A 115,343-nucleotide genomic window follows, 5' to 3' on the forward strand; every position below is an offset into this window, starting at 1 on the left:
TGCGGGGCCGTTGGCCAGCCAGCGAGAAACGCTTTAGCATTTTCGCTGCCGATCACCGGATTTTTGAAGAAACTGCCCGCATTTCCGTTAACTTTCGGGTCCGGTAGCTTGGTCATTCGCATGTGGCAAACGGAATCAAAAACCTCACGCGGTGTGACGGTAGCCGGATCGAGACGGGCCAGATCGCCGTAAGTCAGAACGGGTTTCCATGCTTTCGCCAGACGCAGGCCAACGGCCACAATGACAAAACGATCCTGATAGTCGTGCTTGAAAATGCTGTCGCGATAGCCAAAGCGGCACTGCTCTGCGGTCAAACGCTTCGCCGTTCCGGTCGCGAGTTCGATGCAGTCGACATATTCGCAGACGTGTTTCAGTTCAATGCCGTAGGCACCGATGTTTTGAATAGGAGATGATCCTGCACAGCCCGGGATGAGGGCCAGGTTTTCCAGTCCGGGCATCCCTTTTTCAAGGGTATATTGCACCAGATGGTGCCAGTTTTCGCCAGCACCCACGTGTAAATGCCAGCTGTCAGCGCTCTCTTTACGCTCAATCCCCATGATGCGATTAACGATTACCGTCCCCGCAAAATCATCGAGAAACAGGACATTACTTCCTTCGCCCAGAATAAGTACGGGTTCACCGTTTTCTGTTGCGTTTTGCCAGGCATTCAGCAACTGCTGAGCACTGTCGGCACGTACAATTTGATTAGCATTCCGTTGAATACCAAAGGTATTCCAGGGCTTAAGGGAGTGATTCATAGACGCTATCCTGATGCAAAAACCGGGATAGTTTACCGTATATACGAAGGGATGGGTGATTAGTTTATGGAAAGGAAGCTGGTGCAGAAACGCAAAAAGGCCATCCTTGCGGATGGCCTCTTCACTTGTTTGATGCCTGGCAGTTCCCTACTCTCACATGGGGAGACCCCACACTACCATCGGCGCTACGGCGTTTCACTTCTGAGTTCGGCATGGGGTCAGGTGGGACCACCGCGCTAAAGCCGCCAGGCAAATTCTGTTAATCTGTATCAGGCTGAAAATCGTGTCTGTCTCTCTTCGCCAAAACATCTTCGGCGTTGTAAGGTTAAGCCTCACGGTTCATTAGTATCGGTTAGCTCAACGCATCGCTGCGCTTACACACCCGACCTATCAACGTCGTAGTCTTCAACGTTCCTTCAGGAGACTCAAGGTCTCAGGGAGAACTCATCTCGGGGCAAGTTTCGTGCTTAGATGCTTTCAGCACTTATCTCTTCCGCATTTAGCTACCGGGCAGTGCCATTGGCATGACAACCCGAACACCAGTGATGCGTCCACTCCGGTCCTCTCGTACTAGGAGCAGCCCCCCTCAATTCTCCAGCGCCCACGGCAGATAGGGACCGAACTGTCTCACGACGTTCTAAACCCAGCTCGCGTACCACTTTAAATGGCGAACAGCCATACCCTTGGGACCTACTTCAGCCCCAGGATGTGATGAGCCGACATCGAGGTGCCAAACACCGCCGTCGATATGAACTCTTGGGCGGTATCAGCCTGTTATCCCCGGAGTACCTTTTATCCGTTGAGCGATGGCCCTTCCATTCAGAACCACCGGATCACTATGACCTGCTTTCGCACCTGCTCGCGCCGTCACGCTCGCAGTCAAGCTGGCTTATGCCATTGCACTAACCTCCTGATGTCCGACCAGGATTAGCCAACCTTCGTGCTCCTCCGTTACTCTTTGGGAGGAGACCGCCCCAGTCAAACTACCCACCAGACACTGTCCGCAACCCGGATTACGGGTCTACGTTAGAACACCAGCCATTAAAGGGTGGTATTTCAAGGTTGGCTCCACGCAGACTGGCGTCCACGCTTCAAAGCCTCCCACCTATCCTACACATCAAGGACCAGTGTTCAGTGTCAAGCTATAGTAAAGGTTCACGGGGTCTTTCCGTCTTGCCGCGGGTACACTGCATCTTCACAGCGAGTTCAATTTCACTGAGTCTCGGGTGGAGACAGCCTGGCCATCATTACGCCATTCGTGCAGGTCGGAACTTACCCGACAAGGAATTTCGCTACCTTAGGACCGTTATAGTTACGGCCGCCGTTTACCGGGGCTTCGATCAAGAGCTTCGCGTTGCCGCTAACCCCATCAATTAACCTTCCGGCACCGGGCAGGCGTCACACCGTATACGTCCACTTTCGTGTTTGCACAGTGCTGTGTTTTTAATAAACAGTTGCAGCCAGCTGGTATCTTCGACTGATTTCAGCTCCGCCCGCAGGGGCTTCACCTACATATCAGCGTGCCTTCTCCCGAAGTTACGGCACCATTTTGCCTAGTTCCTTCACCCGAGTTCTCTCAAGCGCCTTGGTATTCTCTACCTGACCACCTGTGTCGGTTTGGGGTACGATTTCGTGTTACCTGATGCTTAGAGGCTTTTCCTGGAAGCAGGGCATTTATCACTTCAGCACCGTAGTGCCTCGTCATCACACCTCAGCGTTAATAAGGTACCGGATTTACCTGGAACCTCCGCCTACATGCTTAAACCGGGACAACCGTCGCCCGGCTGACATAGCCTTCTCCGTCCCCCCTTCGCAGTAACACCAAGTACAGGAATATTAACCTGTTTCCCATCGACTACGCCTTTCGGCCTCGCCTTAGGGGTCGACTCACCCTGCCCCGATTAACGTTGGACAGGAACCCTTGGTCTTCCGGCGAGCGGGCTTTTCACCCGCTTTATCGTTACTTATGTCAGCATTCGCACTTCTGATACCTCCAGCACCCCTCACAGGACACCTTCAACGGCTTACAGAACGCTCCCCTACCCAACAACGCCTAAGCGTCGCTGCCGCAGCTTCGGTGCATGGTTTAGCCCCGTTACATCTTCCGCGCAGGCCGACTCGACCAGTGAGCTATTACGCTTTCTTTAAATGATGGCTGCTTCTAAGCCAACATCCTGGCTGTCTGTGCCTTCCCACATCGTTTCCCACTTAACCATGACTTTGGGACCTTAGCTGGCGGTCTGGGTTGTTTCCCTCTTCACGACGGACGTTAGCACCCGCCGTGTGTCTCCCGTGATAACATTCTTCGGTATTCGTAGTTTGCATCGGGTTGGTAAGCCGGGATGGCCCCCTAGCCGAAACAGTGCTCTACCCCCGAAGATGAGTTCACGAGGCGCTACCTAAATAGCTTTCGGGGAGAACCAGCTATCTCCCGGTTTGATTGGCCTTTCACCCCCAGCCACAGGTCATCCGCTAATTTTTCAACATTAGTCGGTTCGGTCCTCCAGTTAGTGTTACCCAACCTTCAACCTGCCCATGGCTAGATCACCGGGTTTCGGGTCTATACCCTGCAACTTAACGCCCAGTTAAGACTCGGTTTCCCTTCGGCTCCCCTATACGGTTAACCTTGCTACAGAATATAAGTCGCTGACCCATTATACAAAAGGTACGCAGTCACCCCATAAAGAGGCTCCCACTGCTTGTACGTACACGGTTTCAGGTTCTTTTTCACTCCCCTCGCCGGGGTTCTTTTCGCCTTTCCCTCACGGTACTGGTTCACTATCGGTCAGTCAGGAGTATTTAGCCTTGGAGGATGGTCCCCCCATATTCAGACAGGATACCACGTGTCCCGCCCTACTCTTCGAGTTCACAGCATGTGTGCTTTCGTGTACGGGACTATCACCCTGTACCGTCGGACTTTCCAGACCGTTCCACTAACACACAAGCTGATTCAGACTCCGGGCTGCTCCCCGTTCGCTCGCCGCTACTGGGGGAATCTCGGTTGATTTCTTTTCCTCGGGGTACTTAGATGTTTCAGTTCCCCCGGTTCGCCTCGTTAACCTATGTATTCAGTTAACGATAGTGCAACGGATTGCACTGGGTTTCCCCATTCGGACATCGCCGGGTCAAAGGTTCATATCACCTCGCCGGCGCTTTTCGCAGATTAGCACGTCCTTCATCGCCTCTGACTGCCAGGGCATCCACCGTGTACGCTTAGTCGCTTAACCTCACAACCCGAAGATGTTTCACTTCTGATTGCGAAAATTTGAGAGACTCGAACACACCATTAAAGATGTGTCGTTTCAATTTTCAGCTTGATCCAGATTTTTAAAGAGCAAAACTTCGCAGTGCACCTTTTCAGGTTCACTCTGAAGTTTTCTTGTGTTCGCAGTAAAGGATGGTGGAGCTATGCGGGATCGAACCGCAGACCTCCTGCGTGCAAGGCAGGCGCTCTCCCAGCTGAGCTATAGCCCCATCGTAGTTATCTCTCTACCGGTAATTTTTGTTGAGGCAAGGCGTGGTGACACGAAGCATACTCAGGTATGTGAGTGTCGCCGCAACGCAGCATCAGCAAAAATTTGGTAGGCCTGAGTGGACTTGAACCACCGACCTCACCCTTATCAGGGGTGCGCTCTAACCACCTGAGCTACAAGCCTGCAGAGATTTTTTACTGCTGTTTTTCATCAGACAATCTGTGTGAGCACTGCAAAGGCAGGTTCTTTAAGGTAAGGAGGTGATCCAACCGCAGGTTCCCCTACGGTTACCTTGTTACGACTTCACCCCAGTCATGAATCACAAAGTGGTAAGCGCCCTCCCGAAGGTTAAGCTACCTACTTCTTTTGCAACCCACTCCCATGGTGTGACGGGCGGTGTGTACAAGGCCCGGGAACGTATTCACCGTGGCATTCTGATCCACGATTACTAGCGATTCCGACTTCATGGAGTCGAGTTGCAGACTCCAATCCGGACTACGACGCACTTTATGAGGTCCGCTTGCTCTCGCGAGGTCGCTTCTCTTTGTATGCGCCATTGTAGCACGTGTGTAGCCCTACTCGTAAGGGCCATGATGACTTGACGTCATCCCCACCTTCCTCCAGTTTATCACTGGCAGTCTCCTTTGAGTTCCCGGCCTAACCGCTGGCAACAAAGGATAAGGGTTGCGCTCGTTGCGGGACTTAACCCAACATTTCACAACACGAGCTGACGACAGCCATGCAGCACCTGTCTCAGAGTTCCCGAAGGCACCAAAGCATCTCTGCTAAGTTCTCTGGATGTCAAGAGTAGGTAAGGTTCTTCGCGTTGCATCGAATTAAACCACATGCTCCACCGCTTGTGCGGGCCCCCGTCAATTCATTTGAGTTTTAACCTTGCGGCCGTACTCCCCAGGCGGTCGACTTAACGCGTTAGCTCCGGAAGCCACGCCTCAAGGGCACAACCTCCAAGTCGACATCGTTTACGGCGTGGACTACCAGGGTATCTAATCCTGTTTGCTCCCCACGCTTTCGCACCTGAGCGTCAGTCTTTGTCCAGGGGGCCGCCTTCGCCACCGGTATTCCTCCAGATCTCTACGCATTTCACCGCTACACCTGGAATTCTACCCCCCTCTACAAGACTCTAGCCTGCCAGTTTCGAATGCAGTTCCCAGGTTGAGCCCGGGGATTTCACATCCGACTTGACAGACCGCCTGCGTGCGCTTTACGCCCAGTAATTCCGATTAACGCTTGCACCCTCCGTATTACCGCGGCTGCTGGCACGGAGTTAGCCGGTGCTTCTTCTGCGGGTAACGTCAATCGACAGGGTTATTAACCCTGTCGCCTTCCTCCCCGCTGAAAGTACTTTACAACCCGAAGGCCTTCTTCATACACGCGGCATGGCTGCATCAGGCTTGCGCCCATTGTGCAATATTCCCCACTGCTGCCTCCCGTAGGAGTCTGGACCGTGTCTCAGTTCCAGTGTGGCTGGTCATCCTCTCAGACCAGCTAGGGATCGTCGCCTAGGTGAGCCGTTACCCCACCTACTAGCTAATCCCATCTGGGCACATCCGATGGCAAGAGGCCCGAAGGTCCCCCTCTTTGGTCTTGCGACGTTATGCGGTATTAGCTACCGTTTCCAGTAGTTATCCCCCTCCATCAGGCAGTTTCCCAGACATTACTCACCCGTCCGCCACTCGTCAGCAAAGCAGCAAGCTGCTTCCTGTTACCGTTCGACTTGCATGTGTTAGGCCTGCCGCCAGCGTTCAATCTGAGCCATGATCAAACTCTTCAATTTAAGTTTGATGCTCGTGAATTAAACTTCGTAATGAATTACGTGTTCACTCAGAGACTTGGTATTCATTTTTCGTCCGAGGACGTTAAGAATCCATGTCACTTTGAGTGCCCACACAGATTGTCTGATAAATTGTTAAAGAGCAGTGCCGCTACGTTTTCGCTGCGGCGCGGGGTGTGCATATTACGCTTTCCCGCTTCAGAGTCAAGCGTTTATTTTGCTTTTCTCTGCTGACCCGGCGGCGTGTGTGCCGTTGTTCCGTGTCAGTGGAGGCGCATTATAGGGAGTTCTTCTGAAGTGACAAGCACTAAATACAAAAAACTTTTCGTTCGCTCACTTTTCAAACTCAACGCTTATTTAACCCGCGAATCGTCCGTTAAACGTGCAATTTCACGGGCAAAACTGGCCACTTGATCCCAGTCGGTATAAACCACTTCTTTACGCGTATCCGTTTCCCCGCCCGTCATCTTCATGATCAGGCGGATCATAAAGCGGTCATACCAGCGGTAACGCGGATAACGCAGCGCGCCCGCAAAGACAGAACAGATATCGGGCTGCCATGGCGAGCTCAGCAAAAACTTGCGCGTATAGCTGTTAGTCTGCGGTGTACGCTTCTCTGCTTTACGGGCAACCAGGTTGACCGAGTAAAACGCGCCGGGCAGCTTAGCGAGCTCCGCCGTATGCTTTTTCACAAAGCGATCCAGCGCCGGATGGAAATGACCGTAACGAATTGAAGCGCCAATGACCACACGGTCGTAATCCTGCCAGGCAAGCTGTTCAGTGCGATTCAGGTTCACCACATCAGAATAAATGCCCAGCTCTTTGAGTTCAGAAGCCAGATATGAAGCAATCTCACGCGTTTGCCCATCACGCGTTGAGAAAAGAATTAACGTTTTCACCAATGTCTCCTTACTCACGCCAGAATGTTGGGGTAAACAGCACCAGCAGCGTAAAGACCTCAAGACGACCAAACAGCATATTGGCGATTAAGATCCACTTTGCCACCGGGTTCATACTGGCGAAATTATCCGCCACGACACCCAGCCCCGGCCCCAGGTTGTTTAACGTTGCCACCACAGAGGCGAAGGCAGAGAAATCATCCACGCCCGTGGCGATAATCGCCAGCATACTGACAATAAAGACCAGCGCATAAGCGGAGAAGAATCCCCACACCGCTTCGAGGATACGCTCCGGCAGTGCACGATTGCCCAGCTTGATGCTGTAAACCGCATTCGGGTGGACGAGACGTTTAAGTTCACGGTTCCCCTGCTTGAACAGTAGCAGAATACGGATCACCTTCAGGCCGCCGCCCGTCGACCCGGCACAGCCGCCGATAAACGCAGAGCACAACAGCAGCACCGGCAGGAACAGCGGCCAACGCGCAATACTGTCCGTGGTGAAACCGGCGGTTGTCGCCATCGATACCACCTGGAAGAAGGCCTGGTTCAGGGTCGTGACCGCCGAGTTATAGACATCGTGGAACCACAGTACCAGGGTACAGATGATCACCAGGGTCAACTGGACGCCAATAAACATCCGGAATTCCGGGTCGCGCCAGTACACCTTCAGGCTCCGGCCGCTAAGCAACGAGAAGTGTAGACCGTAGTTACAGCCTGAGATCAGCAAAAAGATGGCAATGATGGTATTGATCGTCGGGCTGTCGAAGTACCCAACGCTGGCATCGTGGGTGGAGAACCCGCCGATAGCGATAGTGGCAAAGCTGTGCCCGATGGCATCAAACGCAGGCATCCCGGCAAACCACAGCGCCAGCGCGCAGGCCACCGTCAGCAGGACATAAATAAGCCAAAGGGTTTTCGCCGTCTCCGCAATACGCGGGCGCATCTTGTTATCTTTCAACGGGCCAGGCATTTCAGCCCGGTAAAGCTGCATCCCCCCGACGCCCAGAATCGGCAGGATAGCCACCGCCAGCACGATGATCCCCATACCGCCGAACCACTGGAGCATCTGCCGGTAAAAGAGAATTGCATGCGGGAGTGAATCCAGCCCCACAAGCGTGGTGGCCCCGGTGGTCGTTAATCCGGAGAACGATTCAAAAAACGCATCCGTGACGGTGAGATTCGGTTGTTCAGAGAAGATAAACGGCAGCGCACCCACGCTTCCCAGTACCGTCCAGAACAGGACCACGATCAGAAAACCCTCCCGGGATTTCAGTTCACCTTTCTCACGGCGGTTTGGCCACCACAGCAGGGAGCCAATCGTCAGCGCGACAAAAAAGGTTTGCGTAAATGCACGCCCCGCGCCGTCCCGGTAGATAAGCGCCACCAGTCCGGGAATGATCATTGTCCCGGAGAAAAGTATGACCAGCAATCCAACGATTCGGGTAATGGCACGAAAATGCATCTCTGCCGCTTCCTTAGGTATTCAAAATTGTGAGGTGGGGATTATTCTTCAATCGGCAGTAAATGCAATGAACCGCGACTAAAATCAGCGAGTTTTGCTGAAAAAGCAGCCAGTTCCGCCTGAGGAAGCGCCACGCGTAATTGCACCATTGCCTGATAATCACTGTGTGCGATGACGCCGTTAAACTGTTTAAGCAGTGCTTCGATACCCGATAGCTGGGCGTAATCGCATAACAAAGTATATTCCGTAAGTGGCGTTTTGCGGGTTGTTATCAGCAGATTAAGCGCCTGCTGGACACCCCCTCCGTAGGCTTTAACCAGCCCTCCGGTGCCTAACAAAATGCCCCCGTAGTAGCGGACCACGACGGCGGTGATTTCACCCACGCCGCTGCCCATCAACTGGGATAGCATCGGTTTTCCGGCCGTACCCGCCGGTTCACCGTCGTCAGAAAACCCGAGCTGCTGTGAGTCGTCTGGCGGCCCTGCGACCCACGCCACACAGTGATGGCGGGCATCGGGGTGCTGCGCGCGGACGGACTCGACGAACGCCTTCGCCGCCTCCACGCCGTCAGTATGCGCCAACAGCGTGATAAAGCGGCTTTTCTTGATTTCCTCAACAAAGGTGACCGGCTCGGCCGGTATCAGCCAGCTTTCCATCAGGCCAGCTTCAGATCTCGCGTCATGTTCTCAATGCTGTTCTCGTGAATAACCACGTTATCCTCGATACGAATGCCGCCAAACGGCTTCAGCGCTTCAATTTTCTCCCAGTTGAAGTGCTTGCTGAACTGCCCTTCCCGCCACGGCGCCAGCAGGGATTCAATAAAGTAGATGCCCGGCTCAATGGTCAATACCATACGCGGCGCCAGAACGCGGGTGCAGCGCAGATAAGGATATTTAGACGGTGCCGCCAGGTGCGTACCGGTATCATCCTGCATAAAGCCCGCGACGTCATGAACCTGTAAACCCAGCGGGTGGCCGATACCGTGCGGCATAAATGGCCCGGTCAAATCGTTCTCAACCATCGCCTCTTCGCTCATGTCTTTGACAATCTGATGCTTACGCAGCAGTTTAGCGATGCGCTGATGGAACTGGATGTGATAATCCACGTAGCTGGTTCCGGCCTTCATGGTGCCAATCAGCGCCAGCTGTTCGTCGTTCACGTCTTTGATCAATTGCGCAAAATCAGTATCCGCATTCGCCGCCCAGGTACGGGTCAGGTCTGCCGCATAGCCATTGTACTCAGCCCCCGCGTCCAACAGGAAGCTGCGCATCTCAGCCGGAACCTGATGATCCAGTTTGGTGTAGTGCAGAACCGAGGCATGTTCATTCAGCGCCACGATGTTGCTGTACGGCACGTCGGTATCGCGGTGGCCGGTCGCCGTCAGGTAGGCCTGATTGATATCGAACTCGCTCATACCGGACTGGAACGCTTCGTGCGCCGCACGGTGGCCATTCACCGCCGTTTTTTGCGCTTCACGCATGCAGTAAAGTTCGTAGTCGGTCTTGTAGGCGCGATAGTAGTGCAGATAATCCAGCACGCCTTTCGGGTTGAGTTTATCTGCCGGAATATCCAGACCCAGCGCACGCTCAGGAACCGGACCAATGTAGCCGATGTTCCCACGCGCCGCTGGCAACTGGCTGCCAATGCCGTCTGCTTTTGGCAGCGCAATCACGTCAATTTCTTCGGTCCAGAATGAGGTCGGCAGCGGCTCCACGTTGTGCCAGTAATCGACCGGCAGGTAGAACCACAGTTTCGGCTTGTTCACGCCATCCACCAGCAGCCAGCAATTTGGAACCTGCGTGACAGGCACCCAGGCTTTAAACTGCGGGTTAACCTTGAAGGGATAAGCGTGGTCATCAAGAAAAGTATTCATCAGCTCGCCGGAGTGGATCAGCAGGGCATCCAGCTTGAAGCGGGCCAGTACATCGCGGGTACGTTCCTGTAGGGTAACGATATGATTTTTATAAAGCGAAGCCAGTGAGTCCATCATTCTTCCTTTCGTTTTTTTGACCTCAAGTCATCGCATCTTAGCACACCTCACTCCGGCTGCGTGATTTCCACCGACCGTGATCAGCGCAGCAATTTCTTAATGACTAATTTGCATTTTATTAACATAAATTCCACACTCCGTTTCATCTGGTATGACCAGATCCAATTGCTGGATTCAGGAGACCGACATGCTCTACAAAGGCGACACCCTGTACGTAGACTGGCTGGAAGATGGCATTGCCGAACTGGTGTTCGATGCCCCCGGCTCAGTGAACAAGCTTGATACCGCGACGGTGGCCAGTCTTGGCCAGGCACTGGATGTACTTGAAAAGCAATCAGATTTGAAAGGGCTGCTGCTGCGCTCCAACAAAGCGGCCTTTATCGTTGGCGCGGATATCACCGAATTCCTGTCGCTGTTCCTGGTGCCCGAAGAACAGCTGAGCCAGTGGCTGCACTTTGCGAACAGCGTCTTTAATCGTCTGGAAGATCTGCCTGTCCCGACCCTTTCTGCCGTTAACGGTTACGCGCTGGGCGGCGGCTGCGAATGCGTGTTAGCCACTGATTACCGTCTGGCGACCCCAGACCTGCGCATCGGCCTGCCGGAAACCAAACTGGGCATTATGCCGGGCTTTGGTGGCTCGGTGCGTATGCCGCGCATGTTGGGTGCCGACAGCGCGCTGGAAATCATTGCCGCAGGTAAAGATGTCGGCGCGGAACAGGCGCAGAAAATCGGTCTGGTGGACGGCGTGGTTAAGCCTGAAAAACTGATTGAAGGCGCTGTAGCCATTCTGCGTCAGGCGATTAACGGCGATCTCGACTGGAAAGCCAAACGTCAGCCAAAGCTGGAGCCGTTGAAGCTCAGCAAAATTGAAGCCACCATGAGCTTCACCATCGCCAAGGGCATGGTGATGCAGACGGCGGGTAAACACTACCCGGCGCCGATCACGGCGGTGAAAACCATTGAAGCGGCAGCCCGTCTGGGCCGTGATGAAGCCCTGAAGCTGGAAAACCAGAGCTTTGTCCCGCTGGCGCACACCAACGAAGCCCGCGCGCTGGTTGGTATCTTCCTTAACGATCAGTTTGTGAAGGGCAAAGCCAAACAACTCACCAAAAACGTTGAAACGCCAAAACACGCGGCGGTACTCGGCGCGGGCATTATGGGTGGCGGCATCGCCTACCAGTCTGCCTGGAAAGGCGTGCCGGTAGTGATGAAAGACATCAACGAGAAATCCCTGACGCTGGGCATGACCGAAGCGGCCAAGCTGCTGAATAAACAGCTTGAGCGCGGCAAAATTGACGGTCTGAAGCTTGCAGGCGTGATCTCCACCATCCAGCCAACGCTGGAATACAGCGGCTTTGAGCGCGTGGACGTAGTGGTTGAAGCGGTCGTTGAGAATCCGAAAGTCAAAAAAGCAGTGCTGGCCGAAACGGAAGAGAAGGTGCGTCCTGAGACCGTACTGGCCTCTAACACCTCCACCATTCCTATCAGCGAACTGGCGAGCGTGCTGAAGCGTCCGGAAAACTTCTGCGGGATGCACTTCTTTAACCCGGTGCATCGCATGCCGCTGGTCGAAGTGATCCGTGGGGAAAAAACCTCCGACGAAACCATCGCCAAAGTGGTGGCGTGGGCGAGCAAGATGGGCAAAACGCCAATCGTCGTTAACGACTGCCCGGGCTTCTTCGTTAACCGCGTGCTGTTCCCGTACTTCGCCGGTTTCAGCCAGCTGCTGCGCGACGGCGCAGACTTCCGCAAAATCGACAAAGTGATGGAAAAACAGTTCGGCTGGCCGATGGGCCCGGCGTACCTGCTGGACGTTGTCGGCATCGACACTGCCCATCACGCGCAGGCGGTGATGGCGGCGGGCTTCCCGCAGCGCATGCAGAAAGATTATCGCGACGCCATTGACGCCCTGTTCGACGCCAACCGCTTTGGGCAGAAAAACGGTCTGGGCTTCTGGCGCTATAAAGAAGACAGCAAAGGCAAACCGAAGAAAGAAGAAGATCCGGCGGTGGATGGCCTGCTGGCCGACGTCAGTCAGCCAAAACGCGACTTCACTGACGATGAGATCATCGCCCGGATGATGATCCCGATGATCAACGAAGTAGTGCGTTGCCTCGAAGAAGGCATTATCGCCAGCCCGGCAGAAGCGGATATGGCGCTGGTGTACGGCCTCGGCTTCCCTCCGTTCCACGGCGGCGCGTTCCGTTGGCTGGATACGCTCGGCAGCGCTCGCTATCTCGATATGGCTCAGCAATATCAGCACCTCGGTCCGCTTTATGAGGTGCCGGAAGGTCTGCGTAACAAAGCGCGCCATAACGAACCCTACTATCCAGCAGTTGAGCCAGCCCGTCCGGTTGGCACGCTGAAAACGGCTTAAGGAGTCACAATGGAAAAGGTTGTCATTGTTGATGCAATTCGCACCCCGATGGGCCGTTCAAAAGGCGGTGCATTCCGTAACGTGCGTGCGGAAGATCTCTCGGCGCACCTGATGCGTAGCCTGCTGGCGCGTAACCCGGCGCTGGACCCTGCTGCGCTGGACGATATTTACTGGGGCTGCGTCCAGCAGACGCTGGAGCAGGGTTTCAACATCGCCCGTAACGCGTCTCTGCTGGCGGAGATCCCGCATTCGGTTCCGGCGGTCACCGTCAACCGTCTTTGCGGTTCGTCGATGCAGGCGCTGCACGACGCGGCACGGATGATCATGACCGGCGATGCGCAGGCCTGTCTGGTGGGCGGCGTGGAGCACATGGGCCACGTGCCGATGAGCCACGGGGTCGATTTCCATCCGGGCATGAGCCGCAACGTGGCGAAAGCCGCCGGTATGATGGGCCTGACCGCCGAGATGCTCTCCCGTCTGCACGGCATCAGCCGTGAAATGCAGGATGCCTTTGCCGCGCGCTCACATGCCCGCGCCTGGGCCGCCACGCAGTCTGGTGCCTTTAAGAATGAGATCATCCCAACCGGCGGTCACGACGCAGACGGCGTACTGAAGCAGTTCAGCTACGACGAAGTTATCCGTCCTGAAACCACTGTTGAAGCGCTTTCTACCCTGCGTCCGGCGTTTGATCCGGTCACCGGCACGGTAACGGCGGGCACCTCGTCTGCCCTGTCCGACGGTGCCGCCGCCATGTTAGTGATGAGCGAAAGCCGCGCCCGCGAATTAGGCCTGACGCCACGCGCCCGCGTGCGTTCGATGGCAGTCGTGGGCTGCGATCCTTCCATCATGGGTTACGGTCCGGTCCCGGCGTCAAAACTGGCGCTGAAAAAAGCGGGGCTGAGCGCAAGTGATATCGACCTCTTTGAGATGAACGAAGCGTTCGCCGCGCAGATCCTGCCGTGCATTAAAGATCTGGGGCTGATGGATCAGATCGACGAGAAGATTAACCTCAATGGCGGCGCGATAGCCCTCGGTCACCCGCTGGGCTGCTCCGGGGCGCGTATCAGCACCACGCTGATCAACCTGATGGAACGCAAAGATGCCCAGTTCGGACTGGCGACGATGTGTATCGGGTTGGGTCAGGGGATCGCGACGGTGTTTGAGAGAGTGTAAATGTAAATAAGGAAAAGTATCTTAAAGCCAATGACGTCAGAACAAGGCGGCAAGCGAGCGAATCCCGATGAGCTTACATTAGTAAGTGATTCGGGTGAACGAGCGCAGCCAACGCAGTTATGGCGCCATTGGCGAAGAGAGACAGTTTAGTTGCCGTTCTTCCCGCCTGTCAGGGGCGGGTTTTTTACATTATTGCAGCAGCGAAATATCCGCCACGCGCAGGAACAGCTCACGCAGTTTCTCAAGCATCGAGAGACGGTTAATACGCAGCTCTTTATCTTCCACGTTCACCATCACCTTCTCGAAGAAGGCATCGATGACGTCACGTAGCTCCGCCAGCTCCACCAGTGCTTCCTGGTAGCGACCTTCCGCGAAATACGGCTCCAGCTTGTCGCGCAGCACCACAACCTGCATCGCCAGAGAAATCTCTTCCGGCTCTTTCAGGGTTGCAGCGTTTACGCGTTCGTTCAGCGTCTCGTCGGATTTCGCGAGGATGTTGGATACACGCTTGTTGGCCGCGGCCAGCGCAGACGCCGCTTCCAGCGTACGGAAGTGGGATACCGCCTTCATACGCGCATCGAAATCTGCCGGACGGGTCGGACGACGCGCCAGCACCGCCTGAATGGTATCAACGGAGTAACCTTCGTCCTGATACCACGCGCGGAAACGACCGAGCATAAAGTCGATAACATCATCCACAACCTTCGCGTTGGTCAGCTTATCGCCGTACAGACGGACCGCTTCTTCGGTCAGCGTTTGCAGATCGAGATTGAGGTTCTTCTCTACGATGATGCGCAGCACGCCCAGCGCAGCACGACGCAGCGCAAACGGGTCTTTGTCGCCTTTCGGATGCTGACCGATACCGAAGATACCCGCCAGGGTGTCCATCTTATCGGCAATCGCCACGGCGCAGGCAACCGGGTTAGACGGCAGATCGTCACCGGCAAAGCGCGGCTGATACTGCTCGTTCAGGGCCACAGCCACGTCTTCCGCTTCGCCGTCATGACGCGCGTAGTGCATGCCCATCACGCCCTGGGTGTCGGTAAATTCGAACACCATATTGGTCATCAGGTCGCACTTGGAGAGCAGGCCCGCGCGGGTAGCGTGGTTAACGTCGGCGCCAATTTCACGGGCAATCCAGCCGGACAGCTCCGCGATACGGTCAGTCTTGTCGCGCAGCGTACCCAGCTGCTGCTGGAAGAGTACGGTTTGCAGACGCGGCAGGTTATCTTCCAGACGTTTTTTACGGTCGGTGTTGAAGAAGAACTCGGCGTCCGCCAGACGTGGACGCACCACTTTCTCGTTACCGGAGATAATCTGGCTCGGATCTTTCGATTCGATGTTCGCGACGAAGATGAAGTTTGGCAGCAGCTGGCCGTCGTTGGCGTAAACCGGGAAGTACTTTTGGTCACCCTTCATGGTGTACACCAGCGCTTCAGCCGGAACGGCCAGGAATTTCTCTTCGAATTTCGCGGTCAGCACAACCGGCCATTCGACCAGAGAGGTCACTTCTTCCAGCAGGCTATCGCTCAGATCGGCATTACCGCCAATTTTGCGCGCCGCTTCTTCGGCGTCAGCTTTGATTTTGGCTTTACGCTGTTCGTAGTCAGCAATGACCTTACCGCGCTCCAGCAGGATCTGCGGGTACTGATCAGCATTGTCGATGGTGAACTCCGGCTCGCCCATAAAGCGGTGGCCGCGGATCACGCGATCGGACGCCACGCCCAGAATGGTCGCCGGAATAACGGTATCGCCCAGCAGCAGGGTCACGGTGTGAACCGGACGCACAAAGTGTACGTCAGACGCTCCCCAGCGCATCAGCTTAGGAATCGGCAGCTTAGCCAGCGAGGTCGCAATCATATCTGGCAGAAGCGCTTCCGCGCTTTCGCCTTTCACATGGGCACGATACAGCAGCCATTCACCTTTGTCGGTGGTCAGACGTTCGGCCTGATCGACGGTGATACCGCAGCCGCGCGCCCAGCCTTCAGCCGCTTTGCTCGGCTTGCCTTCCGCGTCGAACGCCTGGGCAATGGCCGGGCCACGTTTTTCAACTTCGCGATCCGGCTGGGACGCCGCCAGGTTTGCCACTTTCAGCGCCAGACGACGCGGCGCAGCAAACCACTCAATTTTACCGTGCGCCAGGCCAGCGTTATCCAGCTCAGCAGTGACGTTCGCAGCGAAAGATTCAGCCAGGCTGCGCAGGGCTTTTGGTGGCAGCTCTTCAGTGCCGATTTCCACCAGGAAAGTTTTCTCAGACATGGCCGCCTCTTATTTGTTTCGGTTGCACATCGGGAAGCCAAGGGCTTCACGGGACGCGTAGTAAGCTTCAGCAACGGCTTTGGTCAGGGTACGAATACGCAGAATGTAGCGCTGACGTTCAGTCACGGAGATCGCTTTGCGGGCATCCAGCAGGTTGAAGCTGTGGGCAGCCTTCAGAATACGCTCGTAGGCAGGCAGCGGCAGCGGAGTCTCCAGCGCCAGCAGCTGCTGGGCTTCTTTCTCGTACTGCTCGAAGCAGGTGAACAGGAAGTCCACGTCCGCGTATTCGAAGTTATAGGTGGATTGCTCCACTTCGTTCTGATGGAACACGTCGCCGTAGGTGGTTTTACCCAGCGGGCCGTCGCTCCAGACCAGGTCGTAAACGCTGTCTACGCCCTGAATGTACATGGCCAGACGTTCCAGACCATAGGTGATTTCGCCGGTGATCGGTTTACATTCCAGACCGCCAACCTGCTGGAAGTAGGTGAACTGGGTCACTTCCATGCCGTTCAGCCACACTTCCCAACCCAGACCCCAGGCACCCAGCGTTGGGTTTTCCCAGTTATCTTCCACGAAACGAATGTCGTGAATGGTCGGATCCATACCCAGCTCTTTCAGTGACCCGAGGTACAGTTCCTGAATGTTGTCGGGTGATGGCTTAATCACCACCTGGAACTGATAGTAGTGCTGCAAACGGTTCGGGTTTTCGCCGTAACGGCCATCGGTCGGACGACGGGATGGCTGAACATAGGCGGTCGCCATTGGCTCTGGCCCTAACGCGCGCAGGCTGGTCATCGGGTGTGAGGTGCCTGCGCCAACTTCCATGTCCAAAGGTTGAACAATGGTGCAGCCCTGACGAGCCCAGTAATCCTGTAAGGTCAGGATCAGGCCCTGGAAGGTCTTGGTATCAAACTTTTGCATAGTATTTCGTGCTGGATACGTGTGGTTTTAAATGGAAGGGATCAGTATACCCGCTGGCTGCAAGATATACAGTACGAAACGGGGTTGTTTAGGGAAAATTGGGGAATAAGCCCTACAGCCAGAACCTGCGAAGGCTCTGGTTGCTGCTTATACGAGCAATTTAGCGCATTGAGAGATGTAAAAACTGGCCGTCTGCATCAAAAGAGCAGACAAAGCCCTCTTTACGCGCCGTATAGCCTTTCAGTTCATAGCTGCCCTGAAAGCGCTCGAAGCCGTTAATATGAATTTTCTGTGCTTCGGAATTATAGCGGTGAGCCGCCTGATCCCTGCACAGCTGTTCCATATTCAGGGAACGCTCCGGGCTCATTTTCCCCTGCTGCGCTTTTTGGACTGGAGCCTCCTGAGAAGCACTGCACCCTGCTAATAAAAGCAGCAGAAAGAGTGACGCCCCACGCTTCATCATCATTTTTATTACCGCCCTGGTCAGTGGCTGTTATTTTTAGTAGCAACACGTTTATAGATTAATGTTCAACATTCTGCGAATCTCGCCAGCTCCCGACAAGACAGCCTGGCTAAACTCAGAATTTTCCAAGGGAAAAGTTTTACGCAATCGCAGTCACACTTTCTTTATCAGGAATACAGAGGAACTGATGCAGTCAAAAATTAACTGGATTGATAACCTGCGGGGAATAGCCTGTCTGATGGTGGTGATGATCCACACTACGACCTGGTATGTCACGAACGCGCACAGTATCAGCCCTGTTAACTGGGATGTCGCCAATATTCTGAACTCAGCCTCACGCGTGAGCGTCCCGCTGTTCTTTATGATTTCCGGTTTTCTCTTTTTTGGCGAGCGTAGCGCGCAGCCGAGACATTTCATCCGTATTGTCTCCTGTTTGCTGTTTTACAGCGCCATTTCGCTGCTCTATATCATCCTGTTCACTTCAATTAATGCTGAACGTTCCCTGCTCAATTTGTTGCAAAAACCGGTGTTCTATCATCTGTGGTTTTTCTTCGCGATAATGGTTATCTATCTGGTTTCGCCGTTAATTCAGGTAAAAAACGTTAGCGGTAAAATGCTGCTGGCCTTGATGGTAATAATCGGGATCGTGGCAAACCCGAATACCGTCTCACAGAAAATTGATGGCTTTGAATGGCTGCCCGTTAACCTCTATATCAACGGCGATACGTTTTATTACGTGCTGTACGGCATGCTGGGGCGCGCCATCGGCATGATGGAGACGCAAAAGAGAGGAATAAACTGGCTTTGCGCGGCAGCATTTATCGCCGGTGTGTTTATTATCTCTCGAGGGACGCTGCACGAGCTGCAATGGCGCGGAAACTTTGCCGATACCTGGTATCTCTACTGCGGGCCGATGGTCTTTATCTGCGCGGTTTCGCTGCTGACTCTGGTTAAAAACACCCTGAATACCCGCCCGCTTCCGGTGCTGGGGTTTATCTCTCGCCACTCGCTGGGCATTTACGGTTTTCACGCGCTGGTGATCCACGCCCTGCGCACCCGCGGCGTTGAGCTTAAAAGCTGGCCGGTGCTGGATATTGTCTGGATATTTACCGTTACGCTGGTTGTCAGCCTGCTGCTCTCAATGCTGCTGCAACGCATCGATACACGCAGGTTTGTGAGCTAACCCGGTTGAAGGCTGGCAGGCCGGGTAAACGTTAGCGCCACCCGGCTCCTGTTTATGACATTAGCGGTAAAAGCTGCTGATAGATTTTGCGGAAAACGTCTCGTCTTTCAGCGTAGCGAGCATGATTTTTCGCATCAGGACGATGCTGCTGTTCAAGCGGCAGCTGGGGCAAAAGCTGGGGCAGTGGTTTATCCCGGTTCAGCGCAATTTGCGCCAGCCGTGCCGCACCGAGCGCCGGACCAACATCTCCCCCAGTACGATAGTCCAGCTGCAACCCGCTGATATCGGAAAGCATCTGCCGCCAGTAGCTGCTTCGTGCCCCGCCGCCAATTAACGTAATGCTGGATGGCGTCAGGCCACAGTCATGCACGACATCCATGCCGTCCGCCAGCGCATAGCCGACCCCTTCAAGCACCGCGCGTGCCAGCTCTGCCGGGCCGTGCTGATGGGTAAGGCCGAAGAAGACCCCTTTCGCTTCCGGGTTGTTATGCGGCGTCCGCTCGCCGGAAAGGTACGGTAAAAACCAGACCGCACCGGCAGTATCATCCGCCTGCTGTGCCGCTGCGATAAGCGCCGGGACGTCCGCCATTCCGGTCAGCTTTGCCGCCCAGTCGAGGCAGGAAGCCGCGCTCAGCATCACCGACATCAAATGCCATTTACCCGGCAACGCGTGGCAGAAGCTGTGTACGGCGCTTTCAGGGTTACTACGATAGCCGTCACTGACGGCAAAATAGACGCCGGAAGTGCCGAGCGAGAGCATGGCCTGTCCTGTCTCCACCATCCCCACGCCGACCGCACCCGCCGCATTATCGCCACCGCCGGCAACGACAGGTACGGCTGGCATATTCCAGCGTTCAGCAACAGAAGGCTGCAAAGCGCCCGTGATATCACTGCCTTCAAACAGCGCAGGCATATGATCGCGCGTCAGCTGGCAGGCATCCAGCATCGCTTCGCTCCAGTCCCGTTTCGCCACGTCGAGCCACATCGTGCCCGCGGCGTCAGACATGTCGCTGGCAAAATCCCCCGTCATGCGAAAACGCAGGTAGTCTTTCGGCAACAGAACCTTCGCCACCTGACGAAAAATCTCAGGCTCATGGCGCTGCACCCACAGGAGTTTTGGCGCGGTAAAACCGGGCATCATCAGGTTGCCCGTAATCTCGCGGGACGCAGGCACACGCTCCTCAAGGATCGCGCACTCTTCCGCACAGCGGCCATCGTTCCAGAGAATAGCCGGGCGCAGAACGCGATGCTGGCTATCCAGCAGCGTGGCGCCATGCATTTGCCCGGCAATGCCCAGCGCTTTTACGTCGCGCAGGCTGTGCTGCTCACCTAAGGCTTTCATCGCGCGGTCCGTCGCCTGCCACCACTGCTCCGGATCTTGTTCCGACCAAAGTGGCTGCGGGCGTGAAACCTGCAACTTTTCAGTCTGCGTGGCTAACACATCGCCCTGCTCGCTTAACAGGATGGCTTTCACCCCCGACGTGCCAAGATCGATCCCGATATACATGTGGTGACTCCTTTGACAGAAATGCCCGGTGGCGCTGCGCTTACCGGGCATGAATGCTGTTATTTATCGAACAGGTAGTGATTGACCAGGTTTTCCAGCAGTTCCTGATGGCCGCTCTGATGCTGCGGTGCCAACTGATGCTGTTCAGCGTACTTCGCGATCTCCGCAAGCGATAACTGACCTTTCAAAATTTGCTGGCCCAGCTCACTGTTCCAGCCGCTGTAGCGCTTCGCCACGCGCTTATCCAGCTCACCGTCTTCAATCATACGGGCCGCCACCTTCAGCGCCAGCGCCATGGTGTCCATCGCGCCAATATGCCCGTAGAACAGATCGTATTTGTCGGTGCTCTGGCGACGCACTTTGGCGTCGAAGTTCAGGCCGCCGGTGGTGAAACCGCCCGCTTTGATGATTTCGTACATCACCAGCGCATTCTCTTCGACGCTGTTCGGGAACTGGTCGGTATCCCAGCCCAGCTGCGGATCGCCGCGGTTCGCATCCACCGATCCGAAGATGCCCAGCGCAATCGCAGAGGCGATTTCGTGATGGAACGAGTGGCCCGCCAGCGTGGCGTGGTTAGCCTCAATGTTCACTTTGATCTCTTTTTCCAGACCAAACTGCTTCAGGAAGCCATACACGGTGGCGACATCGTAGTCGTACTGATGCTTGGTTGGCTCCTGTGGTTTTGGCTCAATCAGCAGCGTACCGCGGAAGCCGATTTTGTGCTTGTGGTCCACAACCATCTGCATAAAGCGGCCAATCTGCTCACGCTCCTGGCGCAGGTCAGTATTCAGCAGCGTTTCATAGCCTTCACGACCGCCCCAGAGAACGTAGTTCTCACCGCCCAGCTGATGCGTGGCGTTCATCGCAGTCACGACCTGGGTTGCCGCCCAGCTGAAGACTTCCGGGTCCGGGTTGGTTGCCGCGCCCGCGCCATAGCGAGGGTTGGTAAAGCAGTTAGCCGTACCCCAGAGCAGCTTCACGCCGCTTTGCTGCTGTTTTTCAGCCAGCACGTCGACCATCTGCGCAAAATTGTTCAGATACTCTTTCAGGGATGCCCCTTCCGGCGACACGTCCACATCGTGGAAACAGTAGTACGGTACGTTCAGCTTATGGAAGAACTCGAACGCGACGTCGGCTTTACGCTTCGCCAGCTCAATGGCCTCGCCCGGCTGTTGCCATGGGCGGTCAAAAGAGCCCACGCCGAACATATCGGCACCGTTCCAGCAGAAGGTGTGCCAGTAGCAGGCGGCAAAGCGCAAGTGATCTTCCATGCGCTTACCCAGCACCAGCTCATCCGGGTTGTAGTGACGAAATGCTAAAGGATTGGTCGTTTTCGTGCCTTCGAAACGAACGCGATCGAGTTGGTCGAAATAAGCTTGCATATTGAGCTCCATAATCAGGGTATGCGGCGTGGTCTTGCTTCTGGAGTAATAGTGAATAGACATTGGAGGTTGCTCAATTACGTTATTTCACACTGCTATTGAGAGAATGCGCAATTGTGCGCTGGCTCGCAAAATAATGTGCAGACAAACTATTTTTCGGCGCGCATTCCAGAATCAAATGTAATTAATAGGTTACGCTTTTTAAAATCCGATCGCGGTCATAAATTCAGAAATAAACCAAATATCGTAATGAGAAGATAAAAATCTGTAATTGCCAGCAGGCCTTTCCACGTTAAAAATTTGCTGCGTCTCAGCAGTGAATGTTTCTTTTATCTCAGCTACACATACCCCTACAAAAAGGCCTAATAATTATGAAGATAAAGAACCTGACCCTAACGCTCTGCACTACTCTCCTGCTTGCAAGCTTTGCCGGCCACGCCAAAGAGGTCAAAATCGGCATGGCGATTGATGACTTACGCCTGGAGCGCTGGCAAAAAGATCGCGATATCTTTGTTAAAAAAGCGGAATCTCTCGGTGCGGAGGTGTTCGTTCAGTCCGCTAACGGCAACGAAGAGACGCAAATGTCGCAAATTGAGAATATGATCAACCGTGGCGTCGATGTGCTGGTCATTATCCCGTATAACGGCCAGGTATTAAGCAACGTGGTGAAAGAAGCAAAACAGGAAGGCATAAAAGTCCTGGCTTATGACCGCATGATTAATAATGCGGATATTGATTATTATATTTCGTTCGACAATGAAAAGGTGGGTGAATTACAGGCTAAAAGCTTGATCGCAAAAGTGCCTCAAGGGAATTATTTCCTGATGGGCGGCTCGCCTGTGGATAACAACGCCAAACTGTTCCGTCAGGGACAAATGAAAGTGCTGAAGCCGTATATCGACGAGGGCAAAATTAAAGTCGTCGGCGATCAGTGGGCTGACGGCTGGTTACCGGAAAACGCGCTGAAAATTATGGAAAACGCGTTGACCGCAAATAACAACAAAATCGATGCAGTGGTGGCCTCTAACGACGCCACTGCGGGGGGCGCCATTCAGGCGCTGAGCGCGCAGGGTCTGGCCGGGAAAGTCGCTATTTCCGGACAGGACGCCGACCTTGCGGGTGTAAAACGCATTATCGCGGGTACCCAGACTATGACGGTCTATAAGCCCATTACCGAGCTTGCCAATACGGCCGCCGAAATTGCCGTTGAGCTGGGAAATGGCCAGCAACCTAAAGCAGACGCGACGTTAAATAACGGCCTGAAAGACGTGCCAGCTCGCCTGCTTACCCCTATCGAAGTCAACAAAGAGAATATTGACGCCACGGTGGTGAAAGACGGTTTCCATAAGAAGAGTGAACTGTAATCCAGCGCAGCCCCTGCCCGGCGGGGGCGCATCGACCTGCCCTGTTCATCTGTCGGGCTATGCGGAGCAGTTATGTCTTATTTACTTGAAATGAAAAGCATCACCAAAGCCTTCGGAGCGGTGAAAGCGGTCGACAACGTAAGCCTGCGGCTGAACCCCGGCGAAGTGATGTCGCTGTGCGGCGAAAACGGCTCGGGGAAATCCACGCTGATGAAGGTGCTGTGCGGGATCTATCCGCACGGCAGCTACGAGGGCGAAATCGTCTTTGCCGGTGAGGTGCTTCAGGCCACGCACATTCGTGATACCGAACGTAAAGGCATCGCTATCATTCACCAGGAGCTGGCACTGGTGAAGCACCTTACCGTGCTGGAAAATATCTTTCTTGGGGCCGAACTCTCGCGCCACGGCGTACTGGATTACGACACCATGACGCTGCGCTGCGAAAAACTGCTGGCCCAGGTGAGTCTCGCTATCTCACCGGATACGCGCGTGGGCGACTTAGGTTTGGGCCAGCAGCAGCTGGTGGAGATCGCCAAGGCGCTAAATAAACAGGTACGCCTGCTGATCCTCGACGAGCCAACCGCCTCGCTCACCGAACAGGAAACCGCCGTTCTGCTCAATATCATCCGCGATCTGCAAAACCACGGTATCGCCTGCATCTATATTTCGCACAAGCTCAATGAGGTGAAAGCTATTTCCGACACCATCTGCGTCATCCGCGACGGGCAGCACATTGGCACGCGTGAAGCAGAAGGCATGAGCGAAGATGACATCATCACCATGATGGTGGGTCGCGAACTCACCGCACTGTATCCCAACGAACCACACACCATAGGCGAAGAACTCCTGCGCGTGGAAAACCTGACGGCGTGGCATCCCGTTAACCGCCACATCAAGCGCGTGGATAACCTCTCCTTCTCGCTGCACCGTGGCGAAATTCTCGGTATTGCGGGTTTAGTGGGTGCGGGAAGAACCGAGGCCGTGCAGTGTCTGTTTGGCGTCTGGCCGGGGCGCTGGGAAGGCAAAATTTATATCGACGGTCAGCCGGTAAAAATCGACAACTGCCAGCAGGCCATTGCCAAAGGCATTGCCATGGTGCCCGAAGACCGCAAAAAAGACGGCATCGTGCCGGTCATGGCGGTGGGAAAAAATATCACGCTGGCGGCGCTCAGCCAGTTTTCCGGCGCGCTGAGCAGCCTGGATGATGCCGCAGAACAGCAGTGTATTCTTCAGTCACTTGCCAGGCTCAAGGTGAAAACCTCCTCGCCGGAACTGGCGATAGGTCGCCTGAGCGGCGGCAACCAGCAGAAAGCGATTCTGGCGCGCTGCCTGTTGCTTAATCCGCGCATTTTAATTCTGGACGAACCCACGCGCGGGATCGATATCGGCGCGAAGTATGAAATCTACAAGCTGATCAACCAGCTTGTGCAGCAAGGGATTGCCGTCATTGTTATCTCGTCCGAATTGCCTGAAGTGCTGGGGCTGAGCGACCGCGTGCTGGTCATGCATGAAGGGAAACTCAAAGCCAACCTGAACAACCAGAACCTGACGCAAGAGCAGGTGATGGAAGCTGCCTTAAGGAGCGAACGCCATGTCGAAAAGCAACCCGTCTGATATCAAAGTCGCTGTTCCGACGCCCGGTGCGTTCGCAGGACTTAAATCGCTGAATCTGCAAGTTTTTGTAATGATTGCCGCCATTATCGTCATCATGTTGTTCTTTACCTGGATGACCGATGGCTCCTATTTGAGCGCACGTAACGTCTCTAACCTGCTGCGTCAGACCGCCATCACCGGGATCCTGGCGGTGGGGATGGTCTTTGTGATTATCTCAGCGGAAATTGACCTGTCGGTAGGGTCGATGATGGGTCTGCTCGGCGGCGTGGCGGCAATTTTTGACGTCTGGCTCGGCTGGCCGCTGCCGCTGACGATTGCGGTCACGCTGGTACTGGGTCTGCTGCTAGGTGCGTGGAACGGCTGGTGGGTGGCCTACCGTAAAGTCCCGTCGTTTATTGTCACCTTAGCAGGGATGCTGGCCTTCCGCGGTATTCTGATTGGGATCACCAACGGCACTACCGTCTCCCCGACCAGCGCCTCGATGTCCCAGATTGGCCAAAGCTACCTCTCTGATGGCGTCGGTTTTACGATCGGCGTGGTTGGGCTGATGGCGTTTGTCGCGTGGCAATGGCGAGGACGCATGCGTCGCCAGGCGCTGGGGCTGGCCTCGCCTGCCTCAACCTCGGTTGTCGGCCGTCAGGCGCTTACTGCGGTGATTGTGCTGGGGGCCATCTGGCTGCTAAACGATTATCGCGGTGTCCCAACGCCCGTTCTGCTGCTGGCGCTGTTGCTGTTAGGTGGGATGTTTATGGCCACACGTACCGCATTCGGTCGCCGTATTTATGCTATCGGCGGCAATCTTGAAGCCGCGCGTTTATCTGGTATCAACGTCGAGCGCACCAAACTCGCCGTCTTTGCCATCAACGGCCTGATGGTAGCCATCGCGGGGCTGATCCTCAGCTCACGTCTGGGTGCGGGTTCCCCGTCTGCCGGTAATATTGCCGAGCTGGACGCCATCGCCGCCTGCGTGATTGGCGGGACCAGCCTCGCCGGAGGCATTGGCAGCGTGGCGGGTGCGGTGATGGGCGCATTTATTATGGCTTCGCTGGATAACGGGATGAGTATGATGGACGTGCCGACGTTTTGGCAGTATATCGTCAAAGGGGCCATTCTTTTGCTGGCAGTCTGGATGGACTCTGCCACCAAGCGGCGCGCCTGAGAACCGTATCGTGACTAATTTGGGAAAGTGAGCCATGTTTGAAAAGCGTCACCGCATTACGTTGTTATTCAATGCCAACAAAGCCTATGACCGTCAGGTGGTTGAGGGGGTTGGTGAATATTTGCAGGCGTCGCAATCCGAATGGGATATTTTCATCGAAGAAGATTTCCGTACCCGTCTGGAGAACATCAAAGACTGGCTGGGAGACGGGGTTATCGCTGACTTTGACGACCCCGTGATTGAACAGTTGCTGAGTGGCGTCGACGTACCTATCGTGGGCGTTGGCGGCTCTTACCATTCAGCGGAACATTACCCCCCCGTTCACTACATCGCCACGGATAACCATGCCCTGGTTGAGACCGCCTTCCTCCATTTAAAGGAGAAAGGCGTCCATCGTTTTGCGTTTTACGGATTGCCCGCCACCAGCGGAAAGCGCTGGGCGATGGAGCGTGAGTATGCCTTCTGCCAGCTGGTTGCCCAGGAGAAGTATCGCGGCGTCGTTTATCAGGGGCTGGAAACCGCGCCAGAAAACTGGCAGCACGCACAGAATCGCCTGGCTGACTGGCTGCAAACACTGCCGCCCCAGACAGGGATTATCGCCGTGACGGACGCCCGCGCCCGCCACGTATTACAGGTGTGCGAACATTTGCATATTCCTGTGCCTGAAAAGCTGTGCGTGATTGGTATTGATAACGAAGAGCTTACACGCTATCTGTCGCGCGTGGCGCTCTCATCCGTGGCGCAGGGTACCCGTCAGATGGGCTATCAGGCCGCGAAGCTGCTGCACCGACTGTTAGACAACGAATCCCTGCCGCTCCAGCGTCTGCTGGTTCCGCCCGTTCGCGTGGTCGAGCGTCGCTCAACTGACTACCGTTCCTTAAACGATCCGGCCGTGATTCAGGCGATGCACTACATTCGCAATCATGCCTGCAAAGGGATTAAGGTCGATCAGGTGCTGGATTCGGTCGGCATTTCACGTTCGAATCTGGAGAAGCGGTTTAAAGAGGAAGTCGGTGAGACGATCCACGCCGTGATCCATGCGGAAAAGCTGGAGAAAGCGCGAAGTCTGCTGATCTCCACCTCGCTGTCGATCAACGAGATTTCACAGATGTGCGGCTACCCGTCGCTTCAGTATTTCTATTCGGTATTCAGGAAAGAGTATGACACCACGCCGAAGGAGTACCGGGAACGGTACAGTGAAGTCCTGCTCTAGAAAAAAGAACGCCTTCCAGTGGAAGGCGTTTTTTATTACATATGTGCGGCAATCAGACGCTGGTTATCCTGGTACATGGAGAACAGGTAGTTGTTGTAGCGCTGTCCCTGGGTGGAATAACCTTTCAGCTTGTGGATCATCGCCGTGGCCGTCACTTCCTGATCCGCCTTACGCAGCTGCGCGCGTGACTTACGGAACGAAGAGTAGGCCGGGTGGGTGTTCAGATTCACCACATAGGCATTCACGGAATCTTTCACCGATTCAAACTGTGAATAGCCCTTCACCTTGCCGGGTGCATTAGTACAACGACCTTTTGCGCATTTCATGCCAAACAGATTGTTGTTGTTGCGCGCCAGCTTCGAGGTGCCCCAACCGCTTTCGGCGGCGGCCATTGTCGCGACCATACTGCCTGGAATAATGTCCACACGCTCTAACAGAGTGTTCCACGGCACACGACGCGTGTTCCCGCTCCACTTCACTTTATAGCGTTTGGCGATGTCTTTCAGGCGAGTGCGCTCAGACGGCGACCAGCGGCTATCGTACTGTTTGGCGATCAGCCAGTTACGATCCGCAGTAATCGCGGCATTTTGACTTTTAATGTAAGGCATTACCGTCCGGAGAAACGCTTTTTTCCTTGGTGTCCCGGAAGGGTATTTTCGCAAATCAGGAAGTGAACTACTCTTTGCACTATTGCGAGAATACTCTTGTTTACTGCTAACCTTACTGCTTGTCGTCTTTATTACGTGGGCTTTCTTACTCGTTGTATCCGTGTGCGTCTTTGCAAGCACCTCACCTGAAAATGCCATGGTGAGTAACATGAGTATCGCGGCCCCATATCGTCGAATGGGAGTCGATATCATTAGGTCTCCTGGTCGGATATAAGCATTCCAACACCTTATTTTCTTCAAAATTTGAGAGCGGAATCTCAAATCGTACCAAAAATAGTCTTCAAGAGCACGTCTATAAATAGTCCAATTCCGAAACTATGTCATCCGGAACATGCTCATTAAAGCACCAACACTGGAAAAATGTGCGCGATATCGCAGATAACTGCCTAATTTTGCGCGGGATCACTCATCCCTACGCGTCCTCCCGGCAGAAAGCCTCAGAGGAGGAGTTTTTCCCCTGAGCCGAATGGCACACTGGTCAAAAATGCCGCGACAGGAAAATGGAATGAAACGCACTGCATTAGCTGTTCTGATGTTACCCGCATTCGCGCATGCCGACTGGTCATCGCCGGGATTTGACGCATTCAACGCTGAAGGTACCGGCGTCTTTACCAGCCAGGCAACGCTTGCGAAGGGTACCCGTCCACTGACGTTGAGTCTTGACAACGCGTGCTGGCAGCCGACAAAGGCCATTAAGCTCAACGAGATGCTGTCGCTCAAACCGTGCGAAGGCACGCCACCGCAGTGGCGATTATTCCGTGACGGCGTTTATCAGATGCGTATTGATACGCGCTCTGGAACGCCGACGCTGATGCTGACGGTACAAAGTGCGGCGCCACAGCCTGTCGCAAACGTTACCCGCCAGTGCCCGAAGTGGGACGGCAAACCGCTCACGATCGACGTCGTTAACACGTTCCCGGAAGGCACGGTGGTGCGTGATTTTTACAGCAAACAGACCGCGACCGTTCAAAATGGCAAAGTGACTCTTCAGCCAGCCGCCAACAGCAATGGCCTGCTGCTGCTTGAGCGCGCCGAAACGGACAAACCCGCGCCGTTCAGCTGGCAAAACGCCACCGTCTATTTCGTGCTGACCGATCGCTTCGTGAATGGCGACCCCACCAACGACAACAGCTATGGCCGCCATAAAGATGGTATGCAGGAGATAGGTACTTTCCACGGCGGCGATCTGAAAGGGCTTACCAGCAAACTGGATTACCTTCAGCAACTGGGCGTGAATGCGCTCTGGATAAGCTCCCCGCTGGAGCAGATCCACGGCTGGGTTGGCGGCGGCACCAAAGGGGATTTCCCCCACTACGCGTATCACGGTTATTACACCCAGGACTGGACGAAACTCGACGCCAACATGGGCAACGAAGATGATTTACGCCAGCTTGTCGACGACGCGCACAGGCGCGGTATCCGCGTCCTGTTTGACGTTGTCATGAACCACGCGGGCTATGCGACGCTTGCAGATATGCAGCAATATCAGTTTGGCGCACTCTATTTACAGGGAGATGAGCTGAAAAAAACGCTCGGCGAACGCTGGACTGACTGGAAGCCAGGCGCGGGTCAAAGCTGGCACAGCTTCAACGATTACATCAACTTCAGTGACAAAGCCGCATGGGAAAAATGGTGGGGTAAAAAATGGATCCGTACCGATATCGGTGATTACGACAACCCGGGCTTTGACGACTTGACCATGTCCCTGGCCTTCCTGCCGGATCTGAAAACGGAATCAAAAACCCCGTCAGGTTTGCCGAACTTTTATCAACACAAGCCCGACACCAACGCGAAAGTGATGACGAATTTCACGCCGCGAGATTACCTGACCCACTGGCTTAGCCAGTGGGTGCGTGACTACGGCATCGACGGTTTCCGGGTCGATACCGCCAAACACGTTGAGCATGAAGCCTGGCAGCAACTGAAAGACCAGGCCAGCCAGGCGCTGGCCGCGTGGAAGGCCGCCAACCCGGACAAAAAACTCGACGATGCGCCGTTCTGGATGACCGGTGAATCCTGGGGCCACGGCGTGATGCAGAGCGATTATTACCGCCACGGCTTCGATGCGATGATCAACTTTGACTATCAGGAGCAGGCGGCGAAAGCAGTGGACTGTCTGGCAGATATGGATTTGACCTGGCAGCAAATGGCAGAAAAGCTGCAAAGTTTTAATGTGCTGAGCTATCTCTCCTCCCACGATACGCGTCTGTTCCGTGAAGGGGGCCAGCGCGCCGCTGAGTTACTGCTGCTGGCGCCGGGAAGCGTGCAGATCTATTACGGCGATGAATCAGAGCGTCCATTTGGTCCGACGGGCTCCGATCCGCTACAGGGAACCCGTTCGGATATGAACTGGCAGGACGTCACGGGTAAACAGGCGTTAACTGTCGCCCACTGGCAGCTTCTGGGGCAGTTCCGCGCCCGTCATCCGGCTGTGGGTGAAGGCAAGCAAACAACGCTGTCAGTGAAAGAAGGCTACGGCTTTGTGCGCGAGCACAAGGGCGATAAGGTGATGGTGGTGTGGGCGGGTAATCAGTAGAACTGCCCCCTCACCCTAATCCTCTCCCCTAAGGGGCAAGGGGATTGCACGGTGCGGTCTTTCACCCTCGCCCCTTTGGGGAGAGGGTCGGGGTGAGGGAGACATTCATCAGAACGATTCACTGCAATAATCCCTCTCCACCATACAAAACAACAAATCCGACCACATCCGCCGATTTGCACCAACACGGTGCTGGCGTTATGGTTACTGCCTTTCATATTAAGCCCGACAGATCACCTGCTATGACGTTTTCACAATTCGGCGACAAATTTACCCGCCATTCAGGCATTACCCGCCTGATGGAGGACCTCAACGACGGGCTGCGCACCCCAGGCGCTATCATGCTTGGCGGCGGAAACCCGGCTCAAATTCCGGAGATGAACACCTACTTCCAGACGCTGCTGGCAGACATGCTGGAAAACGGTAAAGCAACCGATGCGCTATGTAATTACGACGGCCCTCAGGGTAAAACAGAACTACTGACGCTTCTGGCGGCAATGCTGCGGGAAGCGCTGGGTTGGGATATCGAACCACAGAACATTGCACTGACAAACGGCAGTCAGAGCGCGTTTTTCTACTTATTCAATCTGTTCGCCGGACGCCGCGCCGACGGCACCACGAAAAAAGTGCTGTTCCCGCTGGCACCGGAGTATATCGGCTATGCCGATGCCGGCCTCGAAGAAGACCTGTTTGTTTCCGCACGTCCGAATATCGAGTTGTTGCCAGAGGGCCAGTTCAAATATCACGTCGATTTTGAACATCTGCATATCGGTGAAGAGACGGGCATGATCTGCGTATCTCGTCCCACCAACCCGACGGGGAACGTGATCACCGACGACGAGCTGATGAAGCTGGATGCGCTGGCGAATCAGCACGGCATCCCGCTGGTGATCGATAACGCCTATGGCGTACCGTTCCCGGGGATCATCTTCAGCGAAGCGCGTCCGCTGTGGAACCCGAACATCATCCTCTGCATGAGCCTCTCCAAGCTGGGCCTGCCGGGCAGCCGCTGCGGCATTATCATTGCTAACGAGAAAATCATCACCGCCATTACCAACATGAACGGCATTATCAGCCTTTCCCCTGGCGGCATCGGCCCGGCGATGATGTGCGAGATGATCAGGCGTAACGACCTGCTGCGCCTGTCAAATGAGGTGATCAAGCCGTTTTACTCTCAGCGCGTTCAGGAAACTATCGCCATCCTTCGCCGCTACTTACCGGAGGAACGCTGCCTGATCCATAAACCGGAAGGGGCAATTTTCCTGTGGCTGTGGTTTAAGGATCTGCCCATTACGACAGAGCTGCTTTATCAGCGTCTGAAAAAGCGTGGCGTGCTGATGGTCCCGGGGGATTACTTCTTCCCGGGTCTGGATAAGCCGTGGCCGCATACGCACCAGTGCATGCGCATGAACTACGTCCCGGACCCGGAAAAAATCGAAGCGGGTGTGAAAATTCTCGCCGAAGAGATTGAGAACGCCTGGCGCGAGGCCGGCTAATAAAACCTCAGACCAGATTACGCAGCCGTTCCGCGCGTAGTCTGGCGGGGTCTATGCAGCGCAGCGCGTGGGTGGGACAGGCTTCGACGCAGGCGGGACCGCCCTCGCGATGCATGCACAAATCACATTTCAGCGCCTGAACGCGATCTCCCACAACCCGAACCTGCATTGCCCCGAACGGGCACGCCACCATACAGCTTTTGCAGCCGATACAGCGAGCCTGCTCAACGAGCCAGGCTCCCGCAGCACGGTGAATGGCCCCCGTCGGGCAGACATTCGCGCAGGGCGCATCTTCACACTGGTGGCAGCCCACGGCTGTGGTGAAGGTTCCCCCCTTAACCACGCGGATACGTGACGTAAACGCTTCTGGCGTGGCGCTGCTTTGATGCGACATCATGCACGCCACCTCACAGGTGCGGCACCCGATACATTTTTCAGGATCCGTCAGAATAAATCGGTTCATCAGTTACGCCTCGCGCACGTTAAACCCCAGTTCTTTCGAGATAGCTTCCGCCGTGTCACGCAGCGGTTTTAACAAGTTTTTCTCGCCCACCTGCTTCATGCGCGACGTCGACAGCGAAATGGAGATGGCATAGGGCACGCGCCCGTGAATATCAAAGACCGGCACGGCGATACATGACACACCCAGCTCGTTCTCTTCTTTATCCATCGCCATACTGTGATCGCGAATTTCCGCCAGCTCATCATACATCGCGCTCAGTTCGGTGATGGTGTTGCGGGTCAAAGGTTGGATCTGTTCATGGTGGCTTTCCCAGTAGCTCGCCACGTAATCCTGATGGCCAAACGCCATATAGATTTTGCCCATCGCAGAACAATAGAGCGGCATATGCTGGCCGATATATGCGCGCGTGCGCAGCATACCGGTTGTCGGCTCAAGCTTATAAATCAGGATCGCGTGATCATCTTCACGGCTGGAGAAGTTGACCGTTTCGCCGGTGGCAATGTTCAGCGCCTCGAGGTGCGGCGCCGCCACGTGAATAATATTGAGCGATGAAAGCGCCTTTTGCCCGACGGCGATAAATTTGGTGGTCAGACGATAGCTCCCTGCCGCCGGCGCCGGCGTCACGTACCCGCACGACTGCAACCCCTGCAATAACCGGTGCACGGTGCTTTTATTCAGCCCCGCCAGTTCTGATAAATGCGCAAGCGGACACCCGTTCGGATAGTTACTGAGGATTTCAATCAGCATCAGGCCGCGAAACAAGCTCTGGCTACCTGCTGGCCTCTCTTTTTCTTGCGTCATTTCGCTCTCTTTTATGCTCATCAAATGGCTCCTGTTTATCGCGCCCTGATGGTAGCGCAAAGTGTGGTTTAGTTCACGATCTCAACAGAAAAAACACAACCATTTGATTTTAATCGATTTTGAAAAACGTGAATGTCGTTGATCTGACAAAATTTGATCGCTATATTTGAAATCGGATTTCGCATAGTGAAATTTAGCGATAAAAAAGCACTCGCACTTGCCCCTAAAAAAACAGGAGAACAGGGATGAAAGTGACCTTCGAAGAGTTGAAAGCGGCGTTCAATCGGGTTCTGCTCGATCGCGGTGTAAAAGCGGATACCGCAGACGCCTGCGCTGAGATGTTCGCCCGCACCACGGAGTCCGGCGTTTATTCACACGGCGTCAACCGCTTCCCGCGATTTATTCAGCAGCTTGACGCAGGCGACATCCTCCCTGACGCCCAGCCGAAACGCGTAACGACATTAGGCGCCATCGAACAGTGGGATGCGCAGCGTTCCATCGGCAACCTGACGGCGAAGAAGATGATGGACCGTGCTACCGAGCTGGCGTCCGATCACGGGATCGGCGTGGTGGCGCTGCGTAATGCTAACCACTGGATGCGCGGCGGTAGCTACGGCTGGCAGGCGGCGGAAAAAGGCTATATCGGCATCTGCTGGACCAACTCTATTGCCGTGATGCCCGCGTGGGGATCAAAAGAATGCTGCATCGGCACAAACCCCCTGATCGTTGCCATTCCGTCGAATCCAATCACCATGGTCGATATGTCGATGTCGATGTTCTCCTACGGCATGCTGGAGGTGAATCGCATGGCCGGACGCGAATTACCGGTCGACGGCGGCTTTGACGATGAGGGCAATCTAACCAGAGAGCCGGGCGTGATTGAGAAAAACCGCCGCATTCTGCCCATGGGCTACTGGAAAGGTTCTGGCTTATCGATTGTGCTCGACATGATCGCCACCTTGCTCTCTGACGGCGCATCCGTTGCGGAAGTGACCCAGGACAACAGCGACGAATACGGCGTATCGCAGATCTTTATCGCCATCGAAGTGAATCGCCTGATCGACGGCCCAACCCGCGATGCCAAACTACAGCGCATCATGGACTTCATCACCACCGCAGAACGCGCTGATGAAAACGTCGCCGTCCGTCTGCCAGGCCATGAGTTCACACGCCTGCTGGAGGAGAACCGCCGCAACGGCATCACGATTGACGACAGCGTGTGGGCGAAAATCCAGTCTCTGTAAGGAGTGGGTCATGATATTCGGACATATTACACAGCCAAATCCATGTCGCCTGCCGCTGGCGATTGAAAAGGCGCTTAATTTTCTGCGTACCACGGATTTCACCCCCCTGGCGCCGGGCGTGATCGAAATTGAAGGCCGCAACATTTTTGCCCAGGTTCTCGACCTCACCACAAAGGAACAGCACGAGAACCGCCCTGAAGTCCATCGCCGCTATCTGGATATCCAGTTTTTGGCCTGGGGCGAAGAAAAAATCGGTATTGCTATTGATACCGGAAATAACAAAATCAGCGAATCATTGCTGGAGCAACGGGATATTATTTTTTATCACGACAGCGAACACGAGTCGCTTATCGAAATGATACCTGGCAGTTACGCCATATTTTTCCCGCAGGATGTTCACCGTCCTGCCTGTATTAAAAACAAGGGATCCGCAATTCGTAAAATTGTGGTGAAAGTGGCCATCAGCGAATTAGATTAATTTTCTGATAAATACAGGAATGCGAAATGACCAACACCGGTTTTATTATTGGTGCGTACCCCTGCGCACCCTCGTTTCACCAGAAAGGGGAGCAGGAAGAACACGCCTTCTGGCGGGAACTTTCCGACACGCCAAATATTCGCGGGCTGGAACAACCTTGCCTTGAAAATCTCCATCCGTTTGGTGATGAATGGCTGTTTCGTCATACGCCGGGCAACTGGCAGATCGTTGTCACAGCCGTTATGGAAACCATGCGCCGCCGCGGCAGCAACGGCGCGTTTGGCCTGGCGTCCGCGGACGAAGAACAACGTAAAGCGTGCATTGAATATTACCGCCATCTGCATCAAAAGATTGATGCCGTTAACACCCGCTTTCCCGGGAAAGTGGTCGCTCTGGAAATGCAGGCCGCACCACAGGCGGGTAATGATTCTGTCGAGCAAGCGACAGAATCATTCTCCCGCTCGGTAAGGGAAATCGCGAGCTGGGACTGGGGCTGCGATCTGGTGCTGGAACACTGTGATGCGATGAATAGCCCGGCGCCGCGTAAAGGGTTCTTGCCCTTAGAGCAGGTGCTGGAGGTAGTGAGAGAGACCGATATCAGCGTCTGTATCAACTGGGCACGTTCGGCCATCGAAGGTCGCAACACCGCCCTTCCGCTGGAACATGTTCAGGCGGCACTCGCTGCCGGGAAACTGGGGGCACTGATGTTTTCGGGCACGACCCCTCGCGGTGAGTACGGAGAATGGCAGGATCTGCACGCGCCGTTTTCTTCGTTCTGCGCCGACAGTCTCATGTCCACTGAACATGTAAAAACGCTGTTTACTGCGGCGAGCGCCGCAACATTGAAATTCTCCGGTATTAAATTACTGGAAATAAATGCTAATGCTGACGTCAGCCATCGCATCGCTATTTTGCGCGACGGCATTAGCGCTATGAATAAAGCATCACAATAAAAATAAAGAATACATTTTCCGGTTACCTTCACTGAGATATTAACTATGAATATTTCTTCTAATGCTCTACACGCGGACATTCCGCGCCAGCGCTGGCTAAGGATCATTCCCCCTATTCTTATCGCCTGCATTATTTCCTATATGGACCGCGTAAATATAGCTTTTGCGATGCCCGGCGGTATGGACGAAGAGCTGGGCATTTCCGCCACGATGGCGGGCCTGGCGGGGGGGATCTTTTTTATTGGCTATTTGTTCCTGCAAGTTCCCGGCGGCAAAATTGCCGTGCACGGCAGCGGTAAGAAGTTTATCGGCTGGTCGCTGGTTGCCTGGGCGGTGATCTCGGTTCTGACCGGGCTTGTAACCAACCAGTATCAGCTGCTGGTGCTGCGCTTCTTACTCGGCGTGGCGGAAGGCGGGATGCTGCCCGTTGTGCTCACGATGATCAGTAACTGGTTTCCGGATGCCGAGCGCGGCCGCGCCAACGCGATTGTGATCATGTTCGTGCCCATCGCCGGGATCATCACCGCCCCACTGTCGGGCTGGATTATCACCGCTCTCGACTGGCGCTGGCTGTTCATTATTGAAGGTCTGATGTCCGTTGTTGTGCTGGTGCTGTGGGCGTTCACCGTCTACGACCGGCCGCAGGAAGCGCGCTGGATCTCTGAGGCCGAGAAAAACTACCTGGTACAAACACTGGCGGCAGAGCAGCAGGCCATTGCGGGTAAAGAGGTGAAAAACGCCTCGCTCAGCGCAGTGCTGTCTGACAAAACCATGTGGCAGCTGATCGCCCTCAACTTCTTCTACCAGACCGGCATTTACGGTTACACCCTCTGGCTGCCCACCATTCTGAAAGAACTGACGCACACCAGCATCGGCCAGGTGGGAATGCTCGCCATTCTGCCTTACATCGGCGCCATTGCCGGCATGTTCCTGTTCTCTACGCTCTCTGACCGCACCGGCAAGCGCAAGCTGTTTGTTTCCCTGCCATTGATTGGCTTTGCGCTCTGCATGTTCCTCTCCGTGGCGCTGAAAGAGCACACCTGGCTGGCCTATGCCGCTCTGGTGGGCTGTGGCTTCTTCCTGCAATCCGCAGCGGGCGTGTTCTGGACCATCCCGGCGCGTCTGTTCAGCGCTGAGATGGCGGGTGGCGCTCGCGGCGTGATTAATGCCCTGGGCAACCTCGGCGGGTTCTGCGGTCCTTATGCGGTAGGCGTACTGATCACCCTGTACAGCAAAGACGCAGGCGTTTACTGCCTGGCGGTTTCGCTGGCGCTGGCATCGCTGCTGGCCCTGATGTTACCGGCGAAATGCGATGCCGGAGCAGAGCCCAACCCCACGGTGAACTCGCATAAGCGTGCGGCCTGAGGCCCTCACCTGATTCACTAAACCAAACCGTAGGCCGGGTAAGCGAAGCGCCACCCGGCAATTAAGCGAGAAGAAGATGAGTGAAAAAGAGCCCTTCTGGCTGGGTATCGATTGTGGCGGTACTTATCTGAAAGCCGGTTTATACAACAGCCAGGGCAAAGAAGTCTGTATTGAACGCCGCTCAGTGGCCACGCTCAGCCCACGCGCTGGCTACGCCGAGCGGGATATGCACCAGCTCTGGCAGCACTGCCACAAAACCGTCGCCCTGCTGCTTAAAAATTCAGGCGCTGACGGCGGTCAGATTAAAGGCGTTGGCATTTCAGCCCAGGGCAAGGGGCTATTTTTGCTCGATAAACAGGATCGCCCCCTGGGTAACGCCATACTCTCCTCCGATCGCCGTGCGCTGGAGATCGTGCAACGCTGGCAGCAGGACGGTATACCCGAAAAGCTCTATCCGCATACTCGCCAGACGCTGTGGACGGGGCATCCGGCCTCACTCCTGCGCTGGGTTAAAGAGAACGAGCCGCAGCGGTATCAGCAAATCGGCAGCGTGATGATGGCGCACGATTACCTGCGCTGGTGTCTGACCGGGGTCAAAGGCTGCGAAGAGAGCAACATCTCGGAATCCAATCTCTACAACATGAATATCGGGCAGTACGATCCGCAGCTCACGCGCTGGCTCGGCATCAGCGACATTGACGGTGCCCTGCCGCCTATTATCGGTTCAGCAGAAATTTGCGGGGAAATCACCGCTCAGGCAGCCGCACTGACCGGTCTCACGGCGGGTACTCCCGTCGTTGGTGGACTGTTTGATGTGGTTTCCACCGCGATCTGCGCCGGGCTGCATGACGAAAATACGCTGAATGCCGTAATGGGGACCTGGGCCGTGACCAGTGGGATTGCCCACGGCATCCGCGACAACGAGCCGTTCCCCTACGTCTATGGCCGCTATGTCCATCCGCAGCAGTTCATCGTTCACGAAGCCAGCCCCACCTCGTCCGGCAACCTGGAATGGCTGACGGCCCAATGGGGCGAAATGTCATTCGATGAGATTAACCACGCCGTGGCCAGCCTGCCAAAAGCTGAAAGCGATGTGTTCTTCCTGCCTTTCCTCTACGGCAGCAACGCCGGACTGGAGATGACCAGCGGCTTCTATGGTTTGCAGGCGCTGCATACCCGCGCGCACCTCCTCCAGGCGGTTTATGAAGGGGTGGTATTCAGCCACATGACCCACCTCAACCGTATGCTCGAACGCTTTCCCCACGTGCAGACCCTGCGCGTGACGGGCGGCCCCACCCATTCGGACGTGTGGATGCAGATGCTCGCGGACGTCAGCGGCCTGGCGATTGAACTCCCGCAGGTGGAAGAGACCGGCTGTTCCGGTGCGGCGCTGGCCGCGCTCGTCGGTACAGGTCTCTATCCCGATTTTTACGCCGCTCAGCGCGCCCTCAGGCATGACATCCGGATGATTGAACCTGACATGCGTGCCCATGCCGCCTACCAGCGCAAATATCACCGTTACCAGCTACTGATTTCAGCATTACAGGGCTATCACGCCCGTGTTAAGGAGTACGACCTATGAGCCGACCATTATTGCAGCTGGCGCTCGACCACACCTCACTTCAGGCCGCGCAGCGGGATGTCGCGACGCTTTCCGATCACGTCGACATCGTCGAAGCCGGCACCATCCTGTGTCTGACCGAAGGGCTAAACGCCGTTCGCGCCCTGCGCGCTCAGTGTCCGGATAAAATTATCGTGGCGGACTGGAAAGTCGCCGATGCCGGAGAAACGCTGGCTGAGCAGGCGTTTGGCGCAGGCGCAAACTGGATGACCATCATCTGTGCCGCCCCGCTGGCCACCGTTGAACGTGGCCACGAGGTCGCACTGCGCGGCGGCGGCGAGATCCAGATGGAGCTGTTTGGCAACTGGACGCTGGACGACGCGCGCGCGTGGCACCGCATCGGGGTGAAGCAGGCGATATACCACCGCGGGCGCGACGCACAGGCCAGCGGCCAGCAGTGGGGCGAGGCGGATCTCAGCAAAATGAAGGCGTTGTCCGATATCGGGCTACAGCTTTCCATCACTGGCGGTATCACCCCCGCTGACCTGCCGCTGTTTAAGCAGATCAACGTCAAAGCCTTCATTGCCGGGCGCGCGCTGGCAGGCGCCGCCAATCCGCCGCAGGTGGCACAAGCATTCCATTCGCAAATTCGCGACATCTGGGGAGAGTAACCATGCGTCAGCATCCGTTAGGCATTTACGAAAAAGCGCTGCCAAAAGATCTCTCCTGGCCGGAGCGCCTGGTTCTGGCAAAAAGCTGCGGCTTCGATTTTGTGGAGATGTCGGTGGATGAGACCGACGAGCGTTTATCGCGCCTTGAATGGAGTACCACGCAGCGCGCCTCTCTGGTGGAAGCGATGCTGGAGACCGGCGTGGCCATCCCGTCGATGTGCTTGTCTGCCCATCGTCGCTTCCCGTTTGGCAGCCGCGATGACACCGTGCGCGAACGCGCCCGCGAGATCATGACCAAAGCCATCCGGCTGGCCCGTGATTTGGGTATTCGCACCATCCAGCTTGCGGGTTATGACGTGTACTACGAGGAGCATGACGAGGGCACGCAACAGCGCTTTGCCGAAGGGCTGGCGTGGGCCGTAGAGCAGGCCGCTTCCGCGCAGGTAATGCTGGCGGTAGAGATCATGGACACCGCGTTTATGAACTCCATCAGCAAGTGGAAAAAGTGGGACGACATGCTCGCCTCGCCGTGGTTCAGCGTTTACCCGGACGTCGGCAACCTGAGCGCGTGGGGCAACGACGTCACCGCCGAGCTGACGTTGGGCATTGACCGCATCGCCGCTATCCATCTGAAAGACACCCGGCCCGTAACCGAAAAAAGCCCCGGCCAGTTCCGCGATGTGCCGTTTGGCGAGGGCTGCGTCGATTTCGTTGGCGTGTTTAACACGCTGAATCAACTTAACTATCGCGGCGCATTTCTGATTGAAATGTGGACCGAGAAAGCCAAAGAGCCGGTACTGGAGATCATCCAGGCGCGCCGCTGGATTGAAGCCCGAATGCAGGAAGGAGGCATGACATGTTAGAACAACTCAAAGCCGAGGTGCTGGCGGCAAATCTCGCCCTGCCCGCCCACCAGCTGGTGACGTTCACCTGGGGCAACGTCAGCGCGGTTGACCGTGACAGCGGCATGATGGTGATCAAACCATCCGGCGTGGAGTACGACGTGATGACCGCAGAAGATATGGTGGTGGTAAATATCGCCACGGGTAAAGTGGTCGAGGGGAGTAAAAAACCCTCCTCCGACACCCCGACCCATCTCGCGCTGTATCGTCGTTACCCGGAAATTGGCGGCATTGTGCATACCCATTCCCGCCACGCCACCATCTGGTCGCAGGCGGGGCAGGATTTACCCGCGTGGGGAACGACGCACGCGGACTATTTCTACGGTGCGATCCCCTGCACGCGGCTGATGACCACGGCTGAAATCGCGGGTGAATATGAATACCAGACGGGGGAAGTCATTATCAAAACCTTCGAGGAGCGCGACATAAGCCCGATGCAGGTCCCGGCGGTGCTGGTACACTCTCACGGCCCGTTTGCCTGGGGCAAAGACGCTGCCGATGCGGTACACAATGCCGTGGTGCTGGAAGAGTGCGCCTATATGGGGCTTTTCTCGCGCCAGCTTGCACCACAGCTTCCGGTTATGCAGCAGGAATTGCTGGATAAGCATTACCTGCGCAAGCATGGCGCAAATGCCTATTACGGCCAGTAATCATCCGGAATTAATATGCTCTTTACAGTACCGCCGTTTCCAGACGGCGGGCGTTAACCCGGTATGTTTCGAGAATATCTGCCGGAAATAACCCACGTCATTAAAACCGCACCGGGTGGCCACTTCAGTTAATGAGGCCGCATCGTTCAGCAACAATTTTTCAGCGGCCCTGACGCGCTGGCGGTGTATTGCCTCCGTCAGGGTTAAATGAAACGTCCGGCGAAATACTCGCCCCAGGTAATCTGCGTTGCAGTGCAGCTCTTTCGCCAGCTGTGAAGTGGATATGGGCAAATGAAAGTGAGTGCGGATAAGCTGTTTGGCCTTCCACGCCATTGCTGCGCCCGCATCATCCGCTTTATCTTCATATCCCGGCGAGAGCGATATCTGCTGCAAAATTAACAGCAAAATTATCTCCAGCGCCTGGCTACGCTGTAATTTTTCCTGCTCGCTTAAAAACTGACGGAATAACGCAATAACATATTGCGGATCCCGCACGCTACAGTGTTGCTCAATCGACAGTGGCGTCGCACCTGGCAACGCAGGCAAGCCTTCATCCACCTCAAAATGCAGCCAGTAAAATTTGAGATCGCCCGGAAAATCTTCCACACCGACATGCCGCCGCTTCGGCCAAAGTAATAAACTCTCGCCGGCGTTTACCTCAAACAGCGTATTTTCCTCCTGGATCGTTAATGTCCCTTTTTCGACAAAGATTATCTCCCACGAAGATAATTTTCGTGCGGGATGACGACCCACGCCCCGGGAGATAAATAACCCGCCATTTTGAACCTTAATCGGAAGTGCTATGGATAATTCAAGCATGGATATTCAATTTCCCGCTTTTATGGTGGCTAATATTGCGTTTATTGTTTGATTATTAATAAATATCAGCAGAACAGCTCGATCAAACTCACAGTTTTACCATCAGGTCGGAATCGTCATCTTTTTATACTTTTCCCTTCCCTTGTTGGACTGCCCGTTGAATGCAGAATAAATGGGGTACCTTGCACAAATACGATAAAAAATCGTTTATCGAGGAGTTACCCCATGACTTCCACACCGATTACAGACGCAGAAGTTGCAAAACAGGCAGCCGATGACCGACTGTCAGTCCGCGAGAAAATTGGCTACGGCCTGGGCGACGCGGGCGGCACGGTAATTACCTGCCTGATCATGAACTTCCTGACCTTTTTCTATACCGATGTATTTGGCCTGACGCCCGCGCTGGTGGGCACGCTGTTTATTGCTCTTCGGGTATTTGACGCGATTTCCGATCCGGTGATGGGCGTGATTGCCGACCGCACGCAGAGCCGCTGGGGGCGTTTTCGTCCGTGGCAGCTGTGGGTCGCGCTTCCCATCGGGATCGTCGGCGTGCTGACCTTCACCGTCCCGGACGCCAGCATGGGCGTGAAAATCGCCTGGGCGTTCGGCACCTATTTGCTGTTGTCCGTAGGCTATACCGCCATCAACGTGCCGTATTGCGCGCTGATCAACACCATGACCACCCGCCACAACGAGGTAATATCCTGCCAGTCCTGGCGCTTCGTACTGTGCGGCGTGGCGGGCTTTCTGGTCTCCGTTGGCCTGCCGTGGCTGGTGTCAGAGCTGGGACAGGGCAATACCGCCCGGGGTTATCAGCTGGGCGTCGGCGTACTGTGCGCCATCGCTGTGGTGATGTTCTTGTGCTGCTTCTTCTGGGTGCGCGAGCGCGTCCCGCTTGCGCTGATGGGGAAATTTACCCTGCGCGAGCACCTGGCGGGCCTGCGTAAAAACGATCAGCTGCTGCTGATGCTGGTGATGTCGTTTCTGCTGATCAACGTCTTCAACATTCGCGGCGGCGGGTACATGTACTTCATCACCTACGTGCTTCAGGGCAGCACGGCGTACACCTCGCTGTTTTTCACCATGGTGACCTTTGCCGCCATTCTGGGCGCGGTGATCGTCAACCCGCTGTCGCGGCGGATTGATACCGTCAAACTCTACTACTACACCAACCTGGTACTCGCTGCGCTTGCTATGGGAATGTGGTTCCTGCCAGGTGGCCCGGCGCACCAGACGCTCTGGCTTATCGTGATTTTAAGTAACGGCGTGATCCTGGGCTTCACCCTGCCGCTTCACTTCTCGCTAATGGCCTTTGCCGATGACTACGGCGAATGGAAAACCGGCGTGCGCTCCTCGGGGATGAATTTCGCCTTCAATCTATTTTTCATCAAGCTCGCGTGGGCATCCAGCGCCGGGATCATCAGCCTGGTGTTTATTGCCGTGGCCTATCAGCCAGGCGCGGGCAACCAGACACCCGCCTCATTGCAGGGCATCACCGCCATGGAGACGCTGCTCCCTGCCCTTTTCCACCTGCTGCTGGCGGTCGCTATCCGCTGGTGCAGGCTTAACAATCCCGTGATGTCGCGCATTGCAACCGATTTGCGCCAGCGTCATGTACAGTCCTGAGGAGAACGATATGACCATAATGGAAGCCGACCTGCATCAGCTGAAAATCAACGACCCGTTTCTTGGTCAGTACCAACGGCTGGTCCGCGATGTGGTAATCCCCTACCAGTGGGATGCGCTTAACGATCGCGTGGCGGAGGCTGAACCCAGCCACGCCATCGCCAACTTCCGTATCGCGGCCGGTCTGGAACAGGGGGCGTTTTACGGGATGGTCTTTCAGGACAGCGACGTGGCGAAATGGCTCGAAGCCGTAGCGTGGTCGCTGTGCCAGAAGCCGGATGCCGAACTGGAAAAAACCGCCGACGAGGTGATCGAGCTGGTCGCAGCGGCGCAGTGTGAAGATGGCTATCTCAATACCTATTTCACGGTGAAAGCACCGGCCGAGCGCTGGACCAATCTGGCCGAATGCCACGAACTGTACTGCGCCGGACATATGATTGAAGCGGGCGTGGCGTATTTCCAGGGAACCGGAAAGCGCCGCCTGCTGGACGTGGTGTGCAGGCTGGCGGATCATATCGACAGCGTGTTTGGCCCGGGCGAAAACCAGCTGCACGGCTATCCGGGCCACCCGGAAATCGAGCTGGCGCTGATGCGGCTGTACGACGTCACGCAGGAGCCACGCTATCTCAATCTGGTGAAATACTTTATTGAGGAACGCGGCACGCAGCCTCACTTCTACGATATCGAATATGAGAAGCGCGGCAGAACGTCATACTGGAACACCTATGGCCCGGCGTGGATGGTCAAGGACAAAGCCTACAGCCAGGCGCATCAGCCCCTTGCCGAACAACAAACGGCCATCGGCCACGCCGTGCGTTTTGTCTATCTGATGGCGGGCATGGCGCATCTGGCGCGCCTGAGCAACGACGAAGGGAAACGTCAGGATTGCCTGCGGCTGTGGAACAACATGGCACAGCGCCAGCTGTACATCACCGGCGGGATTGGCTCGCAAAGCAGCGGCGAGGCATTCAGCAGCGATTACGATCTGCCCAACGATACGGTCTATGCCGAAAGCTGCGCCTCCATCGGCCTGATGATGTTTGCCCGCCGGATGCTGGAGATGGAGGCGGACGGCCACTACGCCGACGTGATGGAGCGCGCACTATACAACACGGTGCTGGGTGGCATGGCGCTGGACGGTAAGCATTTCTTTTATGTAAATCCGCTGGAAGTGCACCCGAAAACACTGGCCTTTAACCATATCTATGACCACGTGAAACCGGTGCGCCAGCGCTGGTTCGGCTGCGCCTGTTGCCCGCCGAATATTGCGCGCGTGCTGACCTCGCTGGGGCACTATATTTATACCGTTCGCCCGGACGCGCTGTTGATCAACCTGTACGTGGGGAACGACGTCGCCATTCCGGTGGGGGAAAACACCCTCCAGCTGCGGATTAGCGGAAACTATCCGTGGCATGAGCAGGTGAAAATCGAGATAACCTCACCAGTTCCGGTAACTCACACGCTGGCCCTGAGGCTGCCGGACTGGTGTGCGGAACCGGCTGTTTCGCTCAATGGTCAAGCCATTACAGGCGAGGTCTCCCGTGGATACTTATACCTAAACCGCAACTGGCAGGAAGGCGACACGCTGACGCTGACGTTACCGATGCCGGTCCGCCGCGTGTACGGCAACCCGCAGGTGCGCCAGCAGGCGGGGAAAGTCGCATTGCAGCGTGGGCCGCTGGTTTACTGCCTGGAAGAAGCCGATAACGGCGCAAATCTGCATAACCTTTCTTTGCCGCAAGACAGCGCGTTTCGGGTATTTGAAGGCAAAGGCATTTTCGCGCACAAGATGCTGATACAGGCGGAAGGGATTGGGTGTCAGGCGAAGGACACTGATGCCCTGTGGCAGTACGACCACTCGCCGGTAGAACGTCAGCCCCAGACGCTGACCTTTATTCCGTGGTTCAGCTGGGCAAACCGGGGAGAAGGGGAAATGCGGATATGGGTGGATGAAGGCTGAATAACTGCGGCCTGTTGCCCTTACCCCAGCCCTCTCCCACGGGAGAGGGAGTAAAAAGTAGGCCGGGTAAGGCGAAGCCGCCACCCGGCTTTAACCCGGCTCAGGCCGCCCGGGAGATTAAAACAGCCCCAGCGGTTTATCGGAGTAGCTGACTAACAGACATTTCGTTTGCTGGTAGTGCTCCAGCATCATTTTATGGGTTTCGCGCCCGATGCCCGACTGTTTGTAGCCGCCAAACGCCGCATGAGCCGGATAGGCGTGATAGCAGTTTGTCCATACGCGTCCGGCCTGAATGCCGCGGCCCATTTTATAGGCAAGGTTACCGTTACGGCTCCAGACCCCCGCCCCCAGGCCATACTGCGTGTCGTTGGCGAGCTCCAGCGCCTCGTCCATGGTTTTAAACGTGGTGACGGCCAGCACCGGTCCAAAAATTTCCTCCTGGAAAACGCGCATGTTGTTCTTACCGAACAGGATAGTCGGCTCAAGGTAGTAGCCCTCCTGCAAATCGCCTCCCAGCACCTTACGACGACCGCCGGTCAACACATCGGCCCCCTCTTTTTTACCGATATCAATATAGTTGAGGATGGTTTCCAGCTGGCCATGCGATACCTGCGCCCCCATCTGGGTAACGTTATCCAGCGGATTACCGCTGCGAATCGACTCCACGCGCCGGATCGCCCGCTCCATAAAGCGCTCATAAATGGATTCCTGCACCAGCGCGCGGCTCGGACAGGTGCAGACTTCGCCCTGGTTAAACGCAAACAGCGCAAACCCTTCCAGCGCTTTGTCGAAGAAGGCGTCCTCTTCATCCATCACGTCGGCAAAGAAGATGTTCGGCGATTTCCCGCCCAGCTCCAGGGTGACCGGAATGATGTTCTGGGTCGCGTACTGCATAATCTGCTGACCCACTTCCGTTGAGCCGGTAAACGCCACTTTGGCGATACGCTTTGAAGTAGCCAGATATTCGCCGATCTCTCCCCCGGCCCCGTTGACCACGTTAATGACCCCCGGCGGCAACAGGTCGCCAATTACCTCCATCAGCAGCAGTACCGAAAGCGGCGTTAAGCGTGCAGGTTTCAGCACAACGCAGTTACCCGCCGCCAGCGCGGGCGCCATTTTCCAGCTCGCCATCAGCAGCGGGAAGTTCCACGGAATAATTTGCCCCACCACGCCGAGCGGCTCGTGGAAGTGATACGCCACGGTATCTTTGTCAACTTCACTTATTCCCCCCTCCTGGGCACGGATGCAGGACGCAAAATAGCGGAAATGGTCGATCGCCAGCGGCACGTCCGCCGCCATGGTTTCGCGGATCGGCTTGCCGTTGTCCCACGTTTCTGCGGTCGCCAGCAGCTCCAGATTCTGCTCCATCCGATCGGCGATTTTGAACAAAATGGCCGCTCTGTCCTGAACGGACATTTGCCCCCACTTATCTTTCGCCTTATGCGCCGCATCCAGCGCTAAATCGATATCCCGTTTGCCCGAACTGGCAATTTCACACAGCGGCTGGCCGGTAACGGGCGTCAGGTTGGAATAGTATTCACCGTCGACGGGCGCCACCCAGTCGCCGCCGATAAAGTTGTCATAGCGGGGCTTCAGCTTAAGGGGAAAACCATACTCGCCAGGCTGGATACGCGATGAGGGAGGATTGTTTGTCATGACCGTCTCCTTGCTGTTGTTGTACAACAAGGGTAGTTCCGGCTGGTGATTTTCTCGCCAGCGGGTAGCGGGTTTACGAGCCGCATCACGGATTACCGTACTTTACGTTTCGTTTCTGCCGCCGCAGCCATACTTAATAGCTCAAGGGCTCATGAGGAATGATGCAATGCAGCTATTTATCGGCTTTGACGTGGGTGGAACCCACATCAAACACGGCGTAATTAATGAAAACGGCGAAGAACTGACATCCGATGAATATGATACGCCGGACGATGAAAGCACCTTCAAAGAGAAGTGGAAAGCGGTAGTGGATAAGTACTGCCAGGAGCACGAGATCGCCAGTATTGGCGTGAGTTTTCCAGGACATATCAATCACCATACCGGCGAAGCGGCCAAAGCCGGGGCGCTGGACTATCTTGACGGCGAAAACCTGTGCGAACTGTTCGCACAGCTGACCGATCTCCCCGTGACAATCGAAAACGATGCCAATTGCGCGGCGCTGGGCGAGCGCTGGCAGGGCGCGGGCAAGGACTATGAGCATTTCGTCTGCATCACCATCGGCACCGGCATCGGCGGCGGTATCGTCATGGAGGGCGATCTCTACCGCGGGTCGCACTACCGGGCGGGTGAGTTTGGCGTGCTACCCGTAGGCAATGAGGGCGAACCGATGCATGAAGTGGCGTCCGCCAGTGGCCTGATGAAAGCCTGCCGCCGCGCGCTGGCCGTGTCGGAAGATGAGATGCCTGGTGGTGAGGAGCTGTTTAAACGCATGGACAGCGACGTGCATCTGCGCGAAGCCATTGAAGCGTGGGCGCATTGTCTGTCGCGCGGTATTTACAGCGTGATCTCTATGTTTGATCCGCAGGCGGTGCTGATTGGCGGCGGCATTAGTGAGCAGGAGAAAATCTATCTCCTGCTGGATAAATATTTACAGCGATTCGAGGAGTGGGAAGCGCTCCGGGTGCCCATCCTTCCCTGCGAGCTGGGTAACCAGGCGGGAAGGCTGGGCGCGGTCTGGCTGGCTAAGCAGAAGCAGGCGCGCAGCGCTTAACGCTTACGGAAATAACTGCGCGTCGCGTAGCACATGGTCATTGCCACGACGACGCGTAAACCCGATGCGGTTGAAATACTCCAGGATCTGAATCGCCAGTTTGCGTCCTACGTTCAGCCGATCGCGGAAGTCTGCGGCGCAGGTTGATCCGCGCGCCTGATCCAGCTCCCGGATCAGGTTCGCAAACGCAACGATCCGATCGTTGCGGTAATAACGATCTTTCACGATCGCCACAATCATGCCCTGCTGCGCCGCATGCCGCAGTACCTGACGCATCAGCTGCTCATCGGTATTGGTTTCACGCGCCAGATCGCGCACCCACCAGGGTTCATCGCCAAACAGCGCCGCCACTTTTTGCCAGACCGCGTCCTGCTCAGCGGTAAAACCGGCCTTATGTTCCGGCAGGTGTAGCCAGCCGTGATGACTTGCAATCACGCCGCTTTCACGCATGTTTTCAATCAGCAACAGCACCAGCGCGTCGTCTTCCATGGGCAACGCCATACGCCGCAGACGTTCACGGCCCGGACCGGGCTCATCCTGATGCTGTTCATGATAGGTCGCCAGCGTGCTCAACACTTTACGCTGCCAGCGCGCCGCCACCGGCGCGTTCAGCAGGCTGTTGCCAGCCTGAATAAAACCCGGCTCCTGCGTCAGAAGACGCAATCCTTCACCGCTGAGCTGGCGCGCCCAGGCGAACGCAGCCAGATCCACCGCACCACGCTCAAGGTGGATATCTAACGCAGACTTGTCGTCACGAGCCTGGGCCAGCGAGGCCAGCCACGCTAAATACTCGGGCTTACGCTTGCCGCGACGGGGCGGATTCAGCATCACCACGCGGGCGCCCGCCAGGGTTTCGCGCGCGGAGATGTCGCGCAGAACCAGGCGGTCGTTATCCGCCAGCCAGAGCGGGGAGTCGAACACCAGTTCGGCGAGATCGTTTTCCAGCAGCGACACGCGTCCGGTGATGTGGCTGGCCGCGTGATGGATATGCAGCGGCTGCCACTGGGTCAGCGGCGTGTGGGTCTGTAGAGAAACGATAATCCGTTCAGAAGGCTCCGGCGGCGCGTCGGCCAGCAGCCAGTCGCCGCGGTTAAGCTGGTCTTTTTCGGCATCACCAGCAATATTCAGCGCGATACGCTGCCCGGCATGGGCCTGTTCCACCGGCTGGTTTTGCGCGTGAAGCCCGCGCACGCGCATCGGTTTGTTCACGCCCGTCAGCCACAGGGTATCGCCCACGTTAACTTCGCCACTCAGCGCGGTACCGGTCACCACCAGCCCAGCCCCTTTCACGGTAAACGCCCTGTCGATCGCCAGACGGAAGCGGTGATGGCTGGCATGTTCACGAGACGGGATCTGCTGCAAATGGTCGCGAAGAGCGTCGATACCGCGGCCTTCTGTCGCCACGGTGACAAACAGAGCGGCATCCTTAAAACCATATTCACTCAGCGCCGCCAGTACCTCTTCACGCACCTCGTTGATACGCGCCTCATCCACACGGTCCGCTTTGGTAAGGGCGACGGTCAACTGCGGGTTTCCCGTCAGTTGCAGGATCGCCAGATGCTCGCGCGTTTGCGCCATCACCCCGTCATCGCACGCGACAACCAGCAGAGCGTGATCGATCCCGCCCACGCCCGCGAGCATATTGGAAAGAAACTTCTCGTGGCCGGGCACGTCGATAAAGCCCAGCACGCGACCGTCGGGCTGTGGCCAGTAGGCGTAACCCAGGTCAATGGTCATGCCGCGCTTTTTCTCTTCCGGCAGGCGATCGGCATTCACGCCCGTAATGGCCTGCAATAACGTGGTTTTGCCGTGGTCAACGTGACCGGCGGTGGCAATAATCATTTCAACATCATCTCCAGAAACCGCCCTTCATCTTCCAGGCAGCGTAAATCCAGCCACATACGACCATCACCGATCCGGCCAATCACTGGCGTCGGTAATGCACGCCAGCGCGCCGACAGCGCCTCAAGCTGGCTTCCGCGTCCGTCGCGCGGGGTGAACGTCAGCGCTTCGCTCGGTAACCTGTCCACGGGCAGCGAGCCGCTGCCAATTTGCGACAGGCAAGGCTCGATACGAACTTCAAACTCAGGGTAATGGGGAGCAACCTGCGGCAGTAGCGCTTCCGCCCGCGCGCGAACAGAGGCTTCATCACGGCTCAGCAAACGCAACGTGGGCAGGCGGTCAGCCAGTTTCTCCGGGTGGAGATAGAGCCGCAGCGTGGCTTCCAGCGCGGCCAGCGTCATTTTATCGGCACGCAGGGCACGCTTCAGTGGGTGCTGCTGTAGCTGCGCAATCAGTTCGCGCTTGCCGACGATAATCCCCGCCTGCGGCCCGCCCAGCAGTTTGTCGCCGGAGAAACTGACCAGGCTTACGCCCGCAGCAACCATTTCCTGCACCATTGGCTCTTTCGGCAGACCGTACTGGCGCATATCCACCAGCGACCCGCTGCCGAGATCGGCAATCACCGGCACGTTTAGCTCGCGCCCGATGGCGGCCAGTTCGGCCTCTTCCACCGTTTTGGTGAACCCCTCAATGTGGTAATTACTGGTATGCACTTTCATCAGCAGGGCGGTGTTTTCATTTACCGCAGCGCGATAATCTTTTGCATGGGTACGGTTGGTTGTGCCCACTTCATGCAGCGTGCAGCCCGCCTGGCGCATGACATCCGGAATACGAAACGCCCCGCCGATCTCCACCAGCTCGCCGCGAGAGACGACAACCTCTTTTCCGCTCGCGGTGGCCGCCAGCATTAACAGCACCGCCGCCGCGTTGTTATTCACAATGCAGGCATCTTCCGCGCCGGTGATCTGGCAGAGAAGATCCGCCAGCGCGCGATCGCGATGCCCGCGCCCGGCGCCGTCCAGATCGTACTCCAGCGTCACCGGCGAGCGCATGGCCCGGGTGACGGCCTCTATTGCTTCTTCTGCCTGCTGTGCCCGGCCCAGATTGGTGTGCAGAACCGTGCCTGTCAGGTTAATAACCGGGCGCAACGCGCTTTGCGCGTGCTTGCTCAGCCTCCGTTCAACTTCCTGCGCCCATGCCTCGCACCAGCCGGGTAGCGCGTTTTCAGCCTGAATATGGCGACGCGCATCGTCCTGAAGCTGGCGTAGCATGTCGACCGTTGCAGTATGGCCAAACTGCTCCAGCACCGCAGTGATGCGCGGATCACGAAGCAGACGATCGGTAGCGGGGATCTGGCTGTAGAGGGAATGATGAGTAGTCATGAATGCGCCTGGCGAGTAAATATCTTCCCCCCTCCCGACGGGAGAGGGAGTTAACATGTGGGGGGATTGTACCGCCTCCCGCCAGGAAGTGTTATAACCCGCATCAAGCCTTTGGTGGTTCAGTCCGGGCGAAACTTTCGCGCTGGAAGAGCGTCTCCGCCAGTTTGACCAGCAGCGGACGATCCACGCACCAGCCCGGCGAGACGCGGCGGAAATTAAGGTAGCCAATGGCGCAGGCGATGGCGATCGTCGCCAGATTCAGGCTATCGCTCTGAATTTTCCCGTCGCGGATCAGCTGTTCGCACATATCCAGGCTGCGGCTGATTTTTTCGCGCTGGCGCAGCAGCTCATTTTCTGACTGCTGGGCGGCGGGCCTTGCCTGCTCGCGTACGGACGTTAATGCCGCATCCATAATGCCATCCGCCAGGGCTTCAATTTGCTTCATCGCCAGCGCTGCTTTTGGATCCGCCGGCAGCATGGCTGGCGCAACGCCAAGCAGCTCGATGTACTCCGCAATGATCGGGGAATCAAACCAGTAGTCGCCCTCGTCCGTTACCAGCGCCGGGACTTTCCCCAGCGGGTTGTACTGCGCAACGCCGTTCTCTGCGTTGTACGGTTGTTCATTTACGAATTCAAATTCAATCCCTTTCTCCAGCAGGAGAATCGAAATCTTACGCACGAAAGGACTGGTATAACTGCCGATGAGTTTCATTGCTTATCCTTAATGCCCATAAAGAGGTCAGTATGGATCAAGCCGTGAAAAAAGGCAGGTGTACGTATCGCATTCCTGCCGTGAGGGGATACGGGAGAAATCTGCATAAAAATATTTTGTGAATCAAATCACAATCTGGAAACAAACAGCCAACTTAACATTGTGATATTAATCACAAAATAGCCCTCATTTTGGCGTAATTCTGAGCAATGTATTTTTTTTACACACCCATTATGTGATCGCGATCACTTCATTAATATCCTCACCCCCTACATTCATGTGATTCAGATCACACAAAATTCCGCTGTCTGGACAGTTGAACGATTCAGTGCCAGATTTCACAGCATCAGAACAGGGCCCGGCTACCTCTGCCGCCGCACATTAACGATAAACCTCGGGCCACAAGCCTAAGCGTAAACATAAGAAGGGGTGTTTTATGTCATCCGATTTCAAGATCAAAGTGCAAAGCTTTGGTCGTTTCCTCAGCAACATGGTGATGCCAAATATCGGCGCGTTTATCGCGTGGGGTATTATCACCGCATTATTTATTCCGACAGGGTGGTTGCCTAACGAAACGCTGGCGAAACTTGTTGGCCCAATGATTACGTACCTGCTGCCGCTGCTCATCGGTTATACCGGTGGTCGTCTGGTGGGCGGTGACCGTGGTGGTGTCGTGGGTGCCATCACAACCATGGGGGTGATTGTCGGTGCGGATATGCCGATGTTCCTCGGTGCGATGATTGCCGGTCCTCTGGGCGGCTGGGCGATCAAGAAATTTGACGTCTGGGTTGATGGCAAGATCAAATCCGGCTTCGAAATGCTGGTGAACAACTTCTCCGCGGGCATCATCGGGATGATCCTCGCGATTCTGGCGTTCCTCGGCATTGGCCCGGCGGTTGAAGTGCTCTCCAAGCTGCTGGCGGCGGGCGTTAACTTCATGGTGGCGCACGACATGCTGCCGCTGGCGTCTATCTTCGTTGAACCGGCGAAAATCCTGTTCCTGAACAACGCCATCAACCACGGTATCTTCTCACCGCTGGGTATCCAGCAGTCACACGATCTCGGCAAGTCCATCTTCTTCCTGATTGAAGCGAACCCGGGTCCGGGTATGGGCGTTCTGCTGGCGTACATGTTCTTTGGTCGCGGCAGCGCGAAACAGTCTGCTGGCGGCGCGGCTATCATTCACTTCCTGGGCGGTATTCACGAAATTTACTTCCCGTATGTGCTGATGAACCCACGTCTGATCCTGGCCGTTATCCTTGGCGGTATGACCGGCGTGTTCACCCTGAGCGTACTGGGCGGTGGTCTGGTGTCTCCTGCTTCTCCAGGCTCTATTCTGGCGGTGCTGGCGATGACCCCGAAAGGCGCCTACTTCGCGAACATCGCGGCGATCTGTGCGGCCATGGCCGTCTCCTTCGTGGTCTCCGCTATCCTGCTGAAAACCAGCAAGGTGAAAGAAGACGACGATATCGAAGCGGCAACCCGTCGTATGCATGACATGAAAGCCGAATCCAAAGGCGCAACGCCGCTGGCGGCGGGTGATGTCTCTAACGACCTGAGCCACGTGCGTAAAATTATCGTGGCCTGTGATGCCGGTATGGGTTCCAGCGCAATGGGTGCGGGCGTGCTGCGTAAGAAAGTGCAGGATGCGGGTCTGACCAACATCTCCGTGACCAACAGCGCGATTAACAACCTGCCGCCGGACGTTGACCTGGTGATCACGCACCGCGATCTGACCGAGCGCGCCATGCGTCAGGTGCCGCAGGCGCAGCACATTTCCCTGACCAACTTCCTCGACAGCGGCCTGTACACCAGCCTGACCGAACGTCTGGTTGCGGCCCAGCGCCATGAAGATAACGAAGTGAAAGTGCGCACCAGCCTGCAAGACAGCTTCGACGAGAGCAACGCGCATCTGTTCAAACTGGGCGCAGAAAATATCTTCCTTGGCCGCACGGCGACCAATAAAGAAGAGGCCATTCGCTTCGCCGGTGAGCAGCTGGTGAAAGGCGGCTACGTTCAGCCTGAGTACGTTGAGGCGATGCTGGAGCGTGAAAAGCTGACCCCAACCTACCTGGGTGAATCCATCGCGGTTCCGCACGGTACGGTTGAAGCCAAAGACCGCGTGCTGAAAACCGGCGTGGTGTTCTGTCAGTATCCTGATGGCGTGCGCTTCGGTGAAGAAGAGGACGACATCGCCCGTCTGGTGATTGGTATCGCCGCTCGCAACAACGAGCATATCCAGGTGATTACCAGCCTGACCAACGCGCTGGATGACGAAACGGTTATTGAGCGTCTGGCCAACACCACCAGCGTTGAAGAAGTTCTGGCTCTGCTTAACAAGTAACAGCGCCTCTTCCCTCTCCCCCCGGGGAGAGGGCTAGGGTGAGGGGAAAACGTTCCTCACCCCAGCCCTCTCGGGTAAAAACATTGATGAAGGTTAACACTATGAAAGCATTACATTTTGGCGCAGGTAATATCGGTCGTGGCTTTATCGGTAAACTGCTGGCAGACGCGGGCATTACCCTGACATTCGCCGATGTGAATCAGGTGGTTCTGGATGCCCTGAATGCCCGTCATAGCTATCAGGTTCACGTGGTGGGTGAAAACGAACAGGTTGAAACGGTCTCTGGCGTCAACGCGGTAAGCAGCATTGGCGACGACGTGATTGACCTCATCGCGAGCGTTGATCTGGTCACCACAGCCGTGGGTCCGGTGGTGCTTGAGCGTATCGCCCCGGCGGTCGCGAAAGGCCTGGCGAAGCGTAAAGCACAAGGCGTTGAAACGCCGCTGAACATCATCGCCTGTGAAAACATGGTGCGCGGCACCACGCAGCTGAAAGGCCACGTTCTGGCCGCTGTGGCTGAGGAAGATAAAGCCTGGGTTGAAGCGCACGTTGGTTTTGTGGATTCCGCCGTTGACCGCATCGTTCCGCCATCAGAATCCGCCACCAACAACCCGCTGGAAGTAACCGTGGAAACCTTCAGCGAGTGGATCGTTGATAAAACTCAGTTTAAGGGCGCGCTGCCGACCATTCCGGGAATGGAATTAACCGATAACCTGATGGCATTTGTCGAACGTAAACTCTTCACGCTGAACACCGGGCATGCTATAACCGCGTACCTCGGGAAATTGGCCGGTCATCAGACGATTCGTGACGCGATCCTCGATGAGAACATCCGTGCGGTGGTCAAAGGGGCAATGGAAGAGAGCGGCGCGGTGCTGATCAAACGCTACGGTTTTGATGCTGATAAACACGCAGCATACATCCAGAAAATCCTCAGTCGTTTTGAAAACCCGTATCTGAAAGATGACGTTGAGCGCGTGGGTCGTCAGCCGCTGCGTAAACTGAGCGCGGGCGACCGCCTGATTAAACCGCTGCTGGGCACGCTGGAATACGGTCTGCCGCACGCTAACCTGGTGAAGGGAATCGCTGCCGCAATGCACTACCGCAGCGAGCAGGACCCGCAGGCGATTGAGCTGGCTCAGCTGATTGATAACAAAGGCGCACAGGCTGCGCTGGCGCAGATTTCCGGTCTGGATGCCAACAGTGACGTGGTTGCGGAGGCGGTCAGCGCATACAACGCAACCAAATGATGCAGAGTCCGGCGCAGGTTAGCCTGCGCCCGAATAACAGATTGTCAGATATGCAGGCAATAATGGAACAAACCCAGGCCTTTGAAAATCGTGTGCTTGAGCGTCTGAATGCTGGCAAAACCGTACGAAGTTTCCTGATCGCCGCCGTCGAGCTGTTAACCGAGGCGGTGAACATTCTGGTGCTTCAGGTGTTTCGCAAAGACGACTACGCGGTAAAGTATGCTGTAGAACCGTTACTGGACGGAGACGGACCGCTGGGCGATTTATCGGTACGGCTGAAGCTGATTTACGGTCTTGGCGTGCTCAACCGTCAGGAGTATGAAGACGCCGAGCTGTTAATGGCGCTGCGCGAAGAGCTCAATCATGACGGCAATGAGTACACCTTCACCGATGATGAGATCCTGGGGCCCTTCGGCGAACTGCACTGCGTAGCCGCGCTCCCTCCCGCACCTCAGTTTGATGACAGCGACCCAGAGCTGTACATGATGCAAAAGCTGCGTTATCAACAAGTTGTCCGCTCCACCATGGTGCTTTCCCTGACTGAGCTGATTTCTAAAATCAGCTTAAAAAAAGCGTTTCAGAAGTAAGCCCGCACACATTGGTGTATCCTTCCCTGTAAATTCCCCGTTTTCAGAGTTATTTGTCATGAAAGAAGTCGAAAAGAACGAAATTAAACGCCTGAGCGACCGTCTGGATCTGATCCGCCATCAGATGGCTGGCCTCTCCCTTGTTGATTCCGCCGAGAAATATGCCGAGCTGGAAAAAGAGTCCGTGAAGCTGGAGGCGGAAATTGAGCGCCTGCGCGATGTGAAAGGCCAGAAGCTGAGTAAAGAGGCGCAGAAGCTGATGAACATGCCGCATCGCCGCGCGATCACCAAAAAAGAGCAGGCCGACATGGGCAAGCTGAAGAAAAGCGTCCGTGGCCTGGTGGTGGTGCACCCGATGACTGAGCTTGGCCGCGAAATGGGCCTGAAAGAGATGACGGGTTTTAGTAAGACCGCGTTCTGATCGCTCTCCCCTGCCGCTGCGCAGGGGAAACTCAGTTGTAAATCAGGTTAAACGTGGCCATCGCATCCGCTTTTCCCGCCGTTACGTTCTCTTCCGTCTGAATGTAATGCGCATCAAACCAGAAGGTCTGCGTCTGGTTATCCCCTACCTGGCCAAGCGCTGACACCTGCGGGGTGTTCCACGATACCACCTGCCCCTGAACCGAACCGGTATTGTCACCGTAAAGCAGTTCGATCCCGACACCGCTGGCGCTATCCTCCTGCTTCGTCAACGCCAGCGCCCGATCGTTGCCCGGCGTGGTATCGCCAAAGAAACCCATCTTAACCGCCGTGTTATTTTCACAGGTCACCGGAATGCTGAAGCGTCCGCCTCCGGCACGGGAGCCGATGCCGTGAAATTCACGCTGGCTCACGCTCCCCATGGGAACAAGAATGCTGCGAGAGCCCACTGAGCAGCTGGTACGCCTGACGGTGAAGCTGGCGAGATGAATCTGTACTGGTGTCGCCACGTTGGTGGCGCTGGCTTGATTTTCTCCCGCCTGCAATATCAGCGATCCGACATTTTGCTCCTGGGAGTTGGCGTTATCGTCAGGCATGGGGCTGGTCGTCGGGATTTTGTAAAACACCACCCAGAACTGCAATTTATACGTTGGGGCGCTGGCAAAGGCAGGATTCTGTGAGGCATCGCAGATACGCCGGGACTCGTTGCCGTCTACCGGGCTGGTGCCGTCAATATACTGTACGGCATCCGCACCACAGTACTGCTGCTCGCGGAACCCGAGCGCGTAGCCGATGCCGTCAATCTGGGTTTTGTAGACGTGCCGCGACGCACCGTCTTCCCCCACCACGGTGCCGACGGGGTTATCCAGCTCGACAAATCCGATACTACGCCAGGGGTCACTACCGCCATCACAGTTGTAGAAGTCTTGCCCGGTAGACTGTATCGGCGCGGAAACCGGCGTCCAATCCGCGGTGCCGGGAGCATATCCAATGGCGTAGGGTACCTGGACAACCCACTGATCGCGCGTGGTGCGGCAGGGCGAGGCCTGAGCGTGCGCATGAAAACTCAGCATGCCAAAAAGCGAAAGAAGGCTCAGATAGAAAAACCAGTGAATAAAACGACGCATGATATTCCTCTAATGGCACTCAACGGACAGCGTGGCGATACCGGGGGCCATATGAGCTTTCCCCAGTCTGAAAGGTGTCTGGCATTGCTGCTGCTCCCCGTTTTCATACCAGGTGACGCGCAGGGTGCCGCGCTCTGGTACCCCGCTCAGGTAGGCCTGACCGCCGTCAGCGACCATGCTTCGGTTTGCAGAATGGCGGTTCTGCTCCACCACTTCAGCCTGCGCGCCAAACGGCAACGGTTCGCCGTGGTAGCGCAGGGAAAACAGAACGCGATAACCAATGTGGGTTGTGTAATTGGCCAGCACCACCGCGCCGCTGGTGGGAATGAGCGTCAGACCGCTTTGCTCAATGTCGACGTTCTCACCCAGCGTCGCCGTATCAAGGCTGACGGTATTTTTGCGATACGCCGAGAGCGTTGGCATGACCGCATAGCCGCGGCTGTCGGTATGGATCCCGTTGTAGCCCTCCGGCTCAACGTTCGCCGCGCCGGGCACGCGCAGCAGGGCGACGGTATCGCCCAGCGGCTGGCTAAGCGTGACGCCATACTGCGTGGCGACAACGCCTCCGGCGAGTCCAAGACTCGCGTTGCTACCGTTTCGGCTGTGGTCATAACCGAGGCTGACGTTGCCGTAGCCACCGTTGTATTGCAGCGCCAGGCTGGTGCTGTCGGCCTCTCCCTCACTGGTCTTACTCTGCTGAACGCTGTAATTCAGGTTGCGGTTCGCCAGCGCGCTGCCGTTGAGTGACACCTGCTGCGTGGTCATCCCACGATTGTTGTGGTTGGCGTAGTAACTGACCGAACTGCCCGGCAGCCAGTTGCCAAGCGGAACATTGACGTTAAACGACACGGTGCGATCGGGATGCTGCTCAAGCGCTGAGTCGGTGTAGTCATACCCCGCGCCCCAGGAAATACCCCGCCAGCTGGTGTACCAGCCAATGTGGATGGTTTTATCCTGCCCGGACGTATGCCAGTAATCCTGCATCCATGCCGAGACGCTGAGGCTGCCGAACTGACCCAGCGTCTGTGAAAAAGTGACCTGCGAGCGGCTACGGCGATTATTGAGTTGCAGCTGTTGGCTGTCAGACTGATTCAGTTCACTAAATTCGTAGTAATTGCGCGAGGCATAGCGATAGCTCGCCAGGTTGAAGGCGGTGCCGGTAGCGCTGAAATCTTTCTGGTACTGAATGCGCCACGCCTGCCCCATCGCGCTTTTGCCGTCGGGTAAACGGCTTTTTGCCAGCGTATCATCAATACCCAGCGAGCCAAATGCGCCAAACCCTCTGCCTACGCCAATTGCACCGGCCTGATAGTTGCTCGCCGTACGAAAGCCGCCATACACCGTCATCCTGGAGAGCAGACCGTAGAAGAAAGCGCCTTCAACAAATTCGGGCGAACGCGCATCACCGGAGCCGGAGTGAAATCGTCCTGCATTGAGACTGTATTTCAGGCTGCCCTGGCGTCGCATAAACGGCACCGCAGAATAGGGCTGGGTAAAGACGCGCGTTGAGCCGTCACTTTCCGTGACCGTAACCTGTAGATCGCCACTTTGTGCGCCCGGGAACAGATCGTTAATGATAAATGGCCCGGCGGCCACCCAGGTTTCATAGATCACATAGCCATTTTGCGAAACGGAGACTTTAGCGAAGCTGTGTGCGACGCCGCGGATGGTTGGTGCGAAGCCGCGCTGGCTGTCGGGCAACATGCTTTCGCTTGATGAGAGCTGTACCCCGCGAAACGCCACGCTATCGAAGACGTCGCCTGCGGTCCAGGCATCACCGATCCGTAGCTGGCTGTTAAGACGGCGAATATCCCTGGTCAGCCAGCTACTTTGCGACTGAAAATGGTCGCCGCCCGCGTCGCTGTAGCTCCAGGCCGAGGTGTTACGCAGCCGCCACGCCCCCAGATTGATGCCGTTACGCAGGCTCAGATAGCTGGATGTCGTGACCCCGCTCTGATGACGGGCCTGACCGCCCGACAGACTGTAATCAGTAAATGCCGCCGGGATACCATCGTCCCACTGCGACTGCGGCACGTAGCCACGGCTGCGGTGTTTCATTGCCGCCTGCGGCAGGCTGAGAAAGAGACGCTGCTGGTTGAAATCATAAGAAGTTCGCGCTGCCGGAATAAAATCCTCGAGGTGCGTGAACGTTTCTCCCTCCTGCAACCGGGAGAATGCAGGAATGGCCCCTATATTTACGCCAAGCGCTTCCAGCAGCGATACGCTAAAAACGGGTTGCAGGCTGCCTTTCTCATTGACGAAGGTGATCTCCTGATGCCGCTCCTCGCGTCCGTTAATCTCCAGCGTCACGAGCCAGGTGCCTGGCATCTGCCCGCCCTTTTCAGAGAAATAGTGCAGATCCGCCGTTTTCTGTTCAGTAGAGGAAAGCTCCAGCGCGGCGGGATCAAAGTAATCCTCGGCCATCCCCGTGCGGCTGAAGCTAAGCAGCAACACCGAAAGCGGCGCGTAACGAAACAGGCGAAAAGGCATGGTCTTAAAGAGGCTGGGTGTGGGTGGCGGTGATGGCACCAAAATCATTAATAGCCGACCAGCTTACGCCCCCGGAGGCGGACACAGGCCATTCCCGGGTTTCCCCTGGACCGATCATGCCCGGCTGCTCAATTTTATGCCCGCCAACGGTCAGACGATAAAAAGAGACGTAGTATGGCGTCGGGTTAGCGGCCTTAAGCCCTTTTCCCGTTCGCGAAAACGTTATTTTCTGCCAGGCCGTGGCGGCGTCCCCTTTCAGGTTGTCCGGACGGTAGAATATTTTAAATTTCGATTTGACGTTTACCTGTAATTCGTTGCTGCTCTCTTTTGGCTTTGGCGCTATCGCTTTAATATCGAGCCAGAATACAGATTCACGATCTGTGGGCAGCGGAGCGCCGGTATATTGAATACGCAGCGTGTTGGTCTGCTCCGGATCAAGTCTGAACAGAGGTGGTGTGACAATAAATGGCGCAGCGTTATTTTTATCCGGCCCATCGCCTTCAACCCACGACTGAATAAGATAGGGAACCGCACTTTCCATATTAGAAACAGAAAATGCCACCTCCTTGCTGTTTTGCGGGTATACGATCCGTGTTCCCCCCATTACAACGCCAGCAGAAACTGACGCAGAACTAACCATTAATGCAGTGAGCATAATATACGATAAACGTTTCATCATTATTATCTCTGGAGGTGGCTGACAGTGAAATCAGTTATAAACCATCAGGAAGTTGGATACGGCGTTAACATCGCCGGCGTTGATTTCCGTGCCATCTTTGTCAAGTGCGGCATAGAAAGTTAATTCAGCATTGCCTTCATCATCCGGTGCGGTTGTTTCAGATACCGTACCCGGTTTAATCGCGGTGCTGCGATCGCTGTTATAAAGCTTCACGCCGACACCCGTCGCCATACCTTCACCTGGCGTAACCTGAAGCAGTGTGTCATTCACCGTATCTTTGGTTCCGTCAAACAGTACCGCAACCGATTCAACCGTCTCCGGGCAGTTTTCCACGTTGATTTTGAACTCGCGCGGCGTCGTTTCGTTGTGATCGTCAAAGTAGCTTTTTGCCCACGCCCCAAGGTCTACCGTTTTGTTTTTAGAGGCCGGAGTAATATCACAGGAAATAAGGGTAATCTTCCCGGTAAAATTGATCACCCCGCCCGTACTTTGCGAACCCGCACCGGTATCCAGAGAAGCATTAACGCCAGAATCACTGCTTGCCAGTACTGATTGGGAAGATAACAGCAGCCCCGCCGCGGCAATCGCCAGCGCCACATTTTTGATTTTCATTTGGAACACTTTCCCCTCTGTAAATTAAACAGATATAGACTTGTTGTACTATGTACAATAACCGCTATAAGGATTTAAAAACGCCACCGAAAGGTTTTTAGCAGAATGGGTGACGCGACCTTATAGAATAAAGCAGGGTCCATCCCATGGTGATCATCCGTATATTTTCAGAAGGCCATACACAGATATCCTTCAACTGAGGAATGACTTCTGGCCGAAAATAACACTGAATACGTTGTGGTTAGTAATAAATTTAAAATCTTCTGTTACGTTGCTTCTGAATAAATAGTAAATCAAATGCCTTTTAACGTCTACGCATTGAAAAGCAATATGCCGCGTCTGTAAACACTCAGAAATTAACACTCAACTAACAAATTTAACCCCTTTCGATTGCCATAATAATTATTAATCTGCTTTTAATACCGCAACTAAATTACAAGAGAGTTAACTGATCATTGTTTGATCAATTTATTTCAGAATATTATTAGCCAAAAAATGTCTGTTCAGCGCAAAATTCTTACCCTTTATCCTGAAAAACCGCAATTGAACAGGATATTTCCTTATCGATCATCAATTGATCGTTTGTAATACACTGTTAAAATCTATATGTGAAATTTACCTTAATTAAAATTTTTTGCTACAGCTTAGATTTCGCATTTTTAACCAAAAAAAATTTTTATTTATAGGAAATATATCACTCTGCTCACACATATACAGCTTCTCAAAAACACAAATAAAACAAACAAACCTCATTCAATTCACGCAATATTATCACCTCTCCTTTTTATATAACCTCTTTTACGCGCCGTATCTGCTTAAAAGGCGAATGTAAGGCTCTCCACCTGACCACCGCTCCCAATGCACACGGTGATTTGATTTTGCGGGTTTGGTCCTACCAATCACGCACAAAGCTATCCATCGTTCACAATTTCGATGCTCCACTTCACAAAACAATTGCTGAATAGCAACACTTGGTTAACCATTTGTTGTCATTAACCCTACATCACAATATTGGAAGGACCACTTTTACACTAAGTGTGACGCAGAGATGAGCAGAGACTCACCCGACGAACACCTGTGTGGTCCTCAGGAGACCTGCATGAGCCTCTGGCAACAAAACTACGATCCGGCCGGAAATATCTGGCTGTCGAGCCTGATCGCATCGCTACCGATCCTGTTTTTCTTCTTTGCGCTGATTAAGCTCAAGCTGAAGGGCTACCTCGCCGCGACGTATACCGTTGCCATCGCCCTGATGGTGGCGTTGTTCTTCTACAAAATGCCGGTCGATCGCGCGCTGGCCTCCGTCGTCTATGGCTTCTTCTACGGACTGTGGCCGATTGCGTGGATCATCATCGCCGCCGTCTTTGTCTACAAAATCTCGGTCAAAACCGGGCAGTTCGACATTATTCGCTCGTCGATTCTCTACATCACGCCGGACCAGCGTTTGCAGATGCTGATCGTCGGCTTCTCCTTCGGAGCATTTCTGGAAGGGGCGGCAGGATTCGGCGCACCGGTGGCCATCACCGCCGCCCTGCTGGTCGGTCTGGGCTTTAACCCGCTGTATGCCGCTGGCCTGTGCCTGATTGTGAATACCGCCCCGGTGGCGTTTGGCGCGATGGGCATTCCTATTCTGGTGGCGGGCCAGGTGACCGGGCTGGACAGCTTCGAGATCGGCCAGATGGTGGGCCGCCAGCTGCCGTTCCTGACCATTATCGTGCTGTTCTGGATCATGGCGATTATGGACGGCTGGCGCGGCGTGAAGGAGACCTGGCCTGCGGTGATGGTAGCGGGCGGTTCGTTCGCCATTGCCCAGTATCTCAGCTCCAACTTCCTCGGCCCGGAACTGCCGGACATCATCTCTTCCCTGGTGTCGCTGGTCTGTCTGACGCTGTTCCTGAAACGCTGGCAGCCGGTACGTATCTTCCGCTTTGCTGACATGGGCGCATCACACGTGGATCAGACGCTGGCGCGCACCGGCTATACCGCCGGACAGATTGTGCGCGCGTGGTCACCGTTCCTGTTCCTGACCGCCACCGTGACGCTGTGGAGCATTCCGCCGTTTAAGGCGCTGTTCGCCCCGGGCGGCGCGCTGTACGACATGGTGATTAATATCTCCGTGCCGTTCCTCGACAAGATGGTCGCCCGTATGCCGCCGGTGGTACACGACGCCACGCCGTATGCAGCAGTGTTTAAGTTCGACTGGTTCTCAGCCACCGGCACGGCCATCCTGTTTGCCGCTATCCTTTCCGTAGTGTGGCTGCGCATGAAGCCTGCCGCCGCGGTGCAGACCTTTGCGGCGACGATTAAAGAGCTGATGCTGCCGATTTACTCCATCGGCATGGTGCTGGCGTTCGCGTTTATTTCGAACTACTCCGGCCTGTCGTCGACGCTGGCGTTAGCGCTGGCGCATACCGGCCACGCGTTTACCTTCTTCTCGCCGTTCCTCGGCTGGCTGGGGGTGTTCCTGACCGGTTCAGATACGTCATCTAACGCCCTGTTTGCCGCCCTACAGGCCACAGCCGCGCAGCAGATTGGCGTCTCGGACGTGCTGCTGGTCGCCGCGAACACCACCGGCGGCGTGACCGGGAAGATGATCTCACCGCAGTCCATCGCCATTGCCTGTGCCGCGGTGGGGCTGGTAGGCAAAGAGTCGGATCTGTTCCGCTTTACCGTTAAACACAGCCTGATATTTACCTGCATGGTGGGCGTGATCACCACATTGCAGGCCTATGTCTTAACCTGGATGATTCCATGATAGTGATGCCCAGACGCCTGTCCGACGAGATTGCCACTCGCGTACGGGCGCTGATAGAAGAACAACAGCTGGAAGCGGGCATGAGATTGCCCGCCGAGCGTCAGCTTGCCGCCCAGCTTGGCGTGTCGCGCAATTCACTGCGCGAGGCGCTGGCGACGCTGGTCAGCGAAGGGGTGCTGCTGAGCCGTCGAGGCGGCGGCACCTTCGTGCGCTGGCAGCATGACGACTGGTCCGAACAAAACATCGTGCAGCCGCTTAAGACGCTGATGGAAAACGACCCGGACTACAGCTTTGACATCCTCGAAGCGCGTCACGCCATCGAAACCAGCACCGCGTGGCATGCGGCGATGCGGGCAACCGAGGCCGACAAAGAGAAGCTCAAAGCCTGCTTTGAGGCCACGCAAAGCAGCGATCCGGACATCGCCTCCCAGGCGGACGTACGTTTTCACCTCGCGATTGCCGAGGCCTCGCACAACGTAGTTCTGCTGCAAACCATGCGCGGGTTCTTCGACCTGCTGCAATCCTCCGTGAAGCAGAGCCGCCAGCGCATGTATCTGGTGCCGCCGGTATTTGCCCAACTGACCGAACAGCACGAGGCGGTGCTCAACGCCATTCTGGCCGGTGATGCCGAGGCCGCGCGCAAGGCGATGATGGCGCATCTTGGCTTCGTGCATACCACCATTAAACGATTCGATGAAGATCAGGCCCGACAGGCGCGTATTACCCGTCTGCCTGGCGAGAGTGATATTTCCAGGGAGAACAAAGCATGATTATTTCCGCAGCCAGTGACTATCGCGCCGCGGCACAGCGCATTTTGCCGCCATTCCTGTTCCACTACATTGACGGCGGGGCGTACGCCGAATATACCCTGCGCCGCAACGTGGAGGACCTGTCGGAAGTGGCCCTGCGCCAGCGCGTGCTGAAGAATATGTCTGACCTGAGCCTTGAGACGAAGCTGTTTAACGAGACGCTCTCCATGCCGGTGGCGCTTGCGCCCGTCGGCTTATGCGGCATGTATGCCCGCCGGGGCGAAGTGCAGGCCGCCGCCGCCGCAGATGCCAAAGGCATCCCGTTTACCCTTTCCACCGTGTCCGTCTGCCCGATTGAAGAGGTCGCCCCGACCATCAAGCGCCCGATGTGGTTCCAGCTCTACGTCCTGCGCGATCGCGGTTTTATGCGTAACGCCCTTGAGCGCGCCAAAGCGGCGGGCTGCTCAACGCTGGTCTTTACCGTCGATATGCCCACGCCCGGCGCCCGCTACCGTGATGCGCACTCCGGCATGAGCGGTCCGAACGCCGCGATGCGCCGCTACTGGCAGGCGGTGACGCACCCGCAGTGGGCGTGGGATGTCGGCGTGAATGGCCGTCCGCACGATCTGGGCAATATTTCGGCCTACCTGGGTAAACCGACCGGGCTGGAAGATTACATCGGCTGGCTGGCGAACAACTTCGATCCATCCATCTCCTGGAAAGACCTGGAGTGGATCCGCGAATTCTGGGACGGCCCGATGGTGATCAAAGGGATCCTCGATCCGGAAGATGCGCGCGACGCGGTGCGTTTTGGTGCCGATGGGATCGTGGTCTCTAACCATGGTGGCCGCCAGCTTGACGGGGTGCTCTCCTCCGCCCGCGCCCTGCCAGCCATTGCCGATGCGGTGAAAGGCGATATTGCGATTCTGGCCGACAGCGGCATCCGTAACGGGCTGGACGTGGTACGCATGATTGCCCTGGGCGCAGACAGTGTGCTGCTGGGCCGTGCTTACCTGTACGCGCTGGCCACCAGCGGCCAGGCGGGCGTGGCGAATCTGCTGAACCTGATCGAGAAAGAGATGAAGGTGGCGATGACCCTTACCGGTGCGAAAACAATCGGTGAAATCAGCAAAGACTCTCTGGTGCAGGAGCTCAGTAAGCTGCCTGCGGCGCTGGCCCCCCTTTCTCAGGGAAATGCGGCCTGATATCCCCCGGTTAGCCTCCCCTTCTTCCGCGCCCGGCTTTACCCTCGGGCGCTTTTTTTGTCGAAAATAACACCTGCGTAACATTCTGGATAAGAAAATTTGACACAACCCGCCCTCCGCAATTGTATAGACAAGCAAATACAAGAACACAAAAACAACATCACATCGGAGGGGAACGTATGACGTATTCAGGTCGGGTGGATATTCAGCAGGTGATCGATGAGAGTCCTTTTTCAGGGTTTCACTGGCTTCTTATTGTGCTGGGCTTTCTGGTGCTGGCGATCGATGGTTTCGATACCGCAGCGATGGGTTACATTGCGCCTACGCTGTCGGTGGAGTGGGGAATACATAAACAGGATCTGGGGCCGGTGTTGAGTGCGGCGCTACTGGGGCTGTCGCTGGGAGCTCTTATTGCAGGTCCGGTATCGGACCGTATGGGACGCAAGCGCGTACTGGTCTTTTCATGCCTGTTCTTCGGCCTGGCGAGCCTGGGCACGACCTGGGCGCAAAGTCTGAATACCCTGACGCTGTGGCGATTTCTGACCGGTCTCGGGCTGGGCGCCGCGATGCCTAACGCCATCACGCTGATCTCAGAGTTTGCCCCCCAGCGCTGCCGCGCCAAGGCAATTAACACCATGTACTGCGGCTTTCCGCTGGGTGCGGCGGGCGGCGGGGCGATCTCGTCCTGGCTTATCCCTCACCATGGCTGGCGAAGCGTGCTGCTGACCGGCGCGATTGCGCCGCTGATTTTAACGGTGCTGCTGGCGCTGCTGTTGCCGGAGTCGGTGAAGTTTCTTGTGCAGCGCGGGAAAGACGTCGCGCGGGTTCGCCGCATCGCCAGCCGGTTCGCCCGCAGCACGCTGGATAGCGTCACAGGCTTTTTCCTGGCGGAGGAGAAGGTCGCGTCGAAAAAAGGCAGCGTGTCGCAGCTGTTTTCCATGCCCTGGCTGCCCGGCACCCTGATGCTGTGGGTCACCTACTTTATGGGACTGGTGATTTATTACGTCCTGCTGAGCTGGATGCCAACGCTGATGCAGGGGATGGGGTATGCGCTGGCGGAATCCGCCTGGCTCACCTCGCTGTTCACTTTCGGCGGCACCGCTGGCATTCTGCTCGCGGGCTGGATGATGGACCGCTGGGAAGCGCACAAGGTGGTCGCGTGTGGTTTCGTGCTGACGATGGGCCTGATTCTTTTACTCGGCATTGAGCATAATCATATCACCCTGTTTGGCGGGTTAATCTTCCTGATGGGGATCGCGATGAACGGCGCGCAGTCGGGGATGCAGACCCTGGCCACCACCTTTTACCCTACCGAGTGCCGCGCGACGGGTATCGCCTGGATGCAGGGGATCGGCCGCTTCGGCGGCGTGGCGGGCACCATGACCAGCGCCCAGCTTCTCTCCATGCAGTGGCAGGCGGACAGTATTTTGATGATCCTCAGCGTGCCTGCTCTCGTGGCCGCGGCGGCAACCGTCTACAAAATGCTGTATAGCCGCTCGCAGGAGCCGGGCGTCGCCTAGTCCCTCTCTTTTCTGCTATTCTGCCCCCCGCAATTAAGGGGGCAGCATGCTTAACATCGTCTTATTCGAACCAGAAATCCCACCCAATACCGGCAATATCATCCGCCTGTGCGCCAACACCGGTTTTCGTCTGCACATCATTGAGCCGATGGGCTTTACGTGGGACGACAAACGTCTGCGCCGCGCGGGGCTGGACTACCATGAGTTTACTGCCGTCGTTCGTCATCACGATTACGCCGCGTTTCTGGACGCAGAGAAGCCGCAGCGCATGTTCGCCCTGACCACCAAAGGCACGCCAGCGCATAGCGCCGTAAGCTATCAGGACGGAGATTATCTGATGTTTGGTCCGGAAACCCGCGGCCTGCCGGCCACCATTCTGGATGCCCTGCCCGCTGAGCAAAAAATTCGTATTCCGATGATGCCGGACAGCCGCAGCATGAACCTGTCGAATGCGGTGTCGGTGGTGGTGTATGAGGCGTGGCGCCAGCTGGGTTATCCCGGCGCGATACTGCGTAGCTAAAACAGTTCGGGTGGCTTGCGCCACCCGATTGTCTTTTTAGTCTGCTACTGCGATACGTTTCATATCGGTCATGTAGCCACGAAGTTTCTGGCCCACTTTCTCGATTTCGTGACTGCGAATCGCTTCATTAACGTCACGAAGCTGCGCGTTATCAACCGCACCTTCCGCAATCGCTTTACCCAGATCGCCTGCTTGCAGGGTAGTCATGAACTCTTTCAGCAGCGGTACGCAGGCGTAAGAGAACAGATAGTTACCGTACTCGGCGGTATCGGAGATCACCACGTTCATCTCATACAGACGCTTACGGGCGATGGTGTTTGCGATCAGCGGCAGCTCGTGCAGCGATTCATAGTACGCAGATTCTTCAATGATGCCGGAATCCACCATGGTTTCGAACGCCAGCTCAACGCCCGCTTTCACCATCGCGATCATCAGTACGCCTTTATCGAAGTACTCCTGCTCGCTGATTTTACCCTCGAACTGTGGTGCCGTTTCGAACGCGGTTTTACCGGTCTCTTCGCGCCAGGTCAGCAGTTTCTTATCGTCATTCGCCCAGTCCGCCATCATGCCGGAAGAGAACTCGCCGGAGATGATGTCGTCCATGTGTTTCTGGAACAGCGGTGCCATGATGGTTTTCAGCTGTTCAGAGAGTGCGAACGCGCGCAGTTTTGCCGGATTGGACAGACGGTCCATCATCAGCGTAATGCCGCCCTGCTTCAGCGCTTCGGTGATGGTTTCCCAGCCGAACTGAATCAGTTTTTCCGCGTATGCCGGGTCGGTGCCCTCTTCCACCAGCTTGTCGAAGCACAGCAGAGAACCCGCCTGGAGCATGCCGCACAGAATGGTCTGCTCGCCCATCAGGTCAGATTTCACTTCCGCAACGAAGGAAGATTCCAGTACGCCCGCACGATGGCCGCCGGTGGCCGCTGCCCAGGCTTTGGCAATCGCCATGCCTTCGCCTTTCGGATCGTTTTCCGGGTGAACGGCGATCAGCGTCGGTACGCCGAAACCACGTTTGTACTCTTCGCGCACTTCGGTGCCCGGGCACTTCGGTGCCACCATCACTACGGTGATGTCTTTACGGATCTGCTCGCCCACTTCAACGATGTTGAAGCCGTGGGAGTAACCCAGCGCAGCGCCGTCTTTCATCAGCGGCTGTACGGAACGCACAACGTCTGAGTGTTGCTTGTCTGGCGTCAGGTTAACCACCAGGTCCGCCTGCGGGATCAGCTCTTCGTAGGTACCTACTTTGAAGCCGTTTTCGGTCGCTTTACGCCAGGAAGCGCGCTTTTCAGCAATCGCTTCTTTGCGCAGGGCGTAGGAGATATCCAGCCCGGAGTCGCGCATGTTCAGACCCTGGTTCAGACCCTGTGCGCCACAGCCAACAATGACCACTTTTTTACCCTGAAGGTAGCTCGCGCCATCGGCAAATTCATCGCGCGCCATGAAGCGGCATTTGCCCAGCTGCGCCAGCTGCTGGCGCAGATTCAGTGTATTAAAGTAGTTAGCCATGGGTGATACCTCGTGATGTTGTGTGTCTTATTGTTCGGTTCGCGTTTCAGCGAGAATGTACCCACATTACAACAGGAAATTTATTGCGGAAATTGATATATTCACAACGTCACATTGCAATTTATGCAATGTAAAAAGAGGGAGTGGAATCGGTGGATTTACGCGATCTGAAAATGTTCCTGCATCTGGCGGAAAGCCGTCACTTTGGCCGCAGCGCCCGGGCGATGCACGTCAGCCCTTCCACGCTGTCGCGCCAGATCCAGCGCCTTGAGGAAGACCTCGGCCAGCCGCTGTTCGTGCGCGATAACCGCACCGTCACCCTCACGGAAGCCGGTGAAGAGCTGCGCATCTTTGCCCAGCAAACCTTGTTGCAGTACCAGCAGCTGCGGCACACCATCGACCAGCAGGGGCCGTCGCTTTCCGGCGAGCTGCATATTTTCTGCTCCGTGACCGCCGCCTACAGCCATCTTCCCCCCATTCTCGACCGCTTCCGCGCGGAACATCCGTCGGTTGAAATTAAGCTCACCACCGGCGATGCCGCCGACGCGATGGAAAAAGTGGTCACGGGCGAAGCGGATCTCGCGATTGCCGGGAAGCCGGAAACCCTGCCGGGCGCGGTAGCGTTCTCAATGCTGGAGAATCTGGCGGTAGTACTGATTGCCCCGGCGCTGCCCTGCCCTGTGCGCAACCAGGTCTCGGTGGAGAAACCGGACTGGTCGACGGTGCCGTTTATCATGGCCGATCAGGGGCCGGTGCGCCGCCGCATTGAGCTGTGGTTCCGCCGCCAGAAAATCAGCAACCCGTCGATTTACGCCACGGTCGGCGGCCATGAGGCGATGGTGTCGATGGTGGCGCTCGGCTGCGGCGTGGCGCTGCTGCCAGAAGTGGTGCTGGAAAACAGCCCGGAGCCAGTGCGCAATCGCGTGATGATTTTAGAACGCAGCGACGAAAAAACGCCGTTCGAGCTTGGCGTGTGCGCACAAAAAAAGCGGCTGCATGAGCCGCTTATTGATGCGTTCTGGAAGATATTGCCGAACCACTAAAGCCGGGTGGCGCTGCGCTTACCCGGCCTACACGCAGCTCAACCCTTAGCCCGCGAGGAAGAAGCGGAACGCCGGGTTGTGGGTTTCGTCATGGCACTCATAGCCCAGCTCGTTCAGGCGCGTTTCGAAATCCGGCTCGTGCTCGCCCAGCTCGAACGCCGCCAGCACGCGGCCGTAGTCGGTGCCGTGGCTGCGGTAGTGGAACAGAGAAATGTTCCAGTGGGTGCCCAGCGTGTGCAGGAACTTGAGCAACGCGCCCGGCGATTCCGGGAACTCGAAGCTGAACAGGCGTTCCTTGAGCGGCTTGGATGGACGGCCGCCGACCATGTAACGCACGTGCAGCTTCGCCATTTCGTCGTCGGAGAGATCGACCACGCTGTAGCCACCGTCATGCAGCAGGCTGAGGATCTCTTTGCGCTCCTCCACGCCACGGCTCAGACGCACGCCGACAAATATGCACGCATCTTTGGCATCGGCAAAGCGGTAGTTGAACTCCGTTACCGAACGGCCGCCCAGCAGCTGGCAAAACTTCAGGAAGCTGCCCTTCTCTTCCGGAATGGTCACCGCCAGCAGGGCTTCACGCTGCTCGCCCAGCTCACAGCGTTCGGACACGTAGCGCAGGCCGTGGAAGTTCACATTGGCGCCGGAAAGCACGTGCGCCAGACGCTCGCCGCGAATGTTGTGCTGGGCGATGTATTTCTTCATCCCCGCCAGCGCCAGCGCGCCGGACGGTTCCGCCACCGCACGCACATCCTCGAAGAGATCTTTCATCGCCGCGCAGATAGCGTCGCTGTCGACGGTGACGATATCGTCGAGATACTCCTGGCACAGACGGAACGTTTCATCGCCAATGCGCTTCACCGCCACGCCCTCGGCGAACAGCCCGACGCGCGGCAGATCCACCGGATGTCCGGCGTCCAGCGCCGCCTTCAGGCAAGCGGAGTCTTCCGCTTCAACCGCAATCACTTTGATCTGCGGCATTAGCTGTTTGATCAGCACCGCCACACCAGCGGCTAAGCCACCGCCGCCCACCGGGACGAAAACGCGGTCGAGATGGGCATCCTGCTGCAACAGTTCCAGCGCCAGCGTACCCTGCCCGGCAATCACCATCGGGTGATCGAACGGCGGGACCCAGGTGAAACCCTGCTGCTGCGCCAGCTCAATCGCTTTGGCTTTCGCTTCGTCAAAATTCGCGCCGTGGAGCAGCACTTCCCCGCCAAAACCGCGCACCGCGTCGACTTTGATATCCGCCGTGGCAACCGGCATCACGATCAGCGCTTTCAGCCCTAAACGGGCCGCGGAGAACGCTACGCCCTGCGCGTGGTTGCCCGCCGACGCGGTAATGACGCCGCGCGCTTTCTGCTCATCCGTCAGCCCGGCCATCATCGCGTAGGCGCCGCGCAGCTTGAAGCTGTGCACCGGCTGCCTGTCTTCGCGCTTCACCAGAATGACGTTGTCGAGGCGCGAGGAGAGTTTGTCCATTTTTTGCAGGGGCGTGACCTGCACGGCTTCATAGACCGGCGCGCGCAGCACCGCTCTCAGGTATTCCGCCCCCTCGGGGGCGGCGGATAAGGGTTGTGACTCGGCCATCATTAGCCCCCAAGTTTAGATTTATCGCGCACCGCGCCTTTATCTGCACTGGTGGCAAGACTCGCGTAAGCGCGCAGGGCGAATGAGACTTCGCGCTGGCGGTCTTTCGGCGTCCAGGCTTTGTCGCCGCGGGCTTCCTGCGCTTCACGACGGGCCGCAATCTCCTGGTCACTCAGCTTCAGCTGAATGCCGCGGTTCGGAATGTCGATTTCGATCAGGTCGCCATCTTCGATGATCGCGATATTGCCGCCGCTTGCCGCTTCCGGGGAGACGTGGCCAATGGAGAGGCCTGACGTGCCGCCAGAGAAACGACCGTCGGTGATCAGCGCGCAGGCTTTGCCGAGGCCCATCGATTTCAGGAAGGTAGTCGGGTAGAGCATCTCCTGCATGCCCGGACCGCCTTTCGGCCCTTCGTAGCGAATGACCACCACGTCGCCTTCCACCACTTTGCCACCGAGGATAGCGTCTACCGCCTCGTCCTGACTTTCATACACTTTTGCCGGACCGGTGAATTTGAGAATGCTGTCGTCCACGCCTGCGGTTTTCACGATGCAGCCGTTTTCCGCAAAGTTACCGTACAGCACGGCCAGACCGCCGTCTTTGCTGTAGGCATGTTCCAGCGAGCGGATGCAGCCTTCGGCGCGATCGTCATCCAGCGTGTCCCAGCGGCAATCCTGCGAGAACGCCTGCGTGGTGCGAATACCTGCCGGACCGGCGCGGAACATCTTTTTCACCGCGTCGTCTTTGGTCAGCATCACGTCGTACTGGTCCAGCGACTCCGGCAGCGTCAGGCCGAGCACATTTTTCACGTTGCGGTTCAGCAGCCCTGCGCGATCCAGCTCGCCGAGAATACCGATGACACCACCAGCACGATGCACGTCTTCCATATGGTACTTCTGGGTACTCGGCGCGACTTTACACAGCTGCGGCACTTTGCGGGAGAGCTTGTCGATGTCGCTCATGGTGAAGTCGATTTCGGCTTCCTGCGCGGCGGCCAGCAGGTGCAGAACGGTGTTGGTGGAACCGCCCATGGCGATATCCAGCGTCATGGCGTTTTCGAACGCCGCTTTACTGGCGATGTTGCGCGGCAGCGCGCTGGCATCGTCCTGCTCGTAGTAGCGTTTGGTCAGCTCAACGATGCGCTTGCCCGCGTTAAGGAACAGCTGCTTACGGTCGGCGTGGGTCGCCAGCAGCGAGCCGTTACCCGGCTGAGAAAGGCCCAGCGCTTCGGTCAGGCAGTTCATGGAGTTGGCGGTGAACATCCCGGAACAGGAGCCGCAGGTCGGACACGCGGAGCGTTCCACCTGGTCGCTCTGCTCGTCAGAGACTTTCGGGTCCGCGCCCTGGATCATCGCATCGACCAGGTCGAGCTTGATGATTTTGTCGGAAAGCTTGGTTTTACCCGCTTCCATCGGGCCGCCGGAAACGAAGATCACCGGAATGTTCAGGCGCAGGGAGGCCATCAGCATCCCCGGGGTGATTTTGTCGCAGTTGGAGATACAGACCATCGCATCGGCGCAGTGGGCGTTAACCATGTACTCCACCGAGTCGGCGATCAGCTCGCGCGACGGCAGTGAATAGAGCATCCCCCCGTGGCCCATTGCGATACCGTCATCCACCGCAATGGTGTTGAACTCTTTCGCCACGCCGCCGGAGGCTTCGATTTGCTCGGCAACCAGCTTACCGAGATCGCGCAGGTGCACGTGGCCCGGCACAAACTGGGTGAAGGAGTTCACCACGGCGATAATTGGCTTGCCGAAATCGGCGTCGGTCATTCCGGTGGCGCGCCACAGTGCGCGGGCACCCGCCATATTACGGCCGTGGGTGGTGGTGGCTGAACGATACTTAGGCATGCTTTATTTACTCCCGTCTGACTATTAAATGGGACGGTGCGTGCCGTCCCAAATTTATATTTAGTGATTAACCTGATCCAACCAGCCGTATTTGTCTTCTGTTTCGCCGGTGAACAGGCCGAAGAAGGCTTGCTGAATGCGTTTGGTGACCGGACCACAGCGGCCTTCGCCCACCTGAATGCCGTCGACGCTACGCACCGGTGTAATTTCAGCCGCGGTACCGGACATGAACACTTCGTCAGCCAGGTACAGGGATTCGCGGGACAGCACCTGCTCGCGTACTTCGATACCCAGATCTTTTGCCAGCTTGATGATGGCGTCGCGGGTGATGCCCGGCAGCGCGGACGAGGTGAACGGCGGGGTGAACAGAATGCCGTCTTTCACTTCAAACAGGTTTTCGCCCGCACCTTCGGAGATGTAGCCATTTACATCGAGCGCGATACCTTCCTGATAGCCGTGACGGCGCGCTTCGCTGCCAACCAGCAGTGAGGAGAGGTAGTTACCGCCCGCTTTAGCCGCGGTCGGGATAGTGTTTGGTGCCACGCGGTTCCAGGAAGAAACCATTGCGTCGATCCCCTGATCCAGTGCTTCCGCGCCCAGGTAGGCGCCCCACGGGAACGCAGCAATGATCACATCGGTGTTATAGCCAGCGGGCGGATTGACACCCATGCCGACATCACCCACGAAGACCAGCGGACGAATATAGGCACTGGTCAGTTTGTTCTGGCGGATCACCTCGCGGCAGGCTTCCATCAGCTCATCAACGCTTTGGGAGACCGGGAAACGATAAATTTTGGCTGAGTCATGCAGACGCTGCATGTGTTCGCGATGGCGGAACACCACTGGTCCTTTGTGAGAATCGTAGCAACGGATGCCTTCAAACACGGAGGTGCCGTAGTGCAGCGCGTGGGACATCACGTGAACTTTCGCGTCTTCCCAGCGAACCATCTCACCATTGAACCAAATGTAATCAGCTTTTTTTGTCGTCATTTTTTTCGTCCTGTCACGCTTAAGCGCGGATTTGTTGTGATGTGGTTGTGCTCTGGCAGATGGCAACATGGGCAACGTCTACCAGTTTTGATAACTGACTAAACAGTAAGTCGACCGGCCGCGGGCTGGCAACGGTTAATTCGATACTGATATTTTGTGCATCCGTGGCCGTTTCCATATTCATAGAGCAAATCTGAAAACCACGATGACGCACCACACGCAATACGCGTTCTAACGTTTCCGGGTTGAAGCGAGCCTGCACGGCAACCTGATGATGCATCATGATAATTTCTCCAGCATTTGTGAGTTACTGGCACCGGGCGGTACCAACGGCCAGACGTTCTCAAGCTCGTCGATTGAGACATGAAGCAGGTATGGCCCTTCGCTTGACAGCATGGTGTCGAGTGCCGCTTCAACCTGGTCTTTACGGGTGATGTGCTGGCCAGGAATGCCGAAGGCGCTGGCCAGGGTGAGGAAATCGGGGTTGTCGGTCAGGGTCGTTTCGCTGTAACGCTCCTGGAAGAACAGCTGCTGCCACTGGCGAACCATGCCTAAACGCTGGTTATCGAGCAAAACGATCTTCAGCGGTAACTGCTTACGCTTCACGGTGCCGAGCTCCTGGACGTTCATCATGAAGGAGCCGTCACCGGAGATACAGATAACGGTATCGTTCGGGCGGGCAACCTGTGCGCCCACGGCAGCGGGCAGGCCGAAGCCCATCGTGCCTAAGCCGCTCGAGGTGATGAAGTTCTCCGGGCGGGTGTAGGTCATGTGCTGGGCTGACCACATCTGATGCTGGCCGACATCCGTCGTCACCACGCTGTCTGCGGGTTTGCGGTCGGACAACTGTTTCAACAATAGCGGCGCATAGATGGCCTCGCCGGGGTGGTCGTAACGCCAGGCGTGTTCAGCGCGCATATCGGCGGTGTGCTGACGCCATGGGTTGATATCCAGCGGCTGCTCCAGCGCCGGTAAAAGCGCGTTGAGATCGCCCTGCAACGCGACATGCGCCTGACGCAGTTTGTTCATCTCCGCCGGGTCGATGTCCATATGGATCACTTTGGCGTTCGGCGCAAAGGTGTTCAGCTTGCCGGTGACGCGGTCGTCAAAACGGGCGCCGACGGCGATGAGCAGGTCACACTCCTGCACTGCCAGGTTTGCCGCTTTGGTGCCGTGCATCCCTAACATGCCCAAATAGTATGGATAGTCCGCGTCGACCGCGCCCAATCCTTTCAGCGTGCAGGTGGCGGGCATTTGCGTTACTGCGATAAATTCGCGCAGGGCAGGAACGGCCTGCGCCATGCCCACGCCGCCGCCTACATACAGCATCGGCTGTTTCGCCTGCGCCAGCATCTGGCGAGCCTCTTCAACCTCCGTATGGGGAAACACGTTGTCGCTTTCAACGGTGGAGAAGTGCGGTTCCAGATCGCCGAGTGCAACCTGAATATCTTTCGGGATATCTACCAGAACCGGGCCAGGACGGCCAGAGCTGGCAACCTCGAACGCTTCGGCCATCACGCGCGGCAGCTCTTCGAGAGACTGAACGAGGAAGCTGTGTTTGGTGCAGGCAAGCGATAAACCGAGCACATCCACTTCCTGGAAAGCATCGGTGCCGATGAACGGAGAGGCCACCTGGCCGGTGATCGCCACCACGGGTACGGAATCGAGCAGCGCGTCAGCCAGGCCGGTGATCAGGTTCGTTGCGCCCGGACCGGAGGTGGCCATACAGACGCCGGTTTTACCGGTCGCACGGGCATAACCGATGGCGGCCATCGCTGCGCCCTGCTCGTGTCGGCACAAGAGGTGTTCCACGCCGCCGTCATACAGTGCATCGTAAATCGGCATAATTGCGCCACCCGGATAACCGAATACGGTTTCGACTCCCTGCGCACGCAACGCATGTACTACCCATTGTGCCCCATTCATAGTTAGTTCCCCGTCATAAATCTGGAGAAACAGAATTTTGTGCTAGTCGTCATTCTCTGCTCCTCATTTAAGTTTTTTAGTCATAAAAAAACCCCCGGACCTTTCGGTGCGGGGGTCTTAGTTCGTTAAGGCTTGATTTCTAAGCCTTTCCTCGTCCAAGTGCAGCCCCGCACGGTGGGATAATAATCACCACCACGCTAATCACGACCAGGCTAATCACTCGTAGAAGGGCTGTCATTTTCAGTTCTTTTTGCATCTTGTTCGAAGGAATACCTAAAGAGTTACCACAGATATTTCATCTGACACAAGATTTTTTTATGACTCATTTCTGTAGCAGGCGAACTATTTCTTTCAAAATCGTTGTTTTATATAGGGAAAAAATAGAAATGAAGATTTTTCATTTTTTTGTCCTGTTTCATCAGGCAAGGCGCGCATGATTTCTTTTCTGCGAGGCCGATTCCACCGACATGTAATGATTACATTTAGGCGCTAAAAGGCTGGAACGAGCGCCGTAATTCAGTGAATTAGCGCTAAAGAGGAAAAAATGATGCTGGCATAGTTACCGCCAAGGAGGGGCTTATGTCACTGTCAGTTGTTTATACACGCGCGGCCATCGGCGTGAAGGCACCGCTTATTTCTGTAGAGGTTCATTTAAGTAATGGACTGCCCGGACTGACGCTGGTCGGCTTACCCGAAACGACCGTTAAGGAGGCCAGGGATCGCGTGCGCAGTGCAATTATTAATAGCGGTTATGCTTTTCCGGCGAAGAAGATCACCATCAACCTTGCGCCCGCCGATTTGCCAAAGGAGGGAGGGCGATATGATTTACCTATTGCTATAGCGCTTCTCGCGGCTTCTGAACAGCTCAATACGTCAGGGTTAAGCTCGTGCGAGTTCGTGGGTGAATTAGCGCTTACAGGCGCGTTAAGAGGCGTTCCCGGAGCAATCTCGGGTGCGCTTGAAGCCATACGCGCGGGAAGGCAAATCATTGTGGCCAATGAAAATGCCTCTGAAGTCAGCCTTATCGCCGAAAAGGGGTGTCTTGTCGCGGGACATTTGCAGGAGGTTTGCGCCTGGCTGGAAGGCCGACACGAGCTTGCCGAGCCGCAGGAGAATGAGGAGGTAGTGGCAGATTCGCCCGATGACCTCAGCGATATTATGGGTCAGGAACAGGGTAAGCGGGCGTTAGAAATAACGGCCGCGGGTGGGCATAACCTGCTACTGATAGGTCCGCCAGGCACGGGGAAAACGATGCTGGCGAGCAGGTTGAGCGGCCTGCTGCCCCCCCTCAATAATCACGAAGCGCTGGAAAGCGCCGCGATATTTAGCCTGGTCAGTTCAATATCGCTGCATAAACAGTGGCGCCGCCGTCCTTTCCGCTCGCCACACCACAGTGCGTCTCTTACCGCGATGGTGGGCGGGGGCTCAATTCCCGGACCGGGTGAAATCTCACTGGCACACAACGGCATTCTGTTCCTGGATGAATTGCCAGAGTTTGAACGCCGCGTGCTGGATGCGTTGCGGGAGCCGATTGAATCCGGCGAAATCCATCTGTCTCGTACACGCGCCAAAATAAGCTACCCTGCGCAGTTTCAGCTGGTCGCCGCGATGAACCCTAGCCCAACGGGCCATTATCAGGGCAACCATAACCGCTGTACGCCGGAGCAGACGCTGCGCTATCTGAGTAAGCTGTCCGGCCCCTTCCTCGACCGTTTTGATTTATCTCTCGAGATCCCCCTGCCACCGCCCGGTCTGCTGAGGCAAACCGGTATCAAAGGCGAAAGCTCAGCAGTGGTGCGAGAACGGGTTATTGCGGCTCAGGCGCGGCAGTATGCTCGTCAGAACAGGCTGAATGCCCGGCTGGATAACAGCGGGATCCGACAGTTTTGCTCTCTCAACGCCGAAGATGCAGGCTGGCTGGAAGAGACACTGACGCGGTTTGGGCTATCCATTCGCGCGTGGCAGCGTTTGTTGAAAGTTGCGCGCACGGTCGCTGACGTGGAGGGCTGCCCCGGAATAGAGAGGCGACATTTGCAGGAGGCATTAAGCTACCGTGCGATCGATCGGCTGCTGTTGCATCTGCAAAAAATGCTGGCATAAAAAAGGGGCCGTAGCCCCTTCTCTTCTTAATCGTCAGACTCGGTGTAGTCTTCTGCACCTTCCATCTGCGGCTTGCCGCCAGACAGCGTATGGAAACGCTTAGGACGCTTAATGCGAGCCATATACTTGATCCATACACGTTCTGCATCAGACTGCGGCTCACGCTCACCACGACAAACAGAGACAAACTGTTTTTCATCTTCGGTTGCCGGTTCGCGCTTACCCAGATCCAGCTCGTTAAAGGCATAACCATGGCGCTCAAGAAGTTGAGCTTCTTTGATAGTGAAATCGCCGTGACGAGAGAACCCGCGCGGATAATGTTTATTATCGAAAAAACGATTAGTCGTCGTAAAGCTTTCCGCCATCCTACACGCTCCTAATTCTTTGGCCGAGCTATTTATGGCGCGGAGTATTAGTTACGCTTGACAGAGTGTAAAACAAAACATTTAAATCATAACGACAAATAATTTTGTGGAGAAAGATGTGGATACGGAATTGCTAAAAACTTTCCTCGAAGTGAGCAGAACGCGACACTTTGGGCGAGCAGCTGAAGCCCTCTACCTGACGCAGTCAGCAGTCAGTTTTCGTATTCGACAGCTGGAAAATCAACTGGGTGTGAACCTTTTTACCCGCCATCGCAACAATATTCGTTTAACCCCGGCCGGTGAAAAGCTATTGCCTTATGCAGAAACCCTGATGAATACCTGGCAGGCAGCGCGAAAGGAGGTTGCGCACACATCCCGGCATAATGAATTCTCGATCGGTGCCAGCGCTTCACTATGGGAATGCATGCTCAGCCAGTGGCTTATGCGGCTATATCGCACACACAACCATCTGCAATTTGAGGCGAGGATTGCGCAACGCCAGTCGCTGGTTAAGCAACTCCACGAGCGGCAGCTTGATCTGCTGATCACCACAGAAGCCCCCAAGATGGATGAATTTAGCAGCCAGATTGTTGGACAGTTTAGCCTGGCGCTCTATGCATCCGAGCCTGCAATGATGAAGGCCGACCTGAATTATTTACGCCTGGAATGGGGGCCTGATTTTCAGCAGCACGAGACGGGGTTAATTGCCAGCGATGATATCCCGCAACTCACGACAAGCTCTGCGGAGATCGCATGCCAGCATCTTCCCACACTGAAAGGCTGTACCTGGTTACCTGTTCGCTGGGCGGATAATAAACCTGCACTCCATGTTGTCACCGATTCAACAACGCTCTCCAGGCCGCTGTATGCCATTTGGCTGCAAAACAGCGATAAGCAGTCGCAGATAAAAGATCTGTTAAAAACCAGCATACTGGATTAACGCAAAAGCCTGCGGAAACGCAGGCTGCTTATTCTTCAGGAAGGTGTTGAGCCGTTTTACAGGCAAAAAAAAATCCTTTGCCGAAGCAAAGGATTCTATATGGCAGGGGCGGAGAGACTCGAACTCGCGACACCCGGTTTTGGAGACCGGTGCTCTACCAACTGAGCTACGCCCCTAAATTTTTTTGCCATTAAGCCTGCCCTTTGGGCAGGCTTAATGTCTTAATAAGTGGCGGAACGGACGGGACTCGAACCCGCGACCCCCTGCGTGACAGGCAGGTATTCTAACCGACTGAACTACCGCTCCACCGAATACTTCTGTAACCACCGGATTAATGCACCGGCTTACTACTTAATTTGATGCCTGGCAGTTCCCTACTCTCACATGGGGAGACCCCACACTACCATCGGCGCTACGGCGTTTCACTTCTGAGTTCGGCATGGGGTCAGGTGGGACCACCGCGCTAAAGCCGCCAGGCAAATTCTGTTAATCTGTATCAGGCTGAAAATCGTGTCTGTCTCTCTTCGCCAAAACATCTTCGGCGTTGTAAGGTTAAGCCTCACGGTTCATTAGTATCGGTTAGCTCAACGCATCGCTGCGCTTACACACCCGACCTATCAACGTCGTAGTCTTCAACGTTCCTTCAGGAGACTCAAGGTCTCAGGGAGAACTCATCTCGGGGCAAGTTTCGTGCTTAGATGCTTTCAGCACTTATCTCTTCCGCATTTAGCTACCGGGCAGTGCCATTGGCATGACAACCCGAACACCAGTGATGCGTCCACTCCGGTCCTCTCGTACTAGGAGCAGCCCCCCTCAATTCTCCAGCGCCCACGGCAGATAGGGACCGAACTGTCTCACGACGTTCTAAACCCAGCTCGCGTACCACTTTAAATGGCGAACAGCCATACCCTTGGGACCTACTTCAGCCCCAGGATGTGATGAGCCGACATCGAGGTGCCAAACACCGCCGTCGATATGAACTCTTGGGCGGTATCAGCCTGTTATCCCCGGAGTACCTTTTATCCGTTGAGCGATGGCCCTTCCATTCAGAACCACCGGATCACTATGACCTGCTTTCGCACCTGCTCGCGCCGTCACGCTCGCAGTCAAGCTGGCTTATGCCATTGCACTAACCTCCTGATGTCCGACCAGGATTAGCCAACCTTCGTGCTCCTCCGTTACTCTTTGGGAGGAGACCGCCCCAGTCAAACTACCCACCAGACACTGTCCGCAACCCGGATTACGGGTCTACGTTAGAACACCAGCCATTAAAGGGTGGTATTTCAAGGTTGGCTCCACGCAGACTGGCGTCCACGCTTCAAAGCCTCCCACCTATCCTACACATCAAGGACCAGTGTTCAGTGTCAAGCTATAGTAAAGGTTCACGGGGTCTTTCCGTCTTGCCGCGGGTACACTGCATCTTCACAGCGAGTTCAATTTCACTGAGTCTCGGGTGGAGACAGCCTGGCCATCATTACGCCATTCGTGCAGGTCGGAACTTACCCGACAAGGAATTTCGCTACCTTAGGACCGTTATAGTTACGGCCGCCGTTTACCGGGGCTTCGATCAAGAGCTTCGCGTTGCCGCTAACCCCATCAATTAACCTTCCGGCACCGGGCAGGCGTCACACCGTATACGTCCACTTTCGTGTTTGCACAGTGCTGTGTTTTTAATAAACAGTTGCAGCCAGCTGGTATCTTCGACTGATTTCAGCTCCGCCCGCAGGGGCTTCACCTACATATCAGCGTGCCTTCTCCCGAAGTTACGGCACCATTTTGCCTAGTTCCTTCACCCGAGTTCTCTCAAGCGCCTTGGTATTCTCTACCTGACCACCTGTGTCGGTTTGGGGTACGATTTCGTGTTACCTGATGCTTAGAGGCTTTTCCTGGAAGCAGGGCATTTATCACTTCAGCACCGTAGTGCCTCGTCATCACACCTCAGCGTTAATAAGGTACCGGATTTACCTGGAACCTCCGCCTACATGCTTAAACCGGGACAACCGTCGCCCGGCTGACATAGCCTTCTCCGTCCCCCCTTCGCAGTAACACCAAGTACAGGAATATTAACCTGTTTCCCATCGACTACGCCTTTCGGCCTCGCCTTAGGGGTCGACTCACCCTGCCCCGATTAACGTTGGACAGGAACCCTTGGTCTTCCGGCGAGCGGGCTTTTCACCCGCTTTATCGTTACTTATGTCAGCATTCGCACTTCTGATACCTCCAGCACCCCTCACAGGACACCTTCAACGGCTTACAGAACGCTCCCCTACCCAACAACGCCTAAGCGTCGCTGCCGCAGCTTCGGTGCATGGTTTAGCCCCGTTACATCTTCCGCGCAGGCCGACTCGACCAGTGAGCTATTACGCTTTCTTTAAATGATGGCTGCTTCTAAGCCAACATCCTGGCTGTCTGTGCCTTCCCACATCGTTTCCCACTTAACCATGACTTTGGGACCTTAGCTGGCGGTCTGGGTTGTTTCCCTCTTCACGACGGACGTTAGCACCCGCCGTGTGTCTCCCGTGATAACATTCTTCGGTATTCGTAGTTTGCATCGGGTTGGTAAGCCGGGATGGCCCCCTAGCCGAAACAGTGCTCTACCCCCGAAGATGAGTTCACGAGGCGCTACCTAAATAGCTTTCGGGGAGAACCAGCTATCTCCCGGTTTGATTGGCCTTTCACCCCCAGCCACAGGTCATCCGCTAATTTTTCAACATTAGTCGGTTCGGTCCTCCAGTTAGTGTTACCCAACCTTCAACCTGCCCATGGCTAGATCACCGGGTTTCGGGTCTATACCCTGCAACTTAACGCCCAGTTAAGACTCGGTTTCCCTTCGGCTCCCTTATACGGTTAACCTTGCTACAGAATATAAGTCGCTGACCCATTATACAAAAGGTACGCAGTCACCCCATAAAGAGGCTCCCACTGCTTGTACGTACACGGTTTCAGGTTCTTTTTCACTCCCCTCGCCGGGGTTCTTTTCGCCTTTCCCTCACGGTACTGGTTCACTATCGGTCAGTCAGGAGTATTTAGCCTTGGAGGATGGTCCCCCCATATTCAGACAGGATACCACGTGTCCCGCCCTACTCTTCGAGTTCACAGCATGTGTGCTTTCGTGTACGGGACTATCACCCTGTACCGTCGGACTTTCCAGACCGTTCCACTAACACACAAGCTGATTCAGACTCCGGGCTGCTCCCCGTTCGCTCGCCGCTACTGGGGGAATCTCGGTTGATTTCTTTTCCTCGGGGTACTTAGATGTTTCAGTTCCCCCGGTTCGCCTCGTTAACCTATGTATTCAGTTAACGATAGTGCAACGGATTGCACTGGGTTTCCCCATTCGGACATCGCCGGGTCAAAGGTTCATATCACCTCGCCGGCGCTTTTCGCAGATTAGCACGTCCTTCATCGCCTCTGACTGCCAGGGCATCCACCGTGTACGCTTAGTCGCTTAACCTCACAACCCGAAGATGTTTCACTTCTGATTGCGAAAATTTGAGAGACTCGAACACACCATTAAAGATGTGTCGTTTCAATTTTCAGCTTGATCCAGATTTTTAAAGAGCAAAACTTCGCAGTGCACCTTTTCAGGTTCACTCTGAAGTTTTCTTGTGTTCGCAGTAAAGGATGGTGGAGCTATGCGGGATCGAACCGCAGACCTCCTGCGTGCAAGGCAGGCGCTCTCCCAGCTGAGCTATAGCCCCATCGTAGTTATCTCTCTACCGGTAATTTTTGTTGAGGCAAGGCGTGGTGACACGAAGCATACTCAGGTATGTGAGTGTCGCCGCAACGCAGCATCAGCAAAAATTTGGTAGGCCTGAGTGGACTTGAACCACCGACCTCACCCTTATCAGGGGTGCGCTCTAACCACCTGAGCTACAAGCCTGCAGAGATTTTTTACTGCTGTTTTTCATCAGACAATCTGTGTGAGCACTGCAAAGGCAGGTTCTTTAAGGTAAGGAGGTGATCCAACCGCAGGTTCCCCTACGGTTACCTTGTTACGACTTCACCCCAGTCATGAATCACAAAGTGGTAAGCGCCCTCCCGAAGGTTAAGCTACCTACTTCTTTTGCAACCCACTCCCATGGTGTGACGGGCGGTGTGTACAAGGCCCGGGAACGTATTCACCGTGGCATTCTGATCCACGATTACTAGCGATTCCGACTTCATGGAGTCGAGTTGCAGACTCCAATCCGGACTACGACGCACTTTATGAGGTCCGCTTGCTCTCGCGAGGTCGCTTCTCTTTGTATGCGCCATTGTAGCACGTGTGTAGCCCTACTCGTAAGGGCCATGATGACTTGACGTCATCCCCACCTTCCTCCAGTTTATCACTGGCAGTCTCCTTTGAGTTCCCGGCCTAACCGCTGGCAACAAAGGATAAGGGTTGCGCTCGTTGCGGGACTTAACCCAACATTTCACAACACGAGCTGACGACAGCCATGCAGCACCTGTCTCAGAGTTCCCGAAGGCACCAAAGCATCTCTGCTAAGTTCTCTGGATGTCAAGAGTAGGTAAGGTTCTTCGCGTTGCATCGAATTAAACCACATGCTCCACCGCTTGTGCGGGCCCCCGTCAATTCATTTGAGTTTTAACCTTGCGGCCGTACTCCCCAGGCGGTCGACTTAACGCGTTAGCTCCGGAAGCCACGCCTCAAGGGCACAACCTCCAAGTCGACATCGTTTACGGCGTGGACTACCAGGGTATCTAATCCTGTTTGCTCCCCACGCTTTCGCACCTGAGCGTCAGTCTTTGTCCAGGGGGCCGCCTTCGCCACCGGTATTCCTCCAGATCTCTACGCATTTCACCGCTACACCTGGAATTCTACCCCCCTCTACAAGACTCTAGCCTGCCAGTTTCGAATGCAGTTCCCAGGTTGAGCCCGGGGATTTCACATCCGACTTGACAGACCGCCTGCGTGCGCTTTACGCCCAGTAATTCCGATTAACGCTTGCACCCTCCGTATTACCGCGGCTGCTGGCACGGAGTTAGCCGGTGCTTCTTCTGCGGGTAACGTCAATCGACAGGGTTATTAACCCTGTCGCCTTCCTCCCCGCTGAAAGTACTTTACAACCCGAAGGCCTTCTTCATACACGCGGCATGGCTGCATCAGGCTTGCGCCCATTGTGCAATATTCCCCACTGCTGCCTCCCGTAGGAGTCTGGACCGTGTCTCAGTTCCAGTGTGGCTGGTCATCCTCTCAGACCAGCTAGGGATCGTCGCCTAGGTGAGCCGTTACCCCACCTACTAGCTAATCCCATCTGGGCACATCCGATGGCAAGAGGCCCGAAGGTCCCCCTCTTTGGTCTTGCGACGTTATGCGGTATTAGCTACCGTTTCCAGTAGTTATCCCCCTCCATCAGGCAGTTTCCCAGACATTACTCACCCGTCCGCCACTCGTCAGCAAAGCAGCAAGCTGCTTCCTGTTACCGTTCGACTTGCATGTGTTAGGCCTGCCGCCAGCGTTCAATCTGAGCCATGATCAAACTCTTCAATTTAAGTTTGATGCTCGTGAATTAAACTTCGTAATGAATTACGTATGTTCACTCAGAGACTTGGTATTCATTTTTCGTCCGAGGACGTTAAGAATCCATGTCACTTTGAGTGCCCACACAGATTGTCTGATAAATTGTTAAAGAGCAGTGCAACGCGGCTTTCGCTCACCGTTGCGAGGTCCCGTATATTACGTTTTCCTCATTCAGAGTCAAGCAATTATTTTTACTTTTCTCTGTTGGCGTTCATCTCTGAACCCCGCTGTCCCGGCGGCTTGTAAGCCGTTGTTCCGTGTCAGTGGAGGCGCATTATAGGGAGTTCTCAGACGTTGACAACCCCTCTTTGAAAAAAAACGTTCAACCGTCTCTTTTTTGCTCAATACCGTGCTACAGCGCCAGTTTTTCGAGCGTTTCGAAGCCATAACGACGTAAAACGGGCAAAAGTTGTTCGGTTTCTTTTGTTATCGCCATACAGAAAGCGATGTTCGCATCCGCTGATTTCGCATCCGGCGCCTCGTGCTCCAGTAGCCAGGCCGTCCGACGCGCAATCGCAGCACCGGAATCCACCAGCCGGGTCCCTTCAGGCAAAACCTTTAACAGCTCTTCCTGTAATAGCGGGAAATGGGTGCAGCCGAGAACAACCGTATCCGGTGGTTCCTGCATCCGCAGCCATGGACGCAGAATGCGACGCAGCTCTTCAAGCGATACCGTCTCGCCGTGCAGTTTCGCTTCCGCCATTTCCACCAGCTCCGCGGAGCCGAGCATGGCGATCTGGCATTCATTGGCAAAGCGCTCAATAAGCTCACGCGTATAAGGACGTTTTACCGTACCGCGTGTCGCCAGCAACCCCACGATACCGTTCGCCGTCAGACGCGCCGCAGGTTTGATTGCCGGGACAACGCCCACAACCGGGAACGGGAATTTTTCGCGCAGGGCAGGAAGAGAGACCGTGCTTGCCGTATTACAGGCAATAACCGCCAGCGCCAGGGGATAGCGCTTTTGTACCGCGGTGACGATTTCAATCACACGCTCAACGATAAAGTCTTCACTCTTTTCCCCATACGGGAACGCGACGTTATCGAAGGCGTAGATGTAATGGAGATCCGGCAGGAGCTGCCGAATCTCATCATAGACCGAAAGCCCACCGACGCCGGAATCAAACACCAGCACGGTGGGACGCGGATCAGAAGGTGTAGCTGCCAGACAAGGTGTATTCCCGTCCTGCAGTTTGGTAGCCATAAACTGTCTCGTAATCTTTATCGAACAGGTTGGCTATTTTACCACGAACTGTGAGATGTGAGGTGACAGGATATGAAACCGCGACGTCCCACAGGCTGACGCCGCCCATTTTAACTTTCTCTGACGGATAGGTTCCAAAGTCGGTGTCGTAGCGCGTGCCGAGATAGTGATACGTCAGGCTCCAGTCAACATCATAGATCTGCGTATCAAGCTGATATTTCACCTGCTGTTTAGCACGACGGTCCAGAAGTTGATTGGTTGCCGCATTGCGGGCATCCACATAGTCGTAGCCCACAGTATGCGTCAACGGACCCGTATCAAACGACGCTGTCGCTTCTACACCTTTAATGCGTGCTTTGCCGACGTTGTAATATTGCTGCAGGTTATTGTTGAAGTCGATGAGATCATCAACGTCATTACGATAGCCGGATACGCGCCAGCTTACGCCTGCCGTCAGGCCTTCAAACGCCCCTTCCCACTGTTTGCTCTCTTCAGGATCAAGATGGGTATTGCCGTAGAAGCCATAGAGCTGACCCAGATTCGGCGCTTTATAGGCCGTGCCATAAGAGGCTATGAAGCGGTAACCGTCAACGAACTCCCAGGCTGCGCTACTTTGCCAGGTACCATGGCGACCAAACTGAGAGTTGTCATCGCTGCGGGCCGCCGCCTCCAGAGTGAAATCTCCAAACTGCTGCAACCCAGTCAGGTAGACGCCAGTGTTACGCAGGTCATAGGCGTTGGTTACGTAGTTGGTACCCGGCTCGGTGCTCTGTTTCTGCCAGTCAACGCCCGCGCCGATGTTGCCATGTCCCACGTCAACTGAGTTGGTCCACTGAACATTGTACTGTTTGATTTCATCCAGGGTTGCTGTGGAGTCATAGCGTCCAAGGTGCGGATCGTAATTGTAGTCTTTGCTGTGACTGTAGCTGGAGAGCAACTGTGAATGGAAAACATCCCGGTTAAACCGCAATCCGGCATCCCAGGTCTGGCTATAGAGTTGGCGGGTATCAACCAGCACATCAGGGGTAAATGAACTGTAATAGCCGTCATAGGCGGTACGGTTGCTGTAACCATAGCCGCGAACGAAACCACTCCATTGCTCAGAGAAAGCATGCTCCAGTGCGCCGTAGAGCGTTTTATTCATAAAGCCGTCGCGATCGGTCTGGGCAAGGCCGCCGTTATTACCGTCAGCAACGACGTCAAAGCCTTTTGTGTAGGTGTAATCCCCCGCCAGCGTAACGCGCGTACTTTCACCCAATGTTTGCTGGGTGCTGCCACCATAATTCTGGAAGCCGTGTGTCCCAACGCCAGCATTCAGCGTTGTGCCATCCTTCGCACGCGTAGTGATAATGTTGACTACACCACCGATCGCATCCGAGCCGTACACCGCCGAACGCGGTCCACGAAGATATTCGATGCGCTGCACCAGGGAGATCGGAAACTGGCTGAGATCGGACGACCCCGTGACGCCCGCCTGGTTAAGACGGATCCCGTCGACGAGAATCAGGACATGGCTGGAGTTCGTACCGCGTATAAAGAGAGAAGAGAGCTGCCCCATCCCGCCATTTTGTGCCGTATCTACGCCAGGCAGGCGACGCATGACATCCAGAACCGTGGTGGATTGCCAGCGGTCGATATCGGCCCGCGTCACGACAGAAGTCGCAGCCAGAACAGATTTTTCAGGTTGTTCGAAACGGTTTGCTGTCACCACCAACGAGTCGGCGCTTTCCTGCGCCCAGCCCGAAAATGCCGTGACGGAAAACGCCGTCAACAGCGATACTTTTTTAATCATTGTTAAAGCATCCACAATATAAGAAGGATGCCGCAGGCCTCATCGATAGCACGCGATGATGAAACCAAATGCGACGTGATCCCGGCAGGTCTTCGGGCTGGGTGGCGTTATACGGATGAAGACTTCCCGTTTTCACAGTGTCTACAACTCTCATCCCGCCAGTCTTTACCGCTGCGCGTCAGCTCCAGATTTGCACTGGATTCCCTTTTCACTCTCAGGAGACCGGAAACAGAATGCTACAATTAGACACGTATAGATGTCCAGATAGCTATTAGCCATTAAATCTGGACATCCACTGCACAATCCCTACAATCCCCGCGTAATTCTTTATCACTCAGGACGCATCATGACCCCCGAACACCTCCCGACAGAACAGTACGACGCACAGCTGGCAGAAAAAGTTGTCCGCCTGCAAAGTATGATGACGCCTTTCAACGCGCCCGTTCCCGAGGTGTTTCGTTCTCCGGTCAGCCACTACCGTATGCGCGCTGAGTTTCGCATCTGGCACGATGGCGATGACCTGTACCACATCATTTTCGATCAGCAGACGAAATCCCGGATTCGCGTAGACAGTTTCCCGGCGGCGAGTGAGCTTATCAACCAGCTAATGACGCTGATGATCGACGGTGTGCGCACTAATCCGGTGCTGCGCAACAAGCTGTTCCAGATTGACTACCTGACCACCCAAAGCAATCAGGCCATTGTCTCTCTGCTCTATCACAAAGCGCTGACCGACGAGTGGCGCGAGCAGGCAGAAGCCCTGCGCGATGCGCTGCGCGCGCAGAACATCAACGTGCACCTGATTGGCCGCGCGACCAAAACCAAAATCATGCTGGACCAGGATTACATCGACGAGCGTTTGCCGGTGGCAGGAAAAGAGATGGTTTACCGTCAGGTGGAGAACAGCTTCACCCAGCCGAATGCGGCAATGAACGTGCAGATGCTGGAGTGGGCGCTGAATGCGACGGAAGGGTCGACGGGCGATCTGCTGGAGCTCTACTGCGGTAACGGCAACTTCTCGCTGGCGCTGGCGCGTAACTTCGAGCGCGTGCTGGCGACGGAAATCGCCAAACCGTCGGTGGCCGCCGCGCAGTACAACATCGCCGCTAACCATATTGATAATGTGCAGATCATTCGTATGGCGGCAGAAGAGTTTACCCAGGCGATGAACGGCGTACGTGAGTTTAACCGCCTGCAAGGGATTGATTTGAAGAGCTACCAGTGTGAGACAATTTTTGTCGATCCGCCGCGCAGTGGCCTGGACAGCGAAACCGAGAAGATGGTGCAGGCGTACCCGCGGATTTTGTACATCTCCTGTAACCCGGAGACGCTGTGCAAGAATCTGGAAACATTAAGCCAGACGCACAAGGTTGAACGTCTGGCGCTGTTCGATCAGTTCCCATATACGCACCATATGGAGTGCGGCGTACTGCTCACGGCGAAGTAATGTGGGCCTTGTAGGGCAGGTAAGCGAAGCGCCACCTGCCAAAAAAGCCGGATGGCGCTTCGCTTATCCGGCCTACAATGACAAAACCCTTTACTCTGGTAACTGGCTCTTGCGGCTACGCATGCGCGAGCCAATCCAGAACACCAGCGCCACAGACAGCACCGCAGGCAGGAAGTTAGAACCGATATCCGGATACTCTGCACGCACCACGGTGCTGTACAACAATACACCCAGAATAAAACAGGCTGCGGCCAGCCCCGGTAACCCAACCGGCATGGTGCGGTTCAGATAACGTTGATGCAGGCAATACACCGTCAGCACCAGCGCGATAATCGGGAAAATCGAGAACGGTACAATTGAGCTGAAAACCGCCGCAAACGTACCGTTAATGGATAAGCCAGCGATCAATGCCAGCAACAGCGTTCCTTTATCCTGACCTGACTGTTTCATTACTCACCTTCACTCATCGTTTTGATGTGCCAACTTCTCTTGTTCACGGCGATACCAGTAGTACGCACCTTTAGAAATCATCCGCAGCTGCAATACCAGTCGCTCTTCGAGTTGCTTACGTTGTTCAATGCTGACATCCAGCGCTTCGGCACCCGCACTGAAAACAATGGTCACCATCGCCTCGGCCTGTGCTTCAGTAAACGCACGCGGCATATGGTTTTCGAGTTCAAGATAGTCGGCAAGTTCCGCGATGAAATGCTGAATTTCACGCGCGACGGCGGCACGAAACGCCGCCGACGTGCCAGAGCGCTCGCGCAGCAAAAGGCGAAACGCGTTAGGGTTATTGCCGATAAATTCCATAAATGTCGACACGGAGGTGCGGATCACGCTGCCGCCTTTGGCAATACGCTGACGCGCCTGACGCATAAGCTGGCGCAGCATCAAACCGCTCTCGTCGACCATGGTCAGGCCCAGTTCATCCACATCACGGAAATGACGATAGAAGGACGTTGGCGCAATCCCGGCCTCGCGCGCCACTTCGCGCAGGCTTAAACTGGCAAAACTCCGCTCAGCACTCAGTTGACTGAATGCGGCTTCCACCAGCGAACGCCGGGTTTTCTCTTTTTGTTGTGCTCTTACGCCCATCACGATAGTTGAATCCTTCCAAAGGCCCGTTGGCACTATACCAGAGAATAAAATTAATCTGTTTACCTGGCTTTGTGAATGATTGTTTACGCGCGGTTTGTGCTCCACTGCCCGAAAAAAGCACAACGATAATTGGGTTACCCAGGCAATGATGTTATGATTCTGTTGCTTTTATGTATAAGAACAGGTAAGCCTTGCCATGCCACATTCCTACGATTACGACGCAATAGTTATTGGTTCCGGCCCCGGCGGCGAAGGTGCTGCTATGGGTCTGGTAAAACAGGGAGCCAGAGTAGCGGTTATTGAGCGCTACCATAATGTCGGCGGCGGTTGCACCCACTGGGGCACCATCCCTTCGAAAGCCCTCCGCCACGCCGTTAGCCGCATTATCGAATTTAACCAGAACCCTCTTTACAGCGACCACTCCCGACTTCTTCGTTCTTCTTTTGCCGATATCCTGAATCACGCAGACACGGTCATTAACCAGCAGACGCGCATGCGTCAGGGTTTCTATGAGCGCAACCACTGTGAAATTCTGCAGGGTAACGCGCATTTTGTGGATGAACACACCCTGGCGCTGGAGTGCCACGACGGTTCGGTTGAGACGCTCACCGCTGAAAAATTTGTGATTGCCTGCGGATCGCGCCCATATCATCCGGCAGACGTGGACTTCTCTCATCCACGCATATACGACAGCGACTCCATCCTCAGCCTGCACCACGAGCCACGCCATGTGATCATCTATGGCGCGGGCGTGATTGGCTGTGAATATGCGTCGATTTTCCGGGGAATGGAGGTCAAAGTTGATTTGATCAACACCCGCGACCGGCTGCTGGCGTTCCTCGATCAGGAGATGTCAGATTCCCTCTCCTACCACTTCTGGAACAGTGGCGTGGTGATTCGCCACAACGAAGAGTACGAGAAAATCGAAGGCTGCGACGACGGTGTGATCATGCACCTGAAATCTGGTAAGAAGCTGAAGGCGGACTGCCTGCTGTATGCCAACGGCCGTACCGGCAACACGGATTCATTGCAGCTGGAGAATATCGGGCTTGAAACCGACAGCCGCGGTCAGCTCAAGGTCAACAGCATGTACCAGACTGCGCTGCCGCACGTTTACGCGGTCGGCGACGTTATTGGTTACCCAAGTCTGGCCTCCGCTGCTTACGATCAGGGCCGCATCGCCGCACAGGCGCTGGTGAAAGGTGAAGCGACGGCGCATCTGATCGAGGACATCCCGACGGGCATCTACACCATCCCGGAAATCAGTTCTGTCGGCAAAACCGAGCAGCAGTTGACGGCCATGAAGGTGCCTTACGAGGTGGGTCGTGCCCAGTTTAAACACCTGGCGCGCGCACAAATTGTGGGGATGAGCGTGGGTACGCTGAAGATCCTGTTCCATCGCGAGACGAAAGAGATCCTCGGTATTCACTGCTTTGGTGAACGTGCCGCGGAAATCATTCATATCGGCCAGGCGATCATGGAGCAAAAAGGTGGTGGCAACACCATCGAGTACTTCGTTAACACCACCTTTAACTACCCGACCATGGCGGAAGCCTATCGGGTAGCTGCGCTGAACGGCTTAAACCGCCTGTTTTAACGCGTTGTCGAAATGGCCATCCATTGCACCACGGATGGCCTCTGCCAGCTGCTCATAGCGGCTGCGCAGCGGTGAACCCGGACGATAAACCAGGCCGATCGTGCGACGTGGCTCTGGCTTAATACACGGCAGATAGACCACGCCATCACGCTTACGCTCGCGCGGCACGGCCAGCGCAGGCAGCAGCGTAATGCCACTTCCCGCCGCGACCATGTTACGCAGAGTTTCCAGGCTGGTTGCGCGGAAATGGGTATCTTCATCTGCACCCGCTTCGAAGCAGAAGCCCATCGCCTGATCGCGCAGACAGTGGCCGTCTTCCAGCATCAGCAGCTTTTCTCCGGCCAGATCGGCCATCGGCACGCGATCGCGGTTCGCCCACGGGTGATCTTCATAGATCGCCAGCATCATCGGCTCATCGAACAGCGGTACTTCAATAAACGCTTCACTCTCTTTAACGAGCGCCAGAATCGCACAGTCGAGCTTACCGCTGTCTAACTGCGCCAGCAGCTGATGGGTTTGCGCTTCATGCAGGTACATTTCGAGTTTCGGGAACGTCTGGTGCAGCAGCGGAATGATTTGCGGCAACAGATACGGGCCAACGGTTGGGATCAGGCCAATATGCAGCGGGCCGGACATCGCCTCCCCCTGCTGGCTTGCCATTTCCTTGAGCACTTTGACCTCGCGCAGTACGGTGCGCGCCTGATCCACCAGCAGCAGACCTGCCTGCGTGAACAGTACCTTACGACTGGTGCGCTCCAGCAACATCACGCCCAGCTCATCTTCCAGCTTGCGGATCTGACCGCTCAGCGTTGGCTGGCTGACATGGCAGGAGTCTGCCGCGCGGCGAAAATGGCGATGCTCAGCTAACGCTACCAGGTATTCAAGATCACGAATATTCATTATTCATCCTCCGTCGCCACGATAGTTCATGGCGATAGATAGCATAGCAACGAACGATTATCCCTATCAAGCATTCTGTTGAATAATACATCACATAGACGAGGCGGCACGTGTTTGACCCAAAACGACCCCGCACCGTCAGCGAGTTTCTCTCAAAACTCGAAAAACTAAAGCCAACGTGAACTTTTGCGGACCCCGTGGTCCGCTTTTTTTTGCGTAAAAAAAAGCCCGGCACTAAGCCAGGCTCCGTTTTTCTCCCTCTCCCTGTGGGAGAGGGCCGGGGTGAGGGCATCAGCCCGCACTATTCAAACCAACCGGTTTTTCGCATCCGCAATCGCCTGCGCTACCTGCTTCGGTGACACGCCGCCTTTCGCTGCACGCTTATCCAGGCAGGATTGCAGGGCCAGAATCGGGTAGACATCATCCCCGATAACCGCGCTGAATTTTTGCAGGTCGGCAAGCGCCAGCTCTTCAAGGGCTTTACCCTGACGAATCGCTTCCACTACCGCTTCACCCACAATATGGTGTGCCTCGCGGAACGGTACGCCTTTCGCCACCAGGTAGTCCGCCAGCTCGGTAGAGTTAGCATACCCCTGCTGCGCCGCTTCCTGGCAGCGCGGACGCTTCACCTGAATGCCGTCCAGCACCAGCGCGCCCATATGCAGACAGTCGAGCCAGGTGTCGAGCGCGTCGAACAGCCCCTCTTTGTCTTCCTGCATATCTTTGTTGTACGCCAGCGGCAGCCCTTTCAGGGTCATCATCATGCCGGTCAGCGCGCCCTGCACGCGGCCACATTTCCCGCGGATCAGCTCCAGCGCGTCCGGGTTTTTCTTCTGCGGCATCAGGGATGAGCCGGACGTCACGCGGTCGGACAGCTCGACGAAGCCCGCTTCGCCAGAGTTAAAGAAGATCAGGTCTTCGGCAAAGCGCGACAGGTGCACCATCCCGATAGAGGCATTCGACAGCAGCTCCAGCACGTGGTCACGGTCAGAGACGCTGTCCAGGCTGTTGCGGGTGGCGGAAGCAAAGCCCAGCCAGCCTGCCAGCTGCTCACGGTCGATTTCATAAGCCGTACCGGCCAGCGCGCCGCTGCCCAGCGGGCTGACGTCCAGACGCGTTAAGGTATCCTGTAAACGGCTCTCATCACGTGCCAGCATCTCAACGTAGGCCAGACACCAGTGCGCGAACGTCACCGGCTGCGCGCGTTGCAGGTGGGTATAACCCGGCATCACCGCATCCTGATTGCTCTGCGCGGTGTCCACCAGCGCGCTCTGCAGCTGACGATTCGCCGCCAGCAGTTCGCCGACGGTCTCTTTGCACCACAGCTTCAGGTCGGTCGCCACCTGGTCATTACGGCTACGCCCGGTATGGAGCTTTTTACCCAACTGGCCGACTTTGTCGATCAGTTTGCCTTCCACCCAGCTGTGAATATCTTCGGCATCGCTCTGGAGGATTTGCTGCGGATCCAGACGCACCTCTTCCAGCAGATTATTCAGCGCCTCTTCCAGCTGCTGCTGTTCCTCTGCGGTCAGCACGCCCACGGTCACCAGCGCTTTGGACCAGGCCACAGAGCCGACAATATCCTGTTCGGCCAGGCGGTAGTCGAAGCGCAAAGAGTCGTTGAACTGTTTGAACCGCTGATCCGCTGCCTGTGTAAAACGCCCACCCCAAAGTGCCATAACGAATTTCCTTAATGATGATATTTTTGCCCGGTGGCGCTGCGCTTACCGGGCCTACAAAATTCACGTAGGCCGGATAAGCGAAGCGCCATCCGGCACAGAATCTTAAGCCAGAATACGCGTACCAATCGGCGTACCGTTAAACAGCGCCGGGAGTTGCTCCGCGTGACGCCAGGAGGCGATATCCACCGGACGACCCAGCGTGCGCGCGGCATCCAGCGCCGCGTTCACCTTAACGATCATGCCGTCGGTGATAATGCCCTGATCGATCAGCTGTTCGGCTTTTGCGGCGGTCATTTCCGCAATGCGCTGGCCTTTGCCGTCCAGAATGCCGCTCACGTCGGAGAGCAGGATCAGGTCTGCGCCCAGCGTAGCAGCCAGCGCGGTTGCCGCCTGGTCCGCATTGACGTTCATCAGCTCGCCCTCTTCGGTCACGCCGATTGAGCTCACCACCGGCAGAAAACCACCTTCCAGCAGGGTGTTAATCAGCTCAGGCGAACCTGGCTGCGCCAGTCCAACATGGCCAAGCTCTTCGTCGAGCTGGGTCACTTTTACGCTATCTCCATCGCCCAGACAGAGGCCAACGGAGGCGATATGGTGTTTCTTCGCCCACGCCAGCAGCGTTTTGTTCGCCGTCCCCGCCAGCGCACCAGTAATAATGTCAATCTGGTCGGCAGGCGTGACGCGCAGGCCATTTTTCTTAATCACCGGCAGGTTGAGCCCTTTCATCAGCTCGTCCACCACACAGCCGCCGCCGTGGACAATCACCAGCGGACGTTGATGTGATTCACGATAGTTCACCAGCGCGGTAAACAGGCGCTCCAGCGCTTCTTCGCTGTCCAGCAGTACACCACCGAGTTTGATAATTAATGGGTTCATCATCACACCTTAAATAAGAGCCTGCGTTTCAGGGAAGCCGAAACGAATATTTGCACACTGCATTGCCTGTGCGGCAGCGCCTTTGAGTAAGTTATCTTCCGCGGCGACCACAATCAGGTGCTCGCCCTGCACGGCAAAGCCGATGTCGCAGAACGGCAGGCCGACCACGTTTTTTAGCGCTGGTACGCCTTTGTCATACAGACGCACCAGTGGTTTATCCGCATACGCCTGCGTGAAGACTTCGCTCACCTGGTCTTTGGTCACACCCGGCTTCAGGCGGCAGGTAATGGTTTCAAGGATCCCGCGCGGGAAGCTACCGAGGTGCGGGGTGAAGATCACCTCCGCGCCCAGATGGGTGGTGATTTCAGGGTGATGACGGTGATTAAACACGCCATACGGCTGAAGGCTCACTTCGCAGAAGCTGTTGGAGATCGCGGCCTTGCGCCCGGCGCCGCTCACGCCGCTGGTGGCGTTGATCACCGGCCACTGGTCAAGATCCAGCAGACCCGCGTCGATCAGCGGCTTAAGGGAGAGCTGCGCCGCCGTCGGGTAACAGCCAGGCACGGCAATCAGATTCGCTTCTTTCAGTTTATCTGTACTCCACTCCGCCAGGCCGTAGACCGCTTGCTCAAGCAGTTCCCGGTGCTGATGGGTGAAACCGTAATATTTTTCGTAGAACGCGCTGTCGTTAACGCGAAACGCGCCGGAGAGATCGAAGACCACGCAACCGGCTGCCAGAAACTGCGGCGCCAGGTCGTGACTGACCTCGTGTGCGGTGGCTAAAAACACCACGTCAACGCCGTCGGTAAACTCGCTGATGTCAGACATGGCCTGCAAAGGCAAATCAACCACGCCCTTAAGTTGTGGATGCAAATCGGAAATTAACTTTCCGGCATCATTGCTTTGCGCTGACACGGTCAAAGCGGTTATGGTCATATGTGGGTGGCGATTCACGTAGCTTACAAGCTCTGCGCCCGCATAACCGCTAGCGCCTACAATCAGCGTATTCAACATCGGGTTCCTTTATGCTCAACGTTAATGTATTTTTATTCACATTTATTGCATGAATATTGATACTATCACGACCTAAGGTGTGTCAACAATGAAAATGAACTTACCGCCATTTATCGAGATTTACCGCGCCCTGATTGCCACACCGTCCATCAGCGCAACGGAAGAAGCGCTGGATCAGAGCAATGAGTCTTTAATCAATCTGCTGGCGGGTTGGTTTAGCGATCTTGGGTTTAACGTTGAGGTTCAGCCCGTCCCCGGAACACGTCACAAATTTAACCTGCTCGCCAGCACCGGACATGGCGCTGGCGGCCTGCTGCTGGCTGGTCACACTGACACCGTGCCGTTTGACGATGGCCGCTGGACCCGCGATCCGTTCACCCTGACAGAGCACGACAACAAGCTCTACGGTCTCGGCACGGCGGACATGAAAGGCTTCTTTGCTTTTATCCTCGACGCGCTGCGTGACGTGGACGTGACAACGCTGAAAAAGCCGCTCTACATTCTGGCGACCGCCGATGAAGAGACCAGCATGGCGGGCGCACGGTATTTCTCTGAAAACACATCGATTCGCCCGGACTGCGCGATCATCGGTGAACCTACCTCTCTGCAACCGATTCGGGCGCACAAAGGCCATATTTCTACCGCAGTGCGCGTGCTGGGCCAGTCTGGTCACTCCAGCGATCCGGCGCGCGGCGTGAACGCCATTGAGCTGATGCATGACGCGATTGGCCGCATCATGACCCTGCGCGACGATCTGAAAGAGCGCTATCACTACGAGGCGTTCACCGTGCCGTATCCGACGCTGAACCTCGGCAGCCTGCACGGCGGTGATGCGTCCAACCGTATCTGCGCCTGCTGCGAACTGCATATGGATATCCGTCCTCTGCCGGGCATGACGCTGAGCGATCTGGATGGCTTACTGAACGAAGCGCTGGCACCGGTCAGCGAGCGCTGGCCGGGACGTCTGACGGTCTCCGAACTGCATCCGCCGATTCCAGGCTACGAATGCCCGCCTGACCACCAGCTGGTTCAGGTGGTGGAAAAACTGCTCGGGGAGAAAACCGACGTGGTGAACTACTGTACCGAAGCGCCGTTTATTCAGACCCTGTGCCCGACGCTGGTTCTGGGCCCTGGCTCCATCAACCAGGCCCACCAGCCGGACGAATATCTCGAAACCCGCTTCATCAAGCCCACCCGCGAACTCATTACCCAGGTTGTGCATCACTTCTGCTGGCATTAAAACGGCCCCTCACCCTGCCCTCTCCCCAAAGGGGAGAGGGTGTTCAAGTACCCTCTCCCCTTTGGGGAGAGGGTTAGGGTGAGGGGAGTAAATCCCGCGATCTCCGTCACATTCCCATAAGCATCTCTTATCTGACGCAATACGAATTAAATTTCGTAAATTGCCCGCATTTATTCATCTGCTGAACCGTTTTCGCAGCAATTGACGACGGGGGTTTTACGTGGCTTTATAAAGGGAGATGACAAAATAATGTCCAGAAAATTTTCGCCTGGGCATAAACAAAAATGATGGGGTGACTGGGTTTTTATGAACGAACAATATTCCGCGTTGCGTAGTAATGTCAGTATGCTCGGCAAAGTGCTTGGAGATACCATCAAAGATGCGTTGGGGGAGAACATCCTCGACCGTGTTGAAACCATCCGCAAGCTGTCCAAATCTTCCCGCGCCGGTAACGAGGCCAATCGTCAGGAGCTGCTCACCACCTTGCAGAACCTCTCTAATGATGAGCTACTGCCCGTTGCCCGCGCCTTCAGCCAGTTTCTGAACCTGGCAAACACCGCTGAGCAATACCACAGCATTTCGCCAAAAGGCGAAGCGGCCAGCAACCCGGAAGTCATTGCCCGCACCCTTCGTAAACTCAAAGACCAGCCCAACCTCAACGAAGCGACCATCAAAAAAGCGGTGGAATCCCTTTCGCTGGAGCTGGTGCTGACCGCACACCCAACCGAAATCACACGTCGTACGCTGATCCACAAAATGGTGGAAGTGAACAACTGTCTGAAGCAGTTGGATAACAAAGACATTGCCGACTACGAACGTAACCAGCTTATGCGCCGCCTGCGCCAGCTGATTGCTCAGTCCTGGCACACCGATGAAATTCGTAAGCATCGCCCAAGCCCGGTCGACGAAGCCAAATGGGGCTTTGCGGTGGTGGAAAACAGCCTGTGGGAAGGGGTGCCAAACTACCTGCGCGAGCTGAACGAACAGCTGGAAGAAAATCTGGGCTATCGCCTGCCGGTCGACTTTGTGCCGGTTCGCTTCACTTCCTGGATGGGCGGCGACCGCGACGGCAACCCGAACGTGACGGCGGAAATCACCCGTCACGTCCTGTTGTTGAGCCGCTGGAAAGCAACCGATCTGTTCCTGAAAGATATTCAGGTGCTGATCTCCGAGCTGTCGATGGTAGAAGCGACGCCGGAACTGCGCGCGCTGGCCGGTGAAGAAGGCGCCAGTGAGCCGTACCGTTTCCTGATGAAAAAACTGCGCGGTCAGCTGATGGCCACGCAGGCCTGGCTGGAAGCGCGCCTGAAAGGCCAGCGCCTGCCGAAGCCGGAAGGTCTGCTGAGCCAGAACGAACAGCTCTGGGAACCTCTGTACGCCTGTTATAAATCGCTTCAGGCCTGTGGGATGGGCATCATTGCCAATGGCGAGCTGCTCGACACCCTGCGCCGCGTGAAGTGTTTCGGCGTGCCGCTGGTGCGTATCGACGTCCGTCAGGAAAGCACCCGTCATACCGAAGCGCTGGGCGAGCTGACCCGTTATCTCGGCATTGGCGACTATGAAAGCTGGTCCGAAGCCGACAAACAGGCGTTCCTGATCCGCGAGCTGAACTCCAAGCGCCCGCTGCTGCCGCGCAATTGGGAGCCAAGCAATGACACCCGCGAAGTGCTCAACACCTGTAAAGCGATCGTGGATGCGCCGAAAGGATCGGTGGCCGCCTATGTGATCTCCATGGCGAAGACCCCGTCCGACGTGCTGGGCGTTCACCTTCTGCTGAAAGAAGCGGGCATCGACTACGCACTGCCGGTAGCACCGCTGTTTGAGACTCTCGACGACCTGAACAACGCCAACGACGTGATGACCCAGTTGCTGAACATCGACTGGTATCGCGGCTTTATTCAGGGCAAGCAGATGGTGATGATTGGCTATTCCGACTCCGCGAAAGATGCGGGCGTGATGGCAGCCTCCTGGGCGCAGTATCAGGCGCAGGATGCGCTAATTAAAACCTGCGAAAAAGCCGGTATTGAACTGACCCTGTTCCATGGACGCGGCGGTTCAATTGGTCGTGGCGGTGCGCCTGCACACGCGGCGCTGCTCTCCCAACCACCAGGAAGCCTGAAAGGCGGACTGCGCGTGACCGAGCAGGGCGAGATGATCCGCTTCAAGTACGGCCTGCCGGAAGTGACCATCAGCAGCCTGTCGCTCTATACCAGTGCGATCCTGGAAGCCAACCTGCTGCCGCCGCCGGAGCCAAAAGAATCCTGGTGCCGGATTATGGACGAGCTGTCTGACATCTCCTGCGATCTGTATCGCGGCTACGTGCGTGAAAACAAAGACTTTGTGCCTTACTTCCGCTCAGCCACGCCTGAGCAGGAGCTGGGTAAACTGCCGCTCGGCTCGCGCCCGGCCAAGCGTCGTCCTACTGGCGGCGTTGAATCCCTGCGCGCCATTCCGTGGATCTTTGCCTGGACGCAAAACCGTCTGATGCTGCCAGCCTGGCTGGGTGCCGGTGCGGCGCTGCAAAAAGTGGTGGAAGACGGTAAGCAGAGCGAACTGGAAACCATGTGCCGCGACTGGCCATTCTTCTCTACCCGTCTGGGCATGCTGGAGATGGTCTTCTCGAAAGCCGACCTGTGGCTGGCGGAATACTACGATCAGCGTCTGGTGAAACCCGAGCTGTGGGCGCTGGGTAAAGAGCTACGCGAGCTGCTGGAAGGCGACATCAAAGTGGTGCTGGATATCGCTAACGACTCCCACCTGATGGAAGACCTGCCGTGGATCGCCGAGTCTATCCAACTGCGTAACATCTACACCGACCCGCTGAACGTTTTACAGGCTGAACTGCTGCACCGTTCGCGTCTGGCGGAAGAGGAAGGTAAAGAGCCGGATCCGCGCGTTGAACAGGCGCTGATGGTGACGATTGCGGGCGTTGCGGCGGGGATGCGTAACACCGGTTGATCGGTTTTGCCGGGTGGCGCTTACGCTTACCCGGCCTACAATAGGCTTTTCGTAGGCCCGGCAAGCGCCAGCGTCGCCGGGCAATACCCTGGTATCCACACCATGCACCACGATATCCCCCACATCCTGAATGACCTGATCAACGGCACCTTGCCGCTGCGTCAGGTGCATTTCCCCCCTTCGGCTAAACCGCTCCCCGAACGTCACCTTGCCTCGTGCTTAGCTTTGATACGGCCTGCGAAGCGTTATTTTTTTCATCCGGTAATATTCCGCTTCAACCCGCCTTTTCGCTCAACATCAGCTTCGGCAAGCAACAACTGACTCTTCAGCTCGAGCGCGACAACACGCTTTTGCAACAGCAACAGGTTGCCAGACGCGGGCCGCGAGTGGGCGCATTCCTTTTGCAGACGCTCGCTGAATTGCAAATGCAGCCAGACGATCGGGAAACGGCCAGACTGGTGGTATTAAGTTTGCTCAGCCACTGTCGCGATCTGCTGGGCAGCGATATCCATACCGCCAGCCGCAGCCGTGCATTATTTGAAGCGATTCGTCACTACATCGAAGAACATCACGCCTCTGCACTGACCCGTGAATCGGTGGCGCAGGCGTTTTATATTTCACCAAACTACCTTTCTCATCTTTTTCAAAAAACAGGCAGCGTGGGGTTCAACGAATATCTTACGCAAACACGCCTCGAGCACGCGCGTCAGCTTCTTAAAGGCTACGAGTTTAAAATCAAAGATATCGCTGCAAGCTGCGGATTTACGGACAGTAACTACTTTTGCCGTCTCTTTCGCAAGCACACTGAACGTTCCCCTTCCGAATATCGACGCCAGTATCACAGCCAGCTGATCGCCAAAAAGTAGCATTGTGATCGCTCTCTCACTTCGCCAGGGACATTACATTTATCCAGTATTTGGCAAAATTGACCTGTATTCGCCGCGACTGGGTGCGCCGTATCCTTTATTCAACCTTTCTGACTTAAGGAAAAATAATGGAACTGTACCTGGATACCGCCAACGTGGCAGAAGTTGAACGCCTGGCGCGCATTTTTCCCATTGCGGGCGTGACCACCAACCCAAGCATCGTAGCCGCCAGCGGCGAATCTGTCTGGGAGGTGTTGCCGCGCCTGCAGCAGGCTATCGGCCCGGAGGGCAGGCTGTTTGCCCAAACCATGAGCCGCGACGCCGAAGGAATGGTGGCGGAAGCAAAACGGCTGAACAATGCCCTGCCGGACATCGTGGTAAAAATTCCCGTCACTGCACAGGGGCTCATCGCGATTAAAGCGCTGAAGAAAGAGGGAATTACCACGCTGGGAACCGCCGTTTACAGCGCCGCTCAGGGGTTACTGGCCGCGCTGGCAGGAGCGAAATATGTCGCACCGTATGTAAACCGCGTCGATGCGCAGGGCGGTGACGGCATTCGCACGGTACAGGAACTGCAATCCCTGCTGGAACAGCATGCGCCAGAGAGCATGGTGCTGGCTGCCAGCTTTAAAACGCCGCGCCAGGCGCTGGATTGCCTGTTGGCAGGATGTGAGGCAATCACGCTTCCCTTAGACGTAGCGCAACAAATGCTCGGCACGCCAGCGGTAGAGTCAGCCATAGAGAAGTTCGAGCAGGACTGGAAAAACGCGTTTGGTAACCTCAACCTCTAAGGGAGAAATGTTATGGACCGTATCATTCAATCGCCGGGGAAGTACATCCAGGGCGCTGATGTTCTCACTCGTCTCGGCGACTACCTGAAGCCGCTGGCGGCTCGCTGGCTGGTGGTAGGCGATAAATTTGTGCTGGGTTTTGCCGAAGAAACCCTGCGTCAGAGTTTTAAAAAAGCCGGACTCCATGCCGAAATTGCACCGTTTGGCGGCGAATGTTCGCAAAATGAAATCGATCGCCTGAAAAAACTGGCCGACAGTACCGACTGCCTGGCGGTGCTGGGTATCGGGGGCGGAAAAACGCTGGATACCGCCAAAGCGCTGGCGCACTTTATGGACGTGCCGGTGGCTATTGCCCCGACCATTGCCTCCACCGATGCGCCGTGCAGTGCCCTTTCCGTGATTTATACCGACAGCGGCGAGTTCGATCGCTACCTGATGCTGCCGCACAACCCGAACATGGTGATTGTCGATACCAGGGTGGTGGCGGGCGCACCTGCGCGCCTGCTGGCCGCCGGGATTGGCGATGCCCTGGCAACCTGGTTTGAAGCGCGCGCCTGTTCGCGTAGCGGCGCCACGACCATGGCGGGTGGCAAGTGCACGCAGGCAGCGTTAGCGCTGGCTGAACTGTGCTATAACACGCTGGTTGAAGAGGGCGAGAAAGCGATGCTGGCGGCGGAACAACACGTGGTGACGCCTGCTCTGGAACGCATTATCGAAGCCAACACCTATCTCAGCGGCGTGGGCTTTGAAAGTGGCGGGCTGGCGGCGGCACACGCCATTCACAATGGCATGACGGCGGTGCCGGATGCGCACCATTTCTACCACGGTGAAAAAGTGGCATTTGGTACGCTGACGCAACTGGTACTGGAGAACGCGCCGGTAGAAGAAATCGAAACCGTTGCGGCGCTGTGCCATAGCGTCGGGCTGCCAATTACGCTGGCGCAGCTGAATATCAAAGAGGATATTCCGGCTAAAATGCGGCTGATCGCGGAGGCGTCCTGTGCCGAAGGGGAAACCATTCACAACATGCCTGGCGGCGTAACGCCGGATCAGGTCTATGCGGCGCTGCTGGTGGCGGACCAGTATGGACAGCGATTCTTGCAGGAGTGGGAGTAATAGAAAAACCGGGTGGCGCTGCGCTTACCCGGCCTACATGGCACTTTAATTTGTAGGCCGGGTAAGGCGTAGCCGCCACCCGGCACAAGGGTTACTTCACGTCAAACCGATCCAAATCCATCACTCGCGCCCATGCGGCAACGAAGTCGCGGACGAACTTCTCTTGTGCATCGCTGCTGGCGTAAACTTCGGCCAGCGCGCGGAGGACAGCGTTGGAACCGAAGACCAGATCGGCGCGGGTGGCGGTATATTTCACTTCCCCGCTGGCGCGATCGCTACCGGCAAACAGCTCGTTTGAGTCGTCGGTCGCTTTCCACTGGGTGTTCATATCCAGCAGATTGACGAAGAAGTCGTTGCTCAGCACGCCCTCGCGGTTAGTAAACACGCCATTCTTGCTGCCATCGAAGTTTGCACCCAGTACGCGCAAACCGCCGATCAACACCGTCAGTTCCGGCGCGGTCAGGGTCAACTGCTGGGCTTTGTCGATCAGCAGCGACTCCGTGGTGGACACATCCACCTGCGCGCGATAGTTACGGAAACCGTCGGCAATCGGTTCGAGCAGGTTAAACATCTCGATATCCGTCTGATCCTGACGCGCATCCACACGACCTGGAGTGAACGGTACGTTGACGTAAACGCCTGCCGCTTTCGCCGCCTGCTCAACACCCACGACACCCGCCAGCACAATGATATCGGCCAGTGACGCTTTGTTGGTGGTGCGCTGGATCGCTTCCAGAGCCGGTAATGCCCGCACCGCCGCGGCGTTAACGTCCCAGTCGCGCTGAGGTGCCAGCGCCAGACGCGCGCCGTTCGCGCCGCCACGCTTGTCGCCGCCGCGGAAGGTCGATGCCGACGCCCAGGCCACGGAAACTAGCTCGCTCACGGAGAGACCAGAGGCCGCGATTTCCGCTTTCAGGCTTTCAATATCTTCCTGCGTCGGATGGAACACCGGCTGAGGCAGCGGATCCTGCCAAATCAGATCTTCTTTCGGTACTTCCGGGCCGATGTACCGCGCTTTTGGCCCCATATCGCGGTGGGTCAGCTTGAACCACGCGCGCGCAAAGGCTTCGTTGAAGGCCTGCGGATCGTTCAGGAAACGACGGGAAATTTTCTCGAATTCCGGATCAAAACGCAGCGTCAGGTCGGTGACCAGCATGGTTGGCTTGCGTTTTTTCGACGGGTCGAACGGGTCAGGCATAATTTCCGGCGCATCCACGGCTTCAAACTGAATTGCGCCCGCCGGGCTACGCGTCTGCACCCATTCGTATTTGAACAGGTTCTCGAAGAAATAGTTGCTCCACTGGGTTGGGGTTTGAGACCAGATAACTTCCAGCCCGGAGGTGATGGCGTCAGCGCCAATACCGGTGCCGTGCGTGCTGGCCCAGCCCAGGCCCTGCGCTTCAATAGGCGACGCTTCAGGGTCAGTGCCCACGTGCGTGGCTTCGCCTGCACCGTGCGTTTTACCGAGCGTATGGCCGCCTGCAATAAGCGCAACGGTCTCTTCGTCATTCATGCCCATGTTGCCAAAGGTAGCGCGGATCGCCGCCGCCGCAGACAGCGGTTCACCACTGGCGTTTGGCCCTTCCGGGTTAACGTAAATCAGGCCCATTTCTGTGGCGGCCAGCGGGCGCTTCGCCAGCGCTTCCGGGTCACGGTGAGTCAGCCAGGCTTTTTCATCGCCCCAGTTCACGTCCAGATCCGGTTCCCAGACGTCTTCACGCCCGGCACCGAAACCAAAGGTGCGGAAGCCGGAGTTCTCCAGCGCCACGTTTCCCGCGAGGATAAACAGGTCGGCCCAGGAGATTTTTTGTCCGTATTTTTGCTTAATTGGCCACAGCAGACGGCGAGCCTTATCCAGGCTGACGTTATCAGGCCAGGAGTTCAGCGGCGCAAAACGCTGCTGACCGCGACCGGCACCGCCGCGACCATCAACGGAGCGATAGGTACCCGCACCGTGCCAGGCCATACGGATAAACAGGCCCGCATAGTTGCCCCAGTCGGCAGGCCACCACGGTTGTGAGTCGGTTAACAGTGCTTTGAGATCGCCCTTAAGGGCGGAATAGTCGAGCTTACTGAATTCTTTACGGTAGTCGAAGTCTTCACCCAGAGGGTTTGAACGGCTGGAGTGTTGATTAAGTAAATCGATGCGGAGTTGTTTAGGCCACCACTCTTTGCTGCCGGTACCTGCACCCGCGCTGTGATCGACGCCGCCCTGGTGGAACGGACATTTGCCGGCGGATGCCGCGTTATTGGTCTCGTCTGACATGCTCATCGCTATGCTCCCTTTACAGTGTTACCGTTACGATATACACCACTAGCGATAAGAGATAGTTGAATTAATCCACAGATTCGATAGCTAATACCTTTTAACTTTCTGTTCGAGTAAAAAACCCTCACTTTATGAGGGATTTTTACTTTATAACGCCGGGCGGACACCCAGCGTATGGCAAATGGCGTAACTCATCTCCGCGCGGTTAAGCGTATAGAAGTGGAAATCCTTCACCCCTTCACGGCTTAAAATCTTCACCATATCCATCGCGATATTGGCCCCCACCAGCTTGCGTGTTTCCGGGTCATCGTCCAAACCTTCGTACATTTTGGACATCCACAGCGGAATGCGCACGTTGGTCATATCCGCGAATTTCTTCGCCTGTTTGAAGTTCGAGACCGGCAGAATGCCAGGGATGATTTCGACATCAATACCCGCCGAGACGCAGCGGTCGCGAAAGCGTAAATAGCTTTCCACATCAAAGAAGAACTGAGTAATGGCGCGATTGGCACCTGCGTCCACCTTACGCTTCAGGTTAAGCAGATCCGCCTGGGCGCTTTTCGCTTCCGGGTGAACTTCCGGGTAAGCGGCAACGGAAATATCAAAGTCAGCAACGTCTTTCAGCAGGGCAACCAGATCGGTGGCGTACATGTCCGGCTTACCGCTCCCCGGCGGCAGGTCGCCGCGCAGGGCAACGATATGACGAATGCCGTTGTTCCAGTAGTCCTGAGCAATCGCGCGCAGTTCATCAGGGGTGGCGTCGATACAGGTGAGGTGCGGTGCCGCTTCCAGACCGGTTCGGTCTTTAATGCCCTTAATGATGCTGTGCGTGCGGTCACGCTCACCGGAGTTGGCGCCGTAGGTCACGGAGACGAACTTCGGCTTCAGGCTGCTCAGGCGATCGATAGAGCTCCACAGGGTTTGCTCCATTTCACTGGTGCGCGGCGGGAAAAATTCAAAAGAGACGTTAATCTGGCCGTTTACTTCGGCCAGGCTCTGATTCAGGGCTTCCCGCTGGTTGGCGTGAAAAAAGCTCATACCTTACCTCTATCTTTCGCGTGTCATTGTTTGTTGTGTTGTGAACTTCTATACGTTTAGACGTCCAGATGTAAAAATGACGGAAAAGCGGGATGACGTCAACAGAAATAATCAACATTAACGTTGAGGTTTGTTCAGGGAAGATGAAGGGGATTCATGATGGGGGGTGAGAAGGCCCCTCACCCCAGCCCTCTCCCCAAAGGGGCGAGGGGGGAAAGACCGCACCGAGCAGTCCCCTCTCCCCTAAGGGGAGAGGGTTAGGGTGAGGGGTTACAGTAGCTTAGCCAGGCGATTAATGTCGGACTGAATGGCTCCGGCGGTCACATCGCGCCCCGCACCCGGGCCACGGATCACCAGCGGGTTATCGCGGTACCAGCGGCTTTCGATGGCGAAGACGTTATCGCACGGCAGCAGCGCCGCCAGCGGATGTTCAGGACGTACCGCCTCCACGCCCACGCGCGCTTTACCGTTCGCCTCGAAGCGCGCCACGTAACGCAGCACCAGGCCCATCTCGTTTGCCGCTTCCAGACGTTGCACCATCTGCTCGTTCAGCTCGTCGCCGTTCTCAAAGAAGTGATCGACAGATCCTTCCTCGCAGCCCGCAGGCACCAGAGACTCAACGCGAACCTGGCCAGGCTCAATGTCGTAGCCCGCTTCACGCGCCAGGATCACCAGCTTGCGCATCACGTCTTTACCGGCAAGGTCGACGCGCGGATCCGGCTCGGTTAAGCCCTGCTGCCACGCCTGATCCACCAGGTCGGTGAACGGCACGGTACCGTCAAATTGCAGGAACAGCCAGGAGAGCGTGCCGGAGAAGATCCCGCTCAGCGCCAGAATGCTGTCGCCGCTATCAATCAGATCGCGCACGGTATGGTTAACCGGCAGACCTGCGCCAACGGTGGCGTTATACAGCCAGTGACGACCCGTTTTTTCGAACGCGTCGTGGATCTGGCGATATTTATCAGTGCTGCTCGCGCCTGCCAGCTTGTTGGCGCTGATGACGTGGAACCCGTGGCTGGCAAAATCCAGATACTGATCGGCCAGTTGCTCGCTGGCGGTAACGTCCAGCACCACCAGATCGTCGTACGGGTGCGCGCGCATCCACAGGAACAGCGACTCTTCGTCCTGCTCAACCGCTTCATCGTTAAAGAAGGCCAGCGCCCGACTGGCGTCCAGCCCTTCGTAGTTCAACAGGCTGCGGCGGCTGTCCACCACGCCTGCCAGAATAAACTCAAATCCGGTACGCGCCGAAAGCGTGACCTGCTCGCGGGCGAACAGCTCCAGCCAGCGGGAACCGATGTTCCCTTTCCCGAACAGTACCAGGCCGATGCGTTTTTCCGCACGGAACAGGGAGGTGTGCAGGCCCTGAATCAGGCTTTCGGTTGGCCCCTTGCGCAGAACGGCAACCAGGCTGATGCCCTCTTCCGACTGCCAGGTGAACTCCACCGGCTGCCCTTTCAGCTGCTGCCAGAAGCGGTGGCAGTGCAGCGGGTTACGGGTGACGCCCGCGCCCACCATTGCCACCAGCGCCAGTCCCTGACGCAGGCGAAGCTCGCCCGGCAGTCCCGCTTCATCCAGAATCTTCAGGGCGCTGTCCACTACTTCAGCGGTATAGCAGAACTGCAACAGCTGGCGATCGTTATGCACGCCAACGGCCAGCGGACGCACCTGGGCACGTTTCAGGATGGTGTCGATATCTTTGTGCGCCAGTTTGAAATCCTGGCCCGCAGGCACCTGGAACTCAATCAGGCAGATGTCATCGTGGCTGGTGACAATGCGCGCGCCCGTACCGGATGCCAGCACGCGCTCGATGCGAGTGGAACCCTGATCCGGCGTGTAGCTACAGCGTAGTTGCAGGTCGATGTCGCTGCCGGAAACCGGCTGTAGCGTGCGCGCGTGCAGCACTGGTGCCGCCAGACGCGCCAGCTCGCTCGCTTCGTCGAGACGCAGCAGCGGCAGCAGGCAGGCATCTTTTACTTTGCGCGGGTCCGCGCTGTAGACACCGGCCACGTCGCTCCAGATGGTGACGCGGGACACGCCCGCCAGGGCGCCAATCTGCGTTGCCGAGTAGTCAGAGCCGTTACGGCCCAGCAGTACGGTTTCACCTGCGTTGCTGCGACTGATAAAGCCGGTCACCACAATACGTTTACCCGGATGTTGAACCAGCAGCTGTTGCAGCAGCGGGTAGGACAACCCTTCGTCCACCTGCGGCTGTGCGGCGCGTTCGGCACGCAGGAAATCACGCGCGTCGAGCCAGGCGGCTTCCACGCCAAGATGTTGCAGCACGGCGGCCATCAGGCGTGCAGACCACACTTCACCATGGCCAACCACTTCCGCATACACCGCATCGGTAATGCCGCTGTCCAGCAGAGCTGCCAGACGCTCAAGGTCGTGAGTAAAGGCGCTTATCAGTCCGTCTGCCACGTCTGCAGGCAGCAAACCGGCAATCAGTTCACTCTGGTAACGACGTAAGGACTGTTGCACCTGATGCGCAGAGAGGCGATCGGTCTGGCTCAGTTTCAGCCAGCTAATCAGCTGGTTGGTGGTGCTGCCCGCCGCAGAGACAACCATCATGTCCCCCGGCTGTGAATACTCGGTCATGATCCCTGCGACACGCAGATAACATTTCACATCAGCAAGACTACTACCACCAAACTTGTGCAGCTGACGACCCTTCGCCCCTGCCTGCGCTATCACACTCATGATTACCCCTTGGCTGCGACCCGGAAGCCATTTTCCAGATCGGCAATTAAATCTTCAGAATCTTCAATACCGGTCGAGATACGCAGCAGCGTCTCGGAAATCCCGGCGGCGGCACGTGCTTCGGGTGCCATACCTGCGTGCGTCATGGTTGCGGCGTGGGAGATCAAGCTTTCTACTCCCCCTAAGGATTCCGCCAGCGTAAACAATGACAACCCGCTCAGGAAGCGACGCAGCGTTTGCTCGTCACCGTCCAGTTCAAAACTTAACATCGCGCCAAATCCTTTCTGTTGGCGCGCGGCAATCTCGTGCCCCTGGTTTTCCGGCAGCGACGGGTGATAAAGCTTCTTCACCAGCGGCTGGGTTTTCAGGAAATCCACGATCGCCTGGGCATTACGCTGCGCCACGTCCATACGCGGTGACAGGGTGCGGATACCACGCAGCAGCAAATAGCTGTCGAACGCGCCCGCGGTGACGCCAATGTTATTGGCCCACCATGCCAGTTCAGTGACAACATCAGGATCTTTGGCAATCACCACACCCGCTACCACGTCAGAATGGCCGTTCAGATATTTCGTGCATGAATGCAACACCAGATCGGCACCCAGTGCCAGTGGGTTCTGAAGGGCCGGACTGAGGAACGTATTATCCACTACACTTATCGCTCCCGCATCCCTTGCGAGCTGACAAATTTTCGCAATATCGACTACGCGCAACAATGGATTGCTTGGACTTTCCACCAGAACCAGCTTTGGCTGTTCGGCTAACGCCTGTTTCAGCGCCTGTTCGTCGTTTTGATCGACAAACAACACGCGGTAGCAGCCACGTTTCGCCAGGCTATCAAACAGACGATAACTGCCGCCGTAGCAGTCGTGCGGCGCCAACAGCAGATCGCCAGGTTTCAGGAACACCGTGGTTACCAGGTGAATGGCAGACATGCCGGTATTGGTTAATACCGCCCCTGCGCCGCCTTCCAGTTCCGCCAGCGCGCGCTGGGTGACGTCACGCGTAGGATTGCCGCGACGCGAGTAGTCATGCGCGCGGGGTTCATTAAATCCGGTGAAATTATAGGTGCTGGAGAGATGAATTGGCGGGACAACGCAGCCGTACTGCTCGTCATCATTCAATCCGCTACGCACTGCGATGGTGGCCTGTTTACGCGTCATGGTGAGGCTTCCTGGCGAATGAGGTGAAAAGTCAGGCACCAGAGTAAACATTGAAAGTATGGACGTCAATACATCTGGACATCTAAACTTCTTTGCGTATAGATTGAGCAATGCGCAAATAGCCGTTAAAATTATATGCTTTAGGACACGCTACAGCGGCAATATCCGTGCCTCGGTATCGTCTCTACGGTAAACTACGCAAGATTACGGTTCAAAACTGATGGTTACCGGTTTTGCACCTTTAGATTAATGACTGAGAGGATTAAAGGTATCTCATGGCTGAATGGAGCGGCGAATATATCAGCCCATACGCTGAGCACGGTAAGAAGAGTGAGCAAGTCAAGAAAATCACGGTGTCCATTCCTCTGAAGGTGTTGAAGATCCTCACCGATGAACGTACGCGTCGTCAGGTGAACAACCTGCGTCACGCCACTAACAGCGAACTGCTGTGCGAAGCGTTCCTGCATGCGTTTACCGGCCAACCGTTGCCGAACGATGACGATCTGCGCAAAGAACGCAGTGACGAAATTCCAGAAGAGGCGAAGGTGATCATGCGTGAACTGGGTATCGACCCGGATACGTGGGAATACTGATAAGCGGATACAAAAAAGGCACCTTGCGGTGCCTTTTTTTCGGGAAACTTATTTAGCGCCCGGGATGCTGAAACGCTTGTTGAAGCGGTCAACACGGCCACCGGTTGCAACATCACGCTGCTTACCAGTGTAGAACGGGTGGCATTTGCCGCACACGTCCAGGTTCAGATCGTGACCCACGGTAGAGCGGATCTGGATAGAGTTACCGCAAGAGCAGTTTGCAGTAATCATTTCGTATTTCGGGTGAATATCTTTTTTCATGGGAGAACCTCAGTTAAGGCCGCGTCGCTCTTCCAGCCCTAACGCCAGACACCACGCGATGTTGAATGTAAGTTCTTTGGCGTAAAGTACACCAAAGGCGGCGAATCATACAGAATTTAACCAACGTATGCAAACTGATCCGCACGCCGCTTTCACTAATGTGTATACTAACGCGCCACTTTTCAAGTCAGGAAGATTCGATGCCCGTCGCTCACGTTGCCCTGCCCGTTCCGCTTCCCCGCACCTTTGACTACCTGCTGCCCGACAGCATGAGCGCCAAAGCGGGCTGTCGCGTGACCGTGCCGTTCGGTAAACAGCAGCGCGTGGGGATCGTCGTCTCCGTCAGCGATAAAAGCGAGCTGCCGCTTACCGAGCTGAAATCGATCGTTGAAGTGCTGGATGATGAACCTGTTTACTCTCACAGCACCTGGCGACTGCTGCTGTGGGCGGCAGATTATTATCACCATCCTATTGGCGACGTATTGTTCCACGCCCTGCCGATTATGCTGCGTCAGGGTAAGCGCGCCAGCCATGCGCCAATGTGGTACTGGTTTGCCACCGAGCAGGGTCAGGCGGTCGACATTAACAGCCTGAAGCGCTCGCAAAAACAACAGCAGGCGTTGGCCGCGCTACGCCAGGGGAAAATCTGGCGCCATCAGGTCGACGAGCTCGAGGTGAGCGAAACCGCGTTGCAGGCATTAAGGAAGAAAGGGCTGAGCGAGCTGGCCAGCGAAGCACCTGCCCTTCACGACTGGCGCGACGGCTTTTCCGTCTCGGGCGATCGCCTGCGTCTGAATACCGAGCAGGCCACCGCCGTGGGCGCGATTCACAGCGCCGCCGATCGTTTCTCCGCCTGGCTGCTGGCGGGCGTCACCGGCTCCGGTAAAACCGAAGTGTATCTGAGCGTACTGGAAAATGTGCTCGCACAGGGCAAACAGGCGCTGGTAATGGTGCCGGAAATCGGCCTGACGCCGCAAACCATCGCCCGTTTCCGTGAACGCTTTAATGCGCCCGTTGAGGTTCTGCACTCCGGCCTAAACGACAGCGAGCGCCTCAGCGCCTGGCTGAAAGCGAAAAACGGCGAAGCGGCGATTGTGATTGGCACCCGTTCCTCACTCTTTACGCCGTTTAAAAATCTCGGCGTTATCGTGATCGATGAAGAGCATGACAGCTCCTATAAACAGCAGGAAGGCTGGCGCTATCACGCCCGCGACTTAGCCGTGTACCGCGCCCACAGCGAGCAAATCCCCATTATTCTGGGGTCCGCCACCCCCGCGCTTGAAACGCTGCACAACGTTCGCCAGCGTAAATACCACATGCTGCGCCTGACGCGCCGCGCGGGGAATGCCCGTCCGGCCATTCAGCATGTGCTGGATCTGAAAGGCCAGCAGGTGCAGGCCGGGTTAGCGCCTGCGCTGATTAGCCGCATGCGCCAACATTTGCAGGCGGGCAACCAGGTGATCCTGTTTCTGAACCGCCGCGGCTTCGCGCCTGCGTTGCTGTGCCACGACTGCGGCTGGATTGCCGAGTGCCCGCGCTGCGATCACTACTACACCTTCCACCAGGCTCAGCGCCATTTACGCTGCCACCACTGCGACAGCCAGCGTCCGGTACCCCGTCAGTGCCCGTCCTGCGGCTCAACGCACATCGTGCCGGTGGGTCTGGGGACGGAGCAGCTCGAACAGGCGCTGGCGCCGTTCTTCCCTGATGTGCCCATTTCGCGTATCGACAGGGATACCACCAGCCGCAAAGGGGCACTGGAGCAGCAGCTGGCGGAAGTGCATCGCGGCGGCGCGCGCATCCTGATTGGCACTCAAATGCTGGCGAAAGGGCATCACTTCCCGGACGTGACGCTGGTCGCCCTGCTGGACGTCGACGGCGCGCTGTTCTCCGCGGATTTTCGCTCCGCCGAGCGTTTCGCACAGCTTTATACCCAGGTTGCTGGTCGCGCCGGTCGAGCGGGTAAGCAGGGCGAAGTAGTGCTGCAAACGCACCATCCTGAGCACCCGCTGCTGCAAACGCTGCTGCACAAAGGCTATGACGCCTTCGCGGACCAGGCGCTGGCCGAACGTCAGACGATGCAGCTTCCTCCGTGGACCAGCCACGTCATCATCCGTGCGGAAGATCATAACAACCAGCAGGCGCCGCTATTCCTGCAACAGCTGAGAAATCTCCTGCAGGCCAGCCCACTGGTGGATAATCAGCTGTGGATTTTAGGCCCGGTACCCGCGCTCGCCCCGAAACGCGGCGGCCGTTTCCGCTGGCAACTCTTACTTCAGCACCCTTCGCGTATCCGTTTACAGCAGATCGTCAGCGGCACGCTGGCGCTGATTAATACCCTGCCGGAAGCGCGAAAAGTGAAGTGGGTTCTGGACGTCGATCCGATTGAAGGCTGAAGACGGATCGAAAAATTTAATGCGCCTCACACTTTTTATGAAAATTCTGTAACCGATTCCATTAACTATCTGTAAAAATGGTGCGGTCCGCAGTTCGGTGTTCAGGCGAGGAGAAGACGTTGAAGTCCAGGAAAGAGGTTGCCTCGGCGACCATGAAAGACGTTGCCGAGAAAGCACAAGTCTCAACAGCAACCGTGTCCCGCGCATTGATGAACCCTGACAAAGTCTCCCAGGCGACCCGAAACCGGGTTGAAAAGGCGGCGCTTGAGGTCGGTTATTTCCCGCAAGCCATGGGGCGCAACGTTAAACGCAACGAATCCCGCACCATCCTGGTGATCGTGCCGGACATCTGCGATCCCTTCTTCAGCGAAATCATCCGCGGCATTGAGGTCACGGCCGCCGCCCAGGGCTAT

The 115,343-nt window shown here is 56.1% G+C and carries 85 protein-coding genes, 6 tRNA genes, 6 rRNA genes, 1 pseudogene and 1 riboswitch (2 of these 99 cut by a window edge); of the genes and pseudogenes, 42 read left to right on the forward strand and 56 right to left on the reverse strand.

Annotated features, from left to right (window positions below; translation table 11 throughout):
* The 10 genes from murB to pepQ all read right to left on the reverse strand — a co-directional run.
* Positions 1-758: the 5' portion of a UDP-N-acetylmuramate dehydrogenase gene (murB, locus tag BFV65_RS20350; RefSeq protein WP_023307159.1), read on the reverse strand. Its footprint begins 271 nt before the window's first position; only the first 758 of its 1,029 coding nucleotides appear in the window; it begins with the start codon at positions 756-758; its stop codon lies off the left edge, out of view.
* Between the two features lie 134 nt (positions 759-892).
* A 5S ribosomal RNA gene (rrf, locus tag BFV65_RS20355) occupies positions 893-1,008 on the reverse strand.
* 71 nt (positions 1,009-1,079) lie between these two features.
* A 23S ribosomal RNA gene (locus tag BFV65_RS20360) occupies positions 1,080-3,985 on the reverse strand.
* Positions 3,986-4,156: 171 nt separating this feature from the next.
* Positions 4,157-4,232 (reverse strand) — tRNA-Ala (locus tag BFV65_RS20365).
* A gap of 105 nt (positions 4,233-4,337) precedes the next feature.
* Positions 4,338-4,414, reverse strand: a tRNA-Ile gene (locus BFV65_RS20370).
* A 70-nt stretch (positions 4,415-4,484) separates the two neighbouring features.
* Positions 4,485-6,026, reverse strand: a 16S ribosomal RNA gene (locus BFV65_RS20375).
* The 16S, 23S and 5S rRNA genes sit together here with 2 tRNA genes alongside, the layout of an rRNA operon.
* Before the next feature lie 350 nt (positions 6,027-6,376).
* Entirely contained in the window at positions 6,377-6,922 is a 546-nt protein-coding gene (gene hemG, locus BFV65_RS20385; protein WP_023298846.1) for a menaquinone-dependent protoporphyrinogen IX dehydrogenase, read from the reverse strand.
* 10 nt (positions 6,923-6,932) lie between these two features.
* On the reverse strand, positions 6,933-8,384 hold the full coding sequence (gene trkH, locus BFV65_RS20390; RefSeq protein WP_022649737.1) for a Trk system potassium transporter TrkH: 1,452 nt from the start codon (positions 8,382-8,384) through the stop codon (positions 6,933-6,935).
* 41 nt (positions 8,385-8,425) lie between these two features.
* Positions 8,426-9,040: an IMPACT family protein gene (locus tag BFV65_RS20395; RefSeq protein ID WP_063152818.1), complete on the reverse strand. Its 615-nt coding sequence runs from the start codon at positions 9,038-9,040 to the stop codon at positions 8,426-8,428.
* Positions 9,040-10,371, reverse strand: coding sequence for a Xaa-Pro dipeptidase (gene pepQ / locus BFV65_RS20400; protein WP_022649738.1), 1,332 nt, complete (start codon positions 10,369-10,371; stop codon positions 9,040-9,042). Before pepQ ends, BFV65_RS20395 begins: the two co-directional genes overlap by 1 nt.
* A 190-nt stretch (positions 10,372-10,561) precedes the next feature.
* Between pepQ and fadB the strand changes: the two genes are divergently transcribed.
* Positions 10,562-12,751, forward strand: a complete 2,190-nt coding sequence (gene fadB / locus BFV65_RS20405; protein WP_023298848.1) for a fatty acid oxidation complex subunit alpha FadB — start codon at positions 10,562-10,564, stop codon at positions 12,749-12,751.
* A 9-nt stretch (positions 12,752-12,760) separates the two neighbouring features.
* Positions 12,761-13,924 carry an acetyl-CoA C-acyltransferase FadA gene (gene fadA / locus BFV65_RS20410; protein WP_000416981.1) on the forward strand — a complete coding sequence of 388 codons (1,164 nt, stop codon included), beginning with the start codon at positions 12,761-12,763 and terminating at the stop codon, positions 13,922-13,924.
* A 189-nt stretch (positions 13,925-14,113) separates the two neighbouring features.
* Here fadA and glyS read toward each other — a convergent pair whose 3' ends face one another.
* The 3 genes from glyS to BFV65_RS20425 all read right to left on the reverse strand — a co-directional run bounded on the left by glyS (position 14,114) and on the right by BFV65_RS20425 (position 17,570).
* The gene (gene glyS / locus BFV65_RS20415; RefSeq protein ID WP_022649741.1) at positions 14,114-16,183 is read right to left on the reverse strand and encodes a glycine--tRNA ligase subunit beta; all 2,070 of its coding nucleotides are present in this window, start codon (positions 16,181-16,183) and stop codon (positions 14,114-14,116) included.
* Positions 16,184-16,192: 9 nt separating this feature from the next.
* A complete protein-coding gene (gene glyQ, locus BFV65_RS20420; protein WP_003860141.1) occupies positions 16,193-17,104 on the reverse strand; it encodes a glycine--tRNA ligase subunit alpha in 912 nt (303 codons plus the stop codon).
* Positions 17,105-17,264: 160 nt separating this feature from the next.
* Complete coding sequence (locus BFV65_RS20425) at positions 17,265-17,570, reverse strand: YsaB family lipoprotein (protein ID WP_022649742.1); 306 nt, start codon at positions 17,568-17,570, stop codon at positions 17,265-17,267.
* A 184-nt stretch (positions 17,571-17,754) separates the two neighbouring features.
* On the opposite strand from BFV65_RS20425, the gene BFV65_RS20430 reads away from it, so the two are divergent.
* A complete protein-coding gene (locus BFV65_RS20430) occupies positions 17,755-18,750 on the forward strand; it encodes an acyltransferase (RefSeq protein WP_058677323.1) in 996 nt (331 codons plus the stop codon).
* 52 nt (positions 18,751-18,802) lie between these two features.
* Here the strand turns inward: BFV65_RS20430 and xylB are convergent, their stop codons facing one another.
* Together xylB and xylA are read right to left on the reverse strand one after the other, a co-directional pair.
* Positions 18,803-20,257: a xylulokinase gene (xylB, locus tag BFV65_RS20435; RefSeq protein WP_022649744.1), complete on the reverse strand. Its 1,455-nt coding sequence runs from the start codon at positions 20,255-20,257 to the stop codon at positions 18,803-18,805.
* A 59-nt stretch (positions 20,258-20,316) separates the two neighbouring features.
* On the reverse strand, positions 20,317-21,639 hold the full coding sequence (gene xylA / locus BFV65_RS20440) for a xylose isomerase (protein WP_026080557.1): 1,323 nt from the start codon (positions 21,637-21,639) through the stop codon (positions 20,317-20,319).
* A 371-nt stretch (positions 21,640-22,010) separates the two neighbouring features.
* Here xylA and xylF point away from each other — a divergent pair, with 371 nt between their 5' ends.
* The 4 genes from xylF to xylR all read left to right on the forward strand — a co-directional run bounded on the left by xylF (position 22,011) and on the right by xylR (position 26,989).
* A complete protein-coding gene (xylF, locus tag BFV65_RS20445; protein ID WP_022649746.1) occupies positions 22,011-23,003 on the forward strand; it encodes a D-xylose ABC transporter substrate-binding protein in 993 nt (330 codons plus the stop codon).
* A 72-nt stretch (positions 23,004-23,075) separates the two neighbouring features.
* A complete protein-coding gene (locus tag BFV65_RS20450) occupies positions 23,076-24,617 on the forward strand; it encodes a xylose ABC transporter ATP-binding protein (RefSeq protein WP_015572746.1) in 1,542 nt (513 codons plus the stop codon).
* Positions 24,595-25,776 (forward strand): xylose ABC transporter permease XylH, encoded by a 1,182-nt coding sequence (gene xylH / locus BFV65_RS20455; RefSeq protein ID WP_003860151.1) that lies wholly within the window; start codon positions 24,595-24,597, stop codon positions 25,774-25,776. Before BFV65_RS20450 ends, xylH begins: the two co-directional genes overlap by 23 nt.
* Positions 25,777-25,810: 34 nt before the next feature.
* The gene (gene xylR, locus BFV65_RS20460; protein WP_038416899.1) at positions 25,811-26,989 is read left to right on the forward strand and encodes a D-xylose utilization transcriptional activator XylR; all 1,179 of its coding nucleotides are present in this window, start codon (positions 25,811-25,813) and stop codon (positions 26,987-26,989) included.
* A gap of 35 nt (positions 26,990-27,024) precedes the next feature.
* On the opposite strand, the gene BFV65_RS20465 is transcribed toward xylR, so the two are convergent.
* Entirely contained in the window at positions 27,025-27,849 is an 825-nt protein-coding gene (locus BFV65_RS20465) for a protein bax (protein WP_022649749.1), read from the reverse strand.
* Between the two features lie 313 nt (positions 27,850-28,162).
* Here BFV65_RS20465 and BFV65_RS20470 point away from each other — a divergent pair, with 313 nt between their 5' ends.
* A complete protein-coding gene (locus BFV65_RS20470) occupies positions 28,163-30,193 on the forward strand; it encodes an alpha-amylase (protein ID WP_069597042.1) in 2,031 nt (676 codons plus the stop codon).
* A 242-nt stretch (positions 30,194-30,435) separates the two neighbouring features.
* The gene (gene avtA, locus BFV65_RS20475) at positions 30,436-31,689 is read left to right on the forward strand and encodes a valine--pyruvate transaminase (protein WP_023298856.1); all 1,254 of its coding nucleotides are present in this window, start codon (positions 30,436-30,438) and stop codon (positions 31,687-31,689) included.
* A 7-nt stretch (positions 31,690-31,696) separates the two neighbouring features.
* Here avtA and BFV65_RS20480 read toward each other — a convergent pair whose 3' ends face one another.
* Together BFV65_RS20480 and yiaJ are read right to left on the reverse strand one after the other, a co-directional pair.
* Complete coding sequence (locus BFV65_RS20480) at positions 31,697-32,152, reverse strand: 4Fe-4S dicluster domain-containing protein (RefSeq protein ID WP_058646381.1); 456 nt, start codon at positions 32,150-32,152, stop codon at positions 31,697-31,699.
* Between the two features lie 3 nt (positions 32,153-32,155).
* Positions 32,156-32,974 carry an IclR family transcriptional regulator YiaJ gene (gene yiaJ / locus BFV65_RS20485; protein WP_047056581.1) on the reverse strand — a complete coding sequence of 273 codons (819 nt, stop codon included), beginning with the start codon at positions 32,972-32,974 and terminating at the stop codon, positions 32,156-32,158.
* Between the two features lie 224 nt (positions 32,975-33,198).
* Here yiaJ and yiaK point away from each other — a divergent pair, with 224 nt between their 5' ends.
* From yiaK to araD, 8 genes are all read left to right on the forward strand, one after another.
* Positions 33,199-34,197, forward strand: coding sequence for a 3-dehydro-L-gulonate 2-dehydrogenase (yiaK, locus tag BFV65_RS20490; RefSeq protein WP_069597043.1), 999 nt, complete (start codon positions 33,199-33,201; stop codon positions 34,195-34,197).
* A gap of 10 nt (positions 34,198-34,207) precedes the next feature.
* Positions 34,208-34,675, forward strand: a complete 468-nt coding sequence (locus BFV65_RS20495) for a YhcH/YjgK/YiaL family protein (RefSeq protein ID WP_069597044.1) — start codon at positions 34,208-34,210, stop codon at positions 34,673-34,675.
* Between the two features lie 26 nt (positions 34,676-34,701).
* Positions 34,702-35,628, forward strand: a complete 927-nt coding sequence (locus BFV65_RS20500; RefSeq protein ID WP_069597045.1) for a DUF4862 family protein — start codon at positions 34,702-34,704, stop codon at positions 35,626-35,628.
* A 45-nt stretch (positions 35,629-35,673) separates the two neighbouring features.
* Complete coding sequence (locus BFV65_RS20505; RefSeq protein ID WP_038416906.1) at positions 35,674-36,993, forward strand: MFS transporter; 1,320 nt, start codon at positions 35,674-35,676, stop codon at positions 36,991-36,993.
* Positions 36,994-37,069: 76 nt separating this feature from the next.
* Positions 37,070-38,575, forward strand: a complete 1,506-nt coding sequence (locus tag BFV65_RS20510; protein WP_069597046.1) for an FGGY-family carbohydrate kinase — start codon at positions 37,070-37,072, stop codon at positions 38,573-38,575.
* A complete protein-coding gene (gene ulaD / locus BFV65_RS20515; RefSeq protein ID WP_023298862.1) occupies positions 38,572-39,225 on the forward strand; it encodes a 3-keto-L-gulonate-6-phosphate decarboxylase UlaD in 654 nt (217 codons plus the stop codon). The genes BFV65_RS20510 and ulaD overlap by 4 nt, the downstream gene beginning before the upstream one ends.
* Positions 39,226-39,227: 2 nt before the next feature.
* On the forward strand, positions 39,228-40,088 hold the full coding sequence (locus tag BFV65_RS20520) for an L-ribulose-5-phosphate 3-epimerase (RefSeq protein WP_038416908.1): 861 nt from the start codon (positions 39,228-39,230) through the stop codon (positions 40,086-40,088).
* A complete protein-coding gene (gene araD, locus BFV65_RS20525; protein ID WP_038416909.1) occupies positions 40,082-40,777 on the forward strand; it encodes an L-ribulose-5-phosphate 4-epimerase in 696 nt (231 codons plus the stop codon). The genes BFV65_RS20520 and araD overlap by 7 nt, the downstream gene beginning before the upstream one ends.
* On the opposite strand, the gene BFV65_RS20530 is transcribed toward araD, so the two are convergent.
* Entirely contained in the window at positions 40,778-41,596 is an 819-nt protein-coding gene (locus BFV65_RS20530) for an AraC family transcriptional regulator (protein WP_022649753.1), read from the reverse strand. It lies immediately after the preceding gene.
* Between the two features lie 225 nt (positions 41,597-41,821).
* Here BFV65_RS20530 and BFV65_RS20535 point away from each other — a divergent pair, with 225 nt between their 5' ends.
* On the forward strand, positions 41,822-43,222 hold the full coding sequence (locus BFV65_RS20535) for an MFS transporter (protein WP_022649754.1): 1,401 nt from the start codon (positions 41,822-41,824) through the stop codon (positions 43,220-43,222).
* Between the two features lie 10 nt (positions 43,223-43,232).
* Entirely contained in the window at positions 43,233-45,182 is a 1,950-nt protein-coding gene (locus BFV65_RS20540; RefSeq protein WP_023298866.1) for a glycoside hydrolase family 127 protein, read from the forward strand.
* A 117-nt stretch (positions 45,183-45,299) separates the two neighbouring features.
* On the opposite strand, the gene aldB is transcribed toward BFV65_RS20540, so the two are convergent.
* Entirely contained in the window at positions 45,300-46,838 is a 1,539-nt protein-coding gene (aldB, locus tag BFV65_RS20545; protein WP_023307168.1) for an aldehyde dehydrogenase AldB, read from the reverse strand.
* Positions 46,839-47,004: 166 nt separating this feature from the next.
* Here aldB and BFV65_RS20550 point away from each other — a divergent pair, with 166 nt between their 5' ends.
* The gene (locus BFV65_RS20550; RefSeq protein WP_069597047.1) at positions 47,005-47,889 is read left to right on the forward strand and encodes an ROK family protein; all 885 of its coding nucleotides are present in this window, start codon (positions 47,005-47,007) and stop codon (positions 47,887-47,889) included.
* 3 nt (positions 47,890-47,892) lie between these two features.
* Here BFV65_RS20550 and selB read toward each other — a convergent pair whose 3' ends face one another.
* From selB to BFV65_RS20565, 3 genes are all read right to left on the reverse strand, one after another.
* Positions 47,893-49,731: a selenocysteine-specific translation elongation factor gene (selB, locus tag BFV65_RS20555; protein ID WP_023298869.1), complete on the reverse strand. Its 1,839-nt coding sequence runs from the start codon at positions 49,729-49,731 to the stop codon at positions 47,893-47,895.
* Positions 49,728-51,113 (reverse strand): L-seryl-tRNA(Sec) selenium transferase, encoded by a 1,386-nt coding sequence (gene selA / locus BFV65_RS20560; RefSeq protein ID WP_023298870.1) that lies wholly within the window; start codon positions 51,111-51,113, stop codon positions 49,728-49,730. The genes selB and selA overlap by 4 nt, the downstream gene beginning before the upstream one ends.
* Positions 51,114-51,216: 103 nt before the next feature.
* On the reverse strand, positions 51,217-51,825 hold the full coding sequence (locus BFV65_RS20565) for a glutathione S-transferase (protein ID WP_015572763.1): 609 nt from the start codon (positions 51,823-51,825) through the stop codon (positions 51,217-51,219).
* Positions 51,826-52,261: 436 nt separating this feature from the next.
* Between BFV65_RS20565 and BFV65_RS20570 the strand changes: the two genes are divergently transcribed.
* From BFV65_RS20570 to BFV65_RS20585, 4 genes are all read left to right on the forward strand, one after another.
* Positions 52,262-54,169: a PTS mannitol transporter subunit IICBA gene (locus tag BFV65_RS20570; protein WP_022649761.1), complete on the forward strand. Its 1,908-nt coding sequence runs from the start codon at positions 52,262-52,264 to the stop codon at positions 54,167-54,169.
* Positions 54,170-54,270: 101 nt separating this feature from the next.
* Complete coding sequence (mtlD, locus tag BFV65_RS20575; protein ID WP_069597048.1) at positions 54,271-55,419, forward strand: mannitol-1-phosphate 5-dehydrogenase; 1,149 nt, start codon at positions 54,271-54,273, stop codon at positions 55,417-55,419.
* Positions 55,416-56,006, forward strand: a complete 591-nt coding sequence (gene mtlR, locus BFV65_RS20580; RefSeq protein ID WP_023298873.1) for a mannitol operon repressor MtlR — start codon at positions 55,416-55,418, stop codon at positions 56,004-56,006. Before mtlD ends, mtlR begins: the two co-directional genes overlap by 4 nt.
* Positions 56,007-56,064: 58 nt before the next feature.
* Positions 56,065-56,427, forward strand: coding sequence for a YibL family ribosome-associated protein (locus BFV65_RS20585; protein WP_022649764.1), 363 nt, complete (start codon positions 56,065-56,067; stop codon positions 56,425-56,427).
* 31 nt (positions 56,428-56,458) lie between these two features.
* Here the strand turns inward: BFV65_RS20585 and BFV65_RS20590 are convergent, their stop codons facing one another.
* The 4 genes from BFV65_RS20590 to BFV65_RS20605 are packed head-to-tail and all read right to left on the reverse strand — an operon-like array spanning position 56,459 to position 61,334.
* Entirely contained in the window at positions 56,459-57,553 is a 1,095-nt protein-coding gene (locus tag BFV65_RS20590) for a fimbrial protein (RefSeq protein WP_046620394.1), read from the reverse strand.
* A gap of 9 nt (positions 57,554-57,562) precedes the next feature.
* Positions 57,563-60,043 carry a fimbria/pilus outer membrane usher protein gene (locus BFV65_RS20595; RefSeq protein WP_069597049.1) on the reverse strand — a complete coding sequence of 827 codons (2,481 nt, stop codon included), beginning with the start codon at positions 60,041-60,043 and terminating at the stop codon, positions 57,563-57,565.
* A 4-nt stretch (positions 60,044-60,047) separates the two neighbouring features.
* Positions 60,048-60,722 carry a fimbrial biogenesis chaperone gene (locus tag BFV65_RS20600; RefSeq protein ID WP_022649767.1) on the reverse strand — a complete coding sequence of 225 codons (675 nt, stop codon included), beginning with the start codon at positions 60,720-60,722 and terminating at the stop codon, positions 60,048-60,050.
* A gap of 30 nt (positions 60,723-60,752) precedes the next feature.
* Complete coding sequence (locus tag BFV65_RS20605) at positions 60,753-61,334, reverse strand: fimbrial protein (RefSeq protein WP_003860173.1); 582 nt, start codon at positions 61,332-61,334, stop codon at positions 60,753-60,755.
* 1,099 nt (positions 61,335-62,433) lie between these two features.
* Between BFV65_RS20605 and lldP the strand changes: the two genes are divergently transcribed.
* The 5 genes from lldP to trmL all read left to right on the forward strand — a co-directional run bounded on the left by lldP (position 62,434) and on the right by trmL (position 68,083).
* Positions 62,434-64,089: an L-lactate permease gene (gene lldP / locus BFV65_RS20610; protein ID WP_069597050.1), complete on the forward strand. Its 1,656-nt coding sequence runs from the start codon at positions 62,434-62,436 to the stop codon at positions 64,087-64,089.
* Positions 64,086-64,859 carry a transcriptional regulator LldR gene (gene lldR, locus BFV65_RS20615; protein WP_023298877.1) on the forward strand — a complete coding sequence of 258 codons (774 nt, stop codon included), beginning with the start codon at positions 64,086-64,088 and terminating at the stop codon, positions 64,857-64,859. The genes lldP and lldR overlap by 4 nt, the downstream gene beginning before the upstream one ends.
* Complete coding sequence (gene lldD, locus BFV65_RS20620; protein ID WP_022649770.1) at positions 64,856-66,043, forward strand: FMN-dependent L-lactate dehydrogenase LldD; 1,188 nt, start codon at positions 64,856-64,858, stop codon at positions 66,041-66,043. The genes lldR and lldD overlap by 4 nt, the downstream gene beginning before the upstream one ends.
* Positions 66,044-66,222: 179 nt before the next feature.
* A complete protein-coding gene (locus BFV65_RS20625) occupies positions 66,223-67,563 on the forward strand; it encodes an MFS transporter (RefSeq protein ID WP_069597051.1) in 1,341 nt (446 codons plus the stop codon).
* Between the two features lie 46 nt (positions 67,564-67,609).
* Entirely contained in the window at positions 67,610-68,083 is a 474-nt protein-coding gene (gene trmL, locus BFV65_RS20630) for a tRNA (uridine(34)/cytosine(34)/5-carboxymethylaminomethyluridine(34)-2'-O)-methyltransferase TrmL (protein WP_022649772.1), read from the forward strand.
* A gap of 36 nt (positions 68,084-68,119) precedes the next feature.
* Here trmL and ilvC read toward each other — a convergent pair whose 3' ends face one another.
* Positions 68,120-69,595, reverse strand: a complete 1,476-nt coding sequence (gene ilvC, locus BFV65_RS20635; RefSeq protein WP_022649773.1) for a ketol-acid reductoisomerase — start codon at positions 69,593-69,595, stop codon at positions 68,120-68,122.
* Between the two features lie 152 nt (positions 69,596-69,747).
* Between ilvC and ilvY the strand changes: the two genes are divergently transcribed.
* The gene (ilvY, locus tag BFV65_RS20640; RefSeq protein ID WP_017382574.1) at positions 69,748-70,638 is read left to right on the forward strand and encodes an HTH-type transcriptional activator IlvY; all 891 of its coding nucleotides are present in this window, start codon (positions 69,748-69,750) and stop codon (positions 70,636-70,638) included.
* A gap of 45 nt (positions 70,639-70,683) precedes the next feature.
* Here the strand turns inward: ilvY and ilvA are convergent, their stop codons facing one another.
* From ilvA to ilvL, 7 genes are all read right to left on the reverse strand, one after another.
* Positions 70,684-72,228, reverse strand: a complete 1,545-nt coding sequence (gene ilvA, locus BFV65_RS20645) for a threonine ammonia-lyase, biosynthetic (protein ID WP_100148853.1) — start codon at positions 72,226-72,228, stop codon at positions 70,684-70,686.
* Between the two features lie 2 nt (positions 72,229-72,230).
* The gene (gene ilvD / locus BFV65_RS20650) at positions 72,231-74,081 is read right to left on the reverse strand and encodes a dihydroxy-acid dehydratase (protein ID WP_022649775.1); all 1,851 of its coding nucleotides are present in this window, start codon (positions 74,079-74,081) and stop codon (positions 72,231-72,233) included.
* Between the two features lie 60 nt (positions 74,082-74,141).
* Positions 74,142-75,071 carry a branched-chain-amino-acid transaminase gene (gene ilvE / locus BFV65_RS20655; protein WP_003860182.1) on the reverse strand — a complete coding sequence of 310 codons (930 nt, stop codon included), beginning with the start codon at positions 75,069-75,071 and terminating at the stop codon, positions 74,142-74,144.
* A 19-nt stretch (positions 75,072-75,090) separates the two neighbouring features.
* Positions 75,091-75,354, reverse strand: a complete 264-nt coding sequence (ilvM, locus tag BFV65_RS20660; RefSeq protein WP_041911813.1) for an acetolactate synthase 2 small subunit — start codon at positions 75,352-75,354, stop codon at positions 75,091-75,093.
* A complete protein-coding gene (gene ilvG, locus BFV65_RS20665) occupies positions 75,351-76,997 on the reverse strand; it encodes an acetolactate synthase 2 catalytic subunit (RefSeq protein ID WP_045308986.1) in 1,647 nt (548 codons plus the stop codon). The genes ilvM and ilvG overlap by 4 nt, the downstream gene beginning before the upstream one ends.
* 2 nt (positions 76,998-76,999) lie before the next feature.
* Positions 77,000-77,050, reverse strand: a complete 51-nt coding sequence (gene ilvX / locus BFV65_RS23335) for a peptide IlvX (RefSeq protein WP_166792073.1) — start codon at positions 77,048-77,050, stop codon at positions 77,000-77,002.
* A gap of 86 nt (positions 77,051-77,136) precedes the next feature.
* Positions 77,137-77,235 (reverse strand): ilv operon leader peptide, encoded by a 99-nt coding sequence (gene ilvL, locus BFV65_RS22715; RefSeq protein ID WP_001311244.1) that lies wholly within the window; start codon positions 77,233-77,235, stop codon positions 77,137-77,139.
* Positions 77,236-77,576: 341 nt separating this feature from the next.
* Between ilvL and BFV65_RS20670 the strand changes: the two genes are divergently transcribed.
* A complete protein-coding gene (locus BFV65_RS20670) occupies positions 77,577-79,097 on the forward strand; it encodes a YifB family Mg chelatase-like AAA ATPase (RefSeq protein ID WP_045308985.1) in 1,521 nt (506 codons plus the stop codon).
* 26 nt (positions 79,098-79,123) lie between these two features.
* Here BFV65_RS20670 and BFV65_RS20675 read toward each other — a convergent pair whose 3' ends face one another.
* A complete protein-coding gene (locus BFV65_RS20675) occupies positions 79,124-79,462 on the reverse strand; it encodes a MaoP family protein (protein ID WP_006808641.1) in 339 nt (112 codons plus the stop codon).
* A 118-nt stretch (positions 79,463-79,580) separates the two neighbouring features.
* Here BFV65_RS20675 and hdfR point away from each other — a divergent pair, with 118 nt between their 5' ends.
* Entirely contained in the window at positions 79,581-80,402 is an 822-nt protein-coding gene (hdfR, locus tag BFV65_RS20680; RefSeq protein ID WP_022649779.1) for an HTH-type transcriptional regulator HdfR, read from the forward strand.
* Between the two features lie 100 nt (positions 80,403-80,502).
* On the opposite strand, the gene BFV65_RS20685 is transcribed toward hdfR, so the two are convergent.
* The 9 genes from BFV65_RS20685 to btuB all read right to left on the reverse strand — a co-directional run bounded on the left by BFV65_RS20685 (position 80,503) and on the right by btuB (position 88,922).
* Positions 80,503-80,578 (reverse strand) — tRNA-Trp (locus BFV65_RS20685).
* Positions 80,579-80,631: 53 nt separating this feature from the next.
* A tRNA-Asp gene (locus BFV65_RS20690) sits at positions 80,632-80,708 on the reverse strand.
* Positions 80,709-80,763: 55 nt separating this feature from the next.
* Positions 80,764-80,879 (reverse strand): 5S ribosomal RNA (gene rrf / locus BFV65_RS20695).
* Positions 80,880-80,950: 71 nt separating this feature from the next.
* A 23S ribosomal RNA gene (locus BFV65_RS20700) occupies positions 80,951-83,856 on the reverse strand.
* Between the two features lie 171 nt (positions 83,857-84,027).
* Positions 84,028-84,103 (reverse strand) — tRNA-Ala (locus tag BFV65_RS20705).
* 105 nt (positions 84,104-84,208) lie between these two features.
* Positions 84,209-84,285: transfer RNA gene (locus BFV65_RS20710), tRNA-Ile, on the reverse strand.
* A gap of 70 nt (positions 84,286-84,355) precedes the next feature.
* A 16S ribosomal RNA gene (locus BFV65_RS20715) occupies positions 84,356-85,897 on the reverse strand.
* Between the two features lie 381 nt (positions 85,898-86,278).
* Positions 86,279-87,130: a glutamate racemase gene (gene murI / locus BFV65_RS20725; protein WP_023298885.1), complete on the reverse strand. Its 852-nt coding sequence runs from the start codon at positions 87,128-87,130 to the stop codon at positions 86,279-86,281.
* Entirely contained in the window at positions 87,075-88,922 is a 1,848-nt protein-coding gene (btuB, locus tag BFV65_RS20730) for a TonB-dependent vitamin B12 receptor BtuB (RefSeq protein WP_032626966.1), read from the reverse strand. Before btuB ends, murI begins: the two co-directional genes overlap by 56 nt.
* Before the next feature lie 66 nt (positions 88,923-88,988).
* Positions 88,989-89,164, reverse strand: a riboswitch (cobalamin riboswitch).
* Positions 89,165-89,268: 104 nt separating this feature from the next.
* Here btuB and trmA point away from each other — a divergent pair.
* Positions 89,269-90,369, forward strand: a complete 1,101-nt coding sequence (gene trmA, locus BFV65_RS20735) for a tRNA (uridine(54)-C5)-methyltransferase TrmA (RefSeq protein WP_023298887.1) — start codon at positions 89,269-89,271, stop codon at positions 90,367-90,369.
* 90 nt (positions 90,370-90,459) lie between these two features.
* On the opposite strand, the gene BFV65_RS20740 is transcribed toward trmA, so the two are convergent.
* Positions 90,460-90,819 (reverse strand): YijD family membrane protein, encoded by a 360-nt coding sequence (locus BFV65_RS20740; RefSeq protein ID WP_017383113.1) that lies wholly within the window; start codon positions 90,817-90,819, stop codon positions 90,460-90,462.
* Between the two features lie 9 nt (positions 90,820-90,828).
* A complete protein-coding gene (fabR, locus tag BFV65_RS20745; protein ID WP_003862059.1) occupies positions 90,829-91,467 on the reverse strand; it encodes an HTH-type transcriptional repressor FabR in 639 nt (212 codons plus the stop codon).
* Positions 91,468-91,663: 196 nt separating this feature from the next.
* On the opposite strand from fabR, the gene sthA reads away from it, so the two are divergent.
* Positions 91,664-93,064 (forward strand): Si-specific NAD(P)(+) transhydrogenase, encoded by a 1,401-nt coding sequence (gene sthA / locus BFV65_RS20750; protein ID WP_003862057.1) that lies wholly within the window; start codon positions 91,664-91,666, stop codon positions 93,062-93,064.
* Here the strand turns inward: sthA and oxyR are convergent.
* From oxyR to argC, 4 genes are all read right to left on the reverse strand, one after another.
* Positions 93,047-93,964, reverse strand: coding sequence for a DNA-binding transcriptional regulator OxyR (oxyR, locus tag BFV65_RS20755; RefSeq protein ID WP_022649783.1), 918 nt, complete (start codon positions 93,962-93,964; stop codon positions 93,047-93,049). The two genes, sthA and oxyR, sit on opposite strands and share 18 nt — an antisense overlap.
* Before the next feature lie 305 nt (positions 93,965-94,269).
* A complete protein-coding gene (argH, locus tag BFV65_RS20760; protein WP_069597052.1) occupies positions 94,270-95,643 on the reverse strand; it encodes an argininosuccinate lyase in 1,374 nt (457 codons plus the stop codon).
* A 105-nt stretch (positions 95,644-95,748) separates the two neighbouring features.
* Positions 95,749-96,525, reverse strand: a complete 777-nt coding sequence (gene argB, locus BFV65_RS20765; protein ID WP_157886697.1) for an acetylglutamate kinase — start codon at positions 96,523-96,525, stop codon at positions 95,749-95,751.
* A 6-nt stretch (positions 96,526-96,531) separates the two neighbouring features.
* On the reverse strand, positions 96,532-97,536 hold the full coding sequence (argC, locus tag BFV65_RS20770; protein WP_069597054.1) for an N-acetyl-gamma-glutamyl-phosphate reductase: 1,005 nt from the start codon (positions 97,534-97,536) through the stop codon (positions 96,532-96,534).
* An 88-nt stretch (positions 97,537-97,624) separates the two neighbouring features.
* Between argC and argE the strand changes: the two genes are divergently transcribed.
* From argE to gldA, 5 genes and pseudogenes are all read left to right on the forward strand, one after another.
* Positions 97,625-98,776: an acetylornithine deacetylase gene (gene argE / locus BFV65_RS20775; RefSeq protein WP_015569956.1), complete on the forward strand. Its 1,152-nt coding sequence runs from the start codon at positions 97,625-97,627 to the stop codon at positions 98,774-98,776.
* Positions 98,777-99,082: 306 nt separating this feature from the next.
* A complete protein-coding gene (gene ppc, locus BFV65_RS20780) occupies positions 99,083-101,734 on the forward strand; it encodes a phosphoenolpyruvate carboxylase (RefSeq protein ID WP_022649787.1) in 2,652 nt (883 codons plus the stop codon).
* Positions 101,735-101,836: 102 nt separating this feature from the next.
* A pseudogene (locus tag BFV65_RS20785) lies at positions 101,837-102,600 on the forward strand (helix-turn-helix transcriptional regulator).
* Positions 102,601-102,728: 128 nt separating this feature from the next.
* Positions 102,729-103,391: a fructose-6-phosphate aldolase gene (gene fsa, locus BFV65_RS20790; RefSeq protein ID WP_045308709.1), complete on the forward strand. Its 663-nt coding sequence runs from the start codon at positions 102,729-102,731 to the stop codon at positions 103,389-103,391.
* 12 nt (positions 103,392-103,403) lie between these two features.
* On the forward strand, positions 103,404-104,507 hold the full coding sequence (gene gldA, locus BFV65_RS20795) for a bifunctional L-1,2-propanediol dehydrogenase/glycerol dehydrogenase (RefSeq protein ID WP_023298894.1): 1,104 nt from the start codon (positions 103,404-103,406) through the stop codon (positions 104,505-104,507).
* A gap of 91 nt (positions 104,508-104,598) precedes the next feature.
* Here the strand turns inward: gldA and katG are convergent, their stop codons facing one another.
* From katG to metB, 4 genes are all read right to left on the reverse strand, one after another.
* Positions 104,599-106,779: a catalase/peroxidase HPI gene (gene katG / locus BFV65_RS20800; protein ID WP_069597055.1), complete on the reverse strand. Its 2,181-nt coding sequence runs from the start codon at positions 106,777-106,779 to the stop codon at positions 104,599-104,601.
* A 144-nt stretch (positions 106,780-106,923) separates the two neighbouring features.
* Positions 106,924-107,814, reverse strand: coding sequence for a methylenetetrahydrofolate reductase (gene metF / locus BFV65_RS20805; RefSeq protein WP_022649792.1), 891 nt, complete (start codon positions 107,812-107,814; stop codon positions 106,924-106,926).
* Between the two features lie 270 nt (positions 107,815-108,084).
* Positions 108,085-110,517: a bifunctional aspartate kinase/homoserine dehydrogenase II gene (locus BFV65_RS20810; protein WP_023298896.1), complete on the reverse strand. Its 2,433-nt coding sequence runs from the start codon at positions 110,515-110,517 to the stop codon at positions 108,085-108,087.
* Positions 110,518-110,519: 2 nt separating this feature from the next.
* Positions 110,520-111,680 carry a cystathionine gamma-synthase gene (gene metB, locus BFV65_RS20815; RefSeq protein ID WP_045308712.1) on the reverse strand — a complete coding sequence of 387 codons (1,161 nt, stop codon included), beginning with the start codon at positions 111,678-111,680 and terminating at the stop codon, positions 110,520-110,522.
* A gap of 275 nt (positions 111,681-111,955) precedes the next feature.
* On the opposite strand from metB, the gene metJ reads away from it, so the two are divergent.
* A complete protein-coding gene (gene metJ, locus BFV65_RS20820) occupies positions 111,956-112,273 on the forward strand; it encodes a met regulon transcriptional regulator MetJ (RefSeq protein ID WP_006179183.1) in 318 nt (105 codons plus the stop codon).
* 48 nt (positions 112,274-112,321) lie between these two features.
* Here metJ and rpmE read toward each other — a convergent pair whose 3' ends face one another.
* Positions 112,322-112,534 (reverse strand): 50S ribosomal protein L31, encoded by a 213-nt coding sequence (gene rpmE / locus BFV65_RS20825; protein WP_003862040.1) that lies wholly within the window; start codon positions 112,532-112,534, stop codon positions 112,322-112,324.
* A 200-nt stretch (positions 112,535-112,734) separates the two neighbouring features.
* On the opposite strand from rpmE, the gene priA reads away from it, so the two are divergent.
* Both priA and cytR read left to right on the forward strand, forming a co-directional pair.
* A complete protein-coding gene (gene priA, locus BFV65_RS20830; protein WP_045308713.1) occupies positions 112,735-114,930 on the forward strand; it encodes a primosomal protein N' in 2,196 nt (731 codons plus the stop codon).
* Positions 114,931-115,049: 119 nt separating this feature from the next.
* Positions 115,050-115,343 carry the 5' end (the start) of a DNA-binding transcriptional regulator CytR gene (gene cytR, locus BFV65_RS20835; RefSeq protein ID WP_022649794.1) on the forward strand. It continues 732 nt past the right edge of the window, so the window shows 294 of its 1,026 coding nt (coding positions 1-294); the start codon lies at positions 115,050-115,052; the stop codon falls past the right edge of the window.

Origin of the sequence: Enterobacter hormaechei subsp. hoffmannii, assembly GCF_001729745.1 — a bacterium.
GTDB lineage: Bacteria > Pseudomonadota > Gammaproteobacteria > Enterobacterales > Enterobacteriaceae > Enterobacter > Enterobacter intestinihominis.

Bases quoted from the DNA above. Each gene is read 5' to 3' on its own strand.
- trkH (WP_022649737.1), bottom strand. From the start codon at position 8,384: ATGCATTTTCGTGCCATTACCCGAATCGTTGGATTGCTGGTCATACTT.
- BFV65_RS20395 (WP_063152818.1), bottom strand. From the start codon at position 9,040: ATGGAAAGCTGGCTGATACCGGCCGAGCCGGTCACCTTTGTTGAGGAA.
- pepQ (WP_022649738.1), bottom strand. From the start codon at position 10,371: ATGGACTCACTGGCTTCGCTTTATAAAAATCATATCGTTACCCTACAG.
- fadB (WP_023298848.1), top strand. From the start codon at position 10,562: ATGCTCTACAAAGGCGACACCCTGTACGTAGACTGGCTGGAAGATGGC.
- fadA (WP_000416981.1), top strand. From the start codon at position 12,761: ATGGAAAAGGTTGTCATTGTTGATGCAATTCGCACCCCGATGGGCCGT.
- glyS (WP_022649741.1), bottom strand. From the start codon at position 16,183: ATGTCTGAGAAAACTTTCCTGGTGGAAATCGGCACTGAAGAGCTGCCA.
- glyQ (WP_003860141.1), bottom strand. From the start codon at position 17,104: ATGCAAAAGTTTGATACCAAGACCTTCCAGGGCCTGATCCTGACCTTA.
- BFV65_RS20425 (WP_022649742.1), bottom strand. From the start codon at position 17,570: ATGATGATGAAGCGTGGGGCGTCACTCTTTCTGCTGCTTTTATTAGCA.
- BFV65_RS20430 (WP_058677323.1), top strand. From the start codon at position 17,755: ATGCAGTCAAAAATTAACTGGATTGATAACCTGCGGGGAATAGCCTGT.
- xylB (WP_022649744.1), bottom strand. From the start codon at position 20,257: ATGTATATCGGGATCGATCTTGGCACGTCGGGGGTGAAAGCCATCCTG.
- xylA (WP_026080557.1), bottom strand. From the start codon at position 21,639: ATGCAAGCTTATTTCGACCAACTCGATCGCGTTCGTTTCGAAGGCACG.
- xylF (WP_022649746.1), top strand. From the start codon at position 22,011: ATGAAGATAAAGAACCTGACCCTAACGCTCTGCACTACTCTCCTGCTT.
- BFV65_RS20450 (WP_015572746.1), top strand. From the start codon at position 23,076: ATGTCTTATTTACTTGAAATGAAAAGCATCACCAAAGCCTTCGGAGCG.
- xylH (WP_003860151.1), top strand. From the start codon at position 24,595: ATGTCGAAAAGCAACCCGTCTGATATCAAAGTCGCTGTTCCGACGCCC.
- xylR (WP_038416899.1), top strand. From the start codon at position 25,811: ATGTTTGAAAAGCGTCACCGCATTACGTTGTTATTCAATGCCAACAAA.
- BFV65_RS20465 (WP_022649749.1), bottom strand. From the start codon at position 27,849: ATGATATCGACTCCCATTCGACGATATGGGGCCGCGATACTCATGTTA.
- BFV65_RS20470 (WP_069597042.1), top strand. From the start codon at position 28,163: ATGAAACGCACTGCATTAGCTGTTCTGATGTTACCCGCATTCGCGCAT.
- avtA (WP_023298856.1), top strand. From the start codon at position 30,436: ATGACGTTTTCACAATTCGGCGACAAATTTACCCGCCATTCAGGCATT.
- BFV65_RS20480 (WP_058646381.1), bottom strand. From the start codon at position 32,152: ATGAACCGATTTATTCTGACGGATCCTGAAAAATGTATCGGGTGCCGC.
- yiaJ (WP_047056581.1), bottom strand. From the start codon at position 32,974: ATGAGCATAAAAGAGAGCGAAATGACGCAAGAAAAAGAGAGGCCAGCA.
- yiaK (WP_069597043.1), top strand. From the start codon at position 33,199: ATGAAAGTGACCTTCGAAGAGTTGAAAGCGGCGTTCAATCGGGTTCTG.
- BFV65_RS20495 (WP_069597044.1), top strand. From the start codon at position 34,208: ATGATATTCGGACATATTACACAGCCAAATCCATGTCGCCTGCCGCTG.
- BFV65_RS20500 (WP_069597045.1), top strand. From the start codon at position 34,702: ATGACCAACACCGGTTTTATTATTGGTGCGTACCCCTGCGCACCCTCG.
- BFV65_RS20505 (WP_038416906.1), top strand. From the start codon at position 35,674: ATGAATATTTCTTCTAATGCTCTACACGCGGACATTCCGCGCCAGCGC.
- BFV65_RS20510 (WP_069597046.1), top strand. From the start codon at position 37,070: ATGAGTGAAAAAGAGCCCTTCTGGCTGGGTATCGATTGTGGCGGTACT.
- ulaD (WP_023298862.1), top strand. From the start codon at position 38,572: ATGAGCCGACCATTATTGCAGCTGGCGCTCGACCACACCTCACTTCAG.
- BFV65_RS20520 (WP_038416908.1), top strand. From the start codon at position 39,228: ATGCGTCAGCATCCGTTAGGCATTTACGAAAAAGCGCTGCCAAAAGAT.
- araD (WP_038416909.1), top strand. From the start codon at position 40,082: ATGTTAGAACAACTCAAAGCCGAGGTGCTGGCGGCAAATCTCGCCCTG.
- BFV65_RS20530 (WP_022649753.1), bottom strand. From the start codon at position 41,596: ATGCTTGAATTATCCATAGCACTTCCGATTAAGGTTCAAAATGGCGGG.
- BFV65_RS20535 (WP_022649754.1), top strand. From the start codon at position 41,822: ATGACTTCCACACCGATTACAGACGCAGAAGTTGCAAAACAGGCAGCC.
- BFV65_RS20540 (WP_023298866.1), top strand. From the start codon at position 43,233: ATGACCATAATGGAAGCCGACCTGCATCAGCTGAAAATCAACGACCCG.
- aldB (WP_023307168.1), bottom strand. From the start codon at position 46,838: ATGACAAACAATCCTCCCTCATCGCGTATCCAGCCTGGCGAGTATGGT.
- BFV65_RS20550 (WP_069597047.1), top strand. From the start codon at position 47,005: ATGCAGCTATTTATCGGCTTTGACGTGGGTGGAACCCACATCAAACAC.
- selB (WP_023298869.1), bottom strand. From the start codon at position 49,731: ATGATTATTGCCACCGCCGGTCACGTTGACCACGGCAAAACCACGTTA.
- selA (WP_023298870.1), bottom strand. From the start codon at position 51,113: ATGACTACTCATCATTCCCTCTACAGCCAGATCCCCGCTACCGATCGT.
- BFV65_RS20565 (WP_015572763.1), bottom strand. From the start codon at position 51,825: ATGAAACTCATCGGCAGTTATACCAGTCCTTTCGTGCGTAAGATTTCG.
- BFV65_RS20570 (WP_022649761.1), top strand. From the start codon at position 52,262: ATGTCATCCGATTTCAAGATCAAAGTGCAAAGCTTTGGTCGTTTCCTC.
- mtlD (WP_069597048.1), top strand. From the start codon at position 54,271: ATGAAAGCATTACATTTTGGCGCAGGTAATATCGGTCGTGGCTTTATC.
- mtlR (WP_023298873.1), top strand. From the start codon at position 55,416: ATGATGCAGAGTCCGGCGCAGGTTAGCCTGCGCCCGAATAACAGATTG.
- BFV65_RS20585 (WP_022649764.1), top strand. From the start codon at position 56,065: ATGAAAGAAGTCGAAAAGAACGAAATTAAACGCCTGAGCGACCGTCTG.
- BFV65_RS20590 (WP_046620394.1), bottom strand. From the start codon at position 57,553: ATGCGTCGTTTTATTCACTGGTTTTTCTATCTGAGCCTTCTTTCGCTT.
- BFV65_RS20595 (WP_069597049.1), bottom strand. From the start codon at position 60,043: ATGCCTTTTCGCCTGTTTCGTTACGCGCCGCTTTCGGTGTTGCTGCTT.
- BFV65_RS20600 (WP_022649767.1), bottom strand. From the start codon at position 60,722: ATGATGAAACGTTTATCGTATATTATGCTCACTGCATTAATGGTTAGT.
- BFV65_RS20605 (WP_003860173.1), bottom strand. From the start codon at position 61,334: ATGAAAATCAAAAATGTGGCGCTGGCGATTGCCGCGGCGGGGCTGCTG.
- lldP (WP_069597050.1), top strand. From the start codon at position 62,434: ATGAGCCTCTGGCAACAAAACTACGATCCGGCCGGAAATATCTGGCTG.
- lldR (WP_023298877.1), top strand. From the start codon at position 64,086: ATGATAGTGATGCCCAGACGCCTGTCCGACGAGATTGCCACTCGCGTA.
- lldD (WP_022649770.1), top strand. From the start codon at position 64,856: ATGATTATTTCCGCAGCCAGTGACTATCGCGCCGCGGCACAGCGCATT.
- BFV65_RS20625 (WP_069597051.1), top strand. From the start codon at position 66,223: ATGACGTATTCAGGTCGGGTGGATATTCAGCAGGTGATCGATGAGAGT.
- trmL (WP_022649772.1), top strand. From the start codon at position 67,610: ATGCTTAACATCGTCTTATTCGAACCAGAAATCCCACCCAATACCGGC.
- ilvC (WP_022649773.1), bottom strand. From the start codon at position 69,595: ATGGCTAACTACTTTAATACACTGAATCTGCGCCAGCAGCTGGCGCAG.
- ilvA (WP_100148853.1), bottom strand. From the start codon at position 72,228: ATGGCCGAGTCACAACCCTTATCCGCCGCCCCCGAGGGGGCGGAATAC.
- ilvD (WP_022649775.1), bottom strand. From the start codon at position 74,081: ATGCCTAAGTATCGTTCAGCCACCACCACCCACGGCCGTAATATGGCG.
- ilvE (WP_003860182.1), bottom strand. From the start codon at position 75,071: ATGACGACAAAAAAAGCTGATTACATTTGGTTCAATGGTGAGATGGTT.
- ilvM (WP_041911813.1), bottom strand. From the start codon at position 75,354: ATGATGCATCATCAGGTTGCCGTGCAGGCTCGCTTCAACCCGGAAACG.
- ilvG (WP_045308986.1), bottom strand. From the start codon at position 76,997: ATGAATGGGGCACAATGGGTAGTACATGCGTTGCGTGCGCAGGGAGTC.
- ilvL (WP_001311244.1), bottom strand. From the start codon at position 77,235: ATGACAGCCCTTCTACGAGTGATTAGCCTGGTCGTGATTAGCGTGGTG.
- BFV65_RS20670 (WP_045308985.1), top strand. From the start codon at position 77,577: ATGTCACTGTCAGTTGTTTATACACGCGCGGCCATCGGCGTGAAGGCA.
- BFV65_RS20675 (WP_006808641.1), bottom strand. From the start codon at position 79,462: ATGGCGGAAAGCTTTACGACGACTAATCGTTTTTTCGATAATAAACAT.
- murI (WP_023298885.1), bottom strand. From the start codon at position 87,130: ATGGCTACCAAACTGCAGGACGGGAATACACCTTGTCTGGCAGCTACA.
- btuB (WP_032626966.1), bottom strand. From the start codon at position 88,922: ATGATTAAAAAAGTATCGCTGTTGACGGCGTTTTCCGTCACGGCATTT.
- trmA (WP_023298887.1), top strand. From the start codon at position 89,269: ATGACCCCCGAACACCTCCCGACAGAACAGTACGACGCACAGCTGGCA.
- BFV65_RS20740 (WP_017383113.1), bottom strand. From the start codon at position 90,819: ATGAAACAGTCAGGTCAGGATAAAGGAACGCTGTTGCTGGCATTGATC.
- sthA (WP_003862057.1), top strand. From the start codon at position 91,664: ATGCCACATTCCTACGATTACGACGCAATAGTTATTGGTTCCGGCCCC.
- oxyR (WP_022649783.1), bottom strand. From the start codon at position 93,964: ATGAATATTCGTGATCTTGAATACCTGGTAGCGTTAGCTGAGCATCGC.
- argH (WP_069597052.1), bottom strand. From the start codon at position 95,643: ATGGCACTTTGGGGTGGGCGTTTTACACAGGCAGCGGATCAGCGGTTC.
- argB (WP_157886697.1), bottom strand. From the start codon at position 96,525: ATGATGAACCCATTAATTATCAAACTCGGTGGTGTACTGCTGGACAGC.
- argC (WP_069597054.1), bottom strand. From the start codon at position 97,536: ATGTTGAATACGCTGATTGTAGGCGCTAGCGGTTATGCGGGCGCAGAG.
- argE (WP_015569956.1), top strand. From the start codon at position 97,625: ATGAAAATGAACTTACCGCCATTTATCGAGATTTACCGCGCCCTGATT.
- ppc (WP_022649787.1), top strand. From the start codon at position 99,083: ATGAACGAACAATATTCCGCGTTGCGTAGTAATGTCAGTATGCTCGGC.
- fsa (WP_045308709.1), top strand. From the start codon at position 102,729: ATGGAACTGTACCTGGATACCGCCAACGTGGCAGAAGTTGAACGCCTG.
- gldA (WP_023298894.1), top strand. From the start codon at position 103,404: ATGGACCGTATCATTCAATCGCCGGGGAAGTACATCCAGGGCGCTGAT.
- katG (WP_069597055.1), bottom strand. From the start codon at position 106,779: ATGAGCATGTCAGACGAGACCAATAACGCGGCATCCGCCGGCAAATGT.
- metF (WP_022649792.1), bottom strand. From the start codon at position 107,814: ATGAGCTTTTTTCACGCCAACCAGCGGGAAGCCCTGAATCAGAGCCTG.
- BFV65_RS20810 (WP_023298896.1), bottom strand. From the start codon at position 110,517: ATGAGTGTGATAGCGCAGGCAGGGGCGAAGGGTCGTCAGCTGCACAAG.
- metB (WP_045308712.1), bottom strand. From the start codon at position 111,680: ATGACGCGTAAACAGGCCACCATCGCAGTGCGTAGCGGATTGAATGAT.
- metJ (WP_006179183.1), top strand. From the start codon at position 111,956: ATGGCTGAATGGAGCGGCGAATATATCAGCCCATACGCTGAGCACGGT.
- rpmE (WP_003862040.1), bottom strand. From the start codon at position 112,534: ATGAAAAAAGATATTCACCCGAAATACGAAATGATTACTGCAAACTGC.
- priA (WP_045308713.1), top strand. From the start codon at position 112,735: ATGCCCGTCGCTCACGTTGCCCTGCCCGTTCCGCTTCCCCGCACCTTT.